Origin of the sequence: Paenibacillus sp. 2TAB23 (assembly GCF_052115165.1) — a bacterium.
In the GTDB taxonomy this organism is placed as follows: domain Bacteria; phylum Bacillota; class Bacilli; order Paenibacillales; family Paenibacillaceae; genus Pristimantibacillus.
This window is the reverse complement of the sequence record NZ_JBFRGD010000004.1, coordinates 230,686-346,028: the sequence shown is the minus strand read 5'-3', so window position 1 is coordinate 346,028 and position 115,343 is coordinate 230,686. Positions and strand designations below refer to the sequence as shown.

The window sequence follows — 115,343 nt, the reverse complement described above, 5'->3', positions numbered from 1 at the left end:
GATACGTTCGGTTATTTCTGGCACGATCGAAGGGATGTGGGCGAAATTAGATACAATCGGAATATCAATGTGAGCTTCTTCATCCCAAATATTAAAGCCTTTGATAAGTTCAACGCCATCAACCGGAACAGACTTGCGATCCCAGAAATGTTCAGAAATTACGCTATTGAACACCGAATGGATATGGAAGATTGCTCCAGCGCCCGTGAGCTTATATATTTCGCAGTGAATCAACGTTTCAGCTGAAGGCTTCAGGCGCGTTGCCTCACAAGGCTTGCCGTCTTGATCAACGAACAAATAATCTTCCGGTGTATGTACGGTTTTGTCTTTTCCGCTCGCTGTTACAGCAAATTGGAAATCATCGGGTTTGAAATCACCGACACGGATGGATAAGTTGCCGCTTGTACCAGGAAACCATCCTCGCGATGCAAACAGCTCCTTCACCTCGCGGAGCTCGGATAAAGCCCGTTGTTTGTCTTCTAATGCGATTTGTTGAAAGCTCATTTCGATTCCGTCCTTTCATTGCTCATGCTTTGGATGATGTCATAGAATGTTTCATATTCGGAATGTGCGAGACCAAGCTCTTTGCATTTCGTCGTTAAATGAGAACGGGAATACACGCGATCGGCAAGCTTTGCGCCTTCAAAATCAGTTACGCTGTCCCCGATAATGATGCGCTCATATTGTTCTGGGGGAAATCGGCGCATGATGGTTGTTTTGCACATACCGCAATCGTTGGTGCAGTTTCCGTCACATGGATTTGGCCATAAAATTTCAATGCGTTCGCCGCTGAAGTCGCTGCTGTTGCAATAAATATGATCGCTTGGAATATGAAACGCTTCAAGAATGGGATAAACAAAAAAATCAATGCCGCCGCTCGTAACATAGAAATCAATGCGCTGCTCTTCACAGTAAGTGAGAAATTCGGAAAAACCTTCGCGAATGCGTGCATTTGAAATGCTGAAAGCGATGACTTCCTCTTGCATGGAAGAAGGAAGGAGCCGGAAAAGTTGGCCGACCCCATCTTTAATTGAAATCTCCTGTGCAATGGTTTGTTCGGCAATTCGCTCCCAGCCCTCAGGATTGAAATGTTTGATGATTGCAATAATATTGTCATTTACGGTAATCGTCCCGTCGAAATCACAGAACACGATGCGTTTCTTGGCTGTTTTTGATTGCGTCATTATTCCCTGATCCCCCATGCGTTCACTGCGGCTTGCAGTGCTTCATTGCCAGGCTCTGCTGCAGCATCACGTAGGGAAGTGCCCTCCAACGTAGCTGAAATCGCTTGACGGAATGCTTGACCGCCCGCTGCGGTTCCCATGGCATGGCCGTGAATGCCGCCTCCAGCATTAACGACAACATCGGTTCCGAAATCTTTAAGGATGAGCGGCACAAGACCGGGGTGAATGCCCGCAGACGGTACCGGGAAGCTTGTCCGAAGGCCGTGCAGCGGCGCGAGCAGAGCGTCCTTCACGGCTAGATTCTCTTCCTTTGGCATAACGACTGAGCCGTAAGGAGAAGGGAAGAGGACCAAGTCGGCGCCGGCAAGACGCATCAGCTTGCCAAGGAGCAGCGCTGCGCTTATGCCATAATGCGGCGACGGGTACATCGCGCCCGCCATTGCGGGATGAGCTGCTATAGGCACGTTGATCGATGAATCGCTGCTTAACTCGTGAAGCACATCATAGCCATAAGCGAGAACATTGAACAGTAGAGCATTGGCGCCAGCGTCAATCGCTTTGCGTGCGCTCGCAGCGAGCTGGGACGTCGGTCCTGTCAAATTCACGGCATACAGCAGCTTCTGACCTGTTTCAGCCTCTGCGCGGCGTGCCGCTTCCATACATGCTTCGACACGCTTCTCAAGCGGAGTCAGTGGATTCTCGAATAAGATCTCATCGTCCTTGATCAAATCAACGCCGCCAAGCGCTTGTTTGTAGAACTGATCCTGCAGGTTAGCAAGATCATATCCAACTACGGATTTAAAAATACTCATAAGCAAAGGACGATCATGTACGCCAAGCAGCTGCCGAACGCCGTCAAGTCCGAACTTCGGACCAGGGAAAGCAGATGCGAAAGTTTCGGATACGTCTAAATCAAGAAGCTTGATTTTACCATCCATCGAGAGCTTGCCGAATACCGTAACGAGCAGGGCAGGAAGATCCCGGCTGAAGTTGATATCCGGGTAGGCTATTTGAATATCAGCGTACCGCTCGCCCGGTGCAGCGTCCGCAGGCTCATGGACCGAAATACTTAGCACCTTTCCTAGATGCTTTTCCATATTCGCCTTTTGAGCTTCAGGAAGCTCTGTCCAGCTGCCAACCGTCAAGCCAACCGCAATGGAGGTTGCTTTTTTGTTGAAATCCGCTTTGTCATCGTAAGACCGGTAGGTAGCTATGCAATATCCGTTCATTCTGAAATGCTCCTTTCGATGTCGGCACCAAGCTCTCCCGCTCGTTCGGCAGAACGGTTGATGCCTTTTTCAATGGTACCTGCGAAATCATTCGCTTGCATGAGCTCAAGTGCAGCTTGCGTCGTCCCGTTCGGGGAGGTGACTTTGCGCCTAAGCTCAGCAGGCTCCTCGCCCGTATGACGAACCATTTCAGCCGCGCCTAGAACGGTCTGCACAACTAGTTCTTTTGCCGCTGCTTCAGAAAATCCTAGCTTTATTGCCGATTCGATCATGGATTCCATGAAGTAATAGACATATGCCGGACCGCTGCCCGAAACGCCTGTCACGGCCTGTTGAAGCGACTCATCCACCACGGCGTTAATGCCGACGGAGCTGAAAATAGCCTCCGTAAGCAGCTTTTGCTGTGCGGATACTCGGTCGGAATAGCTAATGCCTGTTGCGCCTAAGCCGATTGTGCTTGAGGTGTTGGGCATCGCCCGAACGATTGAAGAGTGACCGCCAAGCAGTCGCTCAATGGATTGTATGGATAAGCCGGCAATTACGGAAATGATGAGTTGATTTGGCGAGATAAATGCTCTAATGCCGGCAATCGCATCAGCGGCATCCTTCGGCTTCATCGCTAGGAAAATAATATCGGCTTCTCGTAAATAGGATTCATTTTCTTTGCCTTGCAATATCGTTTGAACACCGTAGCGCTCGTTCAGCTCAGTCAAGCGATCAGCGTTCTGGCGGTTAAGCATCGAGATGCGGTTCGCTTTTATCAGCTCTTTATTAATGATGCCTCTTGCAATGGCTTCTGCCATGGAACCCGCGCCGTAGAAGCAGATCTGCAGGCTGGCAATACTTGTTTGCGTTAATTGTGACATTTGTACATTCCTCCGATATATCGGTTCATGAATAAGCGATGGACCCATTGATTAGCCTCTGATTTGACCGTTCCCATAAATCTGATATTTCGTTGAAGTGAGTGCTGGCAAGCCCATTGGTCCGCGAGCATGGAGCTTCTGTGTGCTGATACCGATCTCAGCTCCGAATCCGAATTCAAAGCCGTCTGTGAATCGAGTAGAGGCGTTATGGTATACGGCTGCTGCATCCACTTCCTGAATGAAGCGTTCCGCATGAGCTTTGTTTTCCGTGACGATGCATTCTGAATGCTTCGTGCTGTACCTTCGGATATGCGCGAGAGCCGTATCCAAATCAGGAACGATTCGAAGGTTCAAAATATAATCACTATATTCTGTGCTAAAATCCTCATCTGATGCGATTTTCATGCCAGGAATAAGAGCAGCCGTCTGCTCGCAGCCCCGAAGCTCAACCCCAGCTTGGATAAATCGGTCAGCGAGAGTCAATAGATGCTGCTTCGCAAATTGTTCATGGAGGAGCAATGTTTCCATTGAATTGCAGACCGATGGGCGCTGCACTTTTGCATTAAAAGCGATCTCGGCAGCCATATTGTAATCCGCGCCGGCATCTACATAGGTATGACATATACCGGCACCTGTTTCAATAACCGGCACGGTTGCGTTCTCGACGACATTACGAATTAAAGACGCACCGCCGCGGGGAATGACCACGTCCAGCAGGCCATTTAATTTAAGCATTTCATTAACGGAGGCACGGTCCGAATTCTCAATCAGCTGAATAGCGTCAGCCGGCATTTCCGTCGAACGGAGAGCGGATTTGAGAACTTCAACGATTTTACGGTTGGATTCAAGGGCTGCCGAGCCGCCGCGAAGCACGACGCTGTTGCCCGTTTTCAAGCATAAGCCGGCAGCGTCTACCGTTACATTAGGTCTAGCCTCGTAAATCATTCCAATTACGCCGAGCGGTACACGGATCTTATTCACTTTCAATCCGTTAGGCCGATCAAAATGCTCCAAAAGCTCGCCGACTGGATCAGGAAGTTCGACGATCTGCTTTAGGCCTTCGGCAATTGCAGCAATGCGGTCAGGAGTTAGCGCTAAACGGTCAAGCATGGATGGAGTAGTACCATTCTCGCGGCCATTGCGCAAATCAATTGCATTGGCTGCGATGATGGCTTCCTGCTCGGAGAGAAGGGCATCAGCCATGCGCAATAGTGCCGTATTTTTCTGATCTGTAGTCAATCTGTTCATAATCGTTGAAGCATCTTGTGCCAATGCCGCTTTTGTCCGTACTTCGCTTGTCATAGTTGCAAGCCTCCTTGTTATTTTAATGAAATCCACTCGTCGCGATGTATAAACTCGATACGGGCTACGTCGATTCTTCGTTTGACTTCCTCGGTAGTAAGTCCAGCAACGGCTTGAATCTGCCAAGCTGCGTAGTTGACAACCCCGCGTCCGATAATCTCGCCTTGCTGGTTGGCTACTTCAATAACGTCGCCAGGCAAAAATTCGCCAAGCACTTCATGGACACCAGCCGGGAGCAAGCTTTTTCCGCCTTCGAGCATGGCTAGAGCAGCACCTTCATCTACCGTTGCGCGGCCAAGCGGAATGGAGTGAAAACCTAGCCACTGTTTCTTCATGGGCAGGCTGTTCAGCTTGGTGTCGAAATATGTACCGCGGCCGTTGCCCTCAACGGCTAAAGACAAATCGCCTTCTTGCTGCACCTTGCCGATAAAGGCGTGCACACCTCCGCGCATCGCGATTCTGGCCGCTTCAATTTTGGAACGCATGCCGCCCGTACCGACCGAAGAGCCTGCGCCGCCTGCCACCTTCATAATATCCTCGGAAATTTGATCGACGCGTTCAATTTTGACCGCTTGCGGATTTTTACGAGGGTCCTCTGTGTACAAGCCGTCCATATCCGTTATGATGACAAGTTTTGCCGCTTTGGTCATGGCAGCTACGAATGCGGACAAGCTGTCATTGTCTCCGAACTTCGGAACCAGCTCATCCGTAGCAACCGTATCGTTCTCGTTAATAATCGGAATAATGCCAAGCCGCAGCAGTTCCTCGATTGTCATGAGCGCGTTTTGTATACGCCGCCTATTAGAGAAATCTGCACGCGTAAGCAAGATCTGGGCTGCAACGATGCCATAGCTATTGAAAGCTTCTTGGTAGGCTTGCATAAGAAGCGCTTGCCCAACCGCTGCCGCAGCTTGCTTCTCGTGTACGATCTTTGGCTTTGTTGCATATCCGATCTGGCGAAAGCCGGCAGCGACTGCGCCAGAGGTAACGAGCATGACGCTATTGCCTTTCTTATGCAAAGCAGCGAGCTCTGATGTGAAATACTGTATGCGCTCCCGGTTCAAGCCGCCTTCATCGGAGGTAAGGGAGCTGCTGCCAATTTTAACGACTATGCGTTCCGTCATCTTTATCCCATCCTATGCTTGTTTCATGACGACAAAAAAGACCTTCGTCCATAAAGGACGAAAGTCTTTGCTTCCGCGGTACCACCTTTGTTGACAACCCGATTATGAAAAAGGGTTATCCAGCTTAAGCCTATAACAGAAGGCKCTGTCCGGTTCATGGCCGGCCGCTCGGAGGTAGGTTCAGCAAGCGGCCTTCGGTAAATTCTCGCAGCCCATGGAATTTACTCTCTGATCGCGACCCTTCTTGCTTACTTGTCCCGTCATCACGTTCATGTTCAATTCCTACAAGCATATCACGAACCAATGCTGCTGTAAAGCAAGGCATAGCCCCGATTTAATGAAACAGATTCAGCTTGCCAATGCGTTCAACCGCCTCTTGAAGGCGCTCTTCGCTCGTTAACAGGCCCAGTCTGACGAATCCCTCGCCATGTGTTCCGAAGCCTACTCCCGGTGCTACCACAACGTCTGCTTCCTGCAATAACAAATCTGCGAATGCTTCCGACGTGAAGCCTGCTGGAACGGGAAGCCAGCAGAAGAATGATCCGCCAGGGCGAGCGGCCTTCCAGCCGATTCGATCAAGAGCCGTGAACAGCGCTTCGCGGCGTCGCTCATACATGGCTCGAAGCTCATTTACGCATTCTTGAGGACCTGTCAAAGCAAGCGCGGCCGCTTCTTGAATCCCGCCAAAAAGGCTGCAATAGTAATGGTCTTGAATCAAATTAATAAGCTTAATGATCTGCGCATTGCCGATAGCGAAACCAACGCGCCAGCCTGCCATGTTGTAGGTTTTGGACAGTGTATAGAATTCGACGCCAACCTCTTTGGCTCCAGGCGTTTGAAGAAAACTGATTGGCTTATGCCCGTCAAAGCCGATTGCACCGTAGGCGAAATCGCTGGCGACAACGATGCCATGCTTCTCGGCATATTGCACGGTTTGCTCGTAGAATTCTGCACTTGCAACAGCGCCAGTCGGATTGTTCGGATAATTCATAAACATAAGCTTGGCTCGTGCCGCTAGCTCCGGGCTAATCGCTTCATAATCAGGCAAATAGCTGTTTTGCTCGGTTAAGGGCATAAATGACATCTCGGCACCGGCTAGCGCTACGCCTGACCAGTAGTCCGGATATCCGGGATCTGGCACCAGGCACACGTCCCCCGGGTTCAGCAAGCACTGGCTGATTTCGACTAATCCGGTTTTTCCTCCGAATAAGATGGCGACCTCAGTCGTTGGATCGACATCAACGTTGTAATCTTCTTTGTACCGCTTTGCAACAGCTTCCTTTAGAAAGGGGTAGCCGCTGAAAGGGGGATACTTATGATACAACGGGTTGGCTGCTGCTTCCTGAAGCTTGGCAACAATATGGGGAGGGGTCGGCTGGTCCGGATTGCCTTGTCCCAAATTGATAACATCGCGTCCTTTGGCCGTTTGCGCATTTGCTTTGGCGACCAGCTTGGCAAAAAATTGCGTCGGAAGACCGTTCATCCGAGTCGCAGGTTGAATAAGGTGTTGACCGATTTGTGTTTCCATTCCCTCACGCTCCACATGGCAAAATCGCTATCTATAGTTAAGCAATAGCTTTAATGTAGCATGAATGCAGGGAGATGAGAAGCTAAAGCCTAAGAAGCGGGTACGCCTACCTTTTGAAGGAACGGCTTAATATCGGCTTTAAACAGGAATAAGTAAGGTCTGCGCTTCTCATCAAAAACGAGCAGAATCGGCGGTTTATCCTTGCAGTAAAAAAGGAATAGATCGTCGGAGGTTACGGAAACATCATTGGTTTTGATCGTCACGGCTTTCGCAAGAGGCACGCGGTACACATAGCTGCAGCTCTCGTCATTTGTCACCTGTGGAGCCAAACCGCTGATCGAATTGACCCATGATGAGGCAAAGGATTGATACTGTGCATCATTTGGAATCGTTTTGATGACTTTGCCGGCAGCAACGTCGAACACTTGCACAGGTTTCAGGCCAGTTTCCGTAGCTGGAGCAGTGTGTGCCCGGTGAGCGGGATAAGCGGAAGCCAGCGTTGCGAACAGAAAGAGCGAGCAGCATGCCAGCAGCATGGCGGCTATTCGTTTTGGATACATAATTGACATTCTCCTTTTTTAAATCAAATTAGTTATTCCTTCTTGTTACGGTTCCCATCTTGACACAAATCCATGACAAGGTATCATTAGGGAAAAAAAGCAATACGGGAGGAAACTAATCATGAGTCAACAATTGCGGCTTGCACTGCTGCAAATGAACATAGAAGCTGGCAATCCGGAAGTCAATTTCACGAAGCTGGGAGTCATGCTTGAGGAAGCGGTCAGCCAGTCGGTTAAGCCGGATGTCATCATGTTTCCTGAGATGTGGAATACAGGATATGCGCTCACCGAAATCAAAACGATCGCCGACAAAGATGGAGCTCGAACCAAAGCTTTCCTATCGGACTTCAGCAAAAAGCACCAGGTCCATATTATTGGCGGATCAATTGCTGAGCTGAAAGGGGAGAACGTGTACAACACGATTTATGCGTTCGACCGCAGCGGCGAACAAATTGCGGACTATTCCAAAATTCATTTATTCCGGCTTATGGATGAAGAGAAGTATTTGGCAGCAGGTGAGAAGCCCGGTAGGCTGGAGCTGGAGGGGTCAGGGGCAGGGATGATGATTTGTTATGACATTCGTTTCCCGGAGCTCGCCAGAAAGCTGGCGCTGGATGGAGCCAAGCTGCTATTCGTTCCTGCAGAATGGCCGCATCCGCGCCTGCATCATTGGAAAACGCTGCTAACCGCGCGGGCAATTGAGAATCAGATGTTTGTCGTAGCCTGCAACCGCATGGGGACGAGCGGAGATACGCAATTTTTCGGGCACTCGCTTATTCTTGATCCATGGGGCGAGACTGTTGCCGAGGCAGGAGAAGAAGAAACTATTTTGTACGCGGATATCGATTTGGCGCTTGTTGATTCCGTTCGGTCCAAGATACCGGTATTTGAGGACCGCAGGCCTACCTTATATGAAGCTTGATCAGGGATAGTTGCTAATCGTTTTGTTCAACGTTCGAATAAAAGCTTCTGATGCTTTCGATAAATAGCGGCCTTTGCGGCTGGCAATGACCAGCGTTCTTGTCGGCTTCTGCGCTAAGGATAGGTAAACAGGCGCGAATTGCGAGCCTTTGACCCGCGTAAGCATTTGCGGGACGAAGGCTATTCCCATGCCGCCGGCAACGAGAGACTGGATCGTCTCGATATTGCTGCTTTCGAATACGATTCGCGGTGAAAATCCGACCTGCTCGCACAGGTCTACCGTAATTTGGCGGAAGCCTTGTCCTCTTTTTAGGCCGATGAAAGGTTCTTCCTCAAGCTCGGAAATATCGACCGGTTCGATTCTTTTGGTTAAATGATGGTTCGGAGGGACAGCAAGGCAAATCTCCTCTTCGAGAAAAGGTTCCCACGAGAGTGAATTATCGATTAGAGGAAGAGAGAGCAGACTGAGATCCGTCCCGCCGCTTGCTGTAAGCTGCTCAAGCTTGGCCGTTGTATCTTCAACGAGTACAACTTCGATTTGTGGATATTGCTCACCAAATACGGGCAGCACCATAGGCAGGATATGCGAGCCGGTAATAGGCAGCGTGCCTACGACAAGACGGCCGCGGCGCATCTGGGCCATATCATCCATTTCCTGTTTGAGCTGCTCGACTGCATCAAGGATCGTTTGTGATTTGCTTACAAAAACTTGTCCGGCTTGCGTGAGCTCTACCGAATTGGTCGTGCGGCGAAACAAGAGCACGCCTAATTCTTGCTCCAGCTTAGATAGCTGCTGACTGAGAGAAGGCTGAGCTATATGCAGCTTCTCTGCGGCTCGCGAGAAATTTTTCTCTGAAGCAATTTGGATCACGTAATTAAGCTGTCTGAGCTCCATGCCGTTCATCTCCTTATTTTGCTTATTGAAGAAGCAAAACTTCCATTATAGTTATTACCTATAGACGTTATAGATATTATATCTTGGATCAATGAAGAAAGAAATGCTATAGTAGGTTCAGTTAAGAAACGCAGAAGATTTAATGAAAATATGGGGTGAATATAATGACGAAAAAGACAATGTTTGAGAAGATTTGGGACAATCACGTCATTCATCAAGAAGAAGGCAAGCCAAGCGTTATCTATATCGACTTGCAGCTTGTTCACGAAGTAACGTCACCGCAAGCGTTTGAAGGCTTGCGTTTATCCGGACGCAAAGTACGCCGCCCGGATCTTACATTCGCAACGATGGATCATAACGTACCGACGAAGGATCGTTTCAATATTACGGATCCAATCTCGAAGCAGCAAATTGACACGCTTACGCAAAACTGTAAAGATTTTGGCGTAACGCTGTTTGACCTTGACAGTATTGACCAAGGCGTTGTTCACGTAATGGGACCTGAGCTTGGCCTTACGCATCCGGGCAAAACGATCGTTTGCGGCGACAGCCATACTTCCACGCACGGCGCATTTGGCGCTTTGGCTTTTGGTATCGGCACAAGCGAGGTTGAGCATGTTATGGCAACTCAGTGCTTGCAGCAATCGAAAGCAAAAACGCTTGAGGTTCGTTTTAACGGTACGAGAAAACCTGGCGTTACGGCGAAGGATTTAATTCTAGGCGTTATTGCTCAGTATGGTACGGATTTCGCTACCGGTTATGTTATCGAGTTTACGGGCGAAGCGATTACAAGCTTGACGATGGAAGAGCGTATGACGGTTTGCAACATGTCAATCGAAGCAGGCGCTCGCGCCGGACTCATTGCTCCTGACGAAACAACGTTCAATTATCTGCGCGGACGTCAATATGCGCCAGCTAACTTTGACGCAGCAGTAGAAGCTTGGAAGCAGCTTACGACTGACGAAGGTGCCGTATATGATACGGTTGTTCACTTCGACGTAGATGCACTTATCCCGCAAGTTACTTGGGGTACTAGCCCTGGTATGGGTACGAACATTACGGCAAAAGTGCCATTCCCTGCTGACCTTCCAACAGAGAACGAGCGCAAAGCTGCTGAAGCAGCGCTTGATTACATGGATCTTAAGCCAGGTACGCCAATGAACGAAATTGCCATTGATTATGTATTTATCGGATCATGCACAAACGGTCGGATTGAAGATTTGCGTGCAGCTGCCGAAATCGCTAGAGGCTACAAGGTTAGCGACCGCGTAACGGCAATTGTCGTACCAGGTTCTGGCCGTGTAAAAATTCAAGCGGAAAAAGAAGGCCTCGACAAGATCTTTACAGAAGCTGGCTTTGAATGGCGCGATGCAGGCTGCTCCATGTGCCTAGCGATGAATCCGGATGTATTGAAGCCAGGCGAGCGCTGCGCATCGACTTCCAACCGTAACTTTGAGGGTCGTCAAGGCCGCGGAGGACGTACGCATCTTGTATCGCCAGCAATGGCTGTTGCGGCTGCGGTTAAAGGTCATTTCCATGATGTACGCGACTGGGAAATTAAATCCGAAGTGTTGAACTAACTGAACGCGAGAGAGGGGTATATCCGATATGGAACCGTTTAAACAACTTACAGGCATCGTCGCCCCGGTCGACCGGGTTAATGTCGACACCGATGCGATCATACCTAAGCAATTTTTGAAGCGCATTGAGCGCAGCGGCTTCGGCCAATTCCTTTTCTTCGAATGGCGCTTTCATGAAAGCGGCGAAGTAAATGCTGAATTCGAACCGAACAAACCGCGTTATGAGGGTGCATCAGTGCTTGTATCCCGTGCGAATTTTGGCTGTGGATCTTCACGTGAGCATGCGCCTTGGGCGATTTTAGACTACGGCTATAAAGTAATTATCGCTCCTTCTTACGCGGATATTTTCTATAACAATTGCTTCAAAAACGGTATTCTTCCAATCAAGCTTAGTGAAGAGCAAGTAGAAGAGATTTTCCAACGCACGGCTAAGCATGTAGGTTATACTTTGAAAGTAGACCTAGAGAACAAGCAGCTGTCTGATGATCATGGTCTTACTATCGATTTCGACCTTGATGAGCATCGTCGTCAATTCCTTCTGCAAGGTTTGGATGACATTGGCTTGACGCTTCAACATGAAGACAAAATTACAGCATATGAGCAAAAGCACATTGCTACTTTGGTTTAGGAAATGAAGCAAAGAGGACAAAGCAGCTCGTTCGAGCGATTTGTCCTCTTTTTTCCTTTTAACGCAACTTTTTCTGACAAGCTGCGTCTATATTTGCGTCTGTAAAAGTCGAATGCACTCATTCGATGCGGGCAATTTCAGTCATCGAGGTGGGAAATGAAAAGATTTGTGTCCATGTTGTTGTTTATGTCGTTGTTTTTCACGATGTTCGCCACTGTAGGACAAGCTGCAGAGGTCGTCCCAAAGCTTTTTTTGAATGGTAATTTGTTAACTTCAGCCGTGAACCCGCAAATTATTAACAATGCAACAGTTGTGCCGGTTCGAACAGTATCAGAAGGCCTGGGTTATCAAATTGTCTGGGATAATACGGTCAAAGCAGCGACGGTCACACATGGCAGCAATGTCATTAAGCTCAAGCTGAATGACAATATTGCGCTTGTGAACGATCAAAAGGTTCAAATGGATACTGCTGCATCCATCATAAAGGGAACCACATTAGTTCCGCTTCGATTTATCGGAGAGCAGTTCGGTTTGGATTTCGAGTGGAAGGCGACCGAAAAAGAAGTACATATGTATGAGCATTCGACTGAACCTACTGAACCCGTTATTCCAACGGATCCAACCGTACCGACAGGTCTCATTACACAAGTTGCTTATAATGGAGAAAGCACGTTGTCCGTAAGCTATGAAGGTGTATCAAAGGCAAACAAGCCTTTGGTGTTAGACAGTCCGAAACGAATTGTATTTGACTTTCCAAATACGGGGCTAAACACATTTTTGAGCGGACAAGCCGTAATCGATGTTACAGACAGCACTTATTTGCAAAAAATTCGATATTCATTATTCTCCAATTCTCCGCCAACCGTTCGTTTGGTTATTGAGATCAGTGAGGATACCGGTTATGTACTAACTGAAGATTTGGGTAAATTTCAATTAACGTTCATGCCGCTTAAGGATGTACCTGTTGACCCAACCCTTCCTGTTGATCCACCGATCGTGATTGACCCGCAGGAACCACCAGCGTCCAATGACGTGTTCGACGTTGTGATAGATCCTGGACATGGAGGATCGGATCCCGGTGCCAAAAGCGTATTGAACAGATGGGAAAAGGAGTTTAACTTAAGCGTTGCGCTTAAAATGAAGGCTCTGCTCGATAAGGAACCTAAAATTAAAGCTCACTTTACGAGAACGGGAGATACTTACCCCTCTCTGGATGATCGGGTTAAATTTGCTGAGAATTTAAAAGCCGATTTATTTATGTCCATCCATGCCAATAGCGGTGCAGCTTCGGCTTCAGGCGCTGAAACATACTATTACCGCGAGAATAGCAAAGCTCTAGCTGCTGTCATTCATAAACGCTTGATCGCGGCTACCAAAATCAAGGACCGCGGCGTTAAGAAGGAAGCATATAAGGTCATCAAGCAAACGACAATGCCTGCCGTCTTAATTGAAGCCGGATTCTTGTCAAATTCAAACGACGCAAAAATGTTGTTTGACGATGCGGCTCAAACACGAATCGCAACTGAGCTTGTAGCGGGCATCAAGGAATATTTAAAAGTGAAGTAGAAAGCAGGTGTTCAGTGTTATGAAACGATTCAAAGCACGTGGGCTGCTTGCTGTCATGGTAGTTTCCGCTGCGATTGCAGGATGCGGCGTCCAAGACAAGCCAAGCAACAATCAAGGTAGCGCTCCAACTGCGACGGCAGCTCCTTCAATTGAACCGACACCCGAAATGAACGAGATCGAAGCTACTATTTACTTAACCGATGCCGAGCTGACTGAAACAGTGGAGAATCCAGTTAAGCTCTCATACGAGACGGATTCTGACTTGGTTTCAGCGGCAATCAAAGCTTTGCAGCAGGATGCYGGTGATAATGCATTATCCTTATGGAAACCAATCGAAGTCAAAACCGTAGTACTCGAAGATGGACTTGTTACTGTCGATATTCATTTGCCAGACGAGGCTCGTCTCGGTGCGCCAGGAGAGATGTTTGTCATTGAGACGCTTAAGCAAACCCTGTTCCAATTCGAGTTCGTTAAGTCGATTGAGTTGTTGGTTGACGGTGCAGAGATCGAGACGCTGATGGGACATGTTGAGCTGGAGCATCCGATGATGAAAGAACAACAGCAATAACAATAGTTATATATCAAATGGCTTCGCTCCGCTCACTGAAAGGGCGGCGGAGCCGTTCTGCGTAATTACACATGACAATCAGGAGGAATACTTATTTATGACCATGCCATTTGCAGGTAGGAAGCTATTGATCGGAGCACTCGCTTTTTCATTGGTGGCGGGCAGCGGAGTAATCATTCCAACAAACCATAGTTACGTTGCCGCAGCTGTGCTAACAACACCTTTTAAAGATGTGACAAGCGGACATTGGGCAGAGAAACATATTGCAAAGCTAGCTCTTCAAAAAATCATAGAAGGAAATACAACAACGAGCGGTGCGTTTGTTTTCCGCCCAAGTGAAAATGTAAGTCAGCAGGAAGCAGTGCTCATGGCGCTGCGCTTTGCAGGCTTAGACAAGAAAGCTGATCAAGAGGAAATCATTGGTTTTCCGAATTCCTTTTCGGTAAGTGCTTTCTTCAAGGCTTACGTTACGCTCGCCTTTAAGGAAGGATTGCTCGATCAAGTGGAGGAATTCGATTTGGCGTCGAAAGATCCGAAGAACGCTTGGGGAACAAAGCCAGCGACTCGCGAATGGGTAACGAAGCTTATGGTGAGAGCTATCGGCCAAAAGCAAGAAGCGCTGGACTTGCAAAACACAGCTTCTTCTTTCTCAGATGCTTCCCAGATTAATGCGATCTATAAAGGTTACGTCAATCTTGCTGCCAAGCTGGAGCTGGTGAAAGGCGTAACTTCTGTGAAGTTTGATCCTAAAGCGAATGTAACGCGTGCGAGCCTTGCAACCATGTTTAGCCGTGCTGAGAGCCAATACCCTGTATCTTATGAGGGGCAGGTCGACGGAATTGTTTCACGAATTACGGATAACGCTATTACGGTCTATAGCAATAAGAAAGAAACCAGCTATTCAATCAATGCGGATACGCTTTATTATACTTACAAGACGGAAACGCCTATTACGAAGCAGCAGCTGCTGGAATATGGGGATGTAACTGTAATTGCCAAAGATGGCAAAGCACTTTATGTCGAGGTGAAGGGTGACAAAGCACATACGACTACAATTGCAGGTACGCTTGATCGGGTCATTGCGAGTGACAAGAAAATATATGTGTGGGTGAATGACAAGCCAGTTGAGATTTTTTATAATGAACAGCTTTCCGTTGTTGATAGCGATGGGAAAGCATTAGCGTTGACAGCGATTAAAAGAGACAGTGCGATCACCATTGTTCAGGATGCATTCCGAGAAACGCCAATCGCCGTTAAAATCGTAGCAGCACCACAAGCGTCAACCACGAGCGTGAAAGGGACTTTTTATGGCACGGACGGAGAATTGATTACAGTCATGCAGGGCACCACACTTGTATCCAAGTTCATGGCGGATGCCGTGACGCTTGAAATTGCAGGAGTGACTGGAGCGACGATTGGCGATTTGATTAAAGAAGCCGATGAAGTTGAGCTTACGCTTAACGAAGCGGATCAGGTTACGAAAATCAAAGTGGCTAACCGAAATGTGAAAACCGTAGCCGGAGCGCAAATTGCTAGCTTCGTATATGATAAAAAACTGTTGACCGTCGTAGACGCTTCAGGCGGCAATGCTCAGGCCTTATATTTTAATGACAAAACGAAAATCGAATATAGCGGTAATCTCATTACATTGGCCTCGGCAACGAGCTTGTTGACTCAGAATCGCAAAATCGTTATTACGTATACAGGGAACTCTATTGTTTCACTGCAGTTCGTAACGAAATATATGGGCAATCTCATATCTATGAATTCATCATCAAATTTGATGACGGTTATGCTGGATAACGGTTCTACGGTTGCTTTGCCTTATAATACTGCTTATGTAGAGCACCCGTCCATCGCAAGTGCCGCATTTAGTGACCTAAAGACTGGCGATCTACTCACTTTGGAACTAAACAACACGCAAGACCGTGTAGCTACCATAAAAGTACATGGAAATGCGCAATATGAGGTAGTTTCTGTCGATGCTACGGCTAAAAAGCTTCGTGTGAAAAACGCAATGACGCCTGTATTTGAATTATCGGTGCTCAGCACGGACATCACGAATGAAGCGGGTGCTAAGCTCACGGTAGAACAGGTTACGCCAGGCAATCTGATCAATGTCAGCTATATCGGCAAACAAGCAGTCACTGCACGTACAGTAGCAGCCACATTTGGCAAAGTGCAAGCCGTATCAGCAAGCAGCGTGACGATCGTGGAGCTTGCAGGTCAAACGACGGTGTATAACGTAGACGCAGGATTCACTGCCATTAAAGGCACCTCTCAGAGCAATGCATCTAACCTAATCGCGGTTGGCGACTATGTAGAAGTGCAGAAGTATGAAGGCAATAAGACACAAATCTCAGTGGCAGTTGGTGAGAGCCGGATTTTTACAAGCTATAACATAGCTAATGCGCAAATCTGGACAGAGAAGGTTTCGGATGCCGACAATCGGAATTATTTCAACGTAAACAGCAATACAAAATATTTCTATAATGGAAACGTGACTGCCGCAACGGCTTTCAAAGCGGGCGAAGCCATTACCATTTACGGATTTAGGAACTATGCGATCGCAGTGGTCAAGTAGAAAATGAATGGAAATAAGCTCATTTTTAAGCTTAGATATTTATATTTTGTGAAAAAACTGCCCTTAAGGGCAGTTTTTTTATAGAATATGCTTGATTACGGTTGCGAAGCGTGACAATATTCGCTACACTTTGAACGATAGTGTTTGATTAGGGGAGAGGACGATGAGCACGAAACAGAAAATGCGTCATGTACTGGATATCATTGCGGAAATGTTTCCAGATGCACACTGCGAGCTTAACCATAGCAATCCGTTCGAGCTTACGATAGCCGTGCTGCTGTCAGCGCAATGCACGGATGAGACGGTCAATAAGGTTACGGTAGGCTTATTCGAGAAATATAAGCAGCCAGAGGATTATTTGAGCGTACCCCTTGAAGAGCTGGAGCAGGATATTCGCCGCATCGGACTGTTTCGAAGCAAAGCTTCGAATATTCAGAAGCTATGCCGTATCGTTATCGATAAATATGACGGTGAAGTGCCGGAGAGCCATGAAGGATTGACGGAGCTGCCTGGCGTAGGCAGAAAAACGGCGAATGTCGTTATGTCCAACGCATTTGGCGTGCCTGCTATCGCAGTCGATACGCATGTGGACCGTGTGTCGAAGCGGCTTGGATTCGCTAAGCCTGATGATTCCGTTCTCGAGGTAGAGAAGAAGCTTATGAAGCTTGTGCCTCGCGAGGAATGGACGTTAACTCACCATAGGCTCATCTTTTTTGGCCGCTATCATTGCAAAGCGCAAAGCCCGCAGTGTCCGATCTGTCCGCTGCTTGATTCGTGCAAAGAAGGAAAACTACGTATGAAGCCAGGCTTTAAAACCAAAAATAAGAGCATAAAACCTAAAATAGCCAATGAAGGATGATGACAATGAACTGTATTTCCGTGTACACAAAAAACTTTGAGCTTTTTTCCGATATTTATGAGCAAGTGCTAGAGTCTCCACCAGAAGAAAACGAGGACATCGTAGTAGAAGGCATTACTGTTAGCGGTTCGGGCGATGTTCCTGAGCAATACATCGAACGTATGCGCATTAAACCTGAAGTTGTTGTTATGCGTGACAAAGAGCGCAACATTATGATTTTGCAGCATGGCAACGTATTTGAAATTTGCCTGCCGTCTGAAGAAGAGCAAGCCGTTTAAGGAGAAGCAAATGACAGAAATAATAACCGTGCAAAGCATAGCGGGAGCTATATCCGAGGCAGCGGGCTTAATGGCCGCAGCAGGAGATACATTACATGCAAAGCAAGCACAGGAGCTGAACAGTAAGCTGACCGAGGGTCGGCTTACTGTCGCTTTTTGTGGACATTTTTCGGCCGGAAAATCAACTTTGATTAATCGGTTATGCGGTACGAAGCTGCTGCCCTCAAGCCCAATTCCAACCAGTGCGAACGTTGTTTCGATTCGCGGCGGAGAACGGGCATACGCTGAAGTTGAAACGATCAAGAACGGCATTCGTTCGCAAGCAGAGGTACCGATTGACGAACTGGACCGCTATTGTGTTGACGGCGAGCAGTTTACTTCCGTTTCGATTATTTATCCAAGCGAGCAATTGGGCAACCATACGGTTCTGCTTGATACGCCTGGTATCGATTCAACGGATGATGCCCATCGGATGGCTACGGAATCAGCGCTGCATCTGGCCGACGTGGTTTTCTATGTGATGGATTATAACCATGTGCAATCCGAAATCAATTTTGCATTCGCCAAGCAGTTGAAGGATTGGGGCAAGCCATTATACTTTATCGTCAATCAGATTGATAAGCATCGCGAGCGCGAGCTTTCTTTCTCAAGCTATCGCCAAAGCGTAGAAGACGCATTTCATGCTTGGCATCTGGAGCCGGCAGGAATCGTCTATTTGTCGTTGCGCGAACCAAGCCACCCCCATCAGGAATGGGACAAATTTATCGGATTGCTAGACGGGCTGCAAAAGATTCGGGAGCCGCTCTGCAATTATAGCGTCGACGCTTCTTTGCGTCATTTGGCTGCCGGCCATTTGAGGTGGAGCGAGCTTCAAACAGAGCCGGAGCGTGAACGGTTGATCGAAGCGGCAGGTGGCGAGGAAGCTGCAGCCCGCGTATCGTTTGAGATGGATCGCTTGAAGCAGGTTATTGAGCAGATTGCGAACAAAAAAGAAGTGTACCGGGCGCAGCTTCGCAAGGAGCTTCAAACGCTGCTCGATAATGCGAATATTACGCCGGCAGGGCTACGTGATTTGGCGCAGTCTTTTCTTGAAAGCAGAAAGCCTGGATTCAAGACGGGATTATTGTTTGCGGCTGCAAAGACGGCTGCGGAGCAGGAACGGAGATTGTCGGCGTTCAGCGAGGAATTGAACAGCCTGATCAGCGCTTCAATTGATTGGCATGTGAAGCATTTGCTCCGCACGGAAGCCGAACGGGCAGCCTTCGACGGCGCTGTTCTTGAAGAACAAATGGCGCAAAGCCTCGCTTGGCTGCCTAATGCGGAATGGCTAATTTCACGGGTGAAAGCCGGTGCGGTCATAAGCAATGAATATACGATGACGTTCAGCCGCGATCTCGCAGCGGACGTGAAGTCCGAATATCGCCAGCGGGCGCTTGCGCTGATCGACGCGCTGGCGGATCATGCTGTCGCGGCAGGGGAATTGGCCGCGGCCGAGGCTCAAGCACAGCTTGCAGCGCTTCGCGCGCAGGCTGGCGCTCTAATGGCGCTGGCTGCGATCGCGAAGCGAGCAGGCGAGCATGAAGCGCGCCTTGCGGCAGCGCTGCCCGATGCGCCGGCTAGGCCGGCATTGCCCGCGCCGCGTGCAGCGGCCGGGTCCGGAGCTGCTGCGAAGGCGGCGAGTGAGGCCGCTGAAGCTGTTGCAGCTGCGAGCGAAGCGCAGCTGGTGCGCGGCGCCGCAGGGGCGCAGCGTGCGGCTGGCGCGAGGCGCAGCTCGCTCGCGGGCGGAGCCGCCCTCGCGCAGCAGCATGGCGCAGCCGCGCGCTTAGCGGGCGCGGCGGAGCTGCTCGCGCCGCATGCAGCGCTGGCCGCGGCAGCGGAAGCGATGCGCGACAAGGTGAAGCGGCTGCAGGACAGCCGCTTCACCATCGCGTTGTTCGGCGCCTTCAGCGCCGGCAAATCATCGCTCGCAAACGCGCTGATCGGCGAACCGGTGCTACCGGTCTCGCCTAATCCGACGACGGCGGCGATCAACCGGATCGTGCCGCCAACGGCGGAGCACGGCCATGGCACAGCACGCATCGTCATGAAGTCGCGCGCTGCAATCGAAGACGACGTTCGCTATTCCTTAGCGCTGCTCGGAGAGAAGGCCGGCATCGACCAATTGCCCGATGCCGCAGCGCTTATGCGGGCGATTGACCGCTTAACTCCCGATTCTATCGGGGCAGGCGGCCGCCCGCACTTCAGCTTCCTGCGCGCAGCCCGCGCAGGCTGGGAGCGGCATGAGCAGCTGCTTGGCCAGCTTCTCTCCGTCGACCAAGCCGAGTATGAGCGGTACGTAGCAGAAGAGTCACGCTCTTGCTTCGTAAGCGAAATCGAGCTTCATTACGATTGCGAGCTGACTGCACAGGGCATCGTGCTCGTGGATACGCCTGGCGCGGACTCCGTTAATGCCAGACATACAGGCGTTGCCTTTAATTACATTAAGAATGCGGATGCCGTATTGTTCGTCACCTATTATAACCATGCCTTCTCGCAGGCTGACCGTCAATTTCTGATGCAGCTTGGCCGGGTTAAGGATCAATTCGAGCTTGATAAAATGTTCTTCCTCGTGAACGCAGCGGATCTTGCTGCAGATCAGGAGGAGCTGTCTGGCGTGCTGAAGCATGTTGAAACGAATTTACTGCAGCATGCGATAAGATCGCCGCGCTTGTTCCCGGTTTCAAGCCTGCAGGCGCTTGACGGCAAGACGGATGGAAATGAGGAGCTGGTGAAACGCTCCGGCATTGAAGCATTTGAGCAATCATTCCTATCCTTTATTCAGAATGACCTTGGGCGGCTCGCGATTGAAGCAGCTGAACAGGATTTGAAACGGGCGGCGGCAACCGTTGCAGGCTGGCTGAAAAGCGCGGAAGGCGATGCTTCCGTGCGGGAGGCAGAGCTTCAGGCACTCCAAAACGCCGTGCAAGCGGCGAAACAGGATATTGCGTCCCTTCAAGCTGGATCATTGCCTGAACAGCTGAAACAAGAGCTGAGCGAGCTGCTCTATTATGTCGTGCAGAGAATTCAATATCGCTTCGGCGAGTTTTACAATTTTGCCTTTAATCCAGCATCCTTGCAGGATGATGGGCGAGATTTGAAGAAAGCGATTTGGACCTCTTGGCTGGAGCTCCAAAGACTTGTTCAGCTTGAGCTCTCGCAAGAGATGCTTGCTACTTCCTTGCGCATGGAACGCGGCATTCACACCCAGCTACAGAAACAGTTCGCAAGCACTGCCCAGCGGCTGGAGTCAACCATCGCCGCATATAGTGCTGTTCCTTATTCACCAGTGGCACTGCCAACGCCAGAGCAGCCCACAGCATGGGAAGCACAGGCGGTTGATGCTAAGCTGCTGTGGAGCCGCTTCAAAACGCCTCGCCATTTCTTTGAAGGCGAAGGGAAGTCGCTGCTTCGCAAAGAGCTGGATACGCTGCTTGCTCCCTCCTTGAACGGATGGATGACCGAGCAGACAGCTGCTTGGACCTTGCTGTATGAGCAGATTTGGAGACATGCAGCTGAGGTTGCGGGAACCAAGCTTGCTGAAGACATGCTTGCCTACGAAAGCGGCAAGCGAAGCACCCTTGCGGGAAGCGCGGATATCGCTGAGCTTAGCCAGCTTTACAAACAATTGATTCATCTCTAATTGTCAATGGATGTTGATCTTTCTATCGCATTAACAGCTGAATGCTTTTGCGGGTACCGTCGGTTCCCGCAAAAGCATTTTTTTATTTTGTGTGTTTCTGTGCAAAAAGTGAGCAATTGGCACATATTTGTCACGATTTAGGACCATTTGGGAGCATTAACCGTTTCCAATTTACATATCGCGACTATAAGCGGATTCAATCAGTTATATGCATACTTATACAGTTTGCTCGCTTTTCGGGATGCTGATAATATTCACTCATACTTACAAAATAGCAACGGGGAGATGGATTTACTTGGACGTTTTAAGACAATTAAAAGCATTTTATTGGGCGGAACGAAAATTTTTGTTCTCTTCCATTTTTTGCTTGATGTGCGCTACGGCGCTCGGACTTGTCTATCCGAATTTGCTGCGTTACCTGATTGACGATGTGATTACACCAAGGAAGTTCGAGCTTGTGCCGACACTTGCGTTCACCGTAGTCGGAGTCGTATCGTTTAAAGGCTTTATGCAGTTTTTGCATGGATTTTTTGGCGGACGTCTTGGCAACAAGGTTGCATTCAGGATGCGCAACGGATTATATGACAAGCTGCAAACGCTATCGTTTCAGTATTATGACAAAGCGAAAACGGGCGATCTCATGTCGCGCCTAACTGCGGATCTTGAGGCGATCCGCAACTTTATCGGCTTTGGCTTCGCTCAAATTTTGAATATGGTGCTTATGATTGTCTTTGGCGGAGCTATGATGCTATCGATTCATTGGCAGCTAACCTTGATCACATTGGTGACCATACCGCTGCTCGCCTTCACGGCTGTTCGGTTCGAGAAGAACATTCATCCGGCATTCCGGGAGATGCGACAAGCGATGAGCAATCTGACGACCGCGGTACAGGAAAACATAACTGGCGTGCGAACCGTTAAATCGTTTGCCCGCGAATCGCATGAGGTATCGAAGTTTTCGGTACGGAGCGAGGCTTACCAGACGAACCAAGTCGGGGCAGCCAAAATCTGGGCCAAATATTTTCCTGTCATGGAGCTGGTCGCCAACTTAAGTGCGGTTATCCTGCTCGTAACGGGCGGTATTCTAGTCATTAACAAATCGCTTCAGCTTGGTGAATTCGTAGCGTTCTTCAGCTTGATCTGGTACATCATCGGACCGATGTGGGGACTTGGCTTTCACATTAACAACTACACGCAGTTCAAAGCTTCAGGCGAGCGAGTGCTCGGTTTGCTGAATGAGCATGTGCATGTCAAAAATATTGAAGATGCCATTGAGGTTAATAGCGAGACGTCGAAGGGTCATGTCCGTTTTGACCATGTTACCTTTAATTATCCAGACAAATCACCAGCTGTTACCGACTTGGTTATTGATGCGCCCGAGGGCTCTGTAATCGGCTTGCTAGGTGCGACGGGTTCAGGGAAATCAACGATTATCCAATTGCTCATGAGAGCCTACAATGTTAAAAAAGGTACGATAACGCTTGACGGCATTGATATTCGCAATCTTGATGTAGCAAGCCTGCGCCGCTTGATCGCACCGGTCTTCCAAGAAACGTTTTTGTTCTCGGCATCGATTCGCGACAATATTGCGTACGGCGTACGAGATGTTACGCCAGAGCAAATCGAATATGCGGCTAAGCTCTCGAATGCACATGATTTCATCATGGAGCTGCCGCTTGGCTATGACACGATCGTGGGTGAGAGAGGGATGGGCTTATCCGGCGGACAGAAGCAGCGGATCGCGATTGCTAGAGCGCTAATCAAAAACCCGCGGATTCTTATTTTGGATGACGCAACCAGCGCTGTCGATATGGAAACGGAGCATGAAATTCAAGCAGGCTTCAAAGAGCTGATGGCAGGACGCACGACATTCATTATCGCGCATCGGATCTCGTCGCTGAGGCATGCTGACGAAATCATCGTATTAGATAAAGGCCATGTCGTGCAACGCGGCACGCACGCGCAGCTTATCGCGCAGCGTGGTCCGTACAGAGATACTTACAACATTCAATACGCTGATCATCCGCTCGTTGACGGATTAGATGCCGAGGAAACGAATGATCGGAAAGGGAGTACCGTCTAATGAGCAGCAGTGTCAAAGCAAAGGCAAGCAATAAAAACGAACGCTTCATCTATCAAGATGATGAGCTGATCGAAAAGCCCTTTAACTGGGGGCAATTACGCCGCTTGTTTATGTATATGAAGCCTTACTCCAAAGAACTAATGCCGGTTATTATTATGATGATCTTGGGTACGGTGACACGCCTTGGCGTGCCTGCCCTCGTCATACTGGCCATCGATGAAGCGATCGCACCTGCGAACGGCATAACAAGCGTGCCAAAGCTGCTTATCATCGCAGGCCTGATGCTATTCTTGTATATTATTCAATGGGCTTCCAATACGTACCGCATTAAATATACGAATATTATCGGCCAGAAGGTCATTTATGACCTGCGGAATCATTTGTTCCAGCATATTCAGAAGCTAAGCTTTCGCTTCTACGACAAGAGACCGGCCGGCTCTGTTCTCGTGCGTGTGACGAACGACGTCAATGCGCTGCAGGACCTGTTTACGAATGGAGTAGTCAATCTATTGATGGACTGCGTTCAGTTATTCGGTATCGTCATTATTTTGCTTGTGTGGAACTTCAAGCTGGGACTCGCGGTCATGATAACGGTTCCGTTAATGTTCCTGGTGTCAACGACGCTCCGCAAAAGAATACGGTTCGCTTGGCAGGACGTGCGTATTAAACAATCACGCATCAACTCTCATTTGAACGAAAGTATTCAAGGGATGAAGGTTACTCAGGCATATGTGCAAGAGAAGGACAATATGAGCTTCTTCGACCATATGAACTCGGTTAACGTGAAATCATGGAACAAAGCGTCCGCGCTCAACCAAGCGTTCGGACCGGTTATAGAGGTAACGTCAGCGATCGGAACCTTTATTCTATTCTGGTACGGTTCTCATCTAATTCAAACAGGAGCCATTACGATTGGATTGCTCGTTGGTTACGCCAATTATATCGGCAACTTCTGGGATCCAATCAACCGTCTCGGCCAGATGTATTCCCAGCTGCTTATTGCGATGGCATCATCGGAGCGAATCTTTGAATTTATTGACGAGGAGCCAACCGTGGGTGAACTAACGCATGCGAAGCCGCTTCCGCCAATTAAAGGAGCTGTGACCTTCGACCATATCGTCTTCGAGTACGAGAAGGGACGGCCGGCACTCAAAAATGTCACAATTGAAGTGAAAGCAGGCCAATCCATCGCGCTGGTTGGCCACACAGGGTCCGGTAAAAGTACGATTATCAACCTGCTATGCCGCTTTTATGATCCGGTTGAGGGTCGTGTGCTGATCGATGGGATCGATATTAGAGATGTGACGATTGAAAGCTTGCGCTCACAAGTTGGTATTGTACTGCAGGATACGTTTATATTCGCGGGTTCGATTCGAGACAATATCCGTTATGGCCGATTGAATGCGACGGATGCTGAGATCGTTAAGGCAGCCCAAGCGGTCAATGCGCATGATTTCATCATGGATCTGCCGGATGGCTACGATACGCAGGTTGAGGAACGAGGAAATGTGCTTTCGATGGGGCAGCGCCAGCTACTATCCTTCGCTCGGGCGTTGCTCGCTGATCCGCAAATTCTAATCTTGGATGAAGCGACAGCAAGCATCGATACCGAGACGGAGCTTAAGATCCAAGAAGCGCTCAAAATATTGCTGTCCGGACGTACGTCATTTATGATCGCTCACCGCTTATCTACCATTCGTCATGCTGATGAAATTATCGTGCTTGATCACGGTCAGATTGTTGAGCAGGGCAATCATGAAGCTTTGATTGCGAAGCAAGGCGTGTATAACGGGCTGATCGAAGCTCAATATCGTTATCTGTAATAGGCTTTTGCAAAAATAGTTGATTTTTCATGGTAGAACCTCCACAATGGAAGAAAAAACGAACCGAAGCGATCCATTTGCCTAGATTTACTCTAGGGATCGACTTCGATTTGCTTCCAGGAGGTTCTTTTTCTTTATGTATGGATCACCGTTAACTTCAAATGCACGTAAAATGCTGCTGCTAGGCTCAGGAGAGCTCGGCAAAGAAGTCGTGTTGGAGGCTCAGCGTCTTGGCATTGAGACGATTGCAGTGGATCGCTATGAGCATGCGCCGGCCATGCAGGTCGCACATCGCAGCTACACGACTGATATGCTGAACGGGACAGAGCTTCGCCGAATCATAGAGAAGGAAAAGCCGGATTACATCGTACCTGAAATTGAAGCCATCGCAACCGAAACGCTTCTAGAGCTTGAGAAAGAAGGTCACCGCGTAATTCCAACGGCTCGTGCCGCATGGCTTACGATGGACCGGGAAGGCATCCGGCGCCTGGCTGCAGAAACTTTGGAATTACCGACAGCACCTTACCGTTTTGCTGATTCGTTAGATGAGCTGCGTGAATCTGCTGCCGTGCTCGGATTTCCTTGTGTCATTAAGCCAATCATGAGCTCATCAGGCAAAGGCCAGAGCGTATGCCGCTCCGAAGCCGAGCTTGAAGCTTGCTGGAGCTACGCGATGGAAGGCGGGCGCGCCAAAAAGCAGCGCATTATCGTAGAAGGTTTTGTGACCTTTGAATCCGAAATCACTCTGCTCACTGTTCGCTCCGTTTCGGGGACGAGCTATTGCCCCCCAATTGGGCATGTGCAGAAGGACGGCGATTATATTGAGTCCTGGCAGCCGCATGATATGACGGCAGCGCAGATCGAGCAGGCGGAATCGATCGCGCTTCGGATAACGGATGAGCTCGGGGGATACGGGATTTATGGCGTGGAGCTGTTTATTACGAAAGACGGCGTTCTATTCAGCGAAGTTTCGCCGCGCCCGCATGATACGGGTATGGTGACCATGGCTACGCAGGATTTATCGGAGTTTGCTTTGCATGTGAGGGCAATCCTCGGCTTTCCGATTCCTTCCATTCGTTTGTTGACGCCTGGCGCTTCGCATACGCTCAAAGCAGACAGAGAAGCTGGCGAGTTCCGTATAGGCGGCATTGAAGAGGCGTTATCAATACCTAATACCCAAGTGCGCGTATTCGGTAAACCGGAGACGAAGCCAGGAAGACGCATGGCAGTAGCGCTTAGCACAGCCTCAAACGTTGAACAGGCGCGAGATTGGGCTCGAACAGCAGCCGAAGCTCTATTTATTGAGTATGGCAATTAGATGAATATAACATGAATTCTAAGACCGATTTCCGGAGACAACCTCTTTGGAATCGGTCTTTTTTCATTTTTGGACTTATATGTCACAATACCTAACATCAAGGTAAAAAGTTTCGCGCTCCCTACCGATATAGGTTGTAGATTAGAGAAAATACATAAGGTAGGGGATTCTATGTTTATTCGATTGTTGCGACCGTTTGCTGCGGTCATGTCCAGGCTCCGTTATGGTCAAAAGTTTGCTTTTATCAGTTTTTTAATGGTTATACCAATTGGGATGCTGCTTTATGTATGGATGTCGGAGCAGCAGCAGGAGCTCTCTTTTATCGAGAATGAAAGGGCGGGAGCATCGGAGATTAATGAAATTATGCCATTCATGCTGTTGATGCAGCAGCATCGCGGTTTAGCTAACGGGTTCTTAAGCGGGAATACGGAATCCAAAGCGGAGCTGGTCAAAAAAGAGCAGGAAATCAACCGTTTTATTGCTGAAATGAATAAAACGCTCCAATATGAGACATTCCCTGAATCTTCTGGTCAGTGGCAAGCCATTGCAGGGGAGTGGAGCCAGCTTGAAGGGTCCTTTAGTCAAATGAAAGCAAAAGAAAGCTTTGCGGCACATTCTGCGTTAATTGCAAAGATGAAATCGCTCATCGTTAGCTTCTCGGACGAGTCAGGGCTTTCGCTGGACACGGCTATGGATTCCTTTTATTTGATGACAATGCTCGTGCAGCAGCTCCCGATATTAATGGAAAACACGGCTGTCATCAGAGGGCAAGGCAATGGTGTTCTCGTATCGAAATCCTTAACCGAGGATGCCCATATTAATATTCTACTTGAAATGGCCAAAATGGAAGCTGCCTTTACAGATTTGAACAAAGCGATAGGCATTGTTGAGACCTGGAATAAGGGATTTCATACAGATCTGCTGAAACATGGCGAACGATCCATTGAAGCAACCGACCGGTTCCAATCGCGGGTGAGATCTGATATTTTAGATGCTCCACAATTAAAAGCGAAGAGCGACGAATTTTTTGCAGAAGGAACGGCCACGATCGCGGTGCTGTCTGAGCTGTTCGCAAGCGTCAATAGTGATCTTAATCGTGTTCTTCAGAGTAGAAGCGAGGATTTATCCCACAGTAGAAATCTCATTCTTATCGTTACGATGCTTATTATCCTGTTGGTCGCTTTGTTCTATGTTGGTTTTTACCGTAATGTGATGGCAACGGTTAACGCGCTTAAAACCCGGGTAGAGCAAATGGCTAAAGGAGATTTGTCGCATAAGCTCCAGCTCGATACGAGGGATGAGCTGCAGCACGTAGCTCTTGCCTTCAACGAGATGTTAGGCGCTTTAAATGTTCTGATGCGGCGAAATCAACTTGTTTCGGACAACGCTGCATCATCGTCAACTCAATTAAATGTCATATCGCTTGAATCAACTACAGCGATGAAGTTTATTGCTGACGCCATTCAAAATGTCTCAAATGCAGCGGAGATGCAGAGCCTTTCAACGAGCGAAACTGCATCTGCAATGCATGAAATGGCAATCGGCATTACTCGAATCGCCGAAGCGTCTTCCGATGCAGCAGAGTCGGCTATTCATGCTGCCGAGCATGTTAAGCTGGGAAATCAATTATTAGAAGAAACGGCTCGGCAGATGAGCAATATTAAGAGCTCACAGGTTGAATCTGCACAGGTCGTCGCGAGGCTGGACGGACACTCCGTACAAATGGAACAAATAATAGGGGTCATCATGACCATTGCTAGGCAAACGCAGCTCCTTGCTTTGAACGCCAATATAGAGGCTGCAAGAGCTGGAGAGCATGGGCGCGGTTTCAGCGTCGTAGCCTCGGAGGTAGGCAAGCTGGCAGAGCAAACTGCGCTGTCTGTGAAATCAATTGAGGAGCTGTTGTCTGCTGTTCGAACCCAAGTTGACGAGACGGTAGCAGCAATGAATGAGATGCGGCTAGAGACAGATACAGGCTTGCAGTCGATTGGAAATACACAAACGACGATGAGCAGAATCTTATCAGACATCAGAAAGATGAGTGAACAGGTACAAGAGGTTTCCGCTGCGTCAGAGCAAATATCAGCAGGTATGGAGGAGGTTACGGCAACCATTGGAGAAGTAGCGGGCGTATCGCGCAAAACCTCTTCAGAGGCGGTAACGATGGCCGCTGCTGCCGAGCAGCAGCTAGCTTCGATGGAAGAAATCCAAACGTCATCGGAATCGCTTAGAAAGCTTTCGCAGCAGCTTCAAGATGATATGAGCCAGTTCGTGCTTGCAAGAGAGTGAGAAGCAAGTTATTATAATTATCGATCATTTGATTTATTGGCACGCTTGATTTAAAGCGCTGAAGCGTTGCCTGAACGACTAAAGGCAGGTGTTATCGTAAATGGGGAAAAAACAGAAAAAAATGGCTTCTTCACCTCCAAGACAGGCATCAAAGCCGGAGTCTGACAGCGGATTGACCTTAAAAGACTTGTTAAGCAGCGATGTGCTAAGCAAGCTGAAATTGCAGGCTGACGAGATGAAGCAGGCGGATGCTGACAAGAAAGAAGAACTGCGCAAGCAGGAGGAAGACAAGAAAAGAGCAGAGCAGAAGCGGTTGGAAAATGACTTTTCTTATCTGCTCGACAATAGCGATCCAAATTGGTCTAAGCATAAATAACGCGCAAAAGCACCTCAGGGTGCTTTTTTGTTTGAAATAAAGCTTGCCATCCGAATTCGTTCTGTTCGTTTAACGGACAGAGGGTTATGAATGACTATGAGTTGGTTATTTATTGGAGAGAGAGCAATAGAGGCATATGCTATTTCTGTTTGCTTTCGAACTCTAGACAAGGCTTGCCGGATGATCGGTATACGACTATGCTTGGCAATTGATTTGTCTTGAAGCCGAATGCTTTGCAGCCCTTCGACGCTCCAGGATCCCAAGTGATAAAATAATATTTGCATTTCATACAATCAATTCGTTCAATCGCATTCATCATTTAACCTCTGCGTATGTTATGAATTTACATCATAATCGTAACCCATATTACGGGGGTTGGCCAGTGTTGTCAATCAATCGGATTAGAAAAGAGGATGTTTCCATGCGAAGTATTTTCGTTTCTGCATCAATTTTTGGCTTTCATACATAAATCCCATTAATCTGCAAAACATGCTAACATCATCTTTATAAACAAGTGGAGCAAAGGTGTTTGCAGGATTGTGGAACATAAGACAAATATATGGTATCGTTTTATTTTTGCTGGTGAAAATCCACACAGGAATGCGGCTTCTAAAAGAACCTTGCTGGAAAATGCTGTTCAGCAAGCATAATGTGTTATCCTTATAGGTATTGCAGTGAAGGATTCATCGTGCTTCATACAATCTCTTATTGGGCTTATCCCTTGCTGTGCTTACATTGTTGGGACTGCGCAGTTGTTTCTCGACTTGGATGTCTTTACGAAACAGGACAGTTTGCATTAAAATAGCTTGAAGATACGGAAACGTGATTACAGATTGGGGGACGCTCATGTCAGAGCAAACAGATCTCTTTGCAAATACAGCGGCCGCAGACCGAAATTATGAGGCCGATGATATACAGGTGCTTGAAGGGTTGACTGCAGTAAGGAAAAGACCGGGCATGTACATAGGCAGTACAAGCAGCTCAGGCTTGCATCATCTGGTATGGGAAATTGTCGATAATGCGGTCGATGAGCATTTGGCCAAGTTTTGTTCGGCTATAGAAGTGACTTTGCATAAGAATGGTGCGGTTACCGTTCACGATAACGGTCGAGGCATACCAACCGGCATGCACAAAACCGGTATCCCTACACCACAAGTCGTATTTACCATTCTGCACGCAGGCGGAAAGTTTGGAGGCGGCGGATATAAAAAGTCCGGCGGCCTGCATGGCGTTGGCGCTTCAGTTACGAACGCGCTCTCCGAATGGCTGGAGGTCGATATTTTCCGCGATGGGAAGATTCACCGCCAGCGCTTTGAATATTGGGTGGATGAGTCAGGCAGGGAACATGTCGGCGAACCGGTTCGCGGACTTGAAATTATCGGAACGACAAACCGGACAGGCACGAAGGTTACATTCAAACCGGACGCCCGGGTGTTTCAGAACGGCACAAACCTCAGCTACGACACACTTGCGGAGCGTCTGCAGGAAATCGCGTTTCTTAACTCGGGACTTAAGGTGTCGATTAAGGATGACCGCAGCGGCAAGCAGGATGTGTTCCATTATGAAGGCGGTGCACGCCAATTCGTACAATTTCTAAACGAAGAAAAGACGGTCCTTCACGATGTCATCCATTTTGCAAGCGAGCGTGATGAAATTGAGGTAGAGGTTGCCCTTCAATACAACGATGGCTACACCGAGACGATTGCGTCCTTCGTCAACTCGATTCCGACACGCGGCGGCGGAACACATGAAACCGGTTTTAAAACCGCATATACCCGTGTCATGAACGACTATGCCCGCAAAGCAGCCATGCTCAAGGATAAAGACAAAAATCTTGAGGGCAATGATCTGCGTGAAGGCATGATGGTTGTCATTAACATTAAGATGTCTGAGGTTGAATTCGTTGGACAAACCAAGGATCAGCTCGGCAGTTCATCAGCACGCAGCGCGGTTGACGCGATCGTATCGGAGAAGATGCAGGTTTTTCTCGAAGAGAATCCGCAAATCGCACAGATGCTCCTTAAGAAATCGCTTCAAGCGTCGAAAGCACGCGAGGCTGCCCGCAAGGCGCGCGAGGAAATCCGCAGCGGCAAGAAGCGGAGTGAAAGCTCGAATCTCAATGGCAAGCTCACGCCTGCCCAGTCCAAAGATTATACGCGTACTGAGCTGTTTATCGTGGAAGGTGATTCTGCGGGCGGTTCGGCTAAGCAGGGCAGGGATTCCAAATATCAAGCACTTCTGCCGCTTAAAGGCAAGCCGATGAACCCGGAAAAAGCGAAGCTTATCGATATATTGAAAAACGATGAGTATAAAGCGATTATTTCGGCAATCGGCGCTGGTGTCGGGTCTGAATTTGTCGCGGAAGAATGCAACTATAATAAAATCATTATCATGACGGATGCGGATACGGACGGCGCTCATATTCAAGTTCTGCTTCTTACTTTTTTCTATCGGTATATGAAGCCGCTGATTGATCTGGGCCGCGTCTATATCGCACAGCCGCCGTTATATAAGATTACACGTAAATCAGGGAAGCTCGAGACGATTCGATACGCGTGGACGGATGAGCAGCTTCAGAATTATTTGAAGGAATACGGCAAAAATTACGAGCTGCAGAGGTACAAGGGACTCGGCGAGATGAATCCCGATCAGCTATGGGAAACGACGATGGATCCGGAGAAACGTACGCTGCTGAAGGTACAGATCGAAGATGCAGCCAAAGCAGAACGCAGAGTTTCGACGCTTATGGGTGACAAGGTTGACCCGCGTAAGCGTTGGATTGTTGAGAACGTCGATTTTATGGAATACGAGGAATAGGGGGAATACTGGATGAGTATGCTGGAACAGTTTTTACCGGCGTTTTTGGAGGAGGTTGTAGGAGACCGCTTCGGACGCTATTCAAAGTATATAATACAGGATCGCGCTATTCCTGATGTTCGAGACGGTCTTAAGCCGGTTCAGCGCCGAATCTTGTATGCGATGTACGATTCTGGCAATACGCCCGACAAGCAGTACCGCAAATCGGCCAAAACCGTAGGTGACGTAATGGGTAACTACCATCCTCACGGTGACTCTTCGATTTATGAAGGAATGGTCAGAATGGCGCAGCCATGGAAGATGGGGCATCCGCTTGTTGACGGCCATGGAAACTGGGGCTCCCAGGATGATGATCCTGCAGCAGCGATGCGGTATACCGAAGCTCGCTTGTCCGCCATCGCGATGGAGCTGCTTCGAGATATCGAGAAAAGAACGGTTCAATTCAAAGATAATTTCGATAATACGACGAAGGAGCCGGTCGTGCTGCCGTCGCGGTACCCCAATCTGCTCGTAAACGGGACCAGCGGCATCTCTGCCGGCTTTGCCACGGAAATCCCGCCTCATAACCTTCGTGAAGTCATCGATGCGTGTATCGCGCTTATGGGCAACCCAGAGCTTCCGCTAGAAGAATTAAAGAAGTATGTCAAAGGGCCGGACTTTCCTACCGGAGGCATCATCATGGGCGAGGAAGGGATACGCGACGCGTATGCGACCGGCAAGGGACGCATCTATATACGCGCAAAAACAGCAATCGAAGATATGCGCGGCGGAAAGCAGCAGCTTGTGATTACTGAAATTCCGTATCAGGTCGTCAAATCACGGCTTGTGACGGCGATGGAGAACATTCGGCTGGAGAAAAAGGTCGAAGGCATTGCCGAGGTTCGCGATGAAAGCGGGCGCAACGGGCTTCGTATTGTCGTAGAGTTTAAGAAGGATGCTGACGCGCAGGGGATACTTGCTTATTTGTTCAAGAAAACGGACCTGCAGGTTGCCTATAGCTTCAACATGGTGGCGATTGTGAACAAGACGCCTATGCAGCTGGGCCTGAAGCAGATTTTGTCAGCGTATATCGAGCATCAGAAGGAAGTCGTAACCTTCCGGACCAAATACGATCTTGAGAAAGCAGAAGACCGCGCTCATGTTGTGGAAGGGTTAGTGAAGGCACTCAATATTTTGGACGAGGTTATCGCTGCGATTAAAGCTTCGAAAAACCGTGCTGACGCGCAGGATAACTTGATCGCCAAATTCGGCTTCACCGCTCGGCAAGCAGACGCCATTCTCACTTTGCAGCTGTATCGCTTGACGAATCTTGAGATTACGACGCTTGAGAAAGAGTTAAAGGAAGCGATGAAGAAGATTGCATACTTGAAATCGATTCTGGCAAGCGACAAGAAGCTGATCGGTGTCATTAGAGACGAATTGCTTGAAATTCAAACGAAATACGGCATTGATCGCCGTTCAGATCTCCGCGGTGAAATCGAGGAGCTGAAGGTGAACCTGGAAGTATTAGTTACGCCGGAAGACGTATTGGTAACCCTGAGCCAGGATGGTTATGTGAAACGGACGAGCATGCTCTCGTTTACGAGATCAGGCGGTGAACTGCAAAATGCCGGCGTTAAGGAAGGCGACATTATAAGAGAACGATTAGCAGTCAATACGATTGATAATCTGTTGTTATTTACGCGCAAGGGACAATATTATTTGCTTCCTGTTCACCAAATACCGGAATTCAAATGGAAAGAAACCGGAACAGCTATCGTTAACGTCGTTCCTATACCGAAGGATGATTCTATCATCAGCGTCATTCCGATCAAGGATATTTTGGCATCGACAGCTTCTCTCGTATTCGTGACGAGGAAAGGGCAAGTTAAGCGTACGGAAATGAAGGAGTATGCTACCACTAGATCGACAGCAGTAGCGGCTTGCAAGGTGTCCGATGGCGATGAGGTTATCCGTGTTGTTCTAAGCGAGGGATCGAAGCAGATCATGCTCGTGACGAAGCAAGGGATGAGCATTCGATTTGCGGAGACTGAGGTTAACCCGATGGGCAGGGTAGCGACAGGCGTCAGAGGCATTCAATTGAAGGATGGAGACGAGCTTATCGCTGCGGAATGGGTAGCTGAGGATGAAGGCGAAGTACTCGTCATAACCGATATTGGGTTCGCTAAACGGACACTGCTGCTGGATTATCCGATACAGGGCAGAGGAGGCAAAGGTGTCCAAACCTTTGAATTCAAAGAAGGTAAGCGAGTACGTCCGAATGGATCTTCGTTAGTTGCAGCCTATTACTGCAAATCCGAGAAGGAAATCGTTGCGATTACTTCTTCAGGCGCTAAGCTTGTGGCTAGCTCCGAAAAAGCGCCAATCGAAGAGCGTAAATCGATTGGCAAGCTGATGTTCCCTGTAGAGAAAACGGATGTCATTGCAAATACGCTTGCACGCTCCGTCCATGATGTTAATCAAAAGGTCGATTAGGCGGGTCAAACCGTTCAATAACCTCTAGTATCGCTTCAAGCATGACCCACAATGGTACCAGCTCATCCGGGCGGTCCAACCATTGTGGGTCTTTTATGATGCCATAATTTTTAATTTTTTGAATAATGACTGCTTTTCTTTCTTCCACGGGCTGCACGCTCCTTGCTTTACAAGCATAAATAGACATAACACTGGGCCTTCGCCACATTGTATGTCTAACGCTGTCAGAATGTTCGATTTTGTATCGATTAATAGCGCAAATTATTAATTGGGTTAATCTTTTATTCGACAATGAAGACTGCTATAATAAATAACAAATAGAAAGAAATTGACAGAGAGCAGGTGTGAGAGTATGGTGTCTGTAGAATTTACTCGATTGTGGACAAAGCTATCACGTGATTGGAAAAACAACTTGGAGCAGTCGCTTGCACCGTTAACGGAAGGCCAGCTTAACGTCCTGGAGTTGCTGCTGCAGCATCAACCGATGAAGCCATCTGATCTATTGCAATATTTGGCAACAACGCCTGCTGCCATTACAACTCTGCTTGACCGAATGGAGCGGAATGAGCTTATTGAACGTTCTCGAGATGATAATGACAGGAGAATCGTGTGGGTGAATGTATCGGAGAAAGGCAAAGCCGAGGCAGACCGCGGTACAACGATTCGGACCGAATTAATCGAGCAATCGCTGGACCGCATTTCTTCTCATAATCAGCAGCTGTTGGTTTATCTGCTCGGTAAGGTTGCTAATTTGTAAAGGCATGCGCTATATTAAAGCTTATTTCATAGAATCAAGCCGATTGCGCAGCATGTTGAAGTTTTTCTGAAGCACCACGTAGTCGGCTTCTGTCAGTAAAGCGTCATTGGACGCTGCAATTGTAGCTTCGACTGGCAGCACGCGGTAACGGAATGAACGATCTGGCTTATAGCGATGAACCCATGTCGGAATAGATTCAATGTCGGTTATATCTACAGTACCATCGGTCATATTTTTACGAACATTTACTTTGAATATAACTCCGTAATCCTTCGAATCACCGCGCTGATTAGAAATAAAATTCCCCATAGAATAAATGATAAGTCCTTTTTTTGCATGTCCGTTCTCATCCATAGTTTCTAATACTTCATATGGCTGTATCACATGCGGATGCGAGCCTGCGATAATATCTGCTCCAGCAGCGATTAGGCTCCGTGCAAGTCGTTTCTGCTCATCATTCGGTGCCGTTTGGTATTCCGTTCCGAAATGGAGAGAGACGGTAATGAAATCTGCGCCTGCTTCACGCAGACGGCTGATATCGGCTTTTATTTTCTCTTCGTTAATAAGTGAAACTAAGTAAGGCTTGCCTTCAGGAATGGGGATGCCGTTCGTTCCATACGTATAGGCAAGCAATCCCATTACGATCCCATTCTTCTCGGATAATATGAAGCGGTCAGCTTCCTCTTGCGAAGATGCCGTTCCCTTGAACGGAAGTTCGAGCGCTTTAAGATTATCAATCGTGCGGAGGATTCCCGTTTCACCCTGATCCAATGAATGGTTGTTCGCATTGGTAATTAAGTTAAAGCCCGCAGCCTTGAGCGCCTCGCCGAGCTCTTTGGGAGCGTTGAACAGCGGATAGCCGGAATAACCAAAATCGGCGCCAGCCATTGGCGTTTCTAAGTTCGCAATGACCCAGTCTCCCTTTTCTAGAATAGGCTTTACTTCAGCAAAAAACGGATTAAAGTTATAACGGTTCGTTTTTTTGTCAAAAGATCCGGGAAGCTGGGGGGTATGCATCATGACGTCGCCAACGGCCATCCATACCGCATCAGCATAAACGGGCTTTGGTTCCTCCGTAGGAGGCGGCGGGGTAGGAGATGGAGTAATCGTTGCCTGTGCCACTTCACTATGCGTTGGCTCTGTGCTAGCAACTGGATTCTGAACACTAGGCGAAGGGACCGAATCCCTAAATGCTGGAAAGAAAAAAATAATGAGTAAACCAATTAAAGATAATAGTAACAGCAGAGCTTGAAACTTTCGGTGCCGTTTGCGGCGCATCATGTATTCGTCCTTCCTTGTTACGCACGGCTTAGCATGCTAGAGGCGGCCTCGAGTTGAGGATTCGTCCACAATGACCAAACATCTGATCCGCTAGGCAATGAGCGAAAGCACATCCATTCCTTAGAGACGGGATGGGGGGCCGAAACAGAGGTTGACCATAAAGCTATTTCATTTATTCCGCCTGTAGGTTTTGCGCCGTATTTGAGATCGCCTACTAGCGGACATCCAATATGGGCTAGCTGTGCGCGAATTTGATGCGGTCTTCCCGTATGCAATTTTACAGCAATAAGTGAATAGCGACCGGAAACGGCCGCCACTTCATAATCGAGTATCGCCTCTTTGGCTTCGATTGTCGGCTTATTGAATACGGTAACCTGATTTTGTTTATTGTCCTTGCGGATATAATTCGTTAACCTTGCTTGCGATTTGCTAGGTGTGCCCTGTACCACGCAGACATACGTTTTACCGAAATCACGGTTGCGAACCGATTCGGATAATCTGGAGGCTGCTTTCGAGGTTTTGGCAAAAAGCATAACACCGCCTACCATTCGGTCAAGCCGGTGTACAAGGCCGAGAAATACATTTCCCGGCTTATTGTAGCGTTCCTTTAAATCTTGCTTCAGCAGCGTCAGCATGTCAGGATCACCTGTGTCATCCTCTTGGGAGAGTATTCCAGGCGGTTTCACGACTGCTAGAATCTGATTATCCTCGAATAGAATGTGAATCGGCATTATTTCGACTCCCAACGACCTAGTATGCCGCAAGGCAAATTCAAGCCGGATTTCGTTATCGGCAAGCCGATTTCCCCGCAGTTGATCTCCCCGCCGTATTTCGCGTTCATCGTCATATGCAATAGGTTATGCAGTACGGAAGGAGATAGCCCTGTGGTGTAGGAGTTAATCAGCAGAAACAATGGATTGTCGGATAGAATAGAAGTACATGATTGAAGAAACGGAAAAAGATTTTCTTCCAACTTCCACGTCTCGCCATTTGGGCCGCGTCCATAGGAAGGCGGGTCCATGATGATTGCATCATATTGCTTGCCTCTGCGCTGTTCACGCTGTACGAATTTGAAAACATCATCTGTGATATAGCGAATCGGCGCGGATTCAAGGCCCGAGAGCTGAGCATTATCCTTCGCCCATTGCACCATGCCCTTTGCGGCATCAACATGACATACTTCGGCGCCGGCGGCAGCTGCTGCAACGGTTGCTCCACCGGAGTAAGCAAACAGGTTCAATACACGGATAGGCCGGCCAGCAGAGCGGATTTTATCCATCATCCAGCTCCAATTGACCGCTTGCTCGGGAAATAGGCCAGTATGTTTGAAATTCGTAGGCTTAATATGGAAATTAAGCTCGCCATACGAAATCGTCCAGCGCTCGGGCAGTGTTTCATTCATGGACCATTGACCACCGCCTGAATTGCTGCGATGATAATGACCATCGGCTTTCTTCCATAGGCCCGTTTCGTTTGTAATTGGCCAAATGATTTGCGGATCGGGCCGGCGCAGCGTATAGTTGCCCCAACGCTCCAGCTTATCCCCGTCACCTGTATCTATAACCTCGTAATCTACCCATTTATCTGCTATGTACATGTTTTTCTTAACCCTTCCTTGACGTCGTTTTTGTTATATAATAAATGTCATCGATAATTATATCGAAGCTGACACAATGAAGCAATGAATCCTAAGCAATTGCAGGCTGGTATTTATTCGAAGCTTCGTTGAAAGGAATCCTTACGAGCATGCATGGAGCAGCTTTGTTATATAATTGTCCATATGGTTCGAAAAGAAGGAGCAATGAGTCAATGATGAACTTCGAGTGTGAATGCGGCAACAAAACGGCAATGTTCGCTACAGGAGACCGGGACGAGCAGGGCAGGGAATTTATTGAGATTGAAGATGATGAGCGGCTTACTTTCATAATCGGTGACAAAAGCGTTCTTTTTCGCTGTTCTTTCTGCGGCTATACCTACCGACTAGAGCAAATCTAAACAAGATGCTTTTCCAGCTACGATAGCATGTCCTAAGCTTCTTCATCCGTTAATTGCGTTATATAATGATCGGTCTAATTGTTTCATGAAACAGGCTGCCTCTTCAAACCTTGCAAGGTTTGAAGAGGCAGCCTGTTTTGGTAAACCAACTTATGCGGAACCGAGGATTGAAACACTTGCCTTGGAAAGAGCCTGAGCAATGAATTTTTCAAGCAAAAGTACTTGTAAAGCTTTAGTTCAATCACTCTAAGCCAAAGTATTTTACTCCGGTTTGTTCTTTTGAATTTTTGCTGGATTGTTGATTTTGTAGGGAATCGGATGCTTCGTCAGCTTCTTGGCGACAATTTTGCCTTCGAAGTGAATGATATCACCAATCTCCAGCTCGAATTTCTTGAGTGTCGCGCTATGGCTTGACCAAGCATCTTCAATAGCAAGTGCAGGCTCTTCGATGGATACGGCTTCATAAATGACAACTTCATCCTCTGTATCGGAAAAGTTGTTCGGCACGGTCGTAAATTGTTTGACTGTAGCAGTCATTTTCACTTTTTCTTCCGGAAGCTCGAGCTTAGCCTTCTTTTCCTTTTTTGCTTTTTCTTTCGGTGGAGCTTTAACTTTAGCCGCTTGCAGCTCCGTTTCTTCCACCTGAACAGCAGGAGCTGCTTCAGCTTCTGCTGTCTCGGGCATTGCTATCTCGAGTACAGCAGACAATTCTTCTGCACCTGTTTCTTGAACGACTGTTTCTTCAGAAAGAACGGCAGTCTTTGTGCCATAATTCGCAGCTTGCATTTCTTTGAGATAGGAGGGGTGAATGCAGTGCTTCTGACCATTATCGAATGCAATGACAGCCGTCATTTTATCAGCGAATCCAATGATGCTGCATGAGAGCTGGCTTCCATGGCCTTTATAAGTAAACATTTTGGTTTTGGCAGCCTTCTCGGATACCAAGCCCCATTCCTTGCACTTTTCTATTTGCTCCGCATCGTTTTCGAATTCTGTATACGTTTGAGGTTCAATAATAAAATGATGTACCATACTTTTTTCCGCCTTTCGGTTTGTTCAAATATAGGAAAGTATATCCTTACACCTTACTTTGTCTATATTTCTACGCGAAACGTAAGCTTTGCCGCCAGAGGACGGCTTCAACCGTTTACACTTGCCTATTATTTTATCACTTTTTTGAGATGAATGCGTTTAACTTGTATCGACAGTGCAAAATAGAGCAAATTTTGTATAAAAGCTATTGACGCTAGTTCTAATATCCTATAGGATTACTTATATTATCAGACATATTATACATAGGGAGAGAAATCAGAATGATTAAGAAGAAAGTACGCGCGGTGTTCGGCTTGGTTATCGCAATTGCGATTGTGGCATCAGGCTGCGGACAAGCGAACAACGGGAATTCGAATGGCGAAGCAGCCAACGAAGGAACGAAAACCATTGAAAATCTTCCAGCGGCAATTGCTGCCAAGGATGAAATTAAACTGATGGTCATTCGTAAAATCGGCGGTGACGATCATACAGCTCAATTTTTAGCAGGTGCAAAGCAAGAAGGGGAAGCACTTGGCTTTAAAGTCGATACATTCTCAGCGAATGGCGATACGGCTAAATTCCATGATGCAATCGCGCAAGCAACGGATGGCGGCTACGATGGCGTTATTATCTCGCATGGCGATGACGAGGCTACTGTTGCAGACGTACAGAAGCTGAAGGACAAAGGCATCCCTGTCGTTGCTTTTGACTCCGTGAACGAGCTTACGGCCATCGRAGGCGTTACATTGACTTCGCAAGACGACGAGGCGCTTGCTCAATATTCACTAGATCAGCTTGTTAAGGAGCAAGGCGAAGAAGCGAAGATCGTATACTTGTGGGTAGATGGTTTTCCTCCTATGGTTCGCCGCAACAAGATTTATCAAGATACATTGGCTAAATACCCAGGAATTAAAGAAGTTGAGCGCTTTGGCGTTGCGAATGACAACACATCAGTAGACACGCAGAACGCGGTTGCCGCTATGTTGACGAAGCATCCAAAAGGCGAGATTGACGCGATTTTTGCAACTTGGGATGCATTTGCCAGCGGTGCAGCTAGAGCCATTGTCGAAGCAGGCCGCACTGAAATCAAGATTTACGGAATCGATCTCTCGAATGCAGATTTGCAAATCATGCAGGAAGAGAACAGTCCATGGGTTGCAACTGCAGCCGTTGATCCGAAAATGATCGGCGCTGTAAATGTAAGACTGCTTGCCAAAAAAATCGCAGGCGAAGAGACGCCTTCAACTTATAATTTGGAAGCAGCGCTTATCGATCAAGAAGGCCTTAAAAAATCAAGCGAGCCGGTCAATATGGTTAACCTTGCTGATATTTTGCCAGGCTGGGGCACGACTGATGCATTCGAAGAAGATTGGATGAAATCTTTGAAAGCAGCAAACGGCAAATAATCGTCAAATAATGATATAATAGCAATAAAAATGGCGCCCTTATCCATATGGATAAGGGCGCTCTATCCTGTTTGGGGAGGAAGGTGGGTCTGTTGTTAGACTCAAAGGCAAGCGTACTGGTCATGAAGCGGATATCAATCGCCTTTCCAGGCGTGCAAGCATTGAACGATGTAGATTTTCATACAGCTACCGGCAGGGCGCATGCTTTAATCGGGGCCAACGGAGCGGGGAAGTCTACCTTAATGAAGGTGCTCGCTGGTGCTCATGACCATTACACGGGAAGCATATCCATTGATGGCAAGGAGCTGCGGATTCGTACGCCGAAGGATGCGAAGGACAATGGTATCCAGGTTGTCTATCAAGAGGTCGATACGGCATTAATTCCTAATCTATCGGTTGGCGAGAATATTATGCTGGAGCAGACGGTACATAATATGAAAGGGAAGCACCTGATTAAGTGGAAGGAGCTTCATCGTTCTGCACAATCGATTCTGGACCGTATGAACATTAAAGTACCTACAAAGAAGCTCGTGCAGGAGCTCACCCTAGCCGAAAAGCAAATGGTGCTTATTGCACGTTCCGTGTCTAGGCAATGTCGATTTCTAGTGTTGGACGAGCCTACGGCTCCACTAAGCCATAGCGAGACCGAACAGCTATTTCGACTAATCCGTTTATTGAAAGATGAAGGCGTTGGCATTATTTTTATTTCACATCGACTGCCTGAGCTTTATGAAATTTGTGAGGACATTACGATTATGCGTGACGGGAAGCTGGTAATAAGAGAAGAGCTTGCTAATATCGACCAGCATAAAGTGGTTGAGCTTATGCTTGGAGCCAGAATGGAAGGACAATTCCCTTATGCAAAGAAAGAGATCGGAAAGAAACGGTTCGAAGCCAAAGGTATTCGAGACGGAGAAAAAGTTAACGGAGTGAACCTGCATGTTTGTAATGGCGAAATCATTGGGCTGGCAGGCTTAGTGGGAGCAGGCAAAACAGAGCTTTGCCGTGCCTTGTTCGGTGCAGCACCCATTGTTTCCGGACATTTGTTTATGGATAACCGAGAGCTTCGCATTCGGTCTCCCTACCAAGCAGTCAAGAATGGCATCGCCCTAGTCCCCGAAGAACGCAGGCGTGAAGGGGTATTCGTTGAAGAATCCGTAAGCGTGAATTTGACTGCGGCCATCCTCTCGCGATTTACGAAATGGGGTCCCTGGCTAAGCAAGCCCAAAGAGAAACAAGCTGCAGTAGAAATCATACAGAGCTTAGGTATAAAGACACCTAGTGCAAATGCTAAAGTCAGCAATCTTTCTGGCGGCAATCAGCAAAAAGTAGCGATTGGCAAATGGCTGCTGGTCGATGCGGACGTATACATATTCGATGAGCCTACCAAAGGTGTTGACGTAGGTGCAAAGCGTGATATATATGAGCTTGTCGCAGAACTCGCAAGCAGGGGGAAATGCATTATTTACGCATCGAGCGAGATGTCGGAAATGATCGGCATAACGGATCGGATCTATGTCATGTATGACGGGCAAGTCGTGAAAGAGCTGGAGACAAAACATACGAGTGAAGAAGAGATTTTGCTACATAGCACTGGAGGCTTGTTAACATGATGGCTGCCGATACAGCTCGGGAGAAGAAAAATGTTCAGATCGTTGATTTTTTATATAAGTACGGAACGCTAATTACCATCCTGCTGCTTGTCGTCTTTTTCGGTACGGTTACCGATAATTTTTTAAGCACGACCAACATTATTAACATTTTGCGCTCGATATCTATTGTAACCATTATAGCAATTGGGCTTACCGTTTCGCTTTCAGTTGGCGGATTTGATCTGTCTGTAGGTTCCGTGGCTTCCTTAGCGAATGCACTCGTCATCTCCATGTACGTGTGGCATGGTCAAAGCTTTGGTCTAGGAATTGCGGTAACGATTGTGTTCTGTCTCGTTGTAGGCGTGATAAATGCATTGCTGGTCATTAACTTCAAAATACAAGATATGCTAATGACGCTTGCAACGATGTTCGTGTTCCAAGGTGTCGCGCTCACGTATACCCGAGGAGCGACGATTTCGCAAAATATGGTCATGCCTAGCGGAGATTTTGCAACAGGGCAGATTCCGAAGCTGTTCGGTAAGCTCGGACAAGTGCCGTGGATTATTGTTATTATGCTGGTCATCGTCGCAGCGGTCCATCTGTTCCTTACGTACACGAAGCATGGCCGCTACATGTACATGATTGGCGGAAACCAAGAGGCTGCAAAGCTATCTGGGATTGCTGTGAGCAGATATCGGCTGTTTGCCTATCTGATCTCTGCATTATTCGCCGCAATAGGCGGGATCGTGCTTGGAGCTCGTGTAATGAATGCTGAAGTAAACGCAGGCGGTCCTTATTTGATGGATGCCGTGGCTGCTGCATTTATTGGCTATTCCGTATTCGGGGCGGGCAAACCGAATGCATTCGGTACATTTGCAGGTGCGGTTTTAATCGGCATTTTATCCAACGGATTAATCATGCTGTCGATTCCGTACTACGCGATGGATATCGTTAAAGGATCTGTATTAGCGCTTGCACTGGGCATTACCTATTACAAAAGAAAACATTAGCCGCCAAACATCGCCGTCTGGGCTTGTACCCAGGCGGCTTTTTCTATATCATCAGCTGAACTCAGCCTGCAGACGGAGAAGGAATCCAACCAAGGCGCGAGTTTATACACTTTAAGATCTGTCAGAATGTAAAGACATACATTCGGGTGGGGGTTAGGCTATGAAAGAGATCATTACATATTCGGGTATCATAGAGAAGCCTTATCAAGAAGTCGTTCATTATATGTCAACGATGCCTACCGGAAGCATAACCGCGAATCATTTGCCGCTGCTTCTGTCGGGAGCATCTGGAAACGAAGGTTGCCTTCATGTCAAAGGCGGTCCGCAATTATATACGGTGTTTACAGGAGAGGAAGCTTCAGCTATTAGAGTTGCTTATGTGGATGTTGATGCTGTGAACGGACATTTCACCATATTTGGCGGCTGGTGGTACCGCAACGATTACGAGTTGAAGCCGCATGCCAAAGGATGCCAAGTGAGATATTCGATTGCAAATGCGGCAACTCCGGTGAGCAGCTGGCTGGTCCCCTTTTTGAAGGACTACCGAAGCTTGAAAAACGAGAAGAGAACCGGCCGAGTGATGCGTGCGTTTGATGATTGGATCGCTGTTGTAGCGGTTAGGCTGCAATGCAAGACTTACAGAGTAAACTAGAATTATTTGACAATGATAATCGTTATCGTTATATTTTATTTAGGAATGATAATAGGAGTGATTATGATGTTCATACAAGTAAGAACAATCGAGGTTGAAAAAGGGCATTCGCAGCAGATCGTCGACGATTTTGGGCAAAAGGGCCATATTGATGGGATGGATGGTTTAATTGACATTCATATTATGGTGAATCGCAAAGCAAAGGATTCCGAAGAAGTTGTGATTATGGTGCGATGGGAATCGGAGGATGCTTGGAAAAATTGGGAAAAGGATYCGGTTCATCTGGCAGGTCATCGAAATAGGAAAGACGAAGAGAAGCCATCATTTATTATTGACTCATCCGTTTCCATGTATGATGTCAAGAAAATAAAAACGGGAACGTTCGGGAAGGAACAAACCGTTTAAAAAGGTTTTATCCGCTTATAATGGGTTTTTTAATCAAAATCGTAAACGAATGATTAGAAACGAGTATGGTCATAAATGCGACCAGGTATAGATTAAAAAGAGAACCGTTGGGCTATTTGCCCTACGGTTCTCTTTTTTTGGAGAACTAATAGCAATAATAACGTTCCCATATTTTAAAGGAATCGTCCTTATTCTTGTCCCACCAGCAAATTTCATCCCACCAATCATCATCGTCCAACCAATCGAACCAGCCTTTTTTGTCCCAATCCTTATCCGAGTTGTGATTGTTTGAAGTATTGGAATTCGAATGATTGTAATTACCGTTATTGCCGTTATTACCGTAGTTGCCGTAATTGCTGTTATTGCTTTTCGTAACCGAAAATACCGAAAAAATGCTGGAAAGGAACCCTTTTTTATTATCTGAAGTAGCTTTACCTGATGAAGCGAACGCAGTCGCGGGGAATATACACAGACTTAGAAGCAGCGTAAGACTAATGATTTTTTTGAGTTTGGACATGACAGTACCACCTCCCCCGCCAAAGCATCAATTGCGAACTTTAATGTTCGTTATAAAGAATTTTATCTTAAAAAGCCTATTTTGTAAACGAGCTTTTTGCAAATAAATGGATAGTTTGGAGGGGGTCCAAGGTCATAGAGCCATTTCGTCGATTGATAATTTCGATTTGACAATATCGAAATGATTTGGTATTGTTTTGATAATGTCATTATGAAAATATAAAGAGCGAAAGTGAGGTTTTCATTATGTTTGGATTCCGTTTCGTCAAGTTTCAACCAAGCGATTATGTTATTAAGGTGAAGAACGGCAAGGTTATACAGGAAGGCATCGGCTTATCCTTCCATTACTATGAACCTACAACGTCCGTCGTAGTCGTTCCCATCTCTTCGATCGATGTGCCGTTCATGTTTGAGGAAATCACCCATGATTATCAGACGGTAACTGTGCAAGGGCAATTGACTTACCGAATTGTCGATTACAAGAAAACGATACAGCTTCTGAATTACACGTACAATCTGAAGAAAAAAACATATATCTCGGATGATCCGAGCAAATTGGCTCAAAGAGTCATTCATATCGTGAAAGATCAGGTTAAGAAGCAGCTGGCGTTGCTACCGCTTAAAGAAGCGATACAATCCAGTGAACAGCTTGTTCAGCGCATCACGAGCGAGGTGAAAGGGAGTGAAGAAATCGACAATCTAGGCATAGAGCTTATGGGGTTGTCAATCTTGGCGGTTCTGCCGAACAAGGAAACCATGCGGGCACTCGAAGCTAAAGCTCGGGAGGAAATTCTTCGGGATGCGGATGATGCGTTATATGAGCGAAGAAATGCTTCTATTGACCAAGAAAGAAAAGTGAAGGAAAACGAGCTAAGTACTGAAATAGCGGTCGAAACGAAGAAAAAACAAATTAGAGAAACGCAGCTGGATGCAGAACGTCTCGTGAAACAGAAGCAGAACGAAATGAAGGAAGAGCAATTATACTTCGATACAGCCTTGGAAGAAAAGAGGAGCAGCTTGATCGAGCTTGCCATCACGAATAAAAACGCGCAAGCAGATGCCAAAGCATACGAGCTTGCAGCTGTCATGAAGGCAATGAGTGGAATCGAGCCATATGTTCTGCAGGCAATGACGAATATGGGAATGGATCCAAATAAGCTTATCGCAATTGCGTTCCAAGATATTGCGGAAAAAGCAGAGAAAATAGGCCAGCTTACGATTACACCTGATCTCTTGCAAAGCATGATGTCCAGTCCAACCGCGACTTCAACAGCCAGCAATAGAGGAGGTCAAGCGAGATGAGCGAGGACGCCCTCAGTCAGAAGTTTATTTTGATCAAAAGAAAGACTCGTCTCGAGGAATTAATCGTACGTTATAATACGATTCAGCAGGCACAATTCTACATTGAGCGACTGGGTGCCGATTTCAGCGACTATTTGAATGAGAATTCTCATTATCGAGACGCCGTTGTCCAGACGGAGGCGGAGTTGAAAACGTACGGCAGGGTACAGGTTATCGACCGGGAGCATGTTTCGCAGTTTATATTCGGCAAGCATGACATCGTAGTTGCCGTTGGCCAGGATGGGCTAATCGCCAATACAATGAAATATTTGAACGAGCAGCCTCTGCTTGGCGTTAATCCAGACCCCATGCGCTGGGATGGTCTCCTGCTCCCCTTCACCGTTAAGGATTTGAGCTTAATTGTGCCTGATGTTCTTCAAAAAAGGCGTCAGACCAAGGAAGTAACGTTAGCACAGGTTCAATTGAATGATGGGCAAATGCTGTACGGCGTTAACGACGTGTTTGTCGGACGAAGGACGCATGTATCGGCTCGCTATCAACTCGAGCTTGGCAATCAGATAGAGCAGCAATCCTCCAGCGGGATTATTATCTCAACAGGGCTTGGAGCAACCGGCTGGTTTAAAAGTGTTCTTGCTGGAGCAGCAGGCATTGTTAGCGGAGCAACGAAACAAAAAGTGACGCTGGATGGCGGGGAGTGGGGATCAGAAGAAAAACGATTTTCATGGGATTCGAAGGTGTTGTATTTTACGGTAAGAGAGCCCTTCCCGAGTAAAACAACGGCAGCTGAGCTTATATTCGGCCAGATTAATGAGCGCCAGCCGCTCCGCATTACATCGCAAATGCCAGATGACGGCGTCATTTTCAGTGATGGCTTCGAAAGCGATTTTCTAGCCTTTCATTCAGGAGTAGAGGCAACCATCGGCATCGCAGCAAAAAAAGGTCAGCTTGTCGTATAGTCTAATTGTTGTGACTGTCGGCAGCTTTTCATTTCCCATAACATGTAAGCCAATTTATAGGTATACTGGTAACAGCACGTCTTTATATTCAAAGAACTATATAAGTTGAACGAATGAATGAGCTGCGCAGGCGGAGAGAACAACGTTATTCTGGAGAAACTCATGTTTCGTTCATCTTATATAGCAAGTTCTGTGCTGCACCCAGATAATAGGCTTACGAAACGGAGATGATTGCATGCTGTTGTCAAAAGGACAGAAAATAGATCTAACAAAGGGACGCAAGCTGGTTTCTATAAAACTATTGTTTGGATGGAAAACAAAGGACAGCTCCATCAGCATCGACGCAGCCGCGTTCCTATTATCGGAACGAAGCCGCTGCGAACGAGATGAGGATTTTATATTTTATGGAAATCCAGCTGCTCGAAACGGATCTATTGCTCATAGTGTTCTGTCCGATGCGAAAGATCAAGAAGCATTCACGATTAATCTGCAGCGAATGGATGAGCAAACAGCCAAGATCGCTTTTACGGTAACGATTCATGAGGGAGAAAAGCAAGGTCGCTACATGCAGGATGTAACTGGCTTATATATGCGAATTATCGATGAAAGAAGTAACGAGGAGTTATTCCGCTTTGAGTACGGGGATGATTTCACGAAGGAAACAGCAGTAGTCGTTGGCGAGTTGTATAGACATCAAGGCGAGTGGAAGCTTAATGCGATAGGCGGCGGTTTCTATGGGGGGCTTGAAGCGTTGTGCTCTAACTTTGGTCTCGAAATCGAAAGCGAGTCTGCAGAGGTAGCGGCTGCGGTAGAGGAGCTTGTGCATTCGCCAATTGATTTGCGTAAGAAGCTGGTACAAGTAACGTTAGAGAAAAAAAAGCTCACTAACGTGGTGGCAAGAGTGGGAATCGTACTCGATATTACTGGCTCCATGCAAACCTTGTACAAAAACGGTACCGTACAGGAGGTCGTTGAGCGCATATTGGCAGTCGCAAGCAAATTTGATGACAACGGTGCATTGGATGTTTGGGTATATGATACGCATTTCAGCCGATTACCGTCTGTGACGGAACAAGATTTCGGACAATATGTCCAAAATAACATTTTGAATAACAATGCCATTCATAAATTTGGACGAAACAACGAGCCTCCTGTCATGGAGGATGTCATCAAGAAATACACGGACGAGGAGGATGACGGAACGCCTGTCTTTATTATTTTCATTAATGATGGCGGAGTCGTCAAGCCGATCAAAAAGGTGATTACTGCTGCATCCGTGCATCCGATCTTCTGGCAGTTCGTAGGTATCGGTCATTCCGATTTTGAAGTGCTCAGGCAGCTGGATACGATGGAGGGACGCGTCGTCGATAATGCGAATTTTTTTCATCTGGACGATATCGCGGCAGTTACTGACGAGGTGCTGTATGATCAGCTGCTGAATGAATTTCCGAGCTGGCTGAAGGCTGCTAGAGAGAAACGAATCATTCGGTGAGAATCAAGAAAAGTTAATTAAAGTCCAAGCCCCAAAAGAGTCAGTTCCTCCTTAATCGAGGTACTGGCTCTTTTTTGTTTCAATGAAGTGACGCGTTGAAATAAATGGTTATCATATTTGTTGAATGTTCTATATATCAATTGCAGACACAAGGTTGATAATTAGAGCCATTGTTCGCTCACTCGAACGAAGGTAAGATACAACTATGGGAACACATCCTTGAGGTGAAAGCCAACATATGAATAACGAGAGGGGAATAACCATATGATTTCAACGCAATCACAGCTTTTAAAGCCGCTTTCAGAGGAACAGCTTGAGCAATATATACAAGATGGGTATATCATCATCAAAAAAGGCTGTAGCGCTGATCTAATTGAAGCGTTTAACAGACACATCTTTGATCTGAGATCCGCACCGCTGGATGAAACACCGGACTGGGCGCGAACCTCAGAAAAAGCGCGGTACTCCACCCGATTGTTTAATCCGCATCAGCATGACAGCTTCTCGCGCCAGGTCATGAAATTACCCATTATTCGGGGAACACTTGCCCAGTTAATGGAGAAAGAAGCGGTATGCGTGCAAAGCATGTTTTTCTATAAAGAGCCTGGTTCTCATGGGCAAGCTGCGCATCAGGATTATTATTATATTAAAAATGACCCAATGACAATGGTCGCGGCTTGGATCGCGATGGAAGATCTGGTAGATGAGGAAAACGGTTGTCTATGGGTTATCCCAGGCACGCATAAGCTTGGCCTACTGCCTCACGGTAAGGTCAAAAACTTGGAAGAGCATGAAGAATGGACAGACGAAACGGAAGGCATTGATCTGACCAAGCAGATTCCAGTCGTCATGGAGAAAGGGGATATTTTATTTTTTCATGAGCTGCTAATCCATTCATCGAATCGCAATCGGAGTAAGGATCGTTGGCGTCGCTCTTACGTGTGCCACTATATTCGCGAGGATTCGGCAGTGACGCTCCGAGAGGATCTTCGCGAGAAATATACGTTAACATAACGACAAATGGCCCGGACGCATTTCGTTCGGGTCACAGCCGACTTTTAGAGGATGGGTAGGGTGACTGCATGGTTGGAGTGTATGGCAATTTGCCCTACAGCCGTATAGAAACGGCTCACACGGGTACAATCATTTATCCTACGGGAGGGAAATATGGACCTCGCATACAAGATGATATGCAGCTGGTGCTTTTGCATTCGGGAGAAATGACGATAGAAATCGATGGAAATGAACATATGATCCCTGCTGGCTCTGCCGTAGTGTTAAAGCCGGGGCATGAGGAAATGTTTACCTTTTCAAGCCGCGGCGAAACTTGGCATCGATGGATATCCATACATATGGGCAAGCTTACCGCTTCCGAATTAAACCCGTACGAGGCTCTACCGCTTTTCCAACCGATATCAGAGGAGTTAAACCGCATTACCGACATCATGCTCTCGCTGCAGCTCAATCATCCTTCAAACAGTGAGGTTCTAAGGAGCTTAGGGATGTCAGCGCTGCTTCTATACATCTCGGAGGTGACCCGTACACGAGAGCAGGAAGACATGCATCCATCTATACAATTGGCAAAGAACTTCATACATAGCACTTTCCATGAGGAACTGGATTTGTCGGTTCTGGCTAGTAAAGCCGGTGTTTCCCCAGAGCATCTCATCCGTTTGTTTCGAAATCATGATAGAACGACACCGATTAAATACTTATGGCGCTATCGCGTGCTTAAAGCACTGGAGTTTTTAACGCATACAGGTCTGACTATAACCGAAATATCGCTTCGTTGCGGCTTTAAGTCAAGCTTCCATTTCGCTAGAACGGTCAAGCAGCATACAGGTCAAACACCTACTGAAGTTAGGCAGAGTTCATGGAGGGGCAACAAGGCGGAATAAGCGAGCTGTATATTTTGAACAAAAGAGCTATCCACCACTTAAAAATGGCGCGTAGCTCTTTTTATTTTTCAAGGCTATGATCACCAAGCTCGGCTTCAACAAATCGGATCCATTCCTTCGACGCGAAGGATAAATAGTTGTCCTTCCGCCAGATCATAGATAATTGCCAAGGAATGGAGGGCTTCTCGATGGCTACCGTGTGAAACCGATTGCTGTCTAATTGAAGGCAAATCCCTTCAGGCAATAGGGTAATGCCATATTTAGCGGCGACCATTTCCGTCATGAAATCCCACTGAGAGCTCTCGAATACTATTCTCGGTTCGAAGCCGGCTGCTGCACAATGCTCCTTAATGACCTGCTGGATCGTGAAATCGCTGCGGAACATGATGAAGGATTCTCGCTCCAGCTGCGAGAGCTGAGCTTTGTTCATGGAAGCTAACGGGTGCTCACGGTGAACGACCAATCTTAGGTTTTCGTTAATGCACGGCAATACATGGTACTTTTCCATATTTTTAATCGGGAGGATGACCATGCTGAAATCCAAGTCGCCTTGAAGAATATCCTGCTCAAGACTCTTACCGCCCTGTTCAATGATCTGCAGCTTGATTTGCGGATAATGCGTTAGAAATTTTTCAATGACAGATGGCAGAAAGTAGCTGCCGACCATTGGCGGTATGCCTAGGCGAAGCGTACCTTTCTTGAGGGAAACAACCTCCTCCAGTTCACTCGACATATCCTCGAACGATTGAATAATAGGCTTAGCCGATCGCAAGATGGACAAGCCGGCGTCTGTTAAGGTAATTTGCTTGGCAGATCGATCAATCAGTTGTACACCAAGCTCCTCCTCAAGCAGTCTTACCATTTTGGAAAGGGAGGGTTGGCTGAGATGCAGCACTCGAGCTGCTTGCGTGAAGCTTCCCGCTTCGGCCACCGCAACAAAATATGTCAATTGCTTGAGATCCATGAAGGTCTCTCCTTTGTGTAAGATATAAATATGCATCAATAGTTAAAAGGAATGCGAACTATTCAATATATGTATTTTACCTATATGTCCGCGGGGTGTAAACTTAAGCCTAACAAAATTATTGAAGAAAAAGGTGTTACCATGAACATATTAAGCAAAATTGCGATACCCCATGCATCCCGTCCCGCTTCAGATTCGCYTACCATAAAAGAGTCGATCGTGCTTCCACCGGATACCAATCATCATGGCACGATTTTTGGCGGCAAGCTAATGGCCTACATTGATGATGTGGCTACGATAGCTGCAACCAAGCATTCACGCCGTCCCGTTGTGACAGCATCTACGGATTCCGTAGATTTTCTTTATCCAGTAAAGAAAGGCGATGCCGTAAGCTTATCTGCATTCGTCACGTGGTCACATAAAACCTCTATGGAGGTATTCGTTCGTGTCGTGACGGAGGATTTGCTGACCGGGAAACGCAAAGTGTGTGCTACTTCTTTCTTAACGTTTGTCGCGCTAGGCGAAGATGGCAAGCCTGTAGAGGTACCATGTGTAAACGCAATTTCTGATGAAGAGAGAGTGTTATTCGACTCAGCATCTGAACGAAAAGAGGCGCGCCGCATTCGCAGGCAGGAGAGCAAGCATTTTGCTAACTTCATGGGTACGGACTCTGCCTTGAAGAATGCCTATGCGCCAGCGTTATCTGGTCAATCGGCTAATAAAGGATATGAATCAGCTTGGGGTGTTGAATGGTAATAGGGATAACCTATTGCTACATACGTTATACAAAGCGGGCTGCAGGGAGAGGAGTATGCCATGAGCCATATAGGAAATGTTGTTGCGAAGCTGCTGATCTATTTAGCTGTATTCCTGTTTGCGGTTCCGGCGGTACTCTTTTCAGTTCTTGTGATTAGTCTTACAGAGGATATGAAATCAGGAGCTATGATGCTCCTGACAGCATCTGTACTTTTTTTAGTGCTTAGGCTTAACCGTAGTCAACATGCGTTTGAGCCAAGAAAGCATGGTTATGGAAGATATAACCAAAAGGACTGCGGTTATGATGAACGGAGTATGACTGTGATCAGGGAATATGCGCCGCCACCTCCGTTAAGTGATATATACCGCGAAATGAATGATCGAAACGGTGAGACAGAAGAGCTTTATCGTATGATTATGGCGTGCAACAAGGTCGATGAGTAGCCCCCTTTCTTTTTTTTAATGACAATAAAGTGATTAATCAATTAGTGTTTATCTTCAACATTTAGAAGGATGTAATTGGCATATTAAAAAATATTAATCCCAAAGTCCCCCTCATATCAGCTAAGATGTGCGAAAGCTAAGGAATAAAGGGGATGATATGTATGGAGAAAAAAAGATGCTTATTTTGTTCGGAGTTTGTACCAGTAGAGCAAAAGGGAGAGCATGTCCATTTTCTTGGATGCCATTGTGCGCCGAATAGCTTCTATGGTTTGAAAAGCGACCATTATTTAACGATTCATTCGTTGCCATATACGGTTAAGAACAAACGATTTTCACTGATATCGGGCTATATAAGAGAGAAGACAGACTGCGGAGAAAAGGTACTGCTTGGAATGGAAGAAGTGGAAGCAATCGAAGATGTAGCGACAATTCCAGTAACAATCGAGGATAAGGAAAACCGGCTGCTTCAGTTTATTTATCGCAACGCGGAAGGACCAGAGGATTCTATACTCATACAACCGTTAAGCAATCATTTTAATTTGACGTATTCCCCGAACTTGCAAGAGCTGGTGTACATTATCGAGAAGCTAAAAGAAGCACAGCTGCTAATCAGGGAAGGACTGAGCTTCAAGCTGACCGATAAAGGCTGGAACACTGCAGCTGCAAGCGCTGGTGGGAGAAAGCTCAAATCATGCTGTGTTTTGCTGCCGGAAGATGAGGATACGCGCAGTACTTGGTTGGTAGACATTTTCCCGAAAATAGAGCAATGCGGATTTCTGCCAAGGCTGCTTCAGCAAACGGAACCAGAACAAATGGGGACACAGTCATTGCTTGAATACTCCGAAAGCAAGCTTATGATCGCCGATATAACAGAGCATTCACCTGAGGTGTATTTTGCTGCCGGTTATGGGCTCGGAAAAAATATACCCGTTATATGGACGATGAGAAGCAGCGATCATGCAGAGCTTTCAGTTCGCTCGCATCCGATTCGTCCATTAATGTGGGAGAATACGGCGGATCTTGCCTCCATGCTTCAGCAAAGGTTGAATAATAGGGCATAGGAAGAAACATTCAAAAAACACACGCAATAGCTGGTGTGTTTTTTGTTATATATAAATGAACGTATAGGTCATAAACAGTACGCCATCCAGTCTTCTTAACTGCACATAGACGTTGGTTTCAGAGCAGCATTGAAARCAGCCCGGTTCTGCCATAGAAAGGATAACATCTCAGCTTGTTCTTCAAAAAAGTGCTCCTGGCAATCCGAATAGTCTTGTCCAAGCCCATGCACGCTGAAGCGTTCCTCGCCATAACTCATCAATGTCCATTGGCCGCCTCGTTTACGGTCTTCGAATACGAGATAATATTTCTGGCCTTCGTTGTCCCATTGTGACAATTCTTGAAATTGGTCTAAAATAAATGGAATGTCTGTTTTCTTTTTAATCAGCATGAGCAATCTCCTCTTTCTGTATAAATATAGTTGGCATATTTAATTATGGACTTGCATAAGAACAACACAAGAATATATGATTTTACTGAAAAAGTATGTCAAACGATAGGAGCAGAATTTAGGATTGTTTGACGGAAATTGGCGATGGCTAACCGGATCAAAAGGTGAGACTGAGCTGCCAGCCACATCGCGAATTTGGAATACGATTCTGAAGCTGGATGCAATGAGGCAAGTATTGGAAGCAAAATAAGCGGGTGCTTTTGATCCAAGGGAGGCATCGACTGAAACGATAGTAAATGCCTCTCCTCTAAAGTCAAAACGATAAACTAAGCTTCCAACGTTTCGCTATCCATACTTACTTGCCAATCAATACCGAATTTATCGGTAAGCTGACCATAACATTTGCTCCAAAAAGTTGGTTGAAGCTCCATAGTAACTTTTCCGCCATCTGAAAGCTTTTCGAAAAGGCTTCTTGTTTGCTGTTCATCTTGGCTGACAATGGTTAAATTGATATGATTCCCTATTGTAAAAGGCGTGCCCGGAAACACATCAGAGAACATGACGATCTTTCCCATTATATTGACTCTGGCGTGCATGATTAATAACTTAGCTTCCTCGGGCAGCGGATACTCAGGGTTTGACGGCATATCACCAAATGTTGCGAGGTGCGTAACTTCTGATCCGAATACTTCAGCATAAAACGTTGCAGCTGCACGGCAGTTCCCATTAAAATTCAAATAAATCTCAAGCGACATGTTCAAGACTCCTTCACGGTTTTTATGTAATGGCTTGTCCTATTATTCTAATCCAGGGTTTACATTAACCGAGATTCTCACAATCGAGACCCTGTTGATTTGATTCTAAGCATTTACTGTACTTCATGCAAATCCCTACAGACAAATGATTGGATCTGGTTGCTTTAAAGGCCGTTTTATATAGGAAACGAACTTCGRCACGTCCATGAACCTCTTCGCAAATCATGCAATAAAACGTTTCCTCTTCAATCATTGTCCTTGCCTCCAAATGAAATTCATTTATCGAAAATATTATTTACCCAATATTTATCAGTTTGAAACAATAATGAGAAAAATTTAACAAATATAAAAAGTTACGCGTTTTATAAATGTTAAAGTCGAATGATAAGCATGAAAATGGCCCTCAGATTATGAGGGCCGAGTTTTTGCAATTAGTAGCCTCCGCCAAATACACCACAGCTACAAGCGATAATCACCAATAGGATGAAAAGCACAAGGATAGTTCCAGTGTTATTGAAAGCACCACCTACAAGACCGGACATAGTATACAGCACCTCCTTGCTTGTTGAGTACTCAGTAATGTATGCCGAAAGTTTCCTTTATGATTGGGTGTTTGTTCCGGTAACAAATGCTCCGAGACAATCGTATCGTTTGAACGCATTCATAAAATGGTATCCTAATAAGAAAAGGGAGCAGCAGGGGTGGGAGAGATGTTAAAGAATGAGATCATTGCGGATGTGACAAGAGCCCAGGGAAGAAAAAGGTTATATCATTTCACAAGAGTGAAAAATTTAAGCGTGATTTCACATTTCGATTGTTTGTATTCGAGTCACTTGTTGTATCCTCAGTCAAATGCGGAGCGCCGCACAGCACCGATTGAGGTGGATTTTCTGAATCAAAGTGTCACTGTGAACGCTCATCTTCGAATTCCAGACCAGATGATTGATGCGTCTTTCACACAGGAGCAGTTCCGCGCTTGTTTGAATGGTCATGTGTTCTTTTGGCCAACAATTAGAGATTGTAGAAAAATGATTGAAACGTATGCTAAAAGAGAAAAGAATGAAGCTTTTGCCGTACTTGAATTTGATGCGCCTGCATTTCTGCAGGAACATTATTCGGATATAAAAATAACGAAATATGATTCGGGAAGCTCACCGAGATATCCGCAAAAATGCTTATATAGGAAAAGCCCGAACATGTTCCTGCCATTGACGCATTTTAAAAGAAATATGAGCTCGCTCGTTCCTGTCAAACCCTCCGAGATCAAAGAGGTATTGGTAGAAAACCAGGCTTCATGCCTTTCAAAGCACTTGCTGGCGGTTTATACAGAGGATTATTTTCACATTCCGGCATGTTGGTCTAAGTTCGGGAGACCTTGGTCTGAATTATGGAACTAAGTTGGACAGAATAAGAGAACTTGTGCGGTGGAGACCGAGCTTCTTCTAAGCAAACTAGTATGATTTTGATATGAGAACGATCAGTAAAAATAATTATTTACCGATCGTTCTCAATATGTTATTATCGTTTCTAGAGGAGGAGTGAACAGAGTGGCGAGGGCTAAAGAGTTTGATGGTGATGCTGTATTGTTAAAGGCCATGAAGCTGTTTTGGGAACAAGGGTATGAAAAAACGTCAATAAATGATCTGGTCGAGTGTATGGGAATTCATCGCAGAAGCTTGTATGATACATTTGGCGATAAACATAAACTATACTTGACAGCGATTGACCGTTACAGCAAGCTGGTCAACGCTGAGACTCATACAGGTTTACTTGGAGCAAGCCCCACACAGGCAATTAGCTTCATGATCGATTTTATGATTGAAGGTGTTGATGACAGCCCTCCAGGCTGCCTATTTGTAAATATGGCTGTCGAGCTTGCCTCGCGGGATTATGAGGTAGAGACGAAAGTAAACGATAGCTTTACTAAGTCGGAGCAGCTTCTAGCAGATATTATTCATAAAGGGCAGCAATCAGGTGAGTTCGCTTCAAGTTTAAAGGCGGAAGAGCTTGCCGAAAGTTTACACAATTTGCTGCTGGGTCTAAGGGTACTTGCTAGAACTTCAGCTGACAAAAAAAAGCTGTATCGGATTGCCAACGTTTCTAAAAAAATATTAGATAAGTAAAAAAATTTTTCATAATTCGAGAATGATCGTTCTCAAATATAAGTAAGCTCAAGGGAGCGATTTTATTCGATGCTAAACAGGGAGAAGTGACTTGGGATGAAGGTCTCAGCACGATTGCTAAGTTGAGCTTGGATCGGACCGTAAACCAATTAGGAGTGCTCCCGTACCAGCTGGTAAATTTCAGTGATATGGATGAAGCAAGGAAATGGGTAGTTGAGATGCCAGCTTATGCAAAAGCATATTAATTTTTTGATAATTTGAGAACAATCATTCAAAAAAACAACAGGATAAAGGAGATTATTAAAATGGGAAAATTAAATGATAAAGTAGCATTAATAACTGGAGGAAATAGCGGAATTGGGCTAGCAACGGCAAAGCTGTTCGTGGCACAAGGTGCAAAGGTTGTGATTACGGGCCGAAACCAAGTCACTTTGAACGCTGCTATTGAAGAAATTGGTCCAGCAAATAGTGTAGCCGTTCAGGCGGATACTACGGATCCTGAACAAATGAAAAAAGCTGCTGTTGCAGCTGTGGAAGCATTCGGCGGATTGGATATTGTATTCGCTAATGCAGGTATTTCTGGCCATACTCCAGCAGGGGGGACGGAACTTTCTTTATTCGAGGAAATTCTGAAGGTAAATGTGACAGGCGTGTTTTTCACTGTACAATCTGCTTTGCCTTATTTGAGATCAGGAGGTTCGGTAATCTTAAATGGGTCTGTACTTGCTAATGCCGGAAGCCCTGGATGGTCTGCATATGCGGCAAGCAAAGGCGCGGTCGTCAGCATGGCACGAGTACTGGTTTCAGAATTGTCACCACGGGGCATACGGGTGAATACCTTGCTGCCTGGAGCAACTAGAACACCTATCTGGGGGCAACCCGAAGGCTTGGCCAAAATGGAATCTGCACTCACGCGGTCTATTCCTCTAGAACGGTTGGGAGAACCGAATGAGATCGCGAATGTAGCTTTGTTTCTTGCATCGGATGAATCTTCGTTTGTCCAAGGCGCAGAGATAAGTGTTGATGGCGGAGCGGGCTCTTCACCCTTTGGAGCACCTATTTATCGTTAAGTTGTTGGTATGATTATCTGCATTAATGCAATTGGCTTGAAACGCACAGACCGTTCTCTTTTTTTATAGAGGGAACGGTTTTTTTGTTGTTGTACCATTTCGATTTCATGAGGCACCGATATATCAGTGTTGTAGTAGTAAACACTGAGCTTAACTCTTAACTGTGATTCTTTCTGCCGTATTGGAGGAACCCGTTTCTGGACACACTGTTATAAGCAGGAATTTGGGAGGACAGCGATGCGCTCTATATTCAAACGAAATCAGGCCAATCACAAAACGAAGACAACAGAGCAGGCTTTCCTTAAACAGCAAGGCCCTAATCTGTCTAAACCAATCATGCTCGCGGAAACACTCGAGATAATCCGAAAAAACACGGGGAATAGCACCGATCTGATAATTAGACAATTTCAAATCGATACTGCCGATGCTTCGATTGATGCGGCTATCGTCTATTTGGACGGGATGGCTGATTCGACAACGATTATGGATTCTTTGCTGATTGATGGCAAAGAAACAGGTATTTACCGCGATGCAACGTCAGACAATCTCATACAAAAACTGAAGTCATCTCTACTTAAAGTAGGGGAAATCAAAACAATTACAGATATGGACAGCATACATATAGCTATTTTCTCAGGGGATGCGATCGTACTCATCGATGGAAGTGCGGAAAGCATTGCTGCCGGAGTCCGAAAATGGTCGGAGCGTGGAGTCACAGAGCCGCAATCACAGACTGTTATCCGTGGCCCTCGAGAAGGCTTCTCTGAATCAATACGGATCAATACGGCTCTCGTACGTAGAAAAATCAAAGATCCCAACTTGTGGCTCGAGACAAATCCGATTGGGAGGATCTCAAAAACGGACGTTGCCATTATGTTCATAAAAGGCATAGCGAACGAAAAGGTTGTCAATGAAGTAAAAATAAGACTAGCGCGAATAGATACCGACGCAATTTTGGAGAGTGGTTATATCGAGGAGTTCATACAAGATGATACCTACACGCCTTTTCCAACGATTTATAATACAGAGCGTCCTGATGTCGTCGCTGCAGGCTTGCTAGAGGGCCGTGTTGCCATTCTTGTAGACGGCACGCCGTTTGTATTGCTTGCGCCTGCTTTGTTCACGCAGTTTCTGCAAACGGCAGAGGACTATTATCAACGTGCAGATATTAGCTCCTTGCTGCGTATCCTTCGATTTGTTTCTTTATTCATCGCCTTATTTGCGCCATCCATCTATATTGCAATTACAACCTTCCATCAAGAAATGATTCCAACGCCGCTGTTGATTAACTTTGCTGCTCAGCGGGAAGGAATTCCGTTTCCTGCGTTTGTGGAAGCGATTCTAATGGAAGTGACGTTTGAGATTCTGAGAGAAGCAGGTGTTCGGATGCCAAGAGCAGTCGGACAAGCTGTTTCAATCGTTGGTGCATTGGTCATCGGGCAAGCAGCTGTGGAGGCAGGTCTTGTCGGTCCGACGATGGTCATTATTGTGTCAATTACGGCAATCTCTAACTTCGTAATCCCTTCCTACAGTTTAGGCATTTCGGTACGGATGATTCGATTTATTCTAATGATGCTTGCCGCGTCCTTTGGGTTATTCGGTATTCTTGTTGGTATTATTGCGCTTGTCCTGCATTTATGCAGCCTACGGTCATTTGGCATTCCGTACATGTCGCCATTCGGACCTCTCGATATGGAAGACCAGAATGATAATTTGATCCGCCTACCTCACTGGTTGCAGCATCGAAGACCTCGATACATAAGTCAAGGTAATGAGATACGAGAAAAGAGCACGCAGCCAAAACCACCAGAGCCCTAGGCAGCAAGAAGGAGGCATTGATTGATGAGCTTTCGAACAAAAGCGGCATGGCTGCTGCTTGTCGCGATCGAATTGTTTATACTGACCGGCTGCTGGAATCGAAGGGAGCTTAATGAATTGAGCATAGCGTCTGCCTTCGGATTTGATAAGAAGAAGGATCAATATCAGCTAACTGTTCAAGTGATCAATGCCAGTGAAATATCTGCAAATAAATCAGGCGGCAAACGATTACCAGTCATAACTCAGCAATTGGCAGGTGGAGCAACCATATTTGAATCAATGAGGGAGCTCACGAAAACAACACCACGTAAAATATACTCTTCACATATACGCATCGTTGTCATAGGAGAGAAGCTCGCACGAGAAGGTATTGCTCCGGTTCTAGATATACTCTCTAGGGATCATGAGCTTCGAACCGACTTTTATTTCATTATCGCTAAAGGTACGAAAGCTGAAGATATTCTCAAAGTTTTGACTCCACTGGAGAAAATACCATCCAATAAATTGTATTCCTCCCTTAATTCAGCTCAGAACAGCTGGGGGGTTACTTCCAAAATCGATCTGCATGAACTTATTTTTGATTTGGTGAGCAAAGGCAAGGACCCAGCGCTAGCTGCCATCAAAATAAGCGGCGATCCAAACATAGGTGAATCTCAGAAAAATCTGGACTCTGTTCATCCGCCAGTAACACAAGAGTACGACGGGATGGCTGTCTTTCATGAGGATCGTTTGGTTGGCTGGCTCAATCCTTTTGAGAGCAAAGGCTATAACTTTATTCGGGGGCAAATCAAAAGCACAATTGTTACCGTCGGTTGTCCCTCAGGCGGGAAGATTAGCATTGAATTATTAAGAGAAAATACAAAGGTAAAAGCGCGAGTGAATGATGGGAAATTGAATATGGAAGTCAAAATCCAAGCTGAGGGCAATATAGGCGAAGTTGCTTGCGGAAGCGAAGATATAGGCAATCCTGAGACCATTAAAAGGTTAGAATTAGCAGCAAACAAGGAAATAGAGCGAATGGCAACCGCTTCAATGACGAAAGCCAAACAATTAAAATCAGATATTTTCGGTTTTGGGAATGCGGTTCATCGTTCACATCGGCATTTGTGGTATCCACTGGAGAAGGAATGGGACGAGTATTTCGTTCATTTACCAGTGAATATTGAAGCTGAGTTGAGCATACGGCAAACAGGCTCAGTCGTTGAATCATTTTTGCGAAAAATGAAAGGAGATTGAGATGTGGATTATTATTGTCATCGTTGCAGTAGGTGTCATGGCAGCGCTGCAGCTCCCTTCATTAAACAAAAAAAAACTGCGAAAGGAGCGGACCGTTTACCTTCTGCTCCTATTTATTGCCTTTGTTTTGGCGTCGCTCGAAAGTTTGAGAATCAAAATTCCAAATCCGCTTGATGCCGTTACTATTGCAGTCAAGCCTATAACGATGGTGATTAACTATATCTTTCAATAGAGAAGCGGGAGGACCATATCATGCTGGAGAATGGGCAAATAAGCAGGCAACAGCTATTCATACTGGTCTTTTTGTTCAGCTTGGGAAGTGCGATTCTCATTGTACCGTCTGCCATGGCTTTGACTTCCAAGCAGGATAGCTGGATATCCGCACTCCTTGGCGTATTATTGGGAATGCTGCTGCTTGTCCTTTATCATTCGTTAGGTAAGTCCTTTCCAAATCAGAATCTGGTTCAATACAGTGAAATAATAGCGGGGAAGTTTGTTGGCCGATTGATTTCCTTTCTTTATTTGACCTTTTTCTTGCTGCTGTCTGCATTGGTGCTTCGCAACATAGGTGACTTTATGACGACGATTGTGATGCCGGAAACGCCTATTCAAGCGATTTTTATATTGTTTATGGTCATTATTGTAATGGGAGCAGGGTTAGGTCTTGAAGTAATAGGGCGCGCGGCGGAAATTTTTTTGCCTTGGATTTTATTGCTTCTATTCATTCTGATTGTTTTTATCATGCCTCAAATGGAAATGAATCGGTTATATCCGATATTTGAGGCTAGCGTCAAAGAAATGATTAAAGGAAGCCTTACGATTCTAGGCATTCCTTATTTGGAGCTTGTGATCTTCTTAATGATATTGCCCTATGTGAGGCGAACAAATAAGAGGGGCAATGCATTCCTATGGGGTGGCTTTCTCGGCGGGCTTGTATTATCAATCATTACCTTGCTTTGCATACTGGTGCTCGGTTGGGATTTCACTTCCAGGCATAGCTTTCCCAGCTATACGCTAGCAAAGAAAATTCAGGTCGGTGAGTTTCTTCAACGCATCGAGGTCATGATGGCTGTAATCTGGTTTCTAACTATTTTCTTTAAGCTTGTGCTTTGCTTTTATGCGGCAGGACTGGGGCTAGCTCAGCTGCTTCGGTTGCAAACCTACCGGCCATTACTGCCGCCGCTAGCATTAATTACGGTCGTACTTGCGCTCATCGTATATCCCAACAACGTATACTTCCGTTCATTTGCATCTCAAACCTGGTTTTCATATGCCTTAATTTTTGGATTCATTATTCCTATTACATTATTGGCTATTCATAAGCTAAAAAAGAATTAATCATACTCAAATACATAGCTGTCAAATTTTCTATTAATTCTCTCTATTATTTATGATATTATATTTGTTAGTTGATAGTGCTTAAGAACTATACAAATATTGTAAAAAGAGAGGAAAAATATTAAGAGATATGGTAAATCAATTGCTTATTCATCTTATTATCATATTGTTTCCGATCTTTATCCAACAGTTCTTTATGGTCCGCATAGCTAGAAGCAATATCATTTATCAAATTATAAACGGCTGCTTATTTGGATTATCAGCTGTATTGTGCATGGCATTCCCCGTTTCCGTTATCGATGGCTTTCAAAGTGATCTTAGATGCATTCCTTTAATTATTGCTTTTTTATACGGCTCCGGGAAATATTTGCCTGGACTTCTGGCTCTGACTGTCGGTGTATTGTACCGGCTATATGTTAATGGAGATGCTATGTATCTTGCAGTATTTTCTTTTCTGCTTAGTGTTGGTCCTGCCATTTTTTTTGCTAAATCATTTCTTAGTTATCACAAAGTCAAAAGAGTCGTTATATCTTTGATTTTAGCAGCAAATAGCTCGATTGTTTCGTTTGTGTTCCTTATTGTATATTTGAAGTCACGGCCATTGGATCTACATACGGAATCGCATAGCTTATGGATCATGACCATTCTAACGATAGCAACGTTAATTGGCATGGGAATCTCATCTATGCTCAAAGAGCACCTCATTGAAACGGCCTATTTGAAGCTTGAGCTGGAGCGAAGCGAGAAGCTCAAAATCGTCAGTCAAATCGCAGCATCCGTCGCGCACGAGGTACGCAATCCGTTAACGGTAGTAAAAGGTTTTTTGCAGCTGCTGCAGGAATCGGTGGACGATAAGAAAAAAGATTATTTGAAAATCGCTCTTGCTGAGCTTGAACGGGCCGAATACATTATTACGGATTATTTAAATTTGGCGAAGCCTCAAGCAGACCAGCTTGAACTGGTAGAGGTTCCAACTTTTCTTGGCGGCACACTTGATATTATGAACTCATATGGATTAATTCAGAATGTTCAAATTCATCTTAACTGCAACCAAACCGATTTATATGTTAGAACGGACAAGCCGCGGCTATCTCAGGTTATCTTGAACTTAATCAAAAATGGCGTGGAAGCGATTCCGGAAACAGGAGAGGTGACTGTAAATGCCTATTACCGGAATGAAGAGATCTATATTGAAATCATTGACACGGGAAAAGGGATGTCCAAGGAAGACTTAAGTCAGATTGGGACAGCTTTCTTTACGACGAAGGATACAGGAACAGGACTTGGCATTCTCGTAACCATACGAATTATTGAAGCGCTCCACGGTAAAATCTCATTTGAAAGCGAGCTAGGCAAAGGAACGAAGGTTACTCTTCGTTTTCCAGCAGCCGAGTCCCAGCAGTCATTCTAATCATACTAAAAGGCTGCACGCTATTGCGTGCAGCCTTTCTACTGTCTTTACTCCGTGATTAAAGAGCGCCGCTAAAGGCAATAGTTCATGTATAACAGCTTGGAGTTGACTACGAAAAGCAAAACAACCTCTGACAATGGATTAGCGGCTTTCCCATTATTTATTTCGCAGCATCATCGTCCATAGCTCAGCGCTTTCATAGCCTAATCGCCAAGCAGCGACACCGGCTAGGTCATAACTCTTTGCCATATCAATTCTTGCCTTGACGGTGGATTCGGTTTCTGCCCAGAACATATACGTAAATCCATCTTTGACATATTTATATTTCATTTGGCCTGATTCCGAATCAAATACGCCCTGCGCATTTGTGTCAGCAATCAGCTTAGGCAGCTCTTTCATCACAACAGCGCGGTTTCCGACAAGTTTATTTTGGCTATCAAGCTTCCATTCCCTAACATAAAACGGTATGCCTAGCATAAGCTTGCTGCGAGGGATGCCATAGCTTAGAAATTGCTTTATGCCTTCTTCCGCCCATTTTAGCCCAGCGACGGAACCGGGTGTGGTACTCCCGCTCCAATGCTCGTCGTATGCCATAATGATGATGGCATCGACAACGGTTGACAGCGCAGCGTGGTCATAGGCCGTAGCGTGATTCCAGCTCAAGCTGCCGCGCGGCAAATCGATGGATATTTGCATGTTTTTGGCATGAATAGCTTTGGCAAACGCGGTAACAAAGCTTGTATAGGCTGCTCGGTCACTGCCTGCAACCTCTTCGAAATCAAGGTTTATCCCGGCTGCCCCAAGCTGAACAAGTCTTGTCGTAATACTCGCAATAAATTTCTGTTGTGCCGCTTTGTTAAGCAGGAAAGCAGTTGTCATTTTTTTGTCAAACTGGTTGTGAACGAGTGGCATCACCTTTATCGCTTGTGCCTTCAATGTATTTGCCACAGCTAAATCCGATGTATCTGTCAGTGTTCCATCCGCAGAAGCAAGCTCGAACCAGGTTGGCGAATCGATCGATAAGCCTTGTGTATTCGCTGCATGTTGTAATACGGTTGCGCTAGACGCACTGCCGTTCCAGCCCATATAGGCGAGTTTTTTAGCGTTGCTCCAAATGCTGCGGCCGTCGCTCGTTCTTATCATTGCATTCGAGTATGCCTTGGCATACGCCATCGCACTTTTTCGCGCATTAAAGGATTTTAGCGGATTCGCGCCTTGATATACGGAAAGATACGGGACGCCTGACCAATAAACGTTTCCATTGTAAATGACCTCGGCATTTGGTATTTTTTTGGCTGTTTGAACTGCCTCATCAATGTTTATTGCGGCTTCGATGAGCTGGCCTTTTTGTACGATCCGATAGGCAGGTACGTTCGAATGTGCGATTTTTCCTGTTTTTGTATTCAGCACCTCGCTCCCAGCAATGGAAGCAGCAGCATTTATCGCATCATAAAGAAAAGCGTAAAGCGGCTTGTCCTGTAGTGAATCGCCGCCAAGTGTCAGTTGGTAGATGGCAGCAGCTTCGCGCTGCGCTTTAATTTGAGCTGCTGAGAGGTTGCTCCACACCCATTTGTTAGAAGTGAGATCGATGATATGCGAGTTTCCCCATTTTTTAGCTTCCTGCTTGGCAGCTTCAAGGGAGGTAAAGGACCAAGCATCTTTCGTGTTATCGCCTTGAAATAATTTGAACTTAGCATAAGAATGATAGCTCCAGCCAATATTCTCTAAATCGCGTATATGAACGTTGCGAAGCTTCTTAGCTGTAGATAAGGCGAGTGCGTAAGAGGCGAATTCCCATTTGGGATTGGATTGGCCATTCTGATACACTTTAAAACGCGGGAAGTTATCCCACACCCAAGTACGGTTGGCGATCTTTTCTACATGGCTGTAGCTGAATTTGCCTGCATAAACTACCGCTTGTGCTTCTCCAGAAAATTCACGCAGAGCTTGGTCATTCTGATAAACGCGATACTTTGTCATCTGTGAAACGGCAGCGCTGGTAAGATCTGATGCCGCTTGCAGCACATACTGACTGAATAATAGCAGCAATAACGCCGTGCAAAGTTTCTTTCTCATAAGCTAGCAACATTCACTCCTCTCAGGGTCAAGTGTTTAGACGCAAGAAGAGTACAGAGGTTTCTCAAATTTAGTGATTATTTCTCTAGTAATGATTAGGAGACTTGATCATGGGGGGAAGAACACAAAAAAACATCCAGCAGCTGTTTATCTTTCGATAATACGAGCTTCTGGATGCTTGAATCTACTCGACTGCGATATCAGCCCAAAACTCCTCGTCTGCATCCAATGTGATGCCGGAGCGGAATACGCGTATCTGATATTGCTTGTAAATATATTGTTCAATTGCCTCGAGAATATTTGCTTCAATAATATATTGGCTGCGTCCATTTACCCAAACCTCAGCCGTGAAACCATATTCTTCTTCCCAAGATAGCTGTACCTCTACGTCTGTGGGGTTAACGCCTCTGCGATCAGCCATGTTTAAGCAGATGGCGTTTATAATTTCATCCGTATAAATGCGCACCGTTAGTAAGGTCTCCGACGATCTGGCGGGGTGCGTTTGCTTTTCAAGTATACAAATGCTACGCGAATGAGCAAGATGACCGCGAATATCGCAAGCAAATTAATCATTAGACCAAGTATATTACCGAAAGCGCCCATTCCGGCAAACAAGCTTCCGAACATCAAGCCTGCCAAACCACCGATCATTAAGCCTTTCATTAAACTGCCTCCGCCAAAAAATCCTGGCTTTGTCGTACCGGCTGTTGTGCCTGCTTTGGTACCGGGATTCGTCTGGTTGACATTTTCCGATTTTTTCGGGTTTTGCGTAACGCTTTGTTTCGGTGATTTAATGCCCCCGCCCCGTGGTTTTGCATCAGCGTGCTGTCCGAAGCCTAGTGTCAAGAATAGCGCGAACGCCAGCATGACCATAAATCCTTTTTTCATCTGTCTGTTCTCCTCCTGATTTCTTGGATATATCGATTGATATAGAAATAGAATACGGCTAAAATAGACGAAGGTTTCATTTCTCCACTTAGGATTGGTTTAAATGTATGAAAGTATAAGCGACATATGCTAATATTTTTAAAAAGATCGTCATCGACATAAAGACTTCGCAAGTTGGTAGAGGAGGCAGCTATGCATACATTTCCTAAATCGTATATTGATTATCTCGTGGAGTTCCATGGATCAAGGGATTACTTTGAATGTCATGAGCTGCTTGAAGAATATTGGAAAGAACATCCGGAAGACCCGCTTGAGCAGACATGGGTCGGACTGATTCAGTTAGCAGTAGGGCAATATCATGAACGAAGAGGAAATTTGCGAGGCGCGGAGAAAATGCTTCAGCAAGCCGAAAAGAAGCTATCCAATGCTCCATTAGACAACCTCGGAATTGAATGGGTAAGCTTGCAGCGGCAATTAAGTACGAAGTTGGCTCAATTGACGCAGAAATCCGTTCAACCGTATATAGACATTGATTTTCATTTAACCAACGAAGAGTTGAAAACAGCATGTGCAGCAGCTTGCGCGAAGCGCGGGTTTATATGGGGAACGCCGAGCCCGATGCAGGACGAGTCCATTATTCATCGGCATACAAAGCGGGACAGGTCAGATGTGATTGCTGCTAGGCAACATGCCTTACTAGCAAAAAAAAGAGAGCGTAATGGCATGTAATTCGTTGCCTTTATGCTCTCTTTCAATAAGATTAGGCTTGCTGATAAGCACCATCCACTAATTCGAGCTCGCCCGTTTCAGAATCGATGATCAGTCCGTGCACGAGAATATTAGCAGGAAGGAGAGGGTGATTGCGAATAATGCTGACGCTGTTAATGACACTGTCGCGTACATTATCGAATCCGGTTAGCCATCGCATTAGATTAAGGCCGGAATGCTTTAACGTCGTGATCGTTTCGGTTGAAACGCCGCGCTCTTCCATATGCTGAATAATTAGCTCGGGATTGAGTCCAGTCATCCCGCAATTATTGTGTCCGATTACGAATACCTCGTCAGCCTGCAGCTCATATAATGCGACTAAAATACTGCGCATGATATTTCCGAAGGGCTGTGTTACGATTGCGCCTGCGTTTTTAATGATTTTGGCGTCGCCGTTTTTGAGATTCATCGCTTTCGGCAGCATTTCAGTAAGCCTGGTATCCATGCAGGTTACAATAACCATCCGTTTGTTCGGATATTTGCTGGTTGAATATTTCTCATATTCGCGGCTTTCAACGAATAGCTTGTTATCGGATAGAATATCGTCGAGTTTGCTCACGCTGCACTTCCTTTTGTTAGAAAACGAAGATTGGTTGTATAAATTTGGCTGTCGCTTTTGAGGGAGAAGCTGTCTCGTGCCTCATCATAATCAACGCGCATTTGGGACTCATAATAAACTTCATGCCGTGGCTCATAATAAAAGGTGAACGGTTCTCCTTGAGCACGTTTGTCATCAACGGAGGGTTCTGAAATCAGTTGAAGAGCAGGCACACCGCTTACGACGCAGCCGCACCCTTCTGTATCATGAAGAAGCTTAAGCTCAGTTGTTCCATCTGTTAAATAGGGAGATAACCGATCTACTGCTGCTTTCGAGAAAATAATATGCATAATGGTTTCCTCTCTTTCTCTCTATTGCACTGTATGACGAGCGGGTTTAAGATGATTATAAGGATTGCAATACGTAAGATCAAGTGAAGTTCCAATGAAGAACAGGCAATGACAAACCGCAATTTCAGAAATCGGAAAGGTGGAATTAAGATGACAAATCAATCAAACATGGCCTTGCAAAGCTTCAAGGAAACGATCCGAAAAATAAAAAGCTATGAAGAAGCACTTGGAGTTCTATATTGGGATTTGCGGACAGGCGCTCCTCGCAAGGGCATGGATAATCGATCAGAAGTGATCGGGGCATTATCCGCGGACCAATTCAAGCTGTCAACGTCACCAGAGCTTGGAGACTGGATATCTACACTTGAGGAAACGTCGGTATACGCTGGATTAACGGAAAGGGAGCAGCGTTTGGTATCCGAGACTCGCAAAGAATACGACCGCAGTGTCAAAATACCGCCAAAGCTTTATCAGGAGTATGTGGTGCTAGCTTCACAGTCCGAGTCCAAGTGGGAGGAAGCGAAAGAAAACAACGATTATGCGGGCTTCCAGCCATATTTGGAGAAAGTGATCAGCTATACCAATCAGTTCATTGATCTATGGGGGCCGAAAACGACTCGTTATGATACGCTGCTCGATCAATATGAGCCAGGCATGACCGTTGCGGAACTTGACCATGTTTTTGGCGGGTTGCGTTCGCAGCTGGTACCTTTAGCGGCTGCCATCGCTCATTCACCGCACCAGCCGGATACAGCATTTTTAAAACAAAATTACGATAAAGAAGCGCAAAAAGCGTTCAGCTTATACATATTGGAGCAAATGGGCTATAACTTCGAAGCGGGACGCCTGGATGAAAGCACCCATCCATTTGCTACCGGACTTAGTCCCGGCGATGTACGGATTACAACGCGATATCTCGAAAATGACGTAACAAGTGCCTTGTTTGGCACGATTCATGAAGGCGGTCACGCTTTATATGAACAGAATATTATGGAAGAGCTCATTGGTACAACGCTATGTACGGGAACTTCCATGGGGATACATGAGTCGCAGTCGCGTTTCTGGGAAAACGTGATCGGACGCAGCAGACCATTCTGGGATCGCTATTTCGGCGAGTTGCAAAAAAGGTTCCCCGGTCAGCTCGATGTGAGCGTGGATCAGTTCTACAGAGGGAACAACGTCGTTCAGCCTTCTTTGATACGCATCGAAGCGGATGAGCTTACTTACAACCTGCATATCATTATCCGGTACGAGATGGAGAAGCTCATTTTTAACGGTGGAGCCAAAGCCGCAGATCTTCCAGCCATATGGAATGATAAATATAAAGAGTACTTAGGCATAACACCGCCAAACGATGCGGAAGGCGTGCTTCAGGATGTTCATTGGTCTGGCGGAGCATTCGGATACTTCCCATCGTACTCGCTTGGAAATATGTATGCGGCACAAATCGCTGATACGATGGAGCGCGAGCTGGATGGCTTCTGGTCAAACGTCGGAAACGGCAACCTGCTGCCAATCAAAGAATGGCTGACCGAGCGCATTTATAAATACGGGAAACTAAGAACGCCTTCTGAGCTTATCCAGAGCGTGACAGGCAAGCCGCTGGATCCTCAGCATTTGGTGACCTATTTGACACGGAAGTATACGGATATTTACAAGTTATAGTACTTAACATTGCGAAGAGGAAGGCTGTCCCATCGTTACGACGATGCCGGACAGCCTTCTTTTTGTGTGCCTATTCACCGTCGCCCTCTTTGTCGCATAGGCTGGAGTACATTTATTAAACGCGATTGCGCAGGAGGGACTCACGGATGAACAGACGTATGGTCATGTCGCTGCTGCTAGCAGCAGCACTTGTAATGACAGCTGTATTGGCAGGCTGTGGCAATAAGGATTCCGACAAGGTGAAGGTGAGAATTGGAGAAGTCACACGCTCTTTGTTCTATGCGCCGCAATATGTGGCGATAGAGAAGGGTTATTTTGAAGAAGAAGGGCTTGACGTTGAGCTGACGACGACGCCTGGAGGCGATAAAACGATGACCGCGCTGCTGTCAAATGCCATTGATGTTGCGCTAGTGGGCTCAGAAACGTCTATTTATGTGTATCAACAAGGGACGGACGATCCCATTATCAACTTCGCACAGCTGACACAGACCGATGGAACTTTTCTGGTTGCAAGAGAAGCAGCAGAAAACTTTGATTGGAACGCGTTGAAAGGTTCTGTGTTTTTGGGACAAAGAAAGGGAGGCATGCCCCAGATGGCTGGTGAATTCGCACTTAAGAAACTGGGCATCGACCCCCAAGCTGATTTGGAGCTTATTCAAAACGTAGACTTCGCGAATATACCGGCTGCTTTCGCTTCTGGCACGGGCGACTTTGTTCAACTGTTCGAGCCGACAGCTTCGATATTTGAAAAAGAAGGCAAAGGACATGTCGTAGCATCATTTGGCGCTGAAAGCGGACATCTTCCTTATACCGTATTTATGGCTAAACAAAGCTATATCAACAAAAACGATAAAACGGTGCAAGCATTTACGAATGCCATCCATAAAGCGCAGCTCTGGGTACAGAGCAGCACCGCCGAAGCGATTACGGACGTCGTATTGCCTTATTTCGAAAATGTGGACCGCGATATTCTCATCAGCTCGATCGATCGCTATCAAAAGCAAGGCTCTTTCGCTGTTGATCCTGTGATTGATGAAGCAGAGTGGAACAACTTGCTTGATGTGATTACGTCCGCGGGCGAACTGGAAAAACGTACCGAGCACAGTGAGCTAGTGAATACGACCTTCGCTGAGAAGTCGATAGAAGCAGTCAAATAAATGATTCCGCAGGAATGGGAGGCTTGAGCATGAAACAAGAAACGGTGCTTGAGCTGCAGCAGCTGACCCATGTATACGTGAATGATAAGGGAGCCTCGCTGGCCATTGAGCATATTAATCTCAAGGTAGAGCGCGGTGAGTTCGTGAGCTTAGTCGGACCGAGCGGGTGTGGCAAGACAACCGTGCTAAGCTTGCTTGCGGGCTTGTTTCCCCCTACCAAAGGGCAAGTATTGTTAAATGGAGATCAGGTTTCAGGACCTTCCTCTAAGGTAGGCTACATGCTGCAGCAGGATTATTTGTTTCCATGGCGTTCAATAAAAGAAAATGCGGCAATCGGCCTGGAGATAAACGATCGGAAAACAGAGAAGGGCTTGCAATATGTGGATGAATTGCTTGAAGAGCTCGGCTTGCCGGATTCTGGCCGCAAATATCCACAGGAGCTGTCCGGAGGGATGCGGCAGCGAGTTGCATTGGCTAGGACGCTTGCTACGGAGCCCGAGGTATTGCTGTTGGATGAACCGTTCTCAGCGCTTGATCTGCACATCAAGCTCCAGCTTGAGGATCTCGTCCACCAGACGCTCAAGCGACTAGGCAAAACAGCGGTGCTCGTCACTCACGATCTGGCTGAAGCAGTCGCGATGAGCGACCGTGTTATCGTGCTTGGCCGCAATCCAGGCTATATTCGCAGCGAGCTTGCGATACCGGATGACATTCGTCTTGCCTCACCGATGGCTGCACGCAAGCATCCAGGCTTTCAGGGGCTTTTCGAGCGACTCTGGACAGAGCTGGATCGGGATGAGAATGAAGGGGGTTCGCCAGGTGGACGATCGCAATAAATCGGGCAAGCACGAGAACGCATCGCCTGTCATTCCGGGCAGCTCCAAAGTGGAAGATGGCAGACGCTTCTGGCTGAGCGAGCTTCATAATCGGTTTAAGCAGCAGAAGCGCAAGGTTACCGCTGCAGTCATTTCGACACAAGCCGTGCTGCTGTTGATCTTTGTCGGTTTGTGGGAAGCGGCAGGGCGCAATGATTGGATAGATCCGTTACTATTTAGTTATCCTTCCAAAATGTTCATGCAGCTATGGAAGACGATGTCTGACGGTTCGATTTGGCCGCATGTCGGAATGACCGTAACCGAGACGATTGTGGGCTTTGTTCTTGGAACCTTGCTAGGTACGGCATTAGCTGCGACCCTATGGTGGTTCCCGTTTCTGTCACGCGTATTCGATCCTTATTTAGTCGTGCTGAACAGCATGCCCAAGGTTGCACTCGGACCGATCTTTATCGTAGGACTTGGCCCTGGTTTTATGTCGATCGTTGCGATTACCTTGTCGGTGACAGTCATCATTACGACATTGAATATTTACAATCGGTTTCGAGAAATCGACACGGGGTACATTAAAGTCGTCAGGCTTTTCGGGGCATCGCGTTTTCAATTATTCAAGCTGGTCATCTTGCCTGCTTCCTTCCCTGTTATCATCTCCACGTTGAAGGTGAATGTAGGGTTAGCTTGGATTGGCGTCATCGTTGGGGAGTTTCTCGTTGCAAAGCTTGGACTAGGTTACTTGATCATATACGGATTTCAAGTGTTTAACTTCACGCTTGTGTTATCCAGCTTGATTGTAATTGCCGTTGTTGCGACCATTATGTACCAACTCGTCGCGGCACTTGAAAGAAAGTTGACGGCAGGCTGGCGTGAACGGTAGGATGTAGACATAAATCCTACTGTATTCGAGGTAATTTTCATGGGCATTCGTATCATTAAAACGGCATTAGCCGCCATCGCAGCTATTTACACCGCTGTATATTTAGGGCTGGAGCCGCCGCTCGGCGCCGGGATTCTTGCCATACTCGGCGTCGAAGTGACGCGGATGAAAGGGCTGAAAAGCGCCTTTGTTCGGTTCGTAGCCTCTGTGCTTGGACTTTTTTTCGCATCGCTCGTCTTTTCCTTGCTCGGCTTTCATATCTGGGCAGTGGCCATCTTTATTCTCATCACGTTTCCGGTGCTGTCGCGATTCCAGCTTAAAGATGGCATCGTGACAAGCTCGGTTATCGTTTTCCATTTGTTTAATCATGGAGAAGTGACGACGGATATAATCGGCAATGAAATTTTGCTATTGTTCGCGGGCTTAGGCTGGGCGACGGTTGTGAACATCATTTATATGCCGAAGGATGAGCATCGGCTTAGTTATTATCGAGCTTCTATCGAGCAGTGTTTGGGAGTCATGTTTCAAGAGATGGCGATCACGCTCCGCAATCCAACGCATGTGTGGAATGGCGGCGAGATTCTGGAAGCATTCACCGCGATTGAGGAAGGTGCGCTGCGTTCAGTACGCAATCGGGAGAACAGACTTTGGGGGCAAGAGCATTACTGGTCCAGCTATTTCGAGATGAGACGGCAGCAGCTGGAGTCGGTGCAGCAGATGCTGGTAGAGCTGGCATTTGTATATCAGAAATTCCCGCAGGCAGTCATGATCGCGGATTTGCTCGACCAGCTTTCAAGCGACGTGAAGTCGGATGTGTACCAAGGTACCGTCGAGGAGCGTCTAAGCGAGCTGTCCCAGCTATTCCGTGCGATGGAGCTTCCGAAAACGCGTGAGGAGTTCGAGATAAGGGCATCGCTGCTTATGCTGCTGCGAGAGCTGGAGCGGTATTTGGGGATTGCGAAGCGGCTTAAAAAAAGAAAAGTCATGTTGTCCGAACTTCAGCCATAGAATGTAAAGGGAAAAATTCGTTGCGATGCAAGCGTAAACGGCTGTGACGACATTTGGTGGCATAGCTTTCGTTTCGCGAAAAAATACAAGGCAAGTTATAGGGCAAAACCTATAAGCTCTTGCATTTCAAGCGTAAACGGCTGTGACGACAAATGGAGGTACAGCTTTCGTTTCGCGTAGAAATACAAGGCAAGTTATAGGACAAAACCTATACGCTCTTGCATTTTAAGCGTAAACGGCTGTGACGACAAATGGAGGCATAGCTTTCGTTTCGCGAAGAAATACAAGCGAAGCTATAGGAAGATTCCTATAAGCCTTGCATTTCAAGCGTAAACGGCTGTGCTTTCATTTCGGTGCAGGCAGCGTTTTGCTGAGAAATATAAGCATCATTATAAGTAGGAGACTTATTTATCCTTATATTTCACTGCGTATCGGCTATTTCCGACCTCGGGCGGCCTAGCAAACGTTTCGCTGCGAACGATATGGATGCCAATAAGTATAAAACTTATATAATCTTATATTTCGAGAAAATAAACAGTCACCCTAGACGAATGTCCTGCATACACTTTAAATGAATGATTGTATGGAGGAGGTTAAATCAATGACTATTGCAGATAAGCAGCTCCAGTACAGAGAAATAATTACGAAGGCTGTCTGCGGCAAAGGTCGTAAGTTTTCCACTGTAACCCATACCGTAACGCCGCCTCATAATCCGACGAGTATTCTCGGAGCATGGATAATCAACCATCAATATGAAGCGGTTCGTTCGGGCGACGGCATTGAGGTAATTGGTACTTACGATATCAACATTTGGTATTCGTACAGCAAAAACTCGCAAACAGACGTAGCTAAGGAATCCGTGCATTACGTTGAGCATGTCAATCTATCCTATGTAGATCCTAAGCACCGTCCATCTACTGTGGAAGTGTCTGCCGACGTCATCCAGGAGCCGAACTGTATCGAAGCGAATATTTCTTCGAACGGCTCGAGCGTCGTGATTCGTGTAGAGCGTGAGTTTTCGGTGGAGTTAGTCGCCGAGACTAAAGTTTGTGTAGCGGTTCTTCCAGGCGGTTGCGGCGACCTGGACGGCAAGGATTTGGAATTCAGCCTCGGCGATAATGATTATGAGGATTTGGATCCGGATTTGCTGGACGACGAGCTGTAAGCAAGCCGGGAAGCTTTGCTGTCAGGGTATCATATGCTGCGGGAGCAGCAAATTCGAGGGCGAAAGCCCTCTTTTTTTTGGAAATATTTAAAGCTCCAAAAAAGCCCAATAAATGATCGTTAAAGGCGGGAAGAGGAATGGCTTCGACATGGGTATGGCGAGGCAGCTACGACCGACTTGAAAAAGTAGAAGTGAACCGTGAAAAAAAACACCTATCAGGCGAGCGCAACGGACAGCCGCTTCATGCCGGGTCATGGTCGGAGGTAAAGCCCGGCGACGCCGTAGTTGCATGGTCGGAAAGACGTTCGATTGATGCGAACAGATTCAAAGGTGCGTGGGTACTAAACCTAAAAGGATATCATGCGTCATCTCTTCCATACGCTGAAAAGGAGAGGATCTGGCGACGTGCAGGATTGTCTGGAGGATCGCCCTTAGAGAGCGAGCGTTTATTCCGTGTATGCATCTTGCATCTTGAGCCTGTGGAATTGCAGCGAATCGATGCGTCAGGGAGAGCGATGCAAGGTAAGCCGCTGCTCCAAGGTAACGCAGGAGCCTGGCCGGATGATCCGGCGCTGCGGAGAGTGGTGCGGACCGCGGTGGCAGCGCTGTATGCGCTCGGACTCGATATCGGTGAGGCCGAGATAGGTCTAGGCGGGGACGGGCGTACTGCCGTCCGCGATGTTTGGCCGATGCTGAGGGATACGAGGCAGGAGGCTGCGGTGCTGCGACGATTCGCCGCATGGCATGCAGCGGCGGGAGCGGGGGCTGCGGATCGGCAGCTGCTTATTGGCGCCGATCCGGAGTTTGTGCTGGTGACGCCGGAAGGGAAGATCGCTTCGGCGTCACGGTTTTTTGGAGCTGGCGTCGGCGGGGCAGCCGGGGCCGACGCTTTGCTCGTAGGGCGACGGCTGCTTTATCCCGTCGCCGAGCTGCGGCCCGAGCCGGCCGAAGACCCGGCCGCGCTAGCCGCCAACGTGCGGCGCCTGCTGCTTCGCGCCGCAGAGCGCATCAGCGACCCTGCCTTGCGCTGGGCCGCCGGAGCAATGCCCGTGCCGGGGCTAGCGCTCGGCGGGCACATACACCTCAGCGGAGCGCCGCTGACAAGCCGCTTGCTCCGCCTGCTCGACAGCTACGCGGCGTTCCCGCTTGCGCTGGTTGAGGACCCCGCCGGGCGGGCCCGCCGTCCCCGCTATGGCATGCTCGGGGATTTTCGCCTTCAGCCGCATGGCGGGTTCGAATACCGGACGCTGCCGAGCTGGCTCGTATCGCCGGCAGCTGCCAAAGCTGCTTTCGCGCTTGTGCTCCTTTGCGCGCGAGAAGCGCATAATCTCTCGTACATTCCTGCTCTTGACGAGCGGTATGTGGAAGCCTATTATAGCGGTGACCGCACGGAGCTGGCCAGTTGCTTGGACCAAGCAGCAGGCCAGCTTGGGGCAACTGCATGCTATGCTGCATATGCTTCGTACATTGAGCCGCTGCTCGACGCAGCTAGGCGCGGAATGACATGGGACGAGAGCGCAGACCTGCGCGTCAAATGGCGAATGCCGCATTGAGGCCCCGTTGGCTGATACTCAAGTACCTCTACATCACAATCTCAATAATTCTAATCCTTATCCTTATCTGTTGCAGCATCCTTGCAATCACGTTCCATTAACAAAAAAGATTATCCCTGCAAACGCTCACCACAGCGCGCACGCATGGATAATTTTTTTTTTGTTAGTCATTGGGTTTCATTCCTTATTTGCTTCGCTTATGGCGCACATCTGTTCCGCTTGTTATAATAGATATCTGATGTTTTCTGGTTAGCCAGCAATGTTTCATTCGCTTTACTTCTGTTTTTATAGATTTGTTGACGTTTTTGAGGGGGATCGGAATGGCTGGATATACGCCGATGATTTTACAATACTTAGCAATAAAAGAAGAAGCGAAGGATGCTTTTTTGTTTTTTCGCTTAGGTGATTTTTATGAGATGTTTTTTGATGACGCAATCGCCGCGTCACGCGAGCTGGAAATTACACTGACAGGCCGCGAGGGCGGTGGCGAGCAAAAAATACCGATGTGCGGTGTGCCGTACCATTCCGCTGAAAACTATATTAGCCGTCTCGTCGATAAGGGCTACAAAGTTGCAATCTGCGAGCAGGTCGAGGATCCTGCGGCAGCCAAAGGCGTCGTACGCCGTGAAATCGTTCGGATCATTACGCCGGGTACAGTCATGGAAACGAAAGCGCTGGATGGCACTTCCAACAATTTTATCGCTGCAATCGTACGTGTTGGCGGCATATTGGGTTTATCTGCCTGTGATTTGTCAACTGGAGAATTTTATGTGACATCGTTCCCGGAAAACCTGGAGGCGCTAATCGATGAGATAAACGTGTATCAGCCATCCGAGCTGGTTGGCGACGAGGAGCTGCTCGTCCGTATTCAAGCAGCGGCGGTATGGAATAGGCAGCTTTTGCTTACGGCGCGCGAACCGATGGCAGCAGATAAGCTTCTGGAGCAATTCGGCGAAGCTGAAATTGCCAAAGTGAAAGGTGCGCGGCTGCAGGCGGTAAGTGTTCTGACAGGTTATTTGGAGGAAACCCAAAAACGTTCACTCGGACATGTGCGCACCATATCGAGCTACGAACCAAACCAGTTTATGATTTTGGATCACTATACAAGAAGAAACCTGGAGCTGACCGAGACGGTGCGGGACCGCAGCAAAAAAGGCTCGCTACTCTGGCTGCTGGATCGTACGCAAACCTCGATGGGCGCAAGGCTGCTGCGCCGCTGGATCGATAAGCCGCTGCTAAGCAGCATTGCGGTGGAGGCGCGCCTGGATGCGGTAGAAACCTTGTATCTCAACCTGATTCTAAGAGACGACATCCGTTCGGAGCTGCAGCCGATTTATGATTTGGAGAGATTGGTCGGCAGAGTGGCGTTCGGCAGCGCGAACGGCCGGGATTTGAACGCACTTCGCAGCTCCCTGCGCCGCATTCCCCAGCTCACAGAGCTTTGCGAGCATTCGGGCTCTGACGTCCTGAAGGCACTTGTTGATGGTACTGACAATTGCTCTGATCTTGCGGATCTCATTGAAACGGTGCTCGTTGACGAGCCTCCTGTGACGATTAAAGAAGGCGGATTAATCCGCGCAGGGTACGATGCCTATTTGGACCAACTGCGCGAAGCAAGCACCAATGGGAAGAAATGGCTGGCTGAGCTTGAACGCCAAGAGCGAGAAGCTACTGGAATCAAAAATTTGAAAATCGGTTATAACCGCATTTTTGGTTATTATTTAGAAGTTTCCAAAGGCAATTTGTCTTCACTTCCAGAAGGAAGATATGAACGCAAGCAAACACTCGCGAATGCGGAACGGTTCGTGACGCCAGAGCTCAAGGAAAAGGAAAAGCTGATTCTGGAAGCTGAAGACAAAATGGTTGATTTGGAATACGAGCGTTTCATCGAGCTGCGCGACCATCTGTCTCTTCATTTACACCGGCTTCAAAAAGCAGCTGCGATTATTGCCGAGCTTGATGTTTATCAGTCGCTTGCAACGGTCAGCGCTGAACGCCGCTTCTCCCGTCCCAAAGTGACCGAAGGCTATAATCTTCATATCGAGGACGGCAAGCATCCAGTCGTGGAAGCGATGATGGATGGCATTCCATTCATATCGAACGGAACGGCGCTTCATAAGGACGAGCAGTGGATGCTCCTTATTACCGGTCCGAACATGGCCGGCAAAAGCACTTATATGCGCCAAGTCGCTCTTATTTGCATCATGGCTCAGATTGGCTGCTTCGTCCCGGCTAAATCTGCGGAGATCCCTCTGATTGACCGTATTTTCACGCGTATCGGTGCAGCCGACGATCTGATCGGCGGGCAAAGCACCTTTATGGTTGAAATGAAAGATATACAAATCATGACCGACAAAGCGACTGCTAACAGTCTCGTCATTATCGATGAGCTTGGCCGCGGTACTTCTACAGGTGAAGGAATGGCAATCGCTCAAGCTGTTATTGAATATGTGCACCATCATATCGGTTGCAAGGCGCTTGTTTCTACTCATTTCCATGAGCTTGCGCATCTTGAGGAATCCTTGCCATCTCTTGCCAACGGGCGTATGGCCGTCGAGGAAAGCGGCGATAATGTAACCTTCTTAAGAAAATTGATTGCCGGAGCCGCGAGCACCAGCTATGGTATTTATTGCGCTCAGCTCGCTGGCTTGCCTGAATCCATTATAGGCAGGGCGTATGAGCTGCTGGATGAAACGCTGGACGGAGATTCAACAAAGCCTGCTCCAACTATGAATACCTTGGCTTATACACAGTCCGCTCCCGCGGCAGAAGTAGTTAAGGAGGCTGTACAGCCGAAGGGAATCGTACAGCTTTCGATTTTTGATGAGCCAGCAGCAGCAAACGAGGCTGAGCCGGCTCGGAAGAAAGCGAGTCCGAAAGCCGAGCAGCTCGCCGAGCAGCTGCGTAAGCTGGATCTGTTTAATCTCACGCCGATGCAAGCCATGCAATGGCTGAATGATATGAAGAGCAAACTGAACCATTAACAAGCGGAAGGAGGTTTGTGATCGCTATGGGAAAAATCAAAGTGCTGGACGAGCAGCTTGCCAACCAAATCGCAGCAGGCGAGGTTGTCGAACGACCTGCTTCGGTCGTGAAGGAGCTCATTGAGAATGCGGTCGATGCAGGCAGCACGACTATCGATATCTCGATTGAAGAAGGCGGCTTGACGCTTATTAAGGTCATTGACAACGGTTATGGTATCGAGGCTTCCGATATTGTGACTGCGTTTCAACGGCATGCGACAAGCAAAATCTCCACGAGCAGCGACCTCTTTCGAATTGCAAGTCTGGGATTCCGCGGCGAGGCGCTTCCAAGTATCGCTGCGGTCTCGCGGTTGCAATGCACGTCTTCCGACACCGCTACGGGTCTGGCCCGCCGCATCGTGATTGAAGGTGGCAAGGTTACGATTGATGAACCGGCCAACGCCCCGCAAGGAACAGAAATGACGGTTCGCGATTTATTTTACAATACGCCAGCGCGACTCAAATATATGAAGGCCATCCAGACAGAGCTTGGTCATATTTCTGATTATGTGAACCGGATTGCGCTCGCACACCCTGGAATTGCGATTACGTTCAAGCATAATGGCAATGTCCTGCTTCGAACGTTGGGTTCGGGTGATAGGCTGCAAGTGATTGCAGCTGTTTATGGCTCTAATACGGCAAAAGTAATGCTGCCCGTCGAAGCGGAAACTTCCGATTACGAGCTTCGTGGTTTTATCTCCAAGCCTGAGCTTACGAGAGCTAATCGCAACGGTATTACCGCGATTGTCAATGGCCGATACATACGCAGCCATACGATAAATCAAGCGCTACTGCAGGCGTACCACACGCTTTTGCCGATTAATCGTTATCCGCTTGTCATTCTTGAGCTGGGCATGCATCCGAGCCTGCTGGACGTCAACGTTCATCCTTCCAAAATGGAGGTTCGTTTCAGCAAGGAGCCTGAGCTCCGTATGATGATTGAGGATGCGATTAAAGCCGTCCTGCGCGGGCAACGGCATATTCCAGGACCGGAATCCTTGACCAAAACGGAGCGCTCCAAGCCGCTATTCGTGCAGGATGCCATATCCTTTCACCGGCCAGAGCCTGCTTCGGATGCCTTCAAGCCTTTTCAGCCTAACCAATCTAACCTGTCCAATCCGATAAGCCAGTCCAATAAAGGCTCTGGATTATCCTATAAGCCGCAGAATATGGAAAGGGAATACGTACCGCGGAATGCCGCCGAGAAACTCTACGCGCCGCCAAGCACAGCTGATTTGGATCAAATGGCTGTTCGTGAAGCGAGCGGGGCTTGGGAGCAATCAGCGGTTGCCTCATCGGATGTAAGACTTTCGAACGAGGGAAATTCGTTGGAACCACTCCCTTTGGCATTTCCTTTGGATACGGCTGCAGTTGATCGTTCCGAAGTCTCACTACCGACCGATGCTGTCCCATACACGGATGCACCGGTCGCGAAGCTTCCATCGGATGAAGATGCGCCGAACGAATCCGAGCCTGCGTTTCCCGAGCTCTATTGGATCGGTCAGCATCATGGCACCTATATTGTGGCACAGTCTGAAGAAGGTCTGTATTTGATCGACCAGCATGCTGCCCATGAGCGAATTAATTATGAGTATTATTACCAAAAATTTGGAAATCCAGAGGCTGCGAGCCAGCAGTTGCTCGTACCTCTCACCTTGGAATTCACCGCGGGCGAAGCTTCTCAGCTAAGGGATCTTATTCCTTTATTCGCACAAGCCGGAGTGGAGCTGGAGCCATTCGGCTTGCAGACCTTTCTTGTGCGCTCTTATCCGGAATGGATGCCGCAAGGCGAGGAGCAATCACTGCTGGAGGAGATGGCGGAGCTTCTTATTGCGGAGCGGAAATCAATTGACATTGCGAAGCTCCGTGAAAAGGCGGCTATCATGTGCTCCTGCAAAGCATCTATTAAAGCAAATGACCGGATGAACCGTGAGGAAGGCGAGACGCTGCTAGCGCGTCTTTCCAATTGCAAACAGCCCTACACTTGTCCGCACGGTCGTCCCATTATCGTTCATTTATCAACCTATCAATTGGAAAAAATGTTCAAGCGGGTGATGTCGTGATTGTCACCACGACGGCTAAGCCATCCCAGCGTGCGCTTGAGCAAGCGGGCAGGCTCTCCATTGAACTAGCTTCCCCGCTCAAGGCGCGCGGCAATTTAACCGTTGCCAAGCTGCTGTCTTTGACTGGGGATAAAAAGCTGCTTGTTGTAACGGAAGAAGAAGTACGATACTACGAAGGTCAATCGGACACCCCTCTTTATTTCCATCCCAGCATGGCGTTTGTGCGTGTGAAGCGGATGCGCAGGGGAGAAACAGATCCGCTCATTATATTATCAGGCTGTGAATCCGGTGACCAGATTATAGACTGCACAGCGGGACTTGCTTCGGATTCGCTCGTATTTTCATATGCCTCGGGACCTAGTGGGAAGGTAACCGCAATCGAGAGCGAGCCTGTCCTATGCGCGCTTGTCAGAGAAGGCTTAGCTAGTTATGAGACTAGTCTGCCTGATGTGGATGCTGCCATGAGACGCATTGCAATGACCTGTATGAACCATCTGGAATACTTGAAGGGAATGGCCGATAATAGCGTGGATATCGTCTATTTCGACCCGATGTTCCGCAAACCGATCAATGAGTCCAGCTCAATGGAGCCTCTTCGTTCCATCGCCAATATGAACGCATTGTCAATCGAAGCCATCGAACAGGCCATGCGGGTAGCTCGGAAAACGGTAGTTCTTAAGGAGCATCAAGCCAGCGAGGAATTTGCAAGATTAGGCTTTAAGCGAAAACATGTGAATACATCGAAAATTGCGTATGGAGTGATAAAGCTTTGATCATAGATCCTAACAATGTGCCGCAATCACAGGAACAAAATCCGAATCGCAAGCAGCCGTTATTAGTGCTTATTGGGCCTACGGCTGTAGGCAAGACGCGAATGAGCCTCGATATCGCCAAGACATGGGAGGCAGAGATCATTTCCGGTGATTCCATGCAGGTATATCGGGGTATGGATATCGGTACGGCCAAAATACCTATAGACGAGCGGGAAGGCATTCCGCACCATCTCATTGATATTATGGAGCCAGACGTTCCATATTCGGCAGCTGATTTTCAGGCAGGCGCAACGGCTGCGATTGACCAAATCGCAGCGCGTGGCCATTTGCCTTTTATCGTAGGAGGAACGGGGCTTTACGTGGAGTCCGTCTGTTATCAATTCCAGTTCGCCGACATCGGATCTGATGAAGCCTTCAGGCAAGAGCAAGAGCGCTACGCTGCCGAGAAGGGTGTGGAGATGCTGCATGCCCGCCTCGCTGCCATCGATCCGCCTGCGGCAGAACGTTTGCACCCCAATGACCTTAGGCGTGTTATACGCGCCTTGGAGGTTTTTCATATGACGGGACAAACGTTTTCCGAGCAGCAAGCAGGCCAATCGAAGGTTTCTCCATATGAACTTTGTATCATCGGTTTGACTATGGACCGTGCGGAGTTGTATCGTAGAATAGAGCAACGGGTAGATTTGATGATGGAACAAGGGTTAGTAGAAGAGGTGAGGCTGCTACTGGATAGAGATATGCCGCCTGCTGCTGTTGCGATGCAGGGATTGGGCTACAAGGAAATCGCGGAATATTTGCACGGGAATTGCACGTTGGAAGCAGCGGTAGAACGACTTAAGAGGGATACGCGAAGGTTTGCCAAGCGTCAGCTCTCCTGGTTTCGACACATGAATGACATTCATTGGATCGACATGGGGGAAAATTTTCACAACAATTTGCAAACCGTTCATGCTATAATAGCAGGAAAGTTTCAAGTTAATCTTGAATATACTTCTAATCAATCTTTTTAAGACGGGGGTAACGTCCAATGAACAAATCGATCAATATTCAAGATACGTTCCTAAATCAGCTTCGCAAAGACAACATACCGGTTACGGTTTTTTTAATGAATGGCTTTCAAATTCGGGGCGTTATTAAAGCGTTCGATAATTTTACGATTATCATTGACAGCGAAGGTCGTCAACAAATGGTATATAAACACGCTATTTCGACGTTTACCCCGCAACGAAATGTTTCATTGATGCAGCAGGATCACAGCTCGTCCGAATCATAAGCTTTAAACGGATATGAAACTTTCTAATAACGAGTATCGTTTAACTAGATAGCGGCATGCAAGAGCAACCCGCTCCAAGCTGGGTTGCTCTTTTCGTTTCGTGGAAATGCTAGATAGAAGATCTTGGAACAACAGGAGGGGAGTCAGCAATGGCTGAACGACCGAACAGAAAGACCGTACCGAAGCAAAAGAAGAAAAAAAGGATTTCGGGACGCAAATGGTTTTATGGTTTGTTTTTTACGGCGGTAATTGCAATTGTGTGCGGAATAATCGGCTATCTGCTTATTATTCTCAATGGTGAACGATTGCTTACGGAGAATGCCAACAAGCTCGTTTTCGGCGAATCATCCATCATTTACGATTCGAACAACATTGAAATCGCAAGATTGTCTGATCCGAACGAGAACCGTGAAATCGCGGATTTCTCTGAAATTCCGAAACAAATGTTTGATGCCATAATCGCAACGGAGGATCAGCGCTTCAGGGAGCATTCGGGAATTGATTTCTTTGCTATCGGAAGAGCTGTCGTGAAGGACGTAATCGCCCGAAGTGCCGTTGAGGGAGGAAGCACCATCACCCAGCAGCTTGCCAAGAACGTATTTTTGACTGCGGATAAAACGTTTTTCCGCAAAGCGACGGAAGCCTCGATTGCTGTCGCACTCGAACAGCAGTATACGAAAGACGAAATTCTTACGATGTATTTGAACCGAATATTTTTTGGCAAGAGGGTTCACGGCATCAAGGAAGCGGCTAAATTTTATTTCGACACAGACGTAGATAAGCTGGAGCTTTGGCAGGTCGCAACGATTGCTGCGATGCCTAAAGCACCAAACCGTTACAACCCGATTGCCCATCCTGAGGATTCCATGAGCCGGAGAGCGGTGGTGCTAAAGCTAATGTTTGATCAGGGCTACATCACAGCTGCCGAGATGGAGCAGGCAAAAGCGGTCGTGTACGAAATTCCCGAAAACCACATCGAACGAACAACGGACAAATATCCGGCATTCGTTGATTACGTTGTGGAAGAAGCAACCGTAGCCATGAATCTTTCAGAGGAAGAGCTCCGAATCGGCGGCTTCAAAATTTATACTACGCTTAACGTCGAGGCTCAGAATGCAATGGATACGCAGTTCAACGACGATGATAATTTTGAGAAAAGCGTGGATGAACGTCAGGTTGAAGGTGCGATGGTCATCATTAATCATCGGACCGGTGAGATCCAGGCGCTTACAGGAGGCCGCGACTATGTGAAGAAAGGTTTGAATCGCGTAGATGTGAAGCGGCAGCCCGGCTCTGCTTTCAAGCCGATAATCGCCTTTGGCCCTGCGCTTGAATCGGGTAAATATTACCCGTGGACAGTGCTTGCCAACGATAAGAAATGTTATGGTAACTATTGCCCAACGGACAGATGGGGTGCCACTCCGGTTTCCATGACGCAAGCGATCAAGGATTCTCGAAATTTGGCAGCGGTTTGGATGTTGAATCAAGTTGGTCTAAAGAGTGGTTTCGCATTCTCCAGCAAGCTAGGCATAGAGCTCGATGCGGAAAACGATCGGAACCTTTCAGCGGCGCTTGGCGGATTAACCACAGGTGCAACGCCAATGCAGATGGCGACAGCGTACAGCGTGTTCGCGAACGAGGGGAAATCGGTTGATACGCATTCGATTCGTAAGATTGAAGGCAAGACAAATACGGTATACAGCTATAAAGCTCCTGCTGCGAAGCAGCTAATATCTGCTGAAACAGCTTACTACCTGACTGAAATGATGCAGACTGTCGTTGAAAAGGGCGGTACGGGAGTGAAAGCAGCGATTGGTCGTTCGCTTGCAGGTAAAACAGGCACGACACAGCACGGAATCAAAGGTTTTAGAGGTGACGGCGTGAAGGATGCCTGGTTCGTGGGTTATACGCCGGAGTGGACAGCATCCGTATGGATGGGATACGATAAAGTTGATATCGATCATTATTTGCATACAGGCAGCAGCCAGGCAGCAACCATGTTCTCCAAGGTCATGAAGCCATCAATGAAAAACATTGCCAAATCCAGCTTCAAAAAGCCTCAGGGAATTAAAGAAGACAAGCCGCCGGCAGCTATTACAAATTTCAATGCGGTATTTATACCGGAAGAAATGCGCGTTCAGCTATCTTGGGATCCTTACCAAGACGGTAAAGTCACCTATCAGGTATACCGCAAGGAAGCGTCGGAGAGCGAGTTCATTCGCTTCGTAGACTCTCTTACATCTACAGGAGTAGATGATATGAGCGCCTTCCCGGGCATGACATACGAATATTATGTGGTTGCGTACGATGCGGAGAATGATTTGGAAAGTGCTCCATCATCCAAAATAAAAGTAGCAATTCCGGAAACGGAAATGATACCAGAAATACCTATGGAGCCAGACCCCGTCGATCCTGACGGTGGTGAAATAACGCTGCCGCCCGATGGCGAGGAAGAATTACCTACTCCTACGCCAACAGACGGCAGCTTGCCTGAAGAAACAGTGGACCCTGGTGAAGGCGGCGAAACCGTTGAGCCTACGCTGGCACCGACGCCTACGCCGACGACTGATCAGAGCGCAGGTACAGATAATTCAACAAACGCATTTGGTAACTCTGAAACTGGCGGCAATACGCAAGGAACGGGTGGTTAGCAATGACGGATAATAGAGTGTCGCGTTTCCTAGCTCTAATCGCACTGATTGCCGTAGTCGTGATGACTGTTGGCTGCGGGAAGAGCGGAAACGGAGCAAGCGGTCGGAACAGCGCAGAGGCTTCCGCCAAGACGATGAGCTGGGATAAAATGCCCGACATGCAGATTGTTCTAGACAAAACGTACGTGGCGAAGTTCACAACAACAAAGGGAGAATTCTCGGTGAAGCTATTCGCCGATGAAGCGCCAGTTACGGTTAACAACTTCGTATTTCTAGCTCGTGAGGGTTTCTATGAGGGGCTTGCTTTTCATCGCATTATTAAAGACTTCATGATCCAAACAGGCGATCCCAAAGGAAACGGTACGGGAACACCTGGTTATGCTATCCCGGATGAGCTAGGTACAGAAATGAAATATGAGGAAGGCACGGTCGCTATGGCGAATGCAAGCAAGCCTAACTCAGGCGGCAGTCAATTTTTCATTTGTACGGGAGCAGAAGCAGCCAACTTGAACCGCGAACCGAATTATTCTATTTTTGGCAAGGTAGTGAGCGGTATGGAAGTTGTAAAGGCTATCGCGGAAACACCGCTGAAGAATAACCTTCCAACGGAGAATATCATAGTCGAATCCATTGAAATTGTTGAGCAATAGTGAAGAATACCGCCTATTTAGGCGGTATTCTTTTTATTTTGTTGCGGACTGCTTGGTTTATTTTGCTTGTCGGCTGGAGATGGACGTTAAGATATGGTAATCTTTTTTTATAGATAAATTCAGCTGTCACGTTTTACAAGGAATTCACAGTTAGAACAAAACCGAGAACAGCCGTGGTCATTACAGACTCGCTAATCTCAATTGAACGGAAAGGTACGTTCCGTATGAAGAGAAAATTTTCAGACCGCGCCAACTGGCGGCGTATCTTGCGCAAGAGCTATTCCTGCTTAGCGCTTGACGGCGACGAGTTCAAAGGTCTCGTGACGTTTTACCGTATTCATGAGCTGCGTGAACCGTTGTGGAAGGAATATAACGGCCGCAAGCTTTGTTTGGCCGACCGGGGATATCTTTGGATGCAGCATTTCCCTAGAGGCGAGCATTTCGTTGTCACAACGATGTTCGATGATAAAGGCCGAGTTGTGCAGTGGTACATCGATGTTTGCAAGACGCAAGGCTTAACGGACCAACAGGTGCCTTGGTTTGATGATCTATATTTGGACGTGGTTGTGCTTCCGAGCGGAGAAGTTTTTTTGATGGATGAGGATGAGCTTGAGGATGCATTGAGACATGGCGATGTCAACAACAAAGATGTAGCGTTGGCTCGCAAAACAGCCGGGAAGCTCCTCTCGAGCATACGCAACGGCCGATTCCGGTATTTCACGCTTAGCTTGAAGCATCGGAAGAGCTTGCTTGAGCGTACCGGGGAATTAAGCGAATCATGAAAACGGCAGCAAATGTTAAGAGCAGATCACGGAAACGATCAATAAAAAGGCGTCCGTGGCTGCTCTTGTTGCGTGTTGCTGCTTGGGTCGTGTGCGCTGGCGTATTTTGGTGCGGATATTTATTATGGTTAATTAACGGTTATGATACCGAGAAGCCATTGATTAAAGCGGACGCTGGGATCGTGCTCGGCGCTGCTTTATGGAACAACGTGCCTAGTCCTGCATTGAAGGAGAGATTGGATTATGCGCAGGAGTTAATGCAAACCGGCATCGTGGACAAGCTCATTCTAACTGGCGGACTTGATGGGAATGGCTCGACCAAAACGGAGGCGGAAGGGATGCGCGACTATCTGGTCGCAAATGGTATTTCAGCTGACAAGCTGTTGCTAGAAAATAAAGCTACGAGCACGTACGAGAATCTGGCTTTTAGTCAACATATCGCTGACCAGCACGGGCTCGATAGGCTTCTTGTCATCACACATGATTATCATGCAGCCAGATCAAAGGAAATTGCCAAAAAGCTTGATTTCTCGCCTTTACAGGTCGCTGCAACAACATCCAAAGTGCTCAATCCCGTTTATAATGAGTCGCGCGAAGTACTTGCTTTCACCAAATGGAAGCTTGATTCGTTGCTGCTTACGTTAGGAATTTTTCCTTCTGATTCATCGCCGTAAATCTGCTAATATGCTGCTGCAAGGTAGAATAAACTTGTAGTGCGGTCAGGCCGCGACAGCTTTTGAAGCAAAGGATAGGTGATGCGACAGATGAGTGGACACGTCATTTCGGGACCAGGCAATGGCTCCGCAAGACCTTCCCGACAAATTAATGTAGTCCTAAGAAGCCAAGAAACTTTCCAGACAGGAGCGTCAGCCCATGTTTTGGAGCCGGATCCGCTCCCTGCTGTGAAGCCGCTGCCGAGCGAGGACCATTACGCAGACATTCAAAAAGAACTAGAACCGATGATCGGTATGGAAAATGTGAAATCACTGGTTTATGAAATATATGCGCTGCTCTACATTAGCCGAATGCGTTCAGAAGCAGGATTATTTGGCGGCTCTCACGTGTATCACATGATTTTTAAGGGCAATCCCGGTACTGGGAAAACAACAATTGCACGAATTGTCGCAAAGCTGTTTCAGAAGATGGGTGTGCTCTCGAAGGGTCACATGATCGAGGTTGAGCGCGCTGATCTCGTTGGCGAGTATATCGGGCATACGGCGCAGAAAACCCGTGATCTCGTGCGAAAAGCAATGGGAGGCGTGCTGTTTATAGATGAAGCCTACAGCCTAGCACGCGGTGGCGAAAAGGATTTCGGCAAGGAAGCAATCGACACGCTGGTGAAATCGATGGAAGACCATAAAAATCAATTCGTGCTCATTCTTGCGGGGTATCCAGCGGAGATCGATGATTTTCTTCTCACCAACCCGGGACTTCCATCACGGTTTCCGATCCAAATCGAGTTTCCGGATTATTCGGTGGATCAATTGATCCAAATTAGCGAATTAATGGCGAAGGAGCGCGATTATGTTTTGCTGCCTCCAACGATTTTTAAATTAAGGCAGCATCTCATGCAAGAGAAGCTGAGCACGATGTTTTCTTTCAGCAATGCGAGATATGTGAGAAACTCGATTGAGAAAGCGATTCGGTTTCAAGCAGTCCGTTTGCTATCGCAATACGCGAATTCCGTCCCCGCGAAGCAGGAGTTAATGACCATTAGACCAGAGGATTTAAAGTGGGATACGAAGCCGATTTCAGGCTGATCGATTAGAAGGAGCATAAGATGAGCGACAAAACATTCGATACGAATCCCGATATGATGGAGAAGGCTATTTTGATTAGCTTGGTAACCGCGAAAGACAAACGCAAAGGCGGAGATCCAGAGATGTCGCTTCAAGAGCTTGCACAGCTTACGGAGACGGCAGGTGTTGAGGTACTTGCAACGATTACGCAAAACAAGGAAACAGTGGATTCAAAATGGTTTATAGGCAAAGGAAAAGTTCAAGAGGTTAAAGCATTGGCCGACGAATTGGGTGCAACGACAGCTATTTTTGATCAAGAGCTGTCGGGCGCCCAAGTACGTAATCTTGAAGAGTCGCTAGATTTGAAGATCGTTGACCGGACCCAGCTCATTCTGGATATTTTTGCAGGACGCGCTAAAACTCGAGAAGGCATTATACAAGTCGAGCTTGCCCAGCTTAGCTATTTGCTTCCAAGGCTGTCGGGGCAAAGCAAGAACCTTTCTCGATTAGGCGGGGGAATCGGCACCAGAGGGCCAGGTGAAACAAAGCTTGAGACGGATCGTCGCCATATCCGTGATCGAATATTCGATTTGAAGACTGTTCTCGAGGAAGTTGTAAGGCATCGGAAGCTGCACCGTGAGCGGCGCAAGAAAGCCGGTGTCACTCAGGTTGCACTGGTCGGCTATACGAATGCGGGGAAATCGACGCTGCTTCGCGAGCTGACAAATGCGGATGTTTATGTAGAAAACCAGCTGTTCGCAACACTAGATCCCACCTCCAGAACGCTTGAATTACCGAACGGAAGAGAGATCATTTTGACGGATACGGTTGGCTTCATTCAGAATTTGCCAACGGATCTCGTAGCGGCTTTCCGAGCAACGCTAGAAGAGGTCTGCGAGGCTGATCTGGTCCTTCACGTAATCGATAGCAGCTCGTCTGTACGCGAAGAGCAAATTGCTGTCGTAAACAAAATTTTAGGCGATCTTGGTGCTTCCGATAAGCCTTATATTATGGTCTATAACAAAAGGGATATGTGCGTGAATAACGGTTCGCTATCGGATCTGCCTATTACAGGCGGTGATAATCTTGTGATTAGTGCCTATGATAACGGTGATCTAGAGCTATTAAAACAGTCAGTTCAAGACAAGCTGAGCGGAGATGTTGTCGTATTTAATGTTCCGGCTGAGCGCGGTGACCTAATCGCACTTGCCTATCGAAGCGGTGAAGTTATTCACCAAGAGGTGAACGAGGATTCGCTTAAACTTACCGTGCAAGTCAGCAAACAGGATTATGAACAGCATGGATATCGTTTGAAGCATTATATTGAATAATGGAATACATACATTAACGGAGTCGAGTTGCTTCGCAATTTTAAGGAGAAGATAGATATGAATAGGCAGCATGAGAATCAGAAGCTGTGGAAGCATCTCGAGCAGGTTGCTGAGCAGTCAGAGATGCTTGCAGCAGAGGCTTTTCGCAGAATAGATAAGATTGCAGAACGCAACCAGTGGAAGGTTATTGAATCGTTCCAGCKCCATAAGGTAAGTGACTTCCATTTCACGGGATCGACTGGATATGGGTATAATGACCGCGGACGTGAAATACTTGATCTCGTGTATGCTGATGTAATGGGGGCGGAAGCCGCTATTGTGAGGCCGCATTTTGTGTCGGGTACGCATACGATCAGCTGTGCGTTGTTCGGTGTGCTAAGGCCTGGAGACGAGCTCCTGTATGTTACGGGAAGGCCTTATGATACTCTCCATAAGGTCATCGGGAAACCAAATGATGGAATGGGCTCTCTTCAGGATTTTGGCGTGAAATATTCGGAGGTGCCGCTTCTTGAGGGAGGTGGCCTTGATTGGCAGCTAATTGAAAAGTCGATTTCCGAACAAACTAAGGTTATCGGAATTCAACGCTCCCGCGGTTACGATTGGAGAGCGTCCTTTACGGTTGCCGAGATTGAAGACATTGTTAAAAGAGTGAAGGCGATAAAGCCGGAGCTCATCGTTTTTGTCGATAATTGCTACGGGGAGTTTACCGAGCCGCTCGAGCCTACTCAGGTTGGCGTTGATCTTATGGCAGGTTCGTTAATTAAAAACCCAGGCGGCGGTTTGGCTGAAACTGGCGGCTATATTGCCGGGAAAGCATTCGCCGTAGAAGCGGCGTCTTACCGGTTGACTGCTCCCGGCATTGGCGGCGAGGTCGGCGCCATGCTTGGAACTCTAAGACCGATGTTTCAAGGCTTGTTTTTAGCGCCTCATTTGGTTGGACAAGCAATCAAAGGCAGCGTGCTAGCAGCTGCTTTGTTCGAAGAACTTGGCTTTGAGACGAAGCCGAGATGGAACGAACCGCGTACAGACCTTATACAAGCAGTACGCTTCGGACAAGCCGAGCATCTAATCGCATTCGTGCAAGGCATCCAGCAAGCTGCAGCAGTCGACTCGCATGTCGTCCCAGAGCCTTGGGATATGCCTGGCTATGAGAATGCTGTCATCATGGCGGCAGGAACGTTCATTCAGGGAGGAAGTCTAGAGCTCTCAGCTGACGCTCCAATACGCGAACCTTACATTGCTTATATGCAGGGTGGTTTAACCTATGCCCACGCCAAATATGGTGTTCTAACCGCATTATATCGACTAGTGGACAGTGGTTTAATTGTGATTAAACCTTACATAACTTGACACATTTGCGTCGGAAAGGTTAGAATGAATCTATAAATGAGCGACTGGAAGGTTGATGCGACATGGCTGACGATATTCGCAGAAATATGGCCCTATTTCCGATCGGCATCGTAATGAAGCTGACGGATTTAACGGCCCGCCAAATCCGGTATTACGAGCAGCATGAATTGATCGTCCCTGCGAGAACAGCAGGAAACCAACGGTTATTTTCGTTTAATGACGTAGAACGGCTTTTGGAAATTAAATCATTAATAGAAAAGGGCGTTAACATCGCCGGCATTAAACAGGTTATGAATCCGGTTTCCAAAGAATCGGACGATGCGACGATCGTTAGTGAGCAATCGGAAGTTAAGCGTCGCGAGCTCTCCGATCAGCAGCTGCATCGTTTGCTTAAACAGCAATTGCTCGAGAAAAGACCGGGTCAGGCTTCGCTCATTCAAGGTCAATTGACCCGTTTCTTAAATAAGCGCTAGTAGGACTTTTATAACCATTGATTCGCAAACTAAGGAGATGATTCTGTGAGTTACACTAAAGAGGATATTAGACGTATAGCACAGGAACAAAATGTTCGATTTATTCGTTTGCAGTTTACGGATTTGCTCGGAACAATCAAAAACGTAGAAATTCCGGTTAGCCAGCTTGAGAAAGCATTGGATAATAAAATGATGTTTGACGGATCTTCCATTGAAGGATATGTACGTATTGAAGAATCCGATATGTATCTTTATCCCGATCTTGATACTTGGGTAGTATTCCCATGGGTAACCCAAGACCGTGTTGCTAGGCTGATCTGTGACATTTATATGCCTGACGGCACGCCTTTCGCGGGTGACCCGCGCGGCATTCTGAAGCGCGCTTTGAAAGAAGCAGAAGGACTTGGCTATACTGCAATGAACGTCGGTCCAGAGCCGGAATTTTTCTTGTTCAAGACGGATGAGCGCGGAGAGCCTACAACGGAGCTTAACGATCAAGGCGGATATTTCGATCTGGCTCCTATGGATATGGGTGAAAACTGCCGTCGTGAAATCGTTTTGACGCTTGAAGAAATGGGCTTTGAGATTGAAGCATCCCATCATGAGGTTGCTCCTGGCCAGCATGAGATCGATTTCAAATATGCAGATGCGATTAAAGCTGCGGACCAAATTCAGACATTCAAGCTCGTTGTCAAAACCGTTGCTCGCGAGCATGGTTTGCATGCATCCTTTATGCCTAAACCGCTGTTTGGCGTAAATGGCTCAGGCATGCACTGCCATCAATCGTTGTTCAAAGGCGATACAAACGATTTCTATGACGAGAAGGACAAGCTTGGTCTAAGCACGACTGCGCGCCAATACATGGCAGGCATTCTGCTTCACGCACGTGCGATGGCTGCAATTACGAATCCAACAATCAATTCTTATAAACGTCTAGTACCAGGCTACGAAGCACCTTGTTACGTAGCATGGTCCGCAAGCAACCGTTCGCCAATGATCCGTATACCAGCTTCTCGCGGCCTTAGTACGCGCGTAGAGGTTCGCAACCCGGATCCGGCAGCCAACCCATACCTTGCACTGGCTGTTATGTTAAAAGCGGGATTGGACGGCATTCAGAACAAATTGCCATTGCCAGCTCCTACTGATCGTAATATCTATATCATGACTGAGGAAGAGCGTCAGGACGCAGGTATTCCGAGCTTGCCTCTTGATCTAAAAGAAGCTTTGGATGAAATGCTGCGCAGCGATATTATCTGTGAAGCGCTTGGCGACCACGCGCTTGCGCATTTCTATGAGCTTAAAGAAATTGAATGGGATATGTACCGCACGCAAGTTCACCAATGGGAACGCGATCAGTATTTGACCCTATATTAAAAACGAGAAACCTTAACGCACCTGCGTTAAGGTTTTTTTATTAGATATTATAAAAAAAGCTACGATGACATCATTTCTGTTACTCATCGTTTAAGCGTAGCAGAACAAGAACTGAGATGGAGAAATATACAATATAATCTGTAGTACCATATAGAGTTAGTACTATTCGCTTGTCTTCAAGCTTGTTATATTCTAATTAACTACAGATGAGTAATGGAGAATATAACAGCATTTAAAGCAGGAGATGAGCAGCATGGGTGTAACAAATGTACACAATGATCGAACAAATAGCGTCTATGTTTTGTTGACCAACACGGGTRCTTTGTTTACTCGGGTAATAAAAAGCTTCACAAGAGCCCCATATAATCATGCTTCGCTCGTTATGGATGAAACGCTTGAAGGGATATATAGCTTTGGCAGGAAGCAAGCAACAAACCCATTTAACGGAGGTTTTATCAAAGAGGATGTTTATAATGGAACCTTTAGGCATTTTCCCGAGACAACGTGCAAGCTTCTTCGTATTGCAGTGACGGATCAACAAAAAGCGAGCTTGGAGAAGATGATTTGCGAATTCGAGAAAAACAAGAATATTTACCGCTATAATCTGATTGGCTTGATTGGCGTTTTAATGAATGCGAATTTGCAGCCTGCACTTTCTTATTTCTGTTCACAATTTGTAGCTGAGTCCTTGCGCAGCAGCGGCATTCAGCTATGGAACCGACCTTCGACATTAGTAACTCCTAATGACTTTCTTGTACATGAACAAGCAGAGACCATTTACGAGGGTTATTTGTATGACTATCCGCTTCTTGAACGCCAAAGATTAGGTAAAATGGCTAAACGGTTTTATCCTGAAGTGCTATTTGGTTAATGGAATTTTTGATAAAACGACGTGTATGTATTTGTTTAACAGCCTTGGCAAACAAAAGGAGAACATCCACGAAATCGTAATGTTCTCCTTTTGTTTTGACATCCTTTTACACAAAGGATAATTACTTTATGCAAATCGGTTGACGGTGCCCGCCATGAAATCCTCCGCCATGGAAGCCTCCAGGAGGGCCTCCGTGAAAGCCGCCAGGCCCTACGCCATGAAAGCCGCCTCCAGGGAACCCACCGTGCCACCAAGGCCCTCCGAAGCCGCCTTGCGGGAATGGCAAAGGGAGAGGGAGTACTTCAGGGTAAGGATACGGATATGGATAGGGGTAAGGGTATGGATAAGCAGGCGGATATGGGTAAAAAGGGGGTTGAAGAGGTCCTAATGCCATGATTGATTCCTCCAGTATGTTGATTTACGTTCAGCCTATGCTTCAATGTCCACCTACGCAACTTGCCCATACAATTTATCCCTTTGATTGTAAGGGGAATGAACGCAGGAGCGAGAATTGAATTCATCGATTATACAAGCTGTTTGAAGCACAAAAAAAGACCCTTGGCAGGGTCTTTAACGCATAATTCATTTATAATTGCAATCGAACATTGATTAATAACTTCCGAAGCTCATGCAGCTGCAAGCAATAATCACCAATAAAATAAAAAGAACCAAAATGGTACCTGTGTTTGTAAATGCTCCACCAACGTAACCGGACATTTCTCAATGCACCTCCTTACGTTTTGAATACAACATATCTTATGCAGGGCAAAAGCGCAGTGATTGGATATTTGCCCTAAGGATTATATAGAAGAGAAGTGTCATCGAAAACGCTCATATATGATTTAAGATCACTGTTTATAAAAAAAAAGGCTGGATCAAAAATGCGATAGCATTCGATCCAGCCTTTTCTTTATGTAAAACGATCATGTATTAATGGATGTCGCGGAAAAGTCCAATCACTTTGCCAAGTATCGTTACATTCTGGAGTAAAATCGGCTGCATCGTAGAGTTCTCAGGCTGCAAGCGGATATGATTCTTCTCTTTATAGAATGTTTTGACTGTTGCTTCATCATCTTCAGTCATGGCAACGACAATCTCACCATTGTTTGCCGTCTGCTGTTGACGAACGATAACATAGTCGCCGTCGTGAATGCCTGCCTCAATCATGCTCTCGCCCATTACATTGAGAATAAAAACACTGCTGTCCCCAACGAAATGAGAGGGAAGCGGGAAATATTCTTCAATATTCTCTGTTGCGGTAATTGGGACGCCAGCGGTTACTTTACCGACAATAGGTACTTTCGCTACGGACAGCGGAATAATGCCATCGACGCCTTCTTGATCGAGTATCTCAATTGCGCGGGGTTTGGTTGGATCACGACGAATTAATCCTTTTTTCTCAAGACGGTCTAGATGGCCATGCACAGTTGAACTCGACAGCAATCCAACAGCTTCGCCGATTTCTCGAACGGAGGGCGGATAGCCTTTCTCCCGAACTTCATTCTTAATAAATTCTAAAATCGAATGTTGTCGGTTAGAAATCTTCGACACAGTAATCACTCCATTAGTAGGTTTGCAAAAAATTATAACATAGAACCGGAGTTCGTACAAACATAAGTTCTCAAGTACAAAGGTTCGCATTTTTTGTTGACACCAAACGTTTGTTCGTGTAATCTAAAAACAGAACAAACGTTTGGGGTGCTGATAAATGATAATGAATCCGAGTTTTTATAAATCAATCCATGAGCAGCAAGAGAATAAAGCCGTTCCGAATAGAATTTGGCAATTTGTGAAACGTCATTTAGTAAAGGTTATCGTAAGTTTTGTCATTTTTGTGCTTCTATTTACGAGTTTTCTAATGATGGGGACGGATGCATCAAGTAAACTTCCGGCAACAGCATCTAACGAGGAGCAGGTCGTCACTGTTCATTCAGGCGATACACTGTGGGCGATCGCTAAGCGCTACTCTGACTCGAAACACGATATCAGATACATTATTTATAGAATAAAGGATCGAAATGAATTAAATACTTCAGAAATTAATCCCGGCCAAACACTTATCATTCCGTCTATCTAATCATGTTTTCTTATTTTGTAAACATACGTTCTAACACAAATGCTTTCTAGATCAAGCAGATCTTAATGACCTGTTTGATTTAGGAAGTTTTTTTGTGTGTGGTGCAGGGTTTCTTTTACATTTTGTCGTCTATTAAAGGGTACTGAAGGGAGAGACGACATTGTTACGTGTAGAGCAATTATCACATTCATTTACAAACGGGAATGAAACAACAGCTGTTTTGCACCAAATCAGCTTTCAAGTGCAAAAGGGAGAAATGATCGCTTTATTAGGCAGCTCTGGGTCAGGAAAATCCACGCTGCTCAATTTAATGGCTGGGCTTATGAAGCCGACTGAAGGTGAAATTTTTATTGCTGGTCAAAACATCGTGAAGATGAATGAGAATCAGCTCGCGGAATTCAGGCGCAGTCATATCGGTTTTATATTTCAAGCCTATGAGCTCATTGCTAATCTTACGGTAAGGGAGAATGTCGAGCTTCCACTCGTATTTCAATCCATACATCCTGCGGTTAGAAAGAAAAAGGCACTTGCCTTATTGGAACAGGTAGGCATACCCGATAAAGCAGAAATGTTCACGTCGCAGCTATCTGGGGGTCAGCAACAGCGTGTCAGTATCGCCAGATCGCTAATTACGGAGCCATCCGTCATATTTGCAGATGAACCAACAGGCAATTTGGATACAAAGACAGAGGAAGAAATTATTATGATTCTGCAGCAGTTAAACAAAACGATGGATACAACCTTTATTGTGGTTACACATGAGAAAGAGGTAGCGGCGCGGACAGAGAAAATCGTAACTCTTAGAGATGGTTATTTGGTAATGGAGCAGGATCAAAAATGGAAACCAACGCTTGCAGGAGGGCAATTCCATGAGGATTAGCGATGTTACGAGGCTATCATGGGATCAGGTGAAACGAAGAAGGGTAGTCACTGCGTTGTGTGCAGCAGGCATCTCGATCGGATGCGCAGCCATTATCGTCGCGATGAGTATCGGCGAATCTGCTCAACTATACATAGAGAAACAAATGAATAGTTATTTGAATATGGATGAAATTACGGTTACAGCAAATAGCGGACCTCAGTCAGGGGGGACTGCATCAGAAGCCGCTATTGAATCCAGCATGCAAGGAAGTTTGACAGAACAGAAGCTGAACATTATGAAACAAATGCAGCATGTAGCCGCAGCTTCTCCTTATCAGCAACTTAATTATATGGAAATGCTCACATTAGATGGGATGAGCTCACAATACCAAACTGAAGTGATCGGAACGGATTTGGAGATGCTTACAGCATTCGGCAATAATTTTATCCAAGGTGGACCTTCCAATATGGAGGATGCCATCGTTCTGAACTATGGTGCAACGTTAGGCTTGATCGAGGAAGAAACGAAGGCGAAGCTCCAAGAGCAGTTAACCGCAGATCCATATAATGAAGCTGTCATTCAACAATATGAGAACACAGGCAAGATGCCGAGCGTCATGTACCAGAAGCAAATTCAGTTTCGCTACGAAACGCCTGACGGACCTGTGTTCAGCAGGCCGCTTAGGGTCATAGGTGTATTAAAAAAGCCTAGCGGATCCAGCGACGCTCAATTGATGTATAACAAAAAGGGATATGTCTCACTTCAAACGGCAGCGGTGCTGAAAAAAGAGCTAATGCTGGCAGAGAATGACAATGAAACCTATCAATCTATCATCGTCAAAGTTGAAAATCAATCAAAGCTGGAGCAGGTCGAAAAGCAGATTCAGAAATTGTTAGTAACGACACAAACGAATTTGTACCAGAAGGAAAGATTGGCGAATGAATTTAAGATCATAAAAGCAGCTGCTTTAGGTATCGGCGTTTTTATTCTGATCATTGCTTCGATTTCTATTGTAGTAGCCATGACAATGTCCACCTACCAGAGAAGAAGACAAATTGGCATCATGAAGGTACTGGGGGCTAACTTGGGTCAAATTAGAAATATGTTTATAGTCGAAGCCGCTTTGTTAGGATTGCTAGGGGGACTGCTCGGCGTATTATTTTCTTATTGGATCGTATGGGGGATTAATGGACTTATTCATCATTTGTCTGATGAACAGGATGCAGTCATTATCTTTATTCCGTTATTGACGATCCCAATTGGAATGGCCTTTGCTCTTGCTACAGGAATCTTATCCGGCATTTATCCAGCTATTACTGCGTCAAGGACAGATGCATTGACTGCGATTAAAAGAGATTAACTATGAGATCGAAGGAGTATTGTGATGAAGAGCAAATTAAAATGGATCATTCTCGGAATTGTCATTATAGCCATAAGTTTTGGGTTGTTTCGGTTGGGAAACCCTAATCAGCCAATGTTGATTGAAACAGAATCAGAAGCGATTGTGTTTCAAGTAACCAAAGGAACTATATCGAATACCGTCGAAGTGAAAGGAAAGTCACTATATGAGCAAGAGACCTTCGTTTACGCACCTTACAGCTCAGAAGTGTCCGAGTGGAGTGTGCAAGATGGTCAGCAGGTCAAAGCTGGGGACGTATTGTTCAAATTAAATCAATCGACGGTACAAAACGAAATTGTGCAAATGGAAGCTGAAATGCACAAAGCTAGGCTTGAAGCTAAGCTTAATGATTATCTCATTCAATCAGATGAGGATTTCATGTCACTGGAGGCATCTGAAGGAGAACGGAAAAAATCTTTAGTAGAAAGAGAAATATCCAAGCTGAACAAAGAGCTTCGTGAAGTTACGATTGGTATTCAAGAGAAAGAACTTCAAAGTAAAAAAGAAATGCTTAGCAGCTCAATATACCGTTCGCCCGCAAAAGGGATTTTCTTATTCGATAATCCAAGCAAAAGACCGCAAATGGTTGGCCAAAATGAATATGTTGGCAAGATCGTTGACTTGAGCAAGCTGCAATTCATTGCACTTGTAGGGGAACAGGATATTTTCCGTATAAAGGAAGGCATGTCGGTAAACGTCATGATGAGTGCAAAGAAGGATTTATTAATGAAAGGGAAAGTCCAGAGTGTTTCCAAATTCGCTAAAACCGGAACAGACCAAAATAATTTGAACCAAGCTGCGCAATTCGAAGTTGTAATCGGACTTGAGGCTAATGAATCTTTAATCGCGGGGCTGAGCTTGAATGGTTCAATTGAGACAGAAAGGCAAGAGAACGCGACAGTCGTGCCATCCATCGCAATTGCTCGCGAGAAGGATAAGTACTTCGTTATGTATGATTCTGGAAATGGCGAATATGACCGAAAAGAAATTAAGATTGGCTTGGAAACCCCGGAGCAGACTGAAGTCCTTGAAGGGTTAAAGCCTGGCGTTCAAGTCGTCCTTCCTTAAAGCCTCGCCTTGACAACTAAGCGCTCAAAATGTCAAAGTATAGAGTAGAGGTTTTTCCATCATGAGAGGAGTAGAGCAAGCAATGGAGTTTTCAAAAATAATTGAACGGATTAACGAGCTCGCTCGTAAAAATAAATCGGAGGGCTTATCCGATGCCGAAATCACTGAAAGAGACGACCTTCGCAAGCAGTATTTAACAAACTTCAAGAACAATTTCCGTCAACAGCTGGAAACGATTGAGATTGTCGATGATAAAGACGATATCAAGCATTAAACGTATTAGCGAGTTATCATTTAAAACCCATTGGAGGTCTATTAGATGAATTATAAGCTATTGGGAAAAAGCGGACTTGCTGTCTCTGAACTTTGCTTGGGAACGATGACGTTCGGTAACACAACAAATGAAGCGGATGCAATCGAAATGATTGACCGCTTCGTTGACCGTGGCGGAAACTTTCTTGACACGGCTGACGTATATGTTAGCGGCCGTTCGGAAGAGATCGTAGGCAAAGCCATTAAACAAAGACGTTCTGATATTGTTCTAGCAACGAAGGTACGGATGACGACCTCCAGCAATATTAATGGAGTAGGGCTTTCCCGTAAGCATATTTTGGATGGTGTTGAGGCTAGCTTGAAGCGGCTTCAAACCGATTACATTGACCTTTATCAAGTGCATGTATGGGATCATGCTACGCCGATAGAAGAGACGCTGCGTACACTTGATGACCTTGTTACATCAGGTAAAGTCCGCTACATAGGGTGCTCCAATTTTTTTGCATGGCAGCTCATGAAGTCATTAGCCCATAGCGATGCTAGCCGTTATGTGCGCTTCGTTTCCATTCAACCGCAGTATAGCTTGGTTAGTCGGCAAATGGACCGTGAAATGCTGTCGCTTTGCTTAGAGGAAAAAGTAGGCATTATTCCTTGGGCGCCATTAGGCGGAGGTTTTCTGACGGGCCGTTACACACGAGATGAACCTAAGGAAGGTCGCATGATCACTAAGGTGGGGGAAAGCTCGTGGATCAACCGCGCTTCCGACCAGAACTTCGCAATTGTTGATGAGGTAATAGCGATTGCAAAAGAACTTGATAAAACGCCGGCGCAGGTTGCTTTAAGATGGCTGATTCAACGAGAAGGAATCACATCGCCGATATTCGGAGCAAGCAAGCTAGATCAGTTCGAAGACAATATGGGTGCATTAGGCTGGGAAATGCCGACGGAAATTTGGAATCGATTGAACAGCGTTAGCGCGCTTCCGGATGATTATCCGAACCGCTTTATCGAGAAATTCCGTCGACCGTTTGAATAGGGTAGCATAATAGGAGGAGAATGAGCTTGTCACGTTCCTGGGAGCGCAAGGTGCGCAAAAACATGACTGTTGTTAACAAACAACGGAAGAAGCAAGGTAATGGTCAAATCGTTTTTAATGCCGAGAAATCGGAGAAAATCGTTGGTCGCAATTTCATTGCACCGATATTACTCATTTTGTTTATCGGCATGTACGTAATTCTCATGCAAAGCTCGACCGAGTTCAAAATGGATACGATGTTTTGGATTACGGTTGGCTGTTATATTCTCTTGGCAGCATTGTTCTACTTCAGACGTCCATACATAACGATTGGCAAAGATTATGTACAAACACGTCGCATGACAGGCGACAAACGAATCACTGCGGCTGCTATCAAAGGGATTAGCGCACAGAAGGGCTATGTCATCGTTGAGCAGCAAAAGGGCGGCAACTGGGTTTTTGCGAAACTAACGAACCGTTTCCCGACGGAGGAAATCGCTGCGAAGCTAAAGGTTTTTGCAGAAGCAAACCATATTCCTTTTCAGGAAAAATAATTAGGCAGGAGAGTTTGGACAACAATGGCTAAACAAGCGGTATTATTTGATTTGGATGACACGTTGCTTTGGGATGACCGAAGTGTAAAGGAAGCATTCGAGGCGACTTGCCAAGCAGCAGCAGATGCAACAGGTGTAGATCCCGTTGCATTGGAGGATGCAGTGCGTCGTGAAGCAAGAGCCCTATATGAGTCTTATGAAACTTTTCCATTTACAAAAATGATTGGAATCAATCCATTTGAAGGTCTCTGGGCTCCTTTTCTTGAAGGCGAGCAAGAAGAGTTCCGCAAATTAGAGCGCCTTGCACCCGGTTACCGAAAAGCAGCTTGGACACAAGGACTTAAGTCGCTCGGCATTAATAATGAGGAGCTCGGAGCGAAGCTTGCTGAGCAATTCCCCGCAGAACGTCGCGCACGTCCTATCGTGTATGAAGAAACATTTCGTGTGCTCGAGCAGCTTAAAGGCAAATACAAGCTGCTATTGCTAACCAATGGTTCTCCAGATTTACAGAGGGAGAAGCTTGCAGGCGTACCGGAACTGCTACCTTACTTTGATCATATTATAATTTCAGGAGAATTTGGTCAGGGCAAGCCGGCTGCTGCCATATTTAAGCATGCACTCGAAAGGCTAGATATCGAAGTCGATCATGGAATTATGGTTGGCGATAAGCTGACAACTGATATTCTTGGTGCGAACACGGTGGGCATGACGTCAGTCTGGATTAACCGTCATGCTGCCGTACGCAACGATGACATTATTCCTTCACATGAAATCAAGCATCTTGAAGAGCTGCTTCACCTTCTCGAAGCTTAAATAATGGTGCAAAAAAGCCCCTCATGGCCAGCGTTTGCTGCTGCAGAGGGGCTTGCATTATTTATGAGTTGAATTTACGCTTCGCTAGACGCGAATTTCTCGTCAGCGAAAGGGTGTGCAATCCAGCCTTCTGTTTCAATAAAGAGACGAACGGCAACGATCTGACGGTTATCCATAAGCGTGAAAAAATGCGGCTTGTATTCCGGCACGGAAATGACGTCGCCAGCTTCGAGCTCAACGTCAAAGTAACCTACGTCGTCCGTACCTTTAATGATAAAGATACCTCGTCCGGCTGTAATGGCACGAACTTCATCTTCCGTATGTGTATGGACGTTTTCAAACTTTTTGAGCAGCTCGTCGAGGTTTGGTGTAGCATCGGACAATGCGATGATATCCCATGTTTTATAACCGCGTCTTTCTGCGAGATCTTTGATTTCCTCGTCATATGTCGTCAATATTTCTTGTTTTTCTTCATCGGAAAGTACAAACTTCTGTTGAAGCCCTTCTGCTAGCTTCTCTGGGTTCCAGTGCTCGTAAAGCACCTCTTGCTTATCTAGAAATGCACGGACAGCCTCTTCACCTTGAATCCGTTCCTCTGTATTGCGAATTCTAATCTCAGCCATGAACATTCCCTCTTTTCCTATAGAAATTAAATGATATACTGATTATAAAACAAAATAATTGGATTGTCGATGGATTACCTTTTCACACAGAAGGTATTCTGCTAAACTATGTGTTAATGATTTTGGGAAGGGTGTAATAAATTGTCGAAACCGACCTTACAACAAATGCTTCAACAGCGTATTCTCATTCTGGACGGCGCAATGGGGACGATGATCCAGCAGGCTGGATTGAATGAAGATGATTTTGGCGGACCAGAGCTAGACGGCTGTAATGAAATGCTCGTCCTGACTCGTCCAGACGTTATACAATTAATTCATGAGCAATATCTGGAAGCAGGCGCTGACATATTAGAGACCAATACGTTCGGAGCTACAAGTGTTGTGTTGGCTGATTATGATATACCTGAGAAGGCAAGAGAGATCAACTTGGCTGCTGCTAAGCTTGCTCGTGATGCATGCGACAAATATAGCACACCTGAGAAGCCTCGTTATGTTGCCGGCGCACTTGGACCTACGACAAAAACATTGTCTGTAACCGGCGGTGTCACCTTTGATGAGCTTGTAGAGAGCTATTATGAGCAAGCGCTTGCTTTGATTGAAGCAGACGTTGACGCGCTATTGCTTGAAACATCACAAGATACGTTGAATGTAAAAGCGGGCAGTATCGGAATCCGCAACGCATTTGAAAAGCTTGGCAAAGAGCTTCCAATTATGATATCCGGAACCATTGAACCGATGGGAACGACGCTTGCAGGCCAAACCATTGAATCCTTTTATATTTCCTTGGAGCATCTAAAGCCGATTTCCATCGGTCTTAACTGTGCAACAGGGCCGGAGTTCATGCGAGATCATCTGCGCACGTTGAGCGAGATTGCTAATTCTGCAATCAGCTGCTATCCGAATGCAGGCTTGCCTGATGAGAACGGACATTACCATGAATCGCCTGAATCGCTTGCGAAAAAGATGTCTGCGTTTGCCGAGCAGGGCTGGTTGAACATCGCAGGGGGCTGCTGTGGAACGACACCAGACCACATTCGCGTAATGGGTGAGACGATGGCCAAATATGCGCCGCGCACCAAAATGGGAACGCATCCGAACGCGGTTTCCGGTATTGAGACGGTCTTCATTGAACCAGAGAACCGCCCAATCATGATTGGAGAACGTACGAACATCTCCGGATCACGGAAGTTTAAACGACTGTTGAAGGAAGAAAAGTTTGATGAAGCTTCCGAAATTGCGAGAGCGCAGGTTAAGGGCGGCGCGCATGTGATCGATATCAACTTGCAGGATACGGATATTGATGAAGCCTATGCGGTTCATCAGTTTTTGCCGCAGGTTGTCAAGAAGATCAAAGCACCATTAATGCTCGATTCGACCTATGATCATATTATTGAGCTCGGTCTGAAATATTCGCAAGGAAAAGCGATTATTAACTCTATTAATTTAGAGGACGGCGAGTCTAAGTTCGAACAAATTCTTCCGTTGATTCATCGATATGGAGCAGCCGTCGTTATGATTCTCATCGATGAACGCGGTCAAGCTGTAACCCGTGAAGCGAAGATGGAGGTTGCTGAGCGCTCCTATAGGCTGTTGACGGAGAAATATAAAATGAACGCCGAGGATATCATTTTTGATCCGAACATGTTCCCTGTCGGATCTGGAGATCCGCAGTATATTGGCTCAGCAGTTGAAACGCTAGAAGGCATTCGCATGATCAAAGAGAAATTCCCGCTTGCCAAAACGATCCTGGGACTCAGCAATATTTCCTTCGGACTTCCGGATGCTGGCCGCGAGGTGCTTAACTCTGTTTATTTGTATCACGCGACAAAAGCCGGTCTGGATTATGCAATCGTCAATACGGAAAAGCTGGAACGATATGCTTCTATTCCGGATGAGGAGCGTCGTTTGGCAGAGGAACTGATATATAACACGACTGACGAGACGCTAGCATCCTTCGTAGCTGCTTTCCGCGATAAGAAGGTTGAGAAAAAAGAGAAAATTTCAAATCTTACGCTAGAAGAGCGGCTTGGCTCTTATGTCGTTGAGGGAACGAAGGAAGGCTTGATTCCGGATCTCGACGAAGCGTTAAAGAAATATTCCGCAATGGAAGTCATTAACGGACCGCTGATGCGCGGGATGGAGGAAGTAGGCAGGCTGTTTAACGGAAACGAGCTCATTGTGGCTGAAGTGCTGCAAAGCGCAGAAGTCATGAAGGCATCCGTTAACTATCTGGAATCTTTTATGGAGAAAAACGAATCTTCCGTAAAGGGTAAAATCATCCTGGCTACGGTTAAAGGCGATGTTCATGATATCGGGAAAAACCTGGTCGAAATTATTTTATCAAACAACGGCTACAAAATTATAAATCTGGGCATAAAAGTACCGCCGGAGCAATTAATCGAGGCATACCGCAATGAAAAGGTTGATGCAATCGGATTGTCGGGCTTGCTCGTTAAATCTGCGCAGCAGATGGTCATTACAGCGCAGGATTTGCGTACGGCCGGTATTGATGCTCCTATCCTTGTAGGCGGCGCGGCACTTACGAGGAAGTTTACCAAAACGAGAATCGGTCCGGAGTATGACGGCCTTGTCCTTTATGCCAAAGATGCAATGGATGGTCTCGATATTGCGAATAAGCTGATGGATCCAGAGCACCGAACGCGTATGGAAGAAGAAATGGCCGCATTCAAAGCTTCGGGTGGTTTGGAAGAAGAAGAAAAAAAACCATTGCCGCAGCTGACACGTGCCGTTCGTTCCAAAATCTCTCCGGATGCGCCTGTTTTTACGCCGCCTGATTTGGACCGACACATTCTTAGAGACGTACCGCTGCCTCATGTTATTCCTTACGTTAATATGCAGATGCTGCTTGGTCATCACCTTGGACTTAAGGGCAACGTCGACAACTTGCTAAAAGAGGGCAATGAGAAAGCGGTGCATCTAAAAGCTACGGTTGATGAAATTTTGCAAAAAGGAACATCGGACGGTATCATTAAGACGCATGGCATGTACCGTTTCTTCCCGGCGCAATCCTCGGGCAATGACGTTATTATTTACAACCCGGTTGATCCTTTGCAAGAGATCAAGCGTTTTACATTCCCTAGACAGCAGGTTGAACCTTATCTATGTTTGGCGGATTTCTTGAAATCGGTGGAAAGCGGCGTGATGGACTACGTTGGTTTCTTAGTCGTCACAGCCGGACATGGTATTCGCGAGCTTGCTAATGAGTGGAAGGATAACGGGGACTATCTGCGTTCACATGCGCTTCAATCTGTTGCTCTTGAGGTGGCGGAAGGCATGGCTGAACGTGTCCACCATATTATGCGCGATATTAGCGGTTATCCTGATCCAGCGGAAATGACGATGAAGCAGCGTCATGGCGCACGCTACCAAGGCATTCGAGTGTCCTTCGGTTATCCGGCGTGTCCGAATCTTGAAGACCAGGAGCCTTTGTTTGATCTTATGAGGCCGCAGGATATTGGGGTCGAACTAACCGAAGGATGTATGATGGAGCCGGAAGCGTCCGTTTCCGCAATGGTATTCGCTCATCCTGAAGCACAGTATTTCAATGTTGAAAAAGTATAGTTTAAGTTAGAAGAGAGCCCTTGAGCGTTCGTGTATGCGAGCTTGAGAGGGCTCTTCGTTTCCATTTATGAAGTTAACTCAGCTGCTGTTAAGAATGAGGTGGACGTACAAATGAAAATGTGGTTTTTAGGAACGGGAGCTGGCCGTCCTTCCAAATATCGAAATGTTACAGCAATGGCTCTGCAGCTGCCAGAGCCTCATTGCAGTTGGCTGCTGTTTGATGCGGGAGAGGCGACGCAGCATCAGATTATGAATACACCGCTAAAATTAAATAAGCTGGAGTTCGTATTTATTACACATTTGCATGGCGATCATATTTATGGCTTGCCAGGGCTGCTGAGCAGCAGATCGTTTGACGGGGGAGTTACTCCTGTACATTTGTATGGTCCTGCAGGAATCAAACGATATATAGAGACGATATTCAGCATAAGTGCTACACAGCTCGATTATGAGCTGATCATCCATGAAATAGCGGGGGATGAAGCGTTTATTTTTGAAGATGGGCGGTTTAAAGTGGAGGCAAGGCTGCTAGAGCACAGAATTCCAAGCTTCGGATACCGTATTACCGAGAAAGACCAGCCAGGAAAACTGCTAGTCAATAAGCTGATCGAGCTGGGCGTAGAATCAGGCCCCTTGTATGGCCGGCTTAAACAAGGCCAATCCATCACGCTTGCAGACGGTTCGATTGTGTATTCTGAAGAGGTGACTGGCCCGTCTTATATCGGCAGGATCGTAACCGTTCTAGGTGATACAAAGCCCTGTGCAAACGCTAACAAGCTAGCGTTAGATGCGGATTTACTCGTTCATGAAGCAACCTTTGCAGCAGGCATGGAGGAGAAAGCGCATGAATTCGGGCATTGCACGACGAAGGAAGCAGCCGAAACAGCTGCTGGTGCGAATGCGAAGCACCTCGTTATGACGCATTTTAGCGGACGTTACAGCAACGATGATCTTAGCCAGCTGGAACGAGAGGCAGCTTTGTATTTCGAGCCGGTTACGGCTGCAAGGGATTTGCTCCAGGTTGAGATAAAACGAACGAGTCAAATGGAATAATAAAAAAACGTGAGGAGCTCCTCACGTTTTTTTATTTCTGGTCTTTCCCGAAATGGAATGAGAGGAAGACGGATGCGAGTACGATTATCACAATAATTCCGAAGAATACAAACATTTGATAAGGATTCGAAACGAATGTACTGACAATCATGAGCAGGCCGCCATATACATAAAACTTTGCTGCCGCCCGATGCGTTTTTTTCCAAACAGCCTCGTTCGCGAGTGTATGAGCCGTCTTAATTCCAATCAAACTATCGGGCTTTAGGCGAGGCATATAAAAACCTGATACTGCTAAAATGACGCCGACCATCGGAATGACAACCTTCTCGATATCAATGTTGAGTCCGTAGCCGTATGCAATGGTTACGCCATGCAGAACAAGAAGAGAGAGCAGGATAACGTTTTGAATCACATAGAGACTGTGCTTATGCTGTTGGAAGTTTTGTTTTTTTGGCAGGATAACGATTAAGATAACCATGAGTGCTGGAAGCAGCAATAAGGCAAATGCTTTATTCGCTAGGCCGTCAATCTCTTTGTTTATGTCCCAGTGTATGGCCATAAGCTCCGGCATGTACGGATAGGTGATTATGCTTGCGATTAGGGCAAAGGAAACAATTAACCATGAAAGCACATTAGATTTCAAGCTTTCTCATTCCCTTCAGAATTGGTTGGCTGGAAGGAGATGATCCAGTTTAATAGTTCATTGAATACGGCTGAGTTAAGGGAATAATAAATATGCTGCCCATGGCGTTGATCCCATACGAGCTCCGCTTGCTTAAGCAGATTGAGATGATGGGAGATACTAGGCTTTGTCATTTGAAAGTGGTCGGCGATTTCACCTGCGGTCAGATCACGTTCGCGAAGCAATTCCAATATTTTTCGTCTATTCGAATCTGAGAGCGCTTTAAAGGAATCATTGATGGACATAAAAACCATCCTTTCGAGTTAAGCAAGCTTATGTTTAGATATTTAAAGAAGTATCTAACTAATAAATATCATTTTACTATATCGATTTCTTATTTGGCTGTCAATTCAACGAAAGAGGGGCGTATTTTAATTAAAAAGCAAAACTTGCGTCAAGCCTTCTTTTGGTTATTATTATGCTTCGCATAAGTAGAAGGAAAGACTAGCAAAGGGAACAAATATTCGCTAATATATAAGGTATTGCGAGGTGCGAAGTAATGATAACAAAGAAAACACTTTCGGAAATGATTCAAGAATTAAGAGGCAATGAAAATATTATAAATTGGACTGAAATCGAGCCTCAAGAAGCTAAGGCAAAATCGATTCCAGAAAGTGTGGATTCAAGGATTAGATCAGCATTAGCAAAGCGCGGGATAGAGCAGCTATACACCCACCAATACACAGCCTACGAAACCATTCGCAAAGGTGAAAATATTGTAGCCGTAACACCTACGGCTTCAGGGAAAACGTTATGCTATAACCTGCCGGTATTACAAGCCATCGCTGAAGACGATAGCAGTCGAGCGCTTTATCTTTTTCCGACAAAGGCGCTCGCACAAGATCAAAAAAGCGAACTAAACGAAATAATCAGCGAAATGGGCATTGACATAAAAAGCTTTACCTATGATGGCGATACAGCTCCTGCGATTCGAACGATTGTAAGAAATGTAGGACATATCGTAATTACGAATCCGGATATGCTCCATTCAGCTATTTTGCCTCATCATACGAAGTGGGTCAGTTTATTCAGCAATCTTAAATATATTGTCATTGATGAGCTGCATACGTATAGGGGCGTATTCGGAAGCCACGTTGCGAACGTTATTCGAAGGTTGAAACGTATTTGCAAATTTTACGGCAGCAACCCTCTTTTTATTTGCACTTCCGCGACAATTGCAAACCCAAAGGAATTGGCAGAGCAGCTGACGGGAAGCCATATGAGGCTCATTGACGATAATGGCGCTCCGAGAGGCAGAAAGCATTTTGTTTTTTATAATCCGCCTATTGCAAACAAGCCATTGAATATACGGAAAAGCGCAACTGTAGAAGTAAACCATTTGGCAAGGGACTTTCTTACGAATAAAATACAAACGATCATATTTGCACGGAGCCGGGTAAGGGTAGAGATCATATTAAGCCATATACAAGAGCTCGTCAAAAACAAAATCGGCACCAAATCCATTCGGGGCTACCGTGGCGGCTATTTGCCAAACCAACGCAGGGAAATTGAAAAAGGGTTAAGAAACGGAGAGATCTTAGGCGTTGTCAGTACGAATGCACTGGAACTTGGCGTAGACATCGGTCAACTGCAAGTATGTATTATGACTGGGTATCCCGGGAGCGTAGCTAGTACTTGGCAGCAAGCAGGCAGAGCGGGCAGACGACATGGGGAGGCGCTTATCCTTATGGTGGCCAGCAATACGCCGATCGACCAATATATTGTGCAAAATCCCGAATATTTCTTTGATCGGTCACCTGAATCCGCAAGAATCAATCCGGAAAATTTACTCATATTGGTCGACCATGTTCGCTGTGCTGCATACGAACTGCCGTTTAAAAAGGACGAGCAATTCGGATCGTTGGAGATAACTGACATTTTGGAGTATCTTACTGAAGAACGGGTACTCACCCATGCGGGTGATACGTTTTATTGGGCAAATTTAGCTTTTCCGGCAAGTGAGGTCAGTTTACGTTCAGCCGCGCAGGAAAATGTCGTTATTATCGACCAGAGTGAAGCCGCGAATGTGAAAATTATTGGGGAGATGGACCGATTTAGCGCAATGACTCTCTTACACGACGAAGCGATATATTTGCATGAGGGCGTGCAGCACCAAGTCGAAAAGCTGGATTGGGAGCACAAGAAGGCATACGTTCGCAAAGTGGATGTCGAATATTATACAGATGCGAACCTAGCCGTTAAGCTTAAAGTATTAGCAACGGATAGGACGGAGAATAAACGAACCTCCGCTATACATTATGGGGATGTCGTCGTAAATGCGATGCCGACGCTATTTAAGAAAATCAGGTTGAGCAGTTTTGAAAACATCGGATATGGTCCCATTAATTTGCCTGAGGAGGAGCTGCACACCAGTGCAACTTGGATTGAGCTAAAAGAAATAGATCCCGAGATCGAAACAAAAACGCAGGAGCAGCTTCTGCTCGGCATTGCCAATGTATTAAAGCATATTGTTCCTATTCATGTCATGTGCGACAGAAGCGACATTCACGTCGTATCTCAAATAAGAGCGGAGCATACGCAGCTCCCTACGATATTTATTTATGATCATTACCCTGGCGGAATTGGTTTAGCGGAGGATGTCTACAAACGGTTTGATGAAGTGAAGGAAGCTGCAAGGAAATTGATTAGAAAATGTCCTTGCGAGGACGGTTGTCCATCCTGCATCGGAACAGAAATCGAAGGGCTTAATGTGAAACTAAAGAGCGTTCAGTTATTGGCTCAATTGTAATTTGTGAAGAGCAATAAAGGGTAAAATGCTGCTTGATGAAGCGGAGGTGCGCAATGAGCAGTATGCGCGATAGAATGAATCGGTTGCGCGGGGAAAGCTCAAAGGTTGACACCGCTGCCGAAGAACAGAAGATAGAGCCCCAGTCGCAGCCTGAGTCGGATCAAGCTGAGCATCCAGATCGGTTATCGCCAGGATGGGCAGCCTTCGGTGTAGAGCTGGCGACGAATGAAACAGGTAGTTTTCTGCTTAGGGTAATTCGCTACCCGATGGATTACCGTCATGGCTTACATGCCCTACAAGAGTTATACACCGCTGCACCTGGATTAGCAGCTTTTCATCCTTCGGAGCAATCAGCAGCGGAGCAAATCCTATTTTTGGATCTTGAAACGACTGGATTAGGTGTCGGGGCTGGTAACGTCCCCTTTATGGTCGGCATAGGTTATATGTCAAAGGGACACTTTGTCATTGAGCAAGCGTTAATCAGACATCCAGCCGAAGAAAGGGCTATGCTCATGTATTTGGCGGAGAAGCTTCAGCAGTTTTCATTTTTATCAACCTACAATGGGAAGACGTTCGACTGGCCTCTCGTTGAAAGTCGTTTCATTATGAATGGACTCGGACGTAAAATGTGGGAGCCTAAGCATCTCGATTTCTTGCACCCTGCAAGATCGATTTGGCGAAATACCCTAGTGTCTTGCAAACTAAGCCATGTGGAGGAAGAACGGCTTGGGATTGAGCGTGTAGACGACGTGCCTGGGTCACTTGCACCGCAGCTCTATTTCCAATATTTAGCGGATGGAAACCCAGCACCGTTAGAAGGCGTGTTTAAGCACAACGAAACGGATATGCTCTCACTTGCTTGCCTAGCCATTCGTTTCGGTCATTTGCTGAATGGTAATATAGAAACTTATATACCTCTTCCAGACGAACCGGAGGAAATGGTGAGAACAGGACTTTGGCTTGAGCGAATGGGGAGAGTAGAGCTGCCGTCGCAGCTGTTTGATGTCTTTATGAGCCTCCAGCATTCAAAACCTTCTACGCTCGTCATGCTTGCTGCACGAGACAAGAAGGCTGGAAATTGGGATCGTGCTGTGTTATTGTGGCAGAAGGCTATTATTCATTCTCCCACGCATTTCGGACCTGCTGCACATGAAGCGAGTATTGAGCTTGCGATGTACTATGAACATAAGCTTAAAAACTACGACTCTGCACTCAGCTATGTGAATACAGCCTTTGAGCATGCCTTGCATCAATCGTCGCTATTTCGCGCTGATGCCAAGAAGAAAGCAGAGCTTGAAGCACTACGAAATCGTATTGCCCGGCTTCGCCGCAAGGCATCAAAAACGATATAAATTTCGAATGGCAGCAGCAAAGAATGAAACGGCCTTCGTGGTTGCTGATAGACACCTGGGAGGTTTCATGACGATGACAAAGGAAAGACACATCATGCGAGGATTGCTAATCGATCTCGATGGAACGTTATATCACGGCTCGCATCGGATAGATGATTCCGATCGCTTAATCTCATATTTGCAAGAAATCAATATGCCGTATCGCTTTGTCACGAATAATTCTTCAGCAACGCCGGAAGAGGTAGCTGACCGACTTCTGAGCATGGGAATTCCCGCCACGGCAGCAGATGTATGCACGTCTGCGCAAGCAGCTGCAGGGCATATTGCGCAACTGCATCCAGGGGCCGCCGTATTTGTCGTTGGTGAGACAGGGCTCAAGAAGGCCGTACTCGAGGCAGGCTTACAATTAACGGAGGATCAGCCGGATTTCGTTCTACAGGGAATCGATAGAACCTTTACTTATGATCGCCTGGCCAAAGCAGTTAGGTATATTCATGGCGGTGCAACGTTTGTCATGACAAATCCTGACTTGCTGCTGCCCTCAAGCGATGGACTTATACCAGGAGCAGGTTCAATTGGAGCCATGCTGCATGCTGCAGGCGGGAAAGAACCGATTCATATCGGTAAGCCATCATCCATTATTATGAAATATTCACTGAATGAGATTGGATTGCAAGCGAATGAAACGTGGGTAGTCGGAGATAATTTGGCGACAGACATTGCCTTCGGAGAAGCGGCAGGCTGCGGAACGATACTTGTTCTAACCGGCCTTACGAATGCTGATAACCTATCCTATTATTCAACGCAAGCTGGCTGCGAGCCGACGGTTATTTGCGAACATTTAGAAGCGCTTCGTTCATATATAGCTGAACATAGAGAAGCATAAGATTATTAACGAAGGACATAGGAAGGAAGCGAAACTTCATGCAGGAATTACCGGAACTGGATATTTACCGGAGCTTGCTGGCTGAGAAATTTGCAGGAGCTCAAATATCTGGAATCGAGGTATCAAGCTCTAAAATATTTCAAGCAAGCGATGAGCAAATGGAACGTGACGTTATAGGGAAAGTATTATGGTTTGTCGAGAGGCGTGGCCTGCACCTATTGCTGCATCTGGACAACGGGAAACGTCTATTGCTTCATTTGGGGCAAGGGGCTTATTTGTATATCGGAAGCGAATCGGATCTTCCCAGCCGCAGCGCACAATTAAAGCTCGTTTTTGGCGAAGTAATCTTATACGGCGTTGGACTCAGGGCAAATGATCTTCAGCTTCTAAGCGTCAAGGAAGTTGAAGAGAAGCTCGGCAAATTTGGTCCGGATGCATTGGATAAACGTTTGACACTAGAACGTTTCGTTGCCCGATTTGCAAAAAAAAGGGGAGCGATTAAGGCGGCTTTAATGGATCAAAACGTCATTTCTGGAATTGGTGCGGTGTATTCTGACGAAATCTGCTATTCCGCTGCAATCCGACCAGATGCGAAAATTCCCATGTTCGAGCAAGAGAGCTGGGAACGCCTATACGCCGCGGTGCATAAGGTATTAAAGGAAGCGATTGCAAATGGCGGTGGCGGTGAACATGCGATTTCAGCCATCGAGCAAGCCGCTGATTTCCGTCCTACAGCTTTTCAAGTGTATGATCGGGAAGGTCAACCATGTAATAACTGTGGAGCAACGATCGAAAAGTTGGATGTTTCGGCTCGCAAAGCCTATGTTTGCACAAGCTGTCAGAAGGATCTATAAATGACCGCGAACGAAAGTTACTCATTGTGCAGGGGGGTCAATCATGATACATGTTTATTTGGATGATTACCGAGTTTGCCCC

107 protein-coding genes and 1 pseudogene (2 of these 108 only partly in view) are annotated in these 115,343 nt (G+C 46.7%); 79 read left to right on the top strand and 29 right to left on the bottom strand.

Annotated features, from left to right (window positions below; translation table 11 throughout):
- From mtnB to AB4Z29_RS08910, 8 genes are all read right to left on the bottom strand, one after another.
- Window positions 1-504, bottom strand: the 5' portion of a protein-coding gene (mtnB, locus tag AB4Z29_RS08945; protein ID WP_441942707.1) for a methylthioribulose 1-phosphate dehydratase. It extends 150 nt beyond the left edge of the window; only the first 504 of its 654 coding nucleotides appear in the window; it begins with the start codon at window positions 502-504; its stop codon lies off the left edge, out of view.
- Entirely contained in the window at window positions 501-1,184 is a 684-nt protein-coding gene (locus AB4Z29_RS08940) for a 2-hydroxy-3-keto-5-methylthiopentenyl-1-phosphate phosphatase (RefSeq protein ID WP_441942706.1), read from the bottom strand. Before AB4Z29_RS08940 ends, mtnB begins: the two co-directional genes overlap by 4 nt.
- Complete coding sequence (locus tag AB4Z29_RS08935) at window positions 1,184-2,413, bottom strand: 2,3-diketo-5-methylthiopentyl-1-phosphate enolase (RefSeq protein WP_441942705.1); 1,230 nt, start codon at window positions 2,411-2,413, stop codon at window positions 1,184-1,186. Before AB4Z29_RS08935 ends, AB4Z29_RS08940 begins: the two co-directional genes overlap by 1 nt.
- On the bottom strand, window positions 2,410-3,279 hold the full coding sequence (proC, locus tag AB4Z29_RS08930; protein ID WP_441942704.1) for a pyrroline-5-carboxylate reductase: 870 nt from the start codon (window positions 3,277-3,279) through the stop codon (window positions 2,410-2,412). Before proC ends, AB4Z29_RS08935 begins: the two co-directional genes overlap by 4 nt.
- A 51-nt stretch (window positions 3,280-3,330) precedes the next feature.
- Window positions 3,331-4,581 (bottom strand): glutamate-5-semialdehyde dehydrogenase, encoded by a 1,251-nt coding sequence (locus AB4Z29_RS08925; RefSeq protein WP_441942703.1) that lies wholly within the window; start codon window positions 4,579-4,581, stop codon window positions 3,331-3,333.
- A gap of 17 nt (window positions 4,582-4,598) precedes the next feature.
- Window positions 4,599-5,705, bottom strand: a complete 1,107-nt coding sequence (proB, locus tag AB4Z29_RS08920) for a glutamate 5-kinase (protein WP_441942702.1) — start codon at window positions 5,703-5,705, stop codon at window positions 4,599-4,601.
- A gap of 334 nt (window positions 5,706-6,039) precedes the next feature.
- Window positions 6,040-7,233 (bottom strand): pyridoxal phosphate-dependent aminotransferase, encoded by a 1,194-nt coding sequence (locus AB4Z29_RS08915; RefSeq protein WP_441942701.1) that lies wholly within the window; start codon window positions 7,231-7,233, stop codon window positions 6,040-6,042.
- 89 nt (window positions 7,234-7,322) lie between these two features.
- Window positions 7,323-7,793, bottom strand: coding sequence for a hypothetical protein (locus AB4Z29_RS08910; protein WP_441942700.1), 471 nt, complete (start codon window positions 7,791-7,793; stop codon window positions 7,323-7,325).
- 121 nt (window positions 7,794-7,914) lie between these two features.
- Between AB4Z29_RS08910 and AB4Z29_RS08905 the strand changes: the two genes are divergently transcribed.
- Window positions 7,915-8,715, top strand: coding sequence for a carbon-nitrogen family hydrolase (locus AB4Z29_RS08905; protein ID WP_441942699.1), 801 nt, complete (start codon window positions 7,915-7,917; stop codon window positions 8,713-8,715).
- Here AB4Z29_RS08905 and AB4Z29_RS08900 read toward each other — a convergent pair whose 3' ends face one another.
- Window positions 8,716-9,609: a LysR family transcriptional regulator gene (locus tag AB4Z29_RS08900; RefSeq protein ID WP_441942698.1), complete on the bottom strand. Its 894-nt coding sequence runs from the start codon at window positions 9,607-9,609 to the stop codon at window positions 8,716-8,718.
- Window positions 9,610-9,773: 164 nt separating this feature from the next.
- Between AB4Z29_RS08900 and leuC the strand changes: the two genes are divergently transcribed.
- The 15 genes from leuC (at window position 9,774) to gyrA (ending at window position 34,532) form a co-directional block, all read left to right on the top strand.
- Complete coding sequence (leuC, locus tag AB4Z29_RS08895) at window positions 9,774-11,189, top strand: 3-isopropylmalate dehydratase large subunit (protein WP_441942697.1); 1,416 nt, start codon at window positions 9,774-9,776, stop codon at window positions 11,187-11,189.
- Between the two features lie 28 nt (window positions 11,190-11,217).
- On the top strand, window positions 11,218-11,817 hold the full coding sequence (gene leuD, locus AB4Z29_RS08890; RefSeq protein ID WP_441942696.1) for a 3-isopropylmalate dehydratase small subunit: 600 nt from the start codon (window positions 11,218-11,220) through the stop codon (window positions 11,815-11,817).
- A 156-nt stretch (window positions 11,818-11,973) separates the two neighbouring features.
- Complete coding sequence (locus tag AB4Z29_RS08885; RefSeq protein WP_441942695.1) at window positions 11,974-13,383, top strand: N-acetylmuramoyl-L-alanine amidase; 1,410 nt, start codon at window positions 11,974-11,976, stop codon at window positions 13,381-13,383.
- Between the two features lie 19 nt (window positions 13,384-13,402).
- A complete protein-coding gene (locus tag AB4Z29_RS08880; protein WP_441942694.1) occupies window positions 13,403-13,951 on the top strand; it encodes a GerMN domain-containing protein in 549 nt (182 codons plus the stop codon).
- A gap of 97 nt (window positions 13,952-14,048) precedes the next feature.
- The gene (locus tag AB4Z29_RS08875) at window positions 14,049-16,535 is read left to right on the top strand and encodes an S-layer homology domain-containing protein (protein WP_441942693.1); all 2,487 of its coding nucleotides are present in this window, start codon (window positions 14,049-14,051) and stop codon (window positions 16,533-16,535) included.
- A gap of 163 nt (window positions 16,536-16,698) precedes the next feature.
- Window positions 16,699-17,394, top strand: a complete 696-nt coding sequence (nth, locus tag AB4Z29_RS08870; protein WP_441942692.1) for an endonuclease III — start codon at window positions 16,699-16,701, stop codon at window positions 17,392-17,394.
- Window positions 17,395-17,399: 5 nt separating this feature from the next.
- Window positions 17,400-17,672: an NAD/NADP transhydrogenase alpha subunit gene (locus AB4Z29_RS08865; protein ID WP_441942691.1), complete on the top strand. Its 273-nt coding sequence runs from the start codon at window positions 17,400-17,402 to the stop codon at window positions 17,670-17,672.
- Between the two features lie 10 nt (window positions 17,673-17,682).
- Entirely contained in the window at window positions 17,683-21,351 is a 3,669-nt protein-coding gene (locus AB4Z29_RS08860) for a dynamin family protein (RefSeq protein WP_441942690.1), read from the top strand.
- 295 nt (window positions 21,352-21,646) lie between these two features.
- A complete protein-coding gene (locus AB4Z29_RS08855; protein WP_441942689.1) occupies window positions 21,647-23,434 on the top strand; it encodes an ABC transporter ATP-binding protein in 1,788 nt (595 codons plus the stop codon).
- Window positions 23,434-25,257, top strand: a complete 1,824-nt coding sequence (locus tag AB4Z29_RS08850) for an ABC transporter ATP-binding protein (protein WP_441942688.1) — start codon at window positions 23,434-23,436, stop codon at window positions 25,255-25,257. Before AB4Z29_RS08855 ends, AB4Z29_RS08850 begins: the two co-directional genes overlap by 1 nt.
- 136 nt (window positions 25,258-25,393) lie before the next feature.
- A complete protein-coding gene (gene purT / locus AB4Z29_RS08845; protein WP_441942687.1) occupies window positions 25,394-26,575 on the top strand; it encodes a formate-dependent phosphoribosylglycinamide formyltransferase in 1,182 nt (393 codons plus the stop codon).
- Between the two features lie 171 nt (window positions 26,576-26,746).
- Entirely contained in the window at window positions 26,747-28,864 is a 2,118-nt protein-coding gene (locus AB4Z29_RS08840; protein WP_441942686.1) for a methyl-accepting chemotaxis protein, read from the top strand.
- Window positions 28,865-28,964: 100 nt separating this feature from the next.
- Window positions 28,965-29,240, top strand: a complete 276-nt coding sequence (locus AB4Z29_RS08835) for a YqkE family protein (protein ID WP_441942685.1) — start codon at window positions 28,965-28,967, stop codon at window positions 29,238-29,240.
- 846 nt (window positions 29,241-30,086) lie between these two features.
- Window positions 30,087-32,057, top strand: a complete 1,971-nt coding sequence (gene parE, locus AB4Z29_RS08830; RefSeq protein ID WP_441942684.1) for a DNA topoisomerase IV subunit B — start codon at window positions 30,087-30,089, stop codon at window positions 32,055-32,057.
- Between the two features lie 12 nt (window positions 32,058-32,069).
- Entirely contained in the window at window positions 32,070-34,532 is a 2,463-nt protein-coding gene (gene gyrA / locus AB4Z29_RS08825) for a DNA gyrase subunit A (RefSeq protein WP_441942683.1), read from the top strand.
- Here gyrA and AB4Z29_RS08820 read toward each other — a convergent pair.
- Window positions 34,513-34,680, bottom strand: coding sequence for a hypothetical protein (locus AB4Z29_RS08820; RefSeq protein WP_179089723.1), 168 nt, complete (start codon window positions 34,678-34,680; stop codon window positions 34,513-34,515). The genes gyrA and AB4Z29_RS08820 overlap by 20 nt on opposite strands.
- A 204-nt stretch (window positions 34,681-34,884) precedes the next feature.
- On the opposite strand from AB4Z29_RS08820, the gene AB4Z29_RS08815 reads away from it, so the two are divergent.
- Window positions 34,885-35,289, top strand: a complete 405-nt coding sequence (locus AB4Z29_RS08815) for a MarR family winged helix-turn-helix transcriptional regulator (protein WP_441942682.1) — start codon at window positions 34,885-34,887, stop codon at window positions 35,287-35,289.
- A gap of 21 nt (window positions 35,290-35,310) precedes the next feature.
- Here AB4Z29_RS08815 and AB4Z29_RS08810 read toward each other — a convergent pair whose 3' ends face one another.
- From AB4Z29_RS08810 to AB4Z29_RS08800, 3 genes are read right to left on the bottom strand one after another with little or no spacing between them, the layout of a single operon-like run.
- On the bottom strand, window positions 35,311-36,570 hold the full coding sequence (locus AB4Z29_RS08810; protein WP_441942681.1) for a CapA family protein: 1,260 nt from the start codon (window positions 36,568-36,570) through the stop codon (window positions 35,311-35,313).
- Window positions 36,571-36,587: 17 nt separating this feature from the next.
- On the bottom strand, window positions 36,588-37,301 hold the full coding sequence (locus AB4Z29_RS08805) for an RluA family pseudouridine synthase (RefSeq protein ID WP_441942680.1): 714 nt from the start codon (window positions 37,299-37,301) through the stop codon (window positions 36,588-36,590).
- Window positions 37,301-38,167 carry a class I SAM-dependent methyltransferase gene (locus AB4Z29_RS08800; protein ID WP_183561002.1) on the bottom strand — a complete coding sequence of 289 codons (867 nt, stop codon included), beginning with the start codon at window positions 38,165-38,167 and terminating at the stop codon, window positions 37,301-37,303. Before AB4Z29_RS08800 ends, AB4Z29_RS08805 begins: the two co-directional genes overlap by 1 nt.
- Window positions 38,168-38,379: 212 nt before the next feature.
- Here AB4Z29_RS08800 and AB4Z29_RS08795 point away from each other — a divergent pair, with 212 nt between their 5' ends.
- Window positions 38,380-38,565, top strand: coding sequence for a hypothetical protein (locus AB4Z29_RS08795; protein ID WP_183561000.1), 186 nt, complete (start codon window positions 38,380-38,382; stop codon window positions 38,563-38,565).
- A 261-nt stretch (window positions 38,566-38,826) separates the two neighbouring features.
- Here AB4Z29_RS08795 and AB4Z29_RS08790 read toward each other — a convergent pair whose 3' ends face one another.
- Window positions 38,827-39,597 (bottom strand): hypothetical protein, encoded by a 771-nt coding sequence (locus AB4Z29_RS08790; RefSeq protein WP_441942679.1) that lies wholly within the window; start codon window positions 39,595-39,597, stop codon window positions 38,827-38,829.
- A gap of 281 nt (window positions 39,598-39,878) precedes the next feature.
- On the opposite strand from AB4Z29_RS08790, the gene AB4Z29_RS08785 reads away from it, so the two are divergent.
- The 5 genes from AB4Z29_RS08785 to AB4Z29_RS08765 all read left to right on the top strand — a co-directional run bounded on the left by AB4Z29_RS08785 (window position 39,879) and on the right by AB4Z29_RS08765 (window position 44,662).
- The gene (locus AB4Z29_RS08785; RefSeq protein WP_441942678.1) at window positions 39,879-41,003 is read left to right on the top strand and encodes a sugar ABC transporter substrate-binding protein; all 1,125 of its coding nucleotides are present in this window, start codon (window positions 39,879-39,881) and stop codon (window positions 41,001-41,003) included.
- Window positions 41,004-41,125: 122 nt separating this feature from the next.
- On the top strand, window positions 41,126-42,616 hold the full coding sequence (locus AB4Z29_RS08780; RefSeq protein ID WP_441942821.1) for a sugar ABC transporter ATP-binding protein: 1,491 nt from the start codon (window positions 41,126-41,128) through the stop codon (window positions 42,614-42,616).
- Window positions 42,613-43,605, top strand: coding sequence for an ABC transporter permease (locus AB4Z29_RS08775; protein ID WP_441942677.1), 993 nt, complete (start codon window positions 42,613-42,615; stop codon window positions 43,603-43,605). Before AB4Z29_RS08780 ends, AB4Z29_RS08775 begins: the two co-directional genes overlap by 4 nt.
- A gap of 160 nt (window positions 43,606-43,765) precedes the next feature.
- Window positions 43,766-44,257 (top strand): hypothetical protein, encoded by a 492-nt coding sequence (locus AB4Z29_RS08770; RefSeq protein ID WP_441942676.1) that lies wholly within the window; start codon window positions 43,766-43,768, stop codon window positions 44,255-44,257.
- 63 nt (window positions 44,258-44,320) lie between these two features.
- Window positions 44,321-44,662, top strand: a complete 342-nt coding sequence (locus AB4Z29_RS08765; RefSeq protein ID WP_441942675.1) for an antibiotic biosynthesis monooxygenase — start codon at window positions 44,321-44,323, stop codon at window positions 44,660-44,662.
- A 145-nt stretch (window positions 44,663-44,807) separates the two neighbouring features.
- On the opposite strand, the gene AB4Z29_RS08760 is transcribed toward AB4Z29_RS08765, so the two are convergent.
- Entirely contained in the window at window positions 44,808-45,179 is a 372-nt protein-coding gene (locus tag AB4Z29_RS08760; protein WP_441942674.1) for a hypothetical protein, read from the bottom strand.
- A gap of 245 nt (window positions 45,180-45,424) precedes the next feature.
- Here AB4Z29_RS08760 and AB4Z29_RS08755 point away from each other — a divergent pair, with 245 nt between their 5' ends.
- The 6 genes and pseudogenes from AB4Z29_RS08755 to AB4Z29_RS08730 all read left to right on the top strand — a co-directional run bounded on the left by AB4Z29_RS08755 (window position 45,425) and on the right by AB4Z29_RS08730 (window position 50,826).
- Window positions 45,425-46,480: an SPFH domain-containing protein gene (locus tag AB4Z29_RS08755; RefSeq protein ID WP_441942673.1), complete on the top strand. Its 1,056-nt coding sequence runs from the start codon at window positions 45,425-45,427 to the stop codon at window positions 46,478-46,480.
- Window positions 46,477-47,436, top strand: a complete 960-nt coding sequence (locus AB4Z29_RS08750) for a sugar kinase (protein ID WP_441942672.1) — start codon at window positions 46,477-46,479, stop codon at window positions 47,434-47,436. The genes AB4Z29_RS08755 and AB4Z29_RS08750 overlap by 4 nt, the downstream gene beginning before the upstream one ends.
- Before the next feature lie 235 nt (window positions 47,437-47,671).
- Window positions 47,672-48,190 (top strand): annotated as a pseudogene (locus AB4Z29_RS08745) (TerD family protein); the annotation flags it as partial.
- Window positions 48,191-48,256: 66 nt separating this feature from the next.
- The gene (locus AB4Z29_RS08740) at window positions 48,257-48,928 is read left to right on the top strand and encodes a vWA domain-containing protein (RefSeq protein ID WP_441942820.1); all 672 of its coding nucleotides are present in this window, start codon (window positions 48,257-48,259) and stop codon (window positions 48,926-48,928) included.
- Window positions 48,929-49,192: 264 nt separating this feature from the next.
- On the top strand, window positions 49,193-49,942 hold the full coding sequence (locus AB4Z29_RS08735; RefSeq protein WP_441942671.1) for a phytanoyl-CoA dioxygenase family protein: 750 nt from the start codon (window positions 49,193-49,195) through the stop codon (window positions 49,940-49,942).
- Between the two features lie 68 nt (window positions 49,943-50,010).
- Window positions 50,011-50,826 (top strand): AraC family transcriptional regulator, encoded by an 816-nt coding sequence (locus AB4Z29_RS08730; RefSeq protein ID WP_441942670.1) that lies wholly within the window; start codon window positions 50,011-50,013, stop codon window positions 50,824-50,826.
- A 61-nt stretch (window positions 50,827-50,887) separates the two neighbouring features.
- Here the strand turns inward: AB4Z29_RS08730 and AB4Z29_RS08725 are convergent, their stop codons facing one another.
- A complete protein-coding gene (locus AB4Z29_RS08725) occupies window positions 50,888-51,790 on the bottom strand; it encodes a LysR family transcriptional regulator (protein WP_441942669.1) in 903 nt (300 codons plus the stop codon).
- A 141-nt stretch (window positions 51,791-51,931) separates the two neighbouring features.
- Here AB4Z29_RS08725 and AB4Z29_RS08720 point away from each other — a divergent pair, with 141 nt between their 5' ends.
- From AB4Z29_RS08720 to AB4Z29_RS08710, 3 genes are all read left to right on the top strand, one after another.
- A complete protein-coding gene (locus AB4Z29_RS08720; RefSeq protein ID WP_441942668.1) occupies window positions 51,932-52,546 on the top strand; it encodes an acyl-CoA thioesterase in 615 nt (204 codons plus the stop codon).
- Window positions 52,547-52,606: 60 nt separating this feature from the next.
- On the top strand, window positions 52,607-52,990 hold the full coding sequence (locus AB4Z29_RS08715) for a hypothetical protein (RefSeq protein ID WP_441942667.1): 384 nt from the start codon (window positions 52,607-52,609) through the stop codon (window positions 52,988-52,990).
- Between the two features lie 161 nt (window positions 52,991-53,151).
- The gene (locus AB4Z29_RS08710) at window positions 53,152-54,051 is read left to right on the top strand and encodes a hypothetical protein (protein ID WP_441942666.1); all 900 of its coding nucleotides are present in this window, start codon (window positions 53,152-53,154) and stop codon (window positions 54,049-54,051) included.
- Between the two features lie 95 nt (window positions 54,052-54,146).
- Here AB4Z29_RS08710 and AB4Z29_RS08705 read toward each other — a convergent pair whose 3' ends face one another.
- Window positions 54,147-54,440, bottom strand: coding sequence for a hypothetical protein (locus AB4Z29_RS08705; RefSeq protein WP_441942665.1), 294 nt, complete (start codon window positions 54,438-54,440; stop codon window positions 54,147-54,149).
- Between the two features lie 124 nt (window positions 54,441-54,564).
- On the opposite strand from AB4Z29_RS08705, the gene AB4Z29_RS08700 reads away from it, so the two are divergent.
- Window positions 54,565-54,690 carry a hypothetical protein gene (locus AB4Z29_RS08700; RefSeq protein WP_441942664.1) on the top strand — a complete coding sequence of 42 codons (126 nt, stop codon included), beginning with the start codon at window positions 54,565-54,567 and terminating at the stop codon, window positions 54,688-54,690.
- Between the two features lie 76 nt (window positions 54,691-54,766).
- Here the strand turns inward: AB4Z29_RS08700 and AB4Z29_RS08695 are convergent, their stop codons facing one another.
- Entirely contained in the window at window positions 54,767-55,195 is a 429-nt protein-coding gene (locus AB4Z29_RS08695; protein ID WP_441942663.1) for a VOC family protein, read from the bottom strand.
- A 710-nt stretch (window positions 55,196-55,905) separates the two neighbouring features.
- Here AB4Z29_RS08695 and AB4Z29_RS08690 point away from each other — a divergent pair.
- The 8 genes from AB4Z29_RS08690 to AB4Z29_RS08655 all read left to right on the top strand — a co-directional run bounded on the left by AB4Z29_RS08690 (window position 55,906) and on the right by AB4Z29_RS08655 (window position 64,191).
- Window positions 55,906-56,592: a DUF7002 family protein gene (locus AB4Z29_RS08690; protein ID WP_441942662.1), complete on the top strand. Its 687-nt coding sequence runs from the start codon at window positions 55,906-55,908 to the stop codon at window positions 56,590-56,592.
- Window positions 56,593-56,742: 150 nt separating this feature from the next.
- Window positions 56,743-57,318: a TetR/AcrR family transcriptional regulator gene (locus tag AB4Z29_RS08685; protein WP_441942661.1), complete on the top strand. Its 576-nt coding sequence runs from the start codon at window positions 56,743-56,745 to the stop codon at window positions 57,316-57,318.
- 305 nt (window positions 57,319-57,623) lie between these two features.
- Window positions 57,624-58,388: an SDR family NAD(P)-dependent oxidoreductase gene (locus tag AB4Z29_RS08680; protein ID WP_441942660.1), complete on the top strand. Its 765-nt coding sequence runs from the start codon at window positions 57,624-57,626 to the stop codon at window positions 58,386-58,388.
- A 237-nt stretch (window positions 58,389-58,625) separates the two neighbouring features.
- Entirely contained in the window at window positions 58,626-60,206 is a 1,581-nt protein-coding gene (locus AB4Z29_RS08675) for a spore germination protein (RefSeq protein WP_441942659.1), read from the top strand.
- A gap of 72 nt (window positions 60,207-60,278) precedes the next feature.
- Window positions 60,279-61,442 (top strand): Ger(x)C family spore germination protein, encoded by a 1,164-nt coding sequence (locus tag AB4Z29_RS08670; RefSeq protein ID WP_441942819.1) that lies wholly within the window; start codon window positions 60,279-60,281, stop codon window positions 61,440-61,442.
- 1 nt (window position 61,443) lies between these two features.
- The gene (locus tag AB4Z29_RS08665; protein WP_441942658.1) at window positions 61,444-61,674 is read left to right on the top strand and encodes a hypothetical protein; all 231 of its coding nucleotides are present in this window, start codon (window positions 61,444-61,446) and stop codon (window positions 61,672-61,674) included.
- A gap of 20 nt (window positions 61,675-61,694) precedes the next feature.
- Complete coding sequence (locus tag AB4Z29_RS08660; protein ID WP_441942657.1) at window positions 61,695-62,780, top strand: GerAB/ArcD/ProY family transporter; 1,086 nt, start codon at window positions 61,695-61,697, stop codon at window positions 62,778-62,780.
- 130 nt (window positions 62,781-62,910) lie between these two features.
- On the top strand, window positions 62,911-64,191 hold the full coding sequence (locus AB4Z29_RS08655; protein ID WP_441942656.1) for an ATP-binding protein: 1,281 nt from the start codon (window positions 62,911-62,913) through the stop codon (window positions 64,189-64,191).
- A gap of 156 nt (window positions 64,192-64,347) precedes the next feature.
- Here AB4Z29_RS08655 and AB4Z29_RS08650 read toward each other — a convergent pair whose 3' ends face one another.
- The 3 genes from AB4Z29_RS08650 to AB4Z29_RS08640 form a co-directional block, all read right to left on the bottom strand.
- Window positions 64,348-66,267, bottom strand: a complete 1,920-nt coding sequence (locus tag AB4Z29_RS08650) for a glycosyl hydrolase family 18 protein (protein WP_441942655.1) — start codon at window positions 66,265-66,267, stop codon at window positions 64,348-64,350.
- 184 nt (window positions 66,268-66,451) lie between these two features.
- Entirely contained in the window at window positions 66,452-66,733 is a 282-nt protein-coding gene (locus AB4Z29_RS08645; protein WP_183560950.1) for a YxcD family protein, read from the bottom strand.
- Window positions 66,734-66,735: 2 nt separating this feature from the next.
- Complete coding sequence (locus tag AB4Z29_RS08640; protein ID WP_441942654.1) at window positions 66,736-67,155, bottom strand: hypothetical protein; 420 nt, start codon at window positions 67,153-67,155, stop codon at window positions 66,736-66,738.
- 192 nt (window positions 67,156-67,347) lie between these two features.
- Here AB4Z29_RS08640 and AB4Z29_RS08635 point away from each other — a divergent pair, with 192 nt between their 5' ends.
- On the top strand, window positions 67,348-67,884 hold the full coding sequence (locus tag AB4Z29_RS08635) for a DUF309 domain-containing protein (protein ID WP_441942653.1): 537 nt from the start codon (window positions 67,348-67,350) through the stop codon (window positions 67,882-67,884).
- A 31-nt stretch (window positions 67,885-67,915) separates the two neighbouring features.
- Here AB4Z29_RS08635 and AB4Z29_RS08630 read toward each other — a convergent pair whose 3' ends face one another.
- A complete protein-coding gene (locus AB4Z29_RS08630) occupies window positions 67,916-68,482 on the bottom strand; it encodes a beta-class carbonic anhydrase (protein WP_441942652.1) in 567 nt (188 codons plus the stop codon).
- Window positions 68,479-68,811: an iron-sulfur cluster biosynthesis family protein gene (locus tag AB4Z29_RS08625; RefSeq protein ID WP_441942651.1), complete on the bottom strand. Its 333-nt coding sequence runs from the start codon at window positions 68,809-68,811 to the stop codon at window positions 68,479-68,481. Before AB4Z29_RS08625 ends, AB4Z29_RS08630 begins: the two co-directional genes overlap by 4 nt.
- Window positions 68,812-68,961: 150 nt before the next feature.
- Here AB4Z29_RS08625 and AB4Z29_RS08620 point away from each other — a divergent pair, with 150 nt between their 5' ends.
- From AB4Z29_RS08620 to AB4Z29_RS08515, 22 genes are all read left to right on the top strand, one after another.
- Window positions 68,962-70,476, top strand: coding sequence for a carboxypeptidase M32 (locus AB4Z29_RS08620; RefSeq protein WP_441942650.1), 1,515 nt, complete (start codon window positions 68,962-68,964; stop codon window positions 70,474-70,476).
- 146 nt (window positions 70,477-70,622) lie between these two features.
- Window positions 70,623-71,633, top strand: coding sequence for an ABC transporter substrate-binding protein (locus AB4Z29_RS08615; RefSeq protein WP_441942649.1), 1,011 nt, complete (start codon window positions 70,623-70,625; stop codon window positions 71,631-71,633).
- 29 nt (window positions 71,634-71,662) lie between these two features.
- The gene (locus AB4Z29_RS08610) at window positions 71,663-72,469 is read left to right on the top strand and encodes an ABC transporter ATP-binding protein (protein ID WP_441942648.1); all 807 of its coding nucleotides are present in this window, start codon (window positions 71,663-71,665) and stop codon (window positions 72,467-72,469) included.
- Between the two features lie 31 nt (window positions 72,470-72,500).
- Complete coding sequence (locus tag AB4Z29_RS08605) at window positions 72,501-73,340, top strand: ABC transporter permease (RefSeq protein ID WP_441942818.1); 840 nt, start codon at window positions 72,501-72,503, stop codon at window positions 73,338-73,340.
- 39 nt (window positions 73,341-73,379) lie between these two features.
- Window positions 73,380-74,348, top strand: a complete 969-nt coding sequence (locus AB4Z29_RS08600; protein WP_441942647.1) for an aromatic acid exporter family protein — start codon at window positions 73,380-73,382, stop codon at window positions 74,346-74,348.
- A 601-nt stretch (window positions 74,349-74,949) separates the two neighbouring features.
- Window positions 74,950-75,513 carry an outer spore coat protein CotE gene (locus AB4Z29_RS08595; RefSeq protein WP_183560885.1) on the top strand — a complete coding sequence of 188 codons (564 nt, stop codon included), beginning with the start codon at window positions 74,950-74,952 and terminating at the stop codon, window positions 75,511-75,513.
- A 137-nt stretch (window positions 75,514-75,650) separates the two neighbouring features.
- Window positions 75,651-77,066 carry a putative amidoligase domain-containing protein gene (locus AB4Z29_RS08590; protein ID WP_441942646.1) on the top strand — a complete coding sequence of 472 codons (1,416 nt, stop codon included), beginning with the start codon at window positions 75,651-75,653 and terminating at the stop codon, window positions 77,064-77,066.
- A gap of 320 nt (window positions 77,067-77,386) precedes the next feature.
- Entirely contained in the window at window positions 77,387-80,050 is a 2,664-nt protein-coding gene (gene mutS, locus AB4Z29_RS08585; protein ID WP_441942645.1) for a DNA mismatch repair protein MutS, read from the top strand.
- Between the two features lie 26 nt (window positions 80,051-80,076).
- Window positions 80,077-82,152, top strand: a complete 2,076-nt coding sequence (gene mutL / locus AB4Z29_RS08580; protein ID WP_441942644.1) for a DNA mismatch repair endonuclease MutL — start codon at window positions 80,077-80,079, stop codon at window positions 82,150-82,152.
- Entirely contained in the window at window positions 82,149-82,925 is a 777-nt protein-coding gene (locus AB4Z29_RS08575; RefSeq protein ID WP_441942643.1) for a class I SAM-dependent methyltransferase, read from the top strand. Before mutL ends, AB4Z29_RS08575 begins: the two co-directional genes overlap by 4 nt.
- A complete protein-coding gene (miaA, locus tag AB4Z29_RS08570) occupies window positions 82,925-83,935 on the top strand; it encodes a tRNA (adenosine(37)-N6)-dimethylallyltransferase MiaA (protein WP_441942817.1) in 1,011 nt (336 codons plus the stop codon). The genes AB4Z29_RS08575 and miaA overlap by 1 nt, the downstream gene beginning before the upstream one ends.
- Before the next feature lie 17 nt (window positions 83,936-83,952).
- A complete protein-coding gene (gene hfq, locus AB4Z29_RS08565) occupies window positions 83,953-84,198 on the top strand; it encodes an RNA chaperone Hfq (protein WP_441942642.1) in 246 nt (81 codons plus the stop codon).
- 149 nt (window positions 84,199-84,347) lie between these two features.
- On the top strand, window positions 84,348-86,849 hold the full coding sequence (locus tag AB4Z29_RS08560) for a PBP1A family penicillin-binding protein (protein ID WP_441942641.1): 2,502 nt from the start codon (window positions 84,348-84,350) through the stop codon (window positions 86,847-86,849).
- Between the two features lie 2 nt (window positions 86,850-86,851).
- Window positions 86,852-87,499, top strand: coding sequence for a peptidylprolyl isomerase (locus AB4Z29_RS08555; RefSeq protein ID WP_441942640.1), 648 nt, complete (start codon window positions 86,852-86,854; stop codon window positions 87,497-87,499).
- 224 nt (window positions 87,500-87,723) lie between these two features.
- The gene (locus tag AB4Z29_RS08550) at window positions 87,724-88,281 is read left to right on the top strand and encodes a DUF402 domain-containing protein (protein WP_183560868.1); all 558 of its coding nucleotides are present in this window, start codon (window positions 87,724-87,726) and stop codon (window positions 88,279-88,281) included.
- Window positions 88,278-88,955, top strand: coding sequence for a YdcF family protein (locus AB4Z29_RS08545; protein WP_441942639.1), 678 nt, complete (start codon window positions 88,278-88,280; stop codon window positions 88,953-88,955). Before AB4Z29_RS08550 ends, AB4Z29_RS08545 begins: the two co-directional genes overlap by 4 nt.
- A gap of 90 nt (window positions 88,956-89,045) precedes the next feature.
- The gene (locus tag AB4Z29_RS08540) at window positions 89,046-90,041 is read left to right on the top strand and encodes an AAA family ATPase (RefSeq protein WP_441942638.1); all 996 of its coding nucleotides are present in this window, start codon (window positions 89,046-89,048) and stop codon (window positions 90,039-90,041) included.
- Window positions 90,042-90,061: 20 nt separating this feature from the next.
- Window positions 90,062-91,351 carry a GTPase HflX gene (hflX, locus tag AB4Z29_RS08535; protein ID WP_441942637.1) on the top strand — a complete coding sequence of 430 codons (1,290 nt, stop codon included), beginning with the start codon at window positions 90,062-90,064 and terminating at the stop codon, window positions 91,349-91,351.
- A gap of 57 nt (window positions 91,352-91,408) precedes the next feature.
- Complete coding sequence (locus tag AB4Z29_RS08530) at window positions 91,409-92,701, top strand: methionine gamma-lyase family protein (RefSeq protein WP_441942636.1); 1,293 nt, start codon at window positions 91,409-91,411, stop codon at window positions 92,699-92,701.
- Window positions 92,702-92,763: 62 nt separating this feature from the next.
- The gene (locus tag AB4Z29_RS08525; RefSeq protein WP_053376247.1) at window positions 92,764-93,174 is read left to right on the top strand and encodes a MerR family transcriptional regulator; all 411 of its coding nucleotides are present in this window, start codon (window positions 92,764-92,766) and stop codon (window positions 93,172-93,174) included.
- Window positions 93,175-93,219: 45 nt separating this feature from the next.
- The gene (gene glnA, locus AB4Z29_RS08520) at window positions 93,220-94,548 is read left to right on the top strand and encodes a type I glutamate--ammonia ligase (RefSeq protein ID WP_183560858.1); all 1,329 of its coding nucleotides are present in this window, start codon (window positions 93,220-93,222) and stop codon (window positions 94,546-94,548) included.
- 253 nt (window positions 94,549-94,801) lie between these two features.
- A complete protein-coding gene (locus AB4Z29_RS08515) occupies window positions 94,802-95,419 on the top strand; it encodes a hypothetical protein (RefSeq protein WP_441942635.1) in 618 nt (205 codons plus the stop codon).
- A 121-nt stretch (window positions 95,420-95,540) separates the two neighbouring features.
- Here the strand turns inward: AB4Z29_RS08515 and AB4Z29_RS08510 are convergent, their stop codons facing one another.
- The 3 genes from AB4Z29_RS08510 to lexA form a co-directional block, all read right to left on the bottom strand.
- Window positions 95,541-95,813, bottom strand: a complete 273-nt coding sequence (locus tag AB4Z29_RS08510; RefSeq protein ID WP_441942634.1) for a hypothetical protein — start codon at window positions 95,811-95,813, stop codon at window positions 95,541-95,543.
- A gap of 215 nt (window positions 95,814-96,028) precedes the next feature.
- Window positions 96,029-96,136 (bottom strand): sporulation protein YjcZ, encoded by a 108-nt coding sequence (gene yjcZ, locus AB4Z29_RS08505; RefSeq protein ID WP_441942633.1) that lies wholly within the window; start codon window positions 96,134-96,136, stop codon window positions 96,029-96,031.
- A 213-nt stretch (window positions 96,137-96,349) separates the two neighbouring features.
- Window positions 96,350-96,970 carry a transcriptional repressor LexA gene (gene lexA, locus AB4Z29_RS08500; protein WP_053376242.1) on the bottom strand — a complete coding sequence of 207 codons (621 nt, stop codon included), beginning with the start codon at window positions 96,968-96,970 and terminating at the stop codon, window positions 96,350-96,352.
- 157 nt (window positions 96,971-97,127) lie between these two features.
- Here lexA and yneA point away from each other — a divergent pair, with 157 nt between their 5' ends.
- The 8 genes from yneA (at window position 97,128) to AB4Z29_RS08460 (ending at window position 103,480) form a co-directional block, all read left to right on the top strand.
- Window positions 97,128-97,496 (top strand): cell division suppressor protein YneA, encoded by a 369-nt coding sequence (yneA, locus tag AB4Z29_RS08495; protein ID WP_441942632.1) that lies wholly within the window; start codon window positions 97,128-97,130, stop codon window positions 97,494-97,496.
- Window positions 97,497-97,656: 160 nt separating this feature from the next.
- Window positions 97,657-98,376, top strand: coding sequence for an ABC transporter ATP-binding protein (locus AB4Z29_RS08490; protein ID WP_441942631.1), 720 nt, complete (start codon window positions 97,657-97,659; stop codon window positions 98,374-98,376).
- On the top strand, window positions 98,366-99,718 hold the full coding sequence (locus tag AB4Z29_RS08485; RefSeq protein WP_441942630.1) for an ABC transporter permease: 1,353 nt from the start codon (window positions 98,366-98,368) through the stop codon (window positions 99,716-99,718). The genes AB4Z29_RS08490 and AB4Z29_RS08485 overlap by 11 nt, the downstream gene beginning before the upstream one ends.
- Before the next feature lie 24 nt (window positions 99,719-99,742).
- Window positions 99,743-100,825, top strand: coding sequence for an efflux RND transporter periplasmic adaptor subunit (locus AB4Z29_RS08480; protein WP_441942629.1), 1,083 nt, complete (start codon window positions 99,743-99,745; stop codon window positions 100,823-100,825).
- A gap of 82 nt (window positions 100,826-100,907) precedes the next feature.
- Window positions 100,908-101,099: a DUF896 domain-containing protein gene (locus tag AB4Z29_RS08475; RefSeq protein WP_441942628.1), complete on the top strand. Its 192-nt coding sequence runs from the start codon at window positions 100,908-100,910 to the stop codon at window positions 101,097-101,099.
- 45 nt (window positions 101,100-101,144) lie between these two features.
- Entirely contained in the window at window positions 101,145-102,134 is a 990-nt protein-coding gene (locus tag AB4Z29_RS08470) for an aldo/keto reductase (protein WP_441942627.1), read from the top strand.
- A 26-nt stretch (window positions 102,135-102,160) separates the two neighbouring features.
- On the top strand, window positions 102,161-102,667 hold the full coding sequence (locus AB4Z29_RS08465; protein WP_441942626.1) for a hypothetical protein: 507 nt from the start codon (window positions 102,161-102,163) through the stop codon (window positions 102,665-102,667).
- 24 nt (window positions 102,668-102,691) lie between these two features.
- A complete protein-coding gene (locus tag AB4Z29_RS08460; RefSeq protein WP_441942625.1) occupies window positions 102,692-103,480 on the top strand; it encodes an HAD family hydrolase in 789 nt (262 codons plus the stop codon).
- Window positions 103,481-103,554: 74 nt separating this feature from the next.
- Here AB4Z29_RS08460 and AB4Z29_RS08455 read toward each other — a convergent pair whose 3' ends face one another.
- The gene (locus AB4Z29_RS08455) at window positions 103,555-104,103 is read right to left on the bottom strand and encodes a 1,2-dihydroxy-3-keto-5-methylthiopentene dioxygenase (RefSeq protein WP_441942624.1); all 549 of its coding nucleotides are present in this window, start codon (window positions 104,101-104,103) and stop codon (window positions 103,555-103,557) included.
- A gap of 141 nt (window positions 104,104-104,244) precedes the next feature.
- Here AB4Z29_RS08455 and metH point away from each other — a divergent pair, with 141 nt between their 5' ends.
- Window positions 104,245-107,685, top strand: a complete 3,441-nt coding sequence (metH, locus tag AB4Z29_RS08450) for a methionine synthase (RefSeq protein WP_441942623.1) — start codon at window positions 104,245-104,247, stop codon at window positions 107,683-107,685.
- Between the two features lie 111 nt (window positions 107,686-107,796).
- Entirely contained in the window at window positions 107,797-108,738 is a 942-nt protein-coding gene (rnz, locus tag AB4Z29_RS08445; RefSeq protein ID WP_441942622.1) for a ribonuclease Z, read from the top strand.
- 31 nt (window positions 108,739-108,769) lie between these two features.
- On the opposite strand, the gene AB4Z29_RS08440 is transcribed toward rnz, so the two are convergent.
- Together AB4Z29_RS08440 and AB4Z29_RS08435 are read right to left on the bottom strand one after the other, a co-directional pair.
- Window positions 108,770-109,381, bottom strand: coding sequence for an SdpI family protein (locus tag AB4Z29_RS08440; RefSeq protein WP_441942621.1), 612 nt, complete (start codon window positions 109,379-109,381; stop codon window positions 108,770-108,772).
- Window positions 109,378-109,665 carry an autorepressor SdpR family transcription factor gene (locus tag AB4Z29_RS08435; RefSeq protein WP_441942620.1) on the bottom strand — a complete coding sequence of 96 codons (288 nt, stop codon included), beginning with the start codon at window positions 109,663-109,665 and terminating at the stop codon, window positions 109,378-109,380. The genes AB4Z29_RS08440 and AB4Z29_RS08435 overlap by 4 nt, the downstream gene beginning before the upstream one ends.
- A gap of 257 nt (window positions 109,666-109,922) precedes the next feature.
- On the opposite strand from AB4Z29_RS08435, the gene AB4Z29_RS08430 reads away from it, so the two are divergent.
- The 5 genes from AB4Z29_RS08430 to AB4Z29_RS08410 form a co-directional block, all read left to right on the top strand.
- A complete protein-coding gene (locus AB4Z29_RS08430) occupies window positions 109,923-112,169 on the top strand; it encodes a DEAD/DEAH box helicase (protein WP_441942816.1) in 2,247 nt (748 codons plus the stop codon).
- Between the two features lie 53 nt (window positions 112,170-112,222).
- Window positions 112,223-113,521, top strand: coding sequence for a ribonuclease H-like domain-containing protein (locus tag AB4Z29_RS08425; protein ID WP_441942619.1), 1,299 nt, complete (start codon window positions 112,223-112,225; stop codon window positions 113,519-113,521).
- 73 nt (window positions 113,522-113,594) lie between these two features.
- Window positions 113,595-114,407 (top strand): TIGR01457 family HAD-type hydrolase, encoded by an 813-nt coding sequence (locus AB4Z29_RS08420; RefSeq protein ID WP_441942618.1) that lies wholly within the window; start codon window positions 113,595-113,597, stop codon window positions 114,405-114,407.
- Window positions 114,408-114,445: 38 nt separating this feature from the next.
- Window positions 114,446-115,261 carry an Fpg/Nei family DNA glycosylase gene (locus tag AB4Z29_RS08415; RefSeq protein WP_441942617.1) on the top strand — a complete coding sequence of 272 codons (816 nt, stop codon included), beginning with the start codon at window positions 114,446-114,448 and terminating at the stop codon, window positions 115,259-115,261.
- A 43-nt stretch (window positions 115,262-115,304) separates the two neighbouring features.
- Window positions 115,305-115,343, top strand: partial view of a cyclic-phosphate processing receiver domain-containing protein gene (locus tag AB4Z29_RS08410; protein ID WP_441942616.1) — the 5' portion only. It continues 300 nt past the right edge of the window; only the first 39 of its 339 coding nucleotides appear in the window; it begins with the start codon at window positions 115,305-115,307; its stop codon lies off the right edge, out of view.

What these genes read in the sequence shown, in the direction of transcription:
- AB4Z29_RS08940 (WP_441942706.1), bottom strand. Translation starts at nt 1,184, where the DNA reads ATGACGCAATCAAAAACAGCCAAGAAACGCATCGTGTTCTGTGATTTC.
- AB4Z29_RS08935 (WP_441942705.1), bottom strand. Translation starts at nt 2,413, where the DNA reads ATGAACGGATATTGCATAGCTACCTACCGGTCTTACGATGACAAAGCG.
- proC (WP_441942704.1), bottom strand. Translation starts at nt 3,279, where the DNA reads ATGTCACAATTAACGCAAACAAGTATTGCCAGCCTGCAGATCTGCTTC.
- AB4Z29_RS08925 (WP_441942703.1), bottom strand. Translation starts at nt 4,581, where the DNA reads ATGACAAGCGAAGTACGGACAAAAGCGGCATTGGCACAAGATGCTTCA.
- proB (WP_441942702.1), bottom strand. Translation starts at nt 5,705, where the DNA reads ATGACGGAACGCATAGTCGTTAAAATTGGCAGCAGCTCCCTTACCTCC.
- AB4Z29_RS08915 (WP_441942701.1), bottom strand. Translation starts at nt 7,233, where the DNA reads ATGGAAACACAAATCGGTCAACACCTTATTCAACCTGCGACTCGGATG.
- AB4Z29_RS08910 (WP_441942700.1), bottom strand. Translation starts at nt 7,793, where the DNA reads ATGTATCCAAAACGAATAGCCGCCATGCTGCTGGCATGCTGCTCGCTC.
- AB4Z29_RS08905 (WP_441942699.1), top strand. Translation starts at nt 7,915, where the DNA reads ATGAGTCAACAATTGCGGCTTGCACTGCTGCAAATGAACATAGAAGCT.
- AB4Z29_RS08900 (WP_441942698.1), bottom strand. Translation starts at nt 9,609, where the DNA reads ATGGAGCTCAGACAGCTTAATTACGTGATCCAAATTGCTTCAGAGAAA.
- leuC (WP_441942697.1), top strand. Translation starts at nt 9,774, where the DNA reads ATGACGAAAAAGACAATGTTTGAGAAGATTTGGGACAATCACGTCATT.
- leuD (WP_441942696.1), top strand. Translation starts at nt 11,218, where the DNA reads ATGGAACCGTTTAAACAACTTACAGGCATCGTCGCCCCGGTCGACCGG.
- AB4Z29_RS08885 (WP_441942695.1), top strand. Translation starts at nt 11,974, where the DNA reads ATGAAAAGATTTGTGTCCATGTTGTTGTTTATGTCGTTGTTTTTCACG.
- AB4Z29_RS08875 (WP_441942693.1), top strand. Translation starts at nt 14,049, where the DNA reads ATGACCATGCCATTTGCAGGTAGGAAGCTATTGATCGGAGCACTCGCT.
- nth (WP_441942692.1), top strand. Translation starts at nt 16,699, where the DNA reads ATGAGCACGAAACAGAAAATGCGTCATGTACTGGATATCATTGCGGAA.
- AB4Z29_RS08865 (WP_441942691.1), top strand. Translation starts at nt 17,400, where the DNA reads ATGAACTGTATTTCCGTGTACACAAAAAACTTTGAGCTTTTTTCCGAT.
- AB4Z29_RS08860 (WP_441942690.1), top strand. Translation starts at nt 17,683, where the DNA reads ATGACAGAAATAATAACCGTGCAAAGCATAGCGGGAGCTATATCCGAG.
- AB4Z29_RS08850 (WP_441942688.1), top strand. Translation starts at nt 23,434, where the DNA reads ATGAGCAGCAGTGTCAAAGCAAAGGCAAGCAATAAAAACGAACGCTTC.
- purT (WP_441942687.1), top strand. Translation starts at nt 25,394, where the DNA reads ATGTATGGATCACCGTTAACTTCAAATGCACGTAAAATGCTGCTGCTA.
- AB4Z29_RS08840 (WP_441942686.1), top strand. Translation starts at nt 26,747, where the DNA reads ATGTTTATTCGATTGTTGCGACCGTTTGCTGCGGTCATGTCCAGGCTC.
- AB4Z29_RS08835 (WP_441942685.1), top strand. Translation starts at nt 28,965, where the DNA reads ATGGGGAAAAAACAGAAAAAAATGGCTTCTTCACCTCCAAGACAGGCA.
- parE (WP_441942684.1), top strand. Translation starts at nt 30,087, where the DNA reads ATGTCAGAGCAAACAGATCTCTTTGCAAATACAGCGGCCGCAGACCGA.
- gyrA (WP_441942683.1), top strand. Translation starts at nt 32,070, where the DNA reads ATGAGTATGCTGGAACAGTTTTTACCGGCGTTTTTGGAGGAGGTTGTA.
- AB4Z29_RS08815 (WP_441942682.1), top strand. Translation starts at nt 34,885, where the DNA reads ATGGTGTCTGTAGAATTTACTCGATTGTGGACAAAGCTATCACGTGAT.
- AB4Z29_RS08810 (WP_441942681.1), bottom strand. Translation starts at nt 36,570, where the DNA reads ATGATGCGCCGCAAACGGCACCGAAAGTTTCAAGCTCTGCTGTTACTA.
- AB4Z29_RS08805 (WP_441942680.1), bottom strand. Translation starts at nt 37,301, where the DNA reads ATGCCGATTCACATTCTATTCGAGGATAATCAGATTCTAGCAGTCGTG.
- AB4Z29_RS08800 (WP_183561002.1), bottom strand. Translation starts at nt 38,167, where the DNA reads ATGTACATAGCAGATAAATGGGTAGATTACGAGGTTATAGATACAGGT.
- AB4Z29_RS08795 (WP_183561000.1), top strand. Translation starts at nt 38,380, where the DNA reads ATGATGAACTTCGAGTGTGAATGCGGCAACAAAACGGCAATGTTCGCT.
- AB4Z29_RS08790 (WP_441942679.1), bottom strand. Translation starts at nt 39,597, where the DNA reads ATGGTACATCATTTTATTATTGAACCTCAAACGTATACAGAATTCGAA.
- AB4Z29_RS08780 (WP_441942821.1), top strand. Translation starts at nt 41,126, where the DNA reads ATGAAGCGGATATCAATCGCCTTTCCAGGCGTGCAAGCATTGAACGAT.
- AB4Z29_RS08775 (WP_441942677.1), top strand. Translation starts at nt 42,613, where the DNA reads ATGATGGCTGCCGATACAGCTCGGGAGAAGAAAAATGTTCAGATCGTT.
- AB4Z29_RS08770 (WP_441942676.1), top strand. Translation starts at nt 43,766, where the DNA reads ATGAAAGAGATCATTACATATTCGGGTATCATAGAGAAGCCTTATCAA.
- AB4Z29_RS08760 (WP_441942674.1), bottom strand. Translation starts at nt 45,179, where the DNA reads ATGTCCAAACTCAAAAAAATCATTAGTCTTACGCTGCTTCTAAGTCTG.
- AB4Z29_RS08755 (WP_441942673.1), top strand. Translation starts at nt 45,425, where the DNA reads ATGTTTGGATTCCGTTTCGTCAAGTTTCAACCAAGCGATTATGTTATT.
- AB4Z29_RS08750 (WP_441942672.1), top strand. Translation starts at nt 46,477, where the DNA reads ATGAGCGAGGACGCCCTCAGTCAGAAGTTTATTTTGATCAAAAGAAAG.
- AB4Z29_RS08735 (WP_441942671.1), top strand. Translation starts at nt 49,193, where the DNA reads ATGATTTCAACGCAATCACAGCTTTTAAAGCCGCTTTCAGAGGAACAG.
- AB4Z29_RS08730 (WP_441942670.1), top strand. Translation starts at nt 50,011, where the DNA reads ATGGTTGGAGTGTATGGCAATTTGCCCTACAGCCGTATAGAAACGGCT.
- AB4Z29_RS08725 (WP_441942669.1), bottom strand. Translation starts at nt 51,790, where the DNA reads ATGGATCTCAAGCAATTGACATATTTTGTTGCGGTGGCCGAAGCGGGA.
- AB4Z29_RS08715 (WP_441942667.1), top strand. Translation starts at nt 52,607, where the DNA reads ATGAGCCATATAGGAAATGTTGTTGCGAAGCTGCTGATCTATTTAGCT.
- AB4Z29_RS08710 (WP_441942666.1), top strand. Translation starts at nt 53,152, where the DNA reads ATGGAGAAAAAAAGATGCTTATTTTGTTCGGAGTTTGTACCAGTAGAG.
- AB4Z29_RS08695 (WP_441942663.1), bottom strand. Translation starts at nt 55,195, where the DNA reads ATGTCGCTTGAGATTTATTTGAATTTTAATGGGAACTGCCGTGCAGCT.
- AB4Z29_RS08690 (WP_441942662.1), top strand. Translation starts at nt 55,906, where the DNA reads ATGTTAAAGAATGAGATCATTGCGGATGTGACAAGAGCCCAGGGAAGA.
- AB4Z29_RS08680 (WP_441942660.1), top strand. Translation starts at nt 57,624, where the DNA reads ATGGGAAAATTAAATGATAAAGTAGCATTAATAACTGGAGGAAATAGC.
- AB4Z29_RS08675 (WP_441942659.1), top strand. Translation starts at nt 58,626, where the DNA reads ATGCGCTCTATATTCAAACGAAATCAGGCCAATCACAAAACGAAGACA.
- AB4Z29_RS08665 (WP_441942658.1), top strand. Translation starts at nt 61,444, where the DNA reads ATGTGGATTATTATTGTCATCGTTGCAGTAGGTGTCATGGCAGCGCTG.
- AB4Z29_RS08660 (WP_441942657.1), top strand. Translation starts at nt 61,695, where the DNA reads ATGCTGGAGAATGGGCAAATAAGCAGGCAACAGCTATTCATACTGGTC.
- AB4Z29_RS08655 (WP_441942656.1), top strand. Translation starts at nt 62,911, where the DNA reads ATGGTAAATCAATTGCTTATTCATCTTATTATCATATTGTTTCCGATC.
- AB4Z29_RS08650 (WP_441942655.1), bottom strand. Translation starts at nt 66,267, where the DNA reads ATGAGAAAGAAACTTTGCACGGCGTTATTGCTGCTATTATTCAGTCAG.
- AB4Z29_RS08640 (WP_441942654.1), bottom strand. Translation starts at nt 67,155, where the DNA reads ATGAAAAAAGGATTTATGGTCATGCTGGCGTTCGCGCTATTCTTGACA.
- AB4Z29_RS08635 (WP_441942653.1), top strand. Translation starts at nt 67,348, where the DNA reads ATGCATACATTTCCTAAATCGTATATTGATTATCTCGTGGAGTTCCAT.
- AB4Z29_RS08625 (WP_441942651.1), bottom strand. Translation starts at nt 68,811, where the DNA reads ATGCATATTATTTTCTCGAAAGCAGCAGTAGATCGGTTATCTCCCTAT.
- AB4Z29_RS08620 (WP_441942650.1), top strand. Translation starts at nt 68,962, where the DNA reads ATGACAAATCAATCAAACATGGCCTTGCAAAGCTTCAAGGAAACGATC.
- AB4Z29_RS08615 (WP_441942649.1), top strand. Translation starts at nt 70,623, where the DNA reads ATGAACAGACGTATGGTCATGTCGCTGCTGCTAGCAGCAGCACTTGTA.
- AB4Z29_RS08610 (WP_441942648.1), top strand. Translation starts at nt 71,663, where the DNA reads ATGAAACAAGAAACGGTGCTTGAGCTGCAGCAGCTGACCCATGTATAC.
- AB4Z29_RS08600 (WP_441942647.1), top strand. Translation starts at nt 73,380, where the DNA reads ATGGGCATTCGTATCATTAAAACGGCATTAGCCGCCATCGCAGCTATT.
- AB4Z29_RS08595 (WP_183560885.1), top strand. Translation starts at nt 74,950, where the DNA reads ATGACTATTGCAGATAAGCAGCTCCAGTACAGAGAAATAATTACGAAG.
- AB4Z29_RS08590 (WP_441942646.1), top strand. Translation starts at nt 75,651, where the DNA reads ATGGCTTCGACATGGGTATGGCGAGGCAGCTACGACCGACTTGAAAAA.
- mutS (WP_441942645.1), top strand. Translation starts at nt 77,387, where the DNA reads ATGGCTGGATATACGCCGATGATTTTACAATACTTAGCAATAAAAGAA.
- mutL (WP_441942644.1), top strand. Translation starts at nt 80,077, where the DNA reads ATGGGAAAAATCAAAGTGCTGGACGAGCAGCTTGCCAACCAAATCGCA.
- hfq (WP_441942642.1), top strand. Translation starts at nt 83,953, where the DNA reads ATGAACAAATCGATCAATATTCAAGATACGTTCCTAAATCAGCTTCGC.
- AB4Z29_RS08560 (WP_441942641.1), top strand. Translation starts at nt 84,348, where the DNA reads ATGGCTGAACGACCGAACAGAAAGACCGTACCGAAGCAAAAGAAGAAA.
- AB4Z29_RS08555 (WP_441942640.1), top strand. Translation starts at nt 86,852, where the DNA reads ATGACGGATAATAGAGTGTCGCGTTTCCTAGCTCTAATCGCACTGATT.
- AB4Z29_RS08550 (WP_183560868.1), top strand. Translation starts at nt 87,724, where the DNA reads ATGAAGAGAAAATTTTCAGACCGCGCCAACTGGCGGCGTATCTTGCGC.
- AB4Z29_RS08545 (WP_441942639.1), top strand. Translation starts at nt 88,278, where the DNA reads ATGAAAACGGCAGCAAATGTTAAGAGCAGATCACGGAAACGATCAATA.
- AB4Z29_RS08540 (WP_441942638.1), top strand. Translation starts at nt 89,046, where the DNA reads ATGAGTGGACACGTCATTTCGGGACCAGGCAATGGCTCCGCAAGACCT.
- hflX (WP_441942637.1), top strand. Translation starts at nt 90,062, where the DNA reads ATGAGCGACAAAACATTCGATACGAATCCCGATATGATGGAGAAGGCT.
- AB4Z29_RS08525 (WP_053376247.1), top strand. Translation starts at nt 92,764, where the DNA reads ATGGCTGACGATATTCGCAGAAATATGGCCCTATTTCCGATCGGCATC.
- AB4Z29_RS08510 (WP_441942634.1), bottom strand. Translation starts at nt 95,813, where the DNA reads ATGGCATTAGGACCTCTTCAACCCCCTTTTTACCCATATCCGCCTGCT.
- yjcZ (WP_441942633.1), bottom strand. Translation starts at nt 96,136, where the DNA reads ATGTCCGGTTACGTTGGTGGAGCATTTACAAACACAGGTACCATTTTG.
- yneA (WP_441942632.1), top strand. Translation starts at nt 97,128, where the DNA reads ATGATAATGAATCCGAGTTTTTATAAATCAATCCATGAGCAGCAAGAG.
- AB4Z29_RS08485 (WP_441942630.1), top strand. Translation starts at nt 98,366, where the DNA reads ATGAGGATTAGCGATGTTACGAGGCTATCATGGGATCAGGTGAAACGA.
- AB4Z29_RS08480 (WP_441942629.1), top strand. Translation starts at nt 99,743, where the DNA reads ATGAAGAGCAAATTAAAATGGATCATTCTCGGAATTGTCATTATAGCC.
- AB4Z29_RS08475 (WP_441942628.1), top strand. Translation starts at nt 100,908, where the DNA reads ATGGAGTTTTCAAAAATAATTGAACGGATTAACGAGCTCGCTCGTAAA.
- AB4Z29_RS08470 (WP_441942627.1), top strand. Translation starts at nt 101,145, where the DNA reads ATGAATTATAAGCTATTGGGAAAAAGCGGACTTGCTGTCTCTGAACTT.
- AB4Z29_RS08460 (WP_441942625.1), top strand. Translation starts at nt 102,692, where the DNA reads ATGGCTAAACAAGCGGTATTATTTGATTTGGATGACACGTTGCTTTGG.
- AB4Z29_RS08455 (WP_441942624.1), bottom strand. Translation starts at nt 104,103, where the DNA reads ATGGCTGAGATTAGAATTCGCAATACAGAGGAACGGATTCAAGGTGAA.
- rnz (WP_441942622.1), top strand. Translation starts at nt 107,797, where the DNA reads ATGAAAATGTGGTTTTTAGGAACGGGAGCTGGCCGTCCTTCCAAATAT.
- AB4Z29_RS08435 (WP_441942620.1), bottom strand. Translation starts at nt 109,665, where the DNA reads ATGTCCATCAATGATTCCTTTAAAGCGCTCTCAGATTCGAATAGACGA.
- AB4Z29_RS08425 (WP_441942619.1), top strand. Translation starts at nt 112,223, where the DNA reads ATGAGCAGTATGCGCGATAGAATGAATCGGTTGCGCGGGGAAAGCTCA.
- AB4Z29_RS08420 (WP_441942618.1), top strand. Translation starts at nt 113,595, where the DNA reads ATGACAAAGGAAAGACACATCATGCGAGGATTGCTAATCGATCTCGAT.
- AB4Z29_RS08415 (WP_441942617.1), top strand. Translation starts at nt 114,446, where the DNA reads ATGCAGGAATTACCGGAACTGGATATTTACCGGAGCTTGCTGGCTGAG.